Raw genomic sequence first — 115,343 nt, 5'->3', positions numbered from 1 at the left:
ATTTCTCTAAAGCACGAGATTCTTCCTCTGTGCCTGTGGATTACACAGAAATTCGTCAGGTGAAAAAACCAAACGGCGCGAAGCCTGGTTTTGTTATTTATTTCGAGCAAAAAACATTGTATATCGACCCTGATGAAGCGGTGATTTTACAGTTAAAGAAACAATCATAATATGCAGTATAATTTCTTAATTCAATTATTTTCCAAATAAAGATTACCAATATATACTAACATTTCTAAACGATTATTTTCATTAAACTCTCCACAAAAAACTCCTATCACAGGTTTGAACTGTTGATAGGAGTTTCTTATTTATCGATTTGCAACCCATGTTTTGACAAGGTCAGCAGTACCATACACATAATGCTGGTCGCCTACTTCATGGTATGTGGCACTATCATCCATTTCTGTATGCTTGTACGGAATACGCTGACGACTTTTTTCCGATAATGGATCAGGAAGTGGAATCGCTGATAATAAAGATTTTGTATATGGATGTACAGGATGATTGTAAATATCATCTGCCTTACCAATTTCCATAATTTTACCGCGATACATAACAGCAATACGATCACTGATATATTTTACCATGGATAAATCATGAGCAATAAATAGGTATGTTAAGCCACGCTCTTTTTGAAGTTGTTTTAATAAGTTAACAACCTGTGCTTGAATCGATACATCAAGCGCTGAAATCGGCTCATCGGCAATAATAAACTTAGGGTCTAAGCTTAATGCACGAGCAATCCCAATACGTTGACGTTGACCACCTGAGAATTCATGTGCGTAACGATTCGCGTGCTCTTTGTTTAAACCAACAGCCTCTAGTAGCTGATTGATTTTTTCACGGCGTACTTTTTTATCCTTGTGTAAACCATGAATATCAAAGGCTTCACCAATAATTTCACCCGCTGTCATACGAGGATTTAATGACGCATAAGGGTCTTGGAAAATCATTTGCATTTGACGATTGAATTTCTTTAACTCACTTTTTGATTTCTTTCCATGAACATTTTCGCCATCGAAAATAATCTCGCCATCAGTAATGTCATATAGGCGAATAATAGAACGACCCGTTGTTGATTTACCACAGCCTGATTCACCCACAAGACCAAGCGTTTCACCTTCGTAAACATCGAAGCTAATACCATCTACAGCTTTGATAGGATTACTTGGCGAACCAAAATGCTGTTTTAAATTTTTGATTTCAAGAATTTTTTTCGCACGAGGTTTAGTCATTTTCTTGTGCCCCCTTTGCTAAATACCCTTCAATACGTTTAGCAACCGCATCAGGAATAGGAACCTTTGGTGCATCAGGATGCAACAACCAAGTTTTTGCAAAATGTGTTTCACTTACTTGGAACATTGGTGGCTCTTGTTCGTAATCAATCGCCATAGCATACTCGTTACGAGCTGCAAATGCATCACCTTTCGGCGGATTCGTAAGATCTGGTGGTGAGCCTGGAATCGTACGTAATAGCTCGTCCGTATCATTATCTAAATCAGGCATTGAACCAAGCAGACCCCATGTGTAAGGATGCTTTGGATTATAGAAAATATCATTCACAGTACCATATTCTACGATTTGTCCAGCATACATGACTGCTACACGATCAGCAATGTTTGCCACAACCCCTAAATCGTGTGTAATGAAAATAATAGATGTTTTCGAGTTTTTTTGAATTTCTTTCATTAGCTCTAAAATTTGCGCCTGAATTGTTACATCTAAGGCTGTTGTCGGCTCATCGGCAATTAATAGCTTAGGATCAGCAGCAAGAGCGATAGCAATAACAACACGTTGACGCATACCACCTGAAAACTCATGTGGGTATTGGTTATAGCGTTTTTCAGGAAAGGGAATACCTACCTGTGTTAAAAGCTCAATCGCACGATTTTTGGCATCCGCTTTGGAAACTTTTTTGTGCTGCAAGATTACTTCAGTTATTTGACGTCCGACCTTCATCGTTGGATTTAAGCTTGTCATTGGATCTTGGAAAATCATTGCAATTTCATTTCCACGTACCTTCGACATTTCCTTATCTGTTAGGGGCACTAAATCACGGCCATTAAATAAAATTTGTCCTGACGCATAAATACCAGGTGGCTGTGGAATTAGTTTCATTAATGCATTACTCGTAACACTTTTACCAGAGCCTGATTCACCTACTATAGCGAGCGTTTCACCCTCCTTTAAATCAAAGGTAACACCACGGACAGCATGAACAAGCCCTGCATAGGTCTTAAAGTTAATTTTTAAATCTTTTACCTCTAAAATTGTTTTACTCATTACGGCCACCTCCTTATTTACGTAGTTTTGGATCTAGTGCATCACGTAAGCCATCACCGACAGCATTAAATGCAAAGATTGTTAGCGAGATAAATAATGCTGGGAAAATTAAACGCCATGGAGCATTTGTAATCGCTTTATTGCCTTCAGATGCCATTGTTCCCCAAGAAGCTGTTGGAGCAGGAACCCCAAGACCAAGATAACTTAAGAATGATTCAGTGAAAATAGCAGATGGAATTGTTAATGTCATCGTTACTAAAATGGCACCTAAAGCATTCGGAATTAAATGTTTGATAATTAAATGACCTGTGCTAGCCCCTAATGTACGAGCGGCAAGAACGTATTCTTGATTTTTAATGGATAATACTTCACCACGCACAATACGAGCCATATTAATCCAACCAGTAATTGATAGAGCAACAATCATTGGGATTAAACCAGGCTGCATAACAACTAGTAAGACGATTACCACTAATAGGTAAGGTACAGCTGTTAAAACATCGGCAATACGCATCATAATATTATCAACACGACCACCTGCTAAACCTGAAATACTGCCCCAAATAACACCGATAATTAAATCAATAATCGCTGCTGCAATTCCGATAAAGAGGGAAATACGAGCCCCTTCCCAAATACGAACGAAAATATCACGCCCAAGATCATCTGTTCCAAACCAAAATTGTGCAGATGGTGGTGCATTGTAAACACCTAGCTGATCACTTGCTTTGTACTGCGAAAACATTGGTACAAAAGTAGCCATTAAAATAACAATGATTAAAATAATTATCCCTACGATGGCCATTTTATTATGAGAGAAACGGACCCATACTTCTTTCCAAAAGGAGACGGATTTATCAGCTAATTTTTCCGTTGCTTCATGATTACCACCAACAATTTTAAACTTAGCTTTGTCAATTTGTTGCTGTGTCATTATTTTTTCGCTCCTTTCAATTTAATACGCGGATCAATCACACTATATAAAATATCAACGATTAATACCGCAAATAAAAGGATAATGGAATAGAACACAGTCGTACCCATAATCACTGTATAATCACGGTTTGTAATACTTTGCACGAAGTGTTTTCCAAGTCCAGGAATAGCGAAAATTTGTTCAACAATAAAACTACCTGTTACAACAGCTGCTGTTAATGGGCCAAGGTAAGTAACGACTGGCAGCAGAGCATTTCGTAATGTATGACGGAATACGATTGTCCATTTCCCAATCCCTTTGGCACGAGCCATTTTAACATAATCACTATTGTTTTGCTCAAGCATACTTGAACGTGTTAATTTTGCAATAAAGCCCATATGGGTTAAAGCAATTGCAAAGGCTGGTAATATACTATAACCAAAGCCCTTCCATCCACTGATTGGGAACCAACCTAGCTTATAGGCTAAGAAATACTGCATTAAACCTGCTAAAATAAATGAAGGTACTGAAATAAATAGCACCGCAAAGGACGTTGCCAAATAATCCGGGAACTTATTATGATATAGCGCGGAAACTACGCCAATTAAAATACCGAATCCAATTGCCAATAGCATAGCTTCAATCCCTAAAGTTAATGAAACAGGGAAACTTTCAGAAATCATATCATTTGTAGAACGCGCTTTATATTTCATGGATTCACCGAAATTGAAAGTGGCCGTATCGATTAAATAATCTTTATATTGTATATACCAAGGGTTATTTAATCCATACGTTTCGTTTAACTTCTCCTCAATTTGAGGTGGGAAATTACGTTCACTCGCAAATGGACTACCAGGAGCGAGACGCATTAAGAAAAACGTAACCGTTACGATGACGAAAAGCGCGAGAAGTATATACATCAGCCTTTTCAAAATATATTTAATCACATAAAACTCCTCCTTCTATTTGTCAATTGTCAGACAAATATATGCCTTCGTATTTTAAAAAGAGCTGACTCGTGCCGAAGTGGCTACGAGGCAGCTCTTCGCTGTAGAGCTAAAAAACGAAATAAAATAATATGAATAATTATTTTTATTCTACTACAACCTCTTTAAGTGGAATGTTACCAAGAACATCTGCTTGCATGTTTTTCACGTTATCTTGTACTACAGAAAGATTTGTGTAGTAGTAGATAGGTGCAACAGGGAATTCAGACATTATAAGTGCCTCAGCTTGTTTTAGAAGCTCAAGACGTTTAGCTGGATCTGTTTCTAAATTAGATTGATCTAATAATTTTTTGTATTCTGGGTTTTCCCAGCCAGTATCATTATTACCGTTGTCAGCAGTGTCATACATTTCTAAGAATGTATACGCATCATTGTAGTCACCAACCCAACCTAGACGTCCAGCTTGGTAGTCTAATTGGTTAAGCTTCTCTAGGTAAACTTGCCATTCTGAGTTATCAAGACCTACCTTAATACCAAGGTTTTTCGTCCAGCTCTCTTGAATAAATTGAGCGATCGCAGCATGTGCCTCACTTGTATTGAAAGAAATATTAACAGTGATTTCTGATGGATCTTTAATACCAAGTTCTTGCATACCAGCTTCAAGTGCAGCTTTCGCGCCTTCAATATCATGATCCTTGAAGTAACCACGGTCCTCTTCAAAGCCACTAACAGCAATTGGCACCATGCCTAAAGCAGGTTTTTGCTCCCCTTTAGTAATATTGTCAATTAAACCTTGACGATCCATTGCTAATGTTAACGCTTTACGAATGTTAGCGTTTCCAGTGATTTTATCTTTTGTATTTAGTTTATAGACATATACAGAAGCTTGGTCAGCAATATTTAACGAACCATCAGCTTTAAATTCGTCAATTACATCAAGCGCAACACTTTGGTATGGAGCGCCTAGATAGCTGATTTCGCCAGCTTTAAACATTGTAGCAGCAGTTGTTTCAGATTCAACCATACCAATATTAACTGTTTCTAAAGATACTTTATCAGCATCCCAGTATTCTGGGTTTTTCTTTAATACAATTGTATCATTATGTCTCCATTCACCTAGCGTGAATGGTCCGTTTGTTACATAGTCATCACCAGCATCAGTGTACCAGTTTTCATTACCTTCAACTACTTTTTGATTTAACGGTGCATATGTTTTGAATGCTGTTAACTCTAAGAAGTAAGGTGTTGGGTTTTCTAAAGTAACAACTAAAGTTTTGTCATCCTCCGCTTTAATGCCTACCTCATCAGCAGAGCCTGTACCTTCGTTGTAAGCAGCAGCGCCTTTAATCGGGAAAAAGATTGAAGCATACTCAGAAAGATTGTCTGGGTTTAATGCCCATTTCCAAGCATATTCAAAGTCACCAGCAGTTACTGGATCTCCGTTCGACCATTTATTATCACGTAATGTGAATGTGTATGTTTTTTGGTCATCGCTAATCTTCCAGTCAGATGCGGCAGCAGCTACTGGTTTAGCATCTGCATCTAGTGTAGTTAAATTTTCAAATACATTTGTAAGAATAGCACTAGAAGTTGTGTCTGTTGCTAATCCTGGATGCAATGATGGCGGCTCAGAAGCTACTACTAAGTTTAATTCGCCACCTGATGAAGATGTTTCAGTTGAACCAGAATCTTTACTATCGTCTTTTGATTTATCAGACGAATCTCCACCGAAGCCACATGCAGCAAGTACTAGTGAAAATACTGCAAGGACTGTTAATAATAAAAACTTTTTGTTTTTATTCATAGTGAATCCCCCTATACAATTTTTAAGCCTTTTTGAAGCTCCCATTTAATATACCAAAAAATCATTGTGTACAAAATAAAAAAGATTCGAATTTATATAGTATTATCTGACATCTAAGAATATAATAATTTTTTCCGATTTATTATGCTAAAGAGACAAAGTGTTAAAATAATAACAATTTGATAATATTAAGCTAATCACATCAAAAATAGATTAAAAATGAATAAATAATTTACTATATCGAAAATTCCTATTTTTTCGATAATATTATTGCTATAATAAAAAATAAGTCTAAAGTCACAGAGGTATTACCTTAAGAGATTTGTATAGTTTTGTAGAAAATTTATGTAAAACTAAGTGAATTAGTTTCTTTAACAGGAATTTTTTTGTATATTCTTATCGTAAAACATGAATATTCTTATCTATTAATGATATACAAGAAACTTATTTTGTATTTTTCTAAGATTATACTATTCAGAAGAGAAAAAAGAAAAATAAAGCAAATGTATAAAAAATATGCTCAAATTCAGAAAAAATAACTCAAATATATATAAAAAATATACTTACATTCAGTAAAAAATAGCTCAATACAAAAGAGAACGGGCGAAAAAAATAGTTTTCCAAAATAATTTATAGATGAATTGCATATACATGTATCTATGCTAGAGATATGGATTTTATTACTCCATATAATAGTGAATAGAACCCTGGAATTGCTAGCTATCTCATCTATTTAAGTCAAATTGTTTTCTTGAGAATGTCAATTGTCTTTCTTGTAAGGACTAATGATGCAAATAATTACTAAAAATCAGCCAACCCATTAATTGGGAGCGTTTTCATTTTTGAATAGAAAGCATTTTAATGTGATGTAAAGGGAAATTATTGTCGAAATAAATCGAAAACAGCACTTTTTTAAATATCAAAAATAACTTTATTATGAACCTATTTCTAATTGGAATATATTTTTATTCCATACCTTATAAGCGGATACGATAAATTACCATATTTTATTTTTGCTTATAATCGCTAGATATGCTTCTACTTTATAATAAGGAAGATTTTCTGAAGAAGAGGTTTAGGATGGAGAGCTTTCAAGCAAAACAAAATGCCAAAACATTGATTGAACAACGTTTTGGCATTTTTAATTTTGTTAAAAAGAAGCTTCTTACTACTTTATTAGTTATAGCTCGCCTGCTTTTAGCTTACTATGCCAATCTTTTAGGAATGGGATATCTTCTTGTTTAATAGCACCTGACTCATTCGCTGCTTCGATTAAATAATCAAAGTTTGTGAGCGATACATATTGAATACCTGCCTCATCAAAGGCTTGCTCTGCACGTGGTAGATTATATGTGTAGACGCAAACAACGCCAAGCACTTCACACCCTGCTGCACGCAATGCCTCTACAGCCGTAATGGATGAACCACCTGTAGAAACAATATCTTCTACTACTACAACTTTTTGGCCTGGCGCATATTTTCCTTCAATTTGATTACCACGGCCATGCTCTTTTGCTTTAGAGCGTACATAAACCATTGGTAATTCTAAAATATCACTCACCCATGCTGCGTGTGGGATACCTGCTGTCGCTGTTCCTGCAACGATTTCTGTTGCACCAAAGCTCTCCTTAATAACAGATGCTAAGCCATTTGCTAACTGCTTACGAATCACTGGATCAGAGATTGTTAATCGTGTATCGCAGTAAATGGGTGATTTTATGCCAGAAGCCCATGTAAATAGCTCTGTTGGATTTAATTCTACAGCACCTACCTTTAACATAGCATGTGCGATCTCATTTTGTAGTGTCATTCTTTATGCCTCCCATAATTCATTTACAATTTTATATGCTGCTACAGGATCTCGAGCGCCTGTGACAGCACGTCCAACAACAATCAATGAAGAACCATCACGTTTTGCACCATCCGGGGTTGCAATACGCTTTTGGTCATGCACATCACCACCTGCTAGACGAATGCCAGGTGTTACACGTAGAAACTCATCTCCACACACCTCTGCAATCGCCTTAGCCTCATGGACAGAGCAAACCACACCCTGTAAGCCCGCTTGTTTTGTCAGACCTGCATAGTGCAAGACAGACTCTTGCAAAGATAGAGCAATTTTTTGCTCCGCTTGCATTTGTTCCTCTGTTGTTGACGTTAGCTGTGTTACGGCAATTAATGCTGGACATTTTTTGCCAGCAGGTGTTCCCGCTTCAAGCCCCTCTAGTGCTGCCTCCATCATTGGACGCCCGCCCGCAGCATGGACATTGACTAAATCTACGCCTAATTTTGCTAGCCCTTTCATTGCAGAGCCTACTGTATTTGGAATATCATGTAATTTTAAATCAAGAAAAATATCATGACCTAATTCCTTTACTTTTCGAACAATAGTAGGTCCTTCTTGCATATATAATTCCATACCAATTTTTACGAAAAGAGGCTCATTGAACTGTTTAAGAAAATCGAATACTTCTTTTTCTCCGGGAAAGTCTAATGCTAATATTGGTTTAGTATTCATCAACGATGGCTCCTTCCGATAATTTCTGCTATATGCGTTATATCTAGTGCATCAAGCTTTGCTGGTAATTCATCAATAATCGTTGGGCAAATAAAATGGTCAACAAAGTTTGCTGTTCCTACAGCAACAGCTGAAGCACCTGCAGACATAAAGTCAATAACATCCTGCGCTTCTGTTACACCACCCATACCAATGATTGGAATATTAACAGCCTTATACACCTCATAGACCATGCGAATTGCAACAGGCTTAACAGCAGGGCCAGATAAACCACCCGTGCCATTTGCGATTACTGGCTTGCCTGTACGCTCATCTAAGCGCATACCTACTAACGTATTAATCATCGTAATCCCATCTGCACCACCTGCTTCCACAGCTACCGCAATATCTACAATACTTGTCACATTTGGAGACAGCTTGACATAGACTGGTACTGCTGAAACAGCTTTTACAGCCGCCACTAGCTCGCGTGCTGTTGCTGGGTCTGTACCAAATTGAATACCACCACATTTAACATTTGGGCAAGAAATATTCAGCTCCAATGCGTGAACGTTTGGTGCTGTTGAAATACGGCGTGCCACTTCTACATAGTCTGCCGTCTCTGTCCCCGCAACATTGGCGATAATCGGCACATCATAGCCCTCTAAAAATTTTAGTTCCTCGCTCATGACTTTTTCAATGCCAGGATTTTGTAGCCCGATGGCATTTAACATCCCTGCTGCTGTTTCCGCAACACGCGGTGTTGGGTTACCTGCACGTGTTTCAATAGTTGTCGCCTTAATCATGATTGCGCCTAACTTTGATAAATCATAAAGTTGCGCATATTCACGTCCAAAGCCAAAGCAGCCTGAAGCTGGCATTATTGGGTTTTTTAAATCTAAGCCTGGTAGTTGAATTGTTAAACGACTCATAGTGCCACCGTACCTTTCGGGAAAACTGGTCCGTCCGAGCATACCTTGACATAGTCTTTGTCAATTTGATCAGTTGTTTTACATACGCATGCAAAGCAAGCGCCAATGCCACAGCCCATACGCTCTTCAAATGATAGATAGCCCTCTTTTTCAGGATAAAAACCTTCTAAAGCTTTTAACATTGGTAGTGGACCACAGGAATAAAAAACATCAAATTGTGGCGCACGTGATGCTAATACATTGGTAACAAAGCCCTTTGTTCCTTTAGAGCCATCCACTGTAACATAATGTGTTTCGCCAAGTGCATTAAATTCATCCTCATAAAAGCAGACCTCCTCTGTTTGGAAGCCTAACACATGGATTGTTTTTACACCACGTGCGTTTAACTGCTTGGATAGCTCATGCAATGGAGGTACACCAATGCCACCACCTACTAGTAGTGCGGTGCCTCCCTCTTGCACTACATCTACAGGGAAGCCGTTGCCTAATGGTCCAAGTACATTGACCTGCTGCCCCTCACGATTCATGGCTAATACTTTTGTGCCGCGCCCCTCTGCACGATAAATCATTGTAAACTCACTATTGGCCTTATCAATATTTGCAATACTAATCGGTCGTCGTAAAAGCGGCTCCAATGAATCTGACACCTTGACATGGACAAACTGGCCAGGAGTCATCTCCTGAACCAGTTCCCCATGAAGTGTCAGTTCGAAAATGTTTGTCGCAATTTGCTTTTGAGAAACGACCGTCATTTTCTCCTGACGTATCATATTAGTGTACTACCTCCGCTTTTGGCATTTGTTCTGCTGTAAATGTCATCGATTCGATAACACGTACCATTGCTTCTGCTGTATCTAAAGATGTGAGACAAGGTACACCATTTTCTACAGATTCACGGCGGATTCGGAAGCCATCACGAGCTGGTTGCTTGCCTTTTGTTAATGTATTGACAACAAGCTGAGCTTCACCATTTTGGATAAGGTCAATTAATGTTTGCCCTTTCGCACCAATCTTGCCAACCACATCCGTACGTACGCCTGCTGCTTCAAAGCTTTGCGCTGTCCCTTCAGTAGCTACAATGCGATAGCCCACTGTTGAGAAACGTTTTGCTAGTGCAATCGCTTCTTCTTTATCTTTATCGGATACCGTAAACAATACTGTACCTTCTGTACGAATTTCCATACCTGCTGCAACTAAGCCTTTATAAAGAGCTTTTTCTAATGTTGCATCTTTCCCCATTACTTCCCCTGTTGATTTCATTTCAGGGCCTAGTGTAATGTCCACACGACGTAGTTTTGCAAAGGAGAATACTGGTACTTTGACAAAGACACCTTTTTGCTCAGGTGCTAAGCCTGTTGGATAGCCTTGCTCTACAATCGATTTGCCAAGAATTGCTTTTGTTGCAATATTCGCCATTGGAATATTAGTAATTTTACTTAAGAATGGTACTGTACGTGATGAACGTGGGTTCACCTCGATGACAAATACATCCCCTTGTGAAATAACATATTGAATATTCATTAAACCAATAATGCCAAGACCTTTCGCAAGACGAGTTGTATAGTCGACTAATGTATCTTTTTGTGCCTGTGTTAGCTTTTGTGGAGGATAAACAGAGATAGAGTCACCAGAGTGAACCCCTGCTCGCTCGATATGCTCCATAATTCCTGGAATTAATACATGTTCACCATCACAAATTGCGTCTACTTCAATTTCTTGACCTGTTAGGTAGCGGTCTACTAACACTGGATGGTCTGGAGATGCTTCTACTGCATTCTCCATATAATGGTGAAGCTCTTCTTCGTTATAAACAATTTCCATTGCACGTCCACCAAGTACATAGGAAGGACGAACAAGTACTGGGAAACCTAAACGTTCACCAATAGCAAGGGCTTCCTCTGTTGAAACTGCTGTTTCTCCTTTTGGCTGAGGAACATCTAACTCATGTAACGCTTGCTCGAATTTATCGCGGTTTTCTGCACGATCAATATCTTCCAGCGATGTGCCTAAAATTTTCACGCCATTTGCAGCCAATTTATCTGCAAGGTTAATCGCAGTTTGACCACCGAATTGAACAACGACGCCAATTGGTTGCTCTAAGTCAATAATATGCATAACATCCTCGATCGTTAATGGCTCGAAGTATAATTTGTCTGAAATAGAGAAGTCTGTTGATACCGTTTCTGGGTTTGAGTTAATAATAATGGCTTCATAGCCAGCTTCTTGAATCGCCCATACAGAGTGGACAGTTGCATAGTCGAATTCTACCCCTTGCCCGATACGGATTGGGCCTGAGCCAAGTACCACAACAGAAGGTTTGTCTGATTTAATAGATTCGTTTTCTTCCTCATATGTGCCATAGAAATATGGTGTTTCTGATGCAAATTCTGCTGCACATGTATCGACCATTTTATAGACAGGAATAATGCCTTGTTCTTTACGATACGCATAAATTGCTTCTGGTGTTGTATCCCAAAGCTCTGCAATTTTCTTATCAGCAAAGCCTAAACGTTTTGCTGTACGCAATACTTCTTTATCATTTTTATGGTTAGCAAGTGTTTGCTCCATATCTATGATATTTTTAAATTTATTTAAGAAGAATAAGTCAATCTCTGACCATTCATGAATTTGTTCAATTGTGACACCACGACGCAATGCTTCGCCAATAAAGAATAAACGCTCATCTCCAGCTTTGCGGATACGCTTCTCAATCCAAGCGTCTGAATTATCCTCAGCATGTTTTAGCTCTAAGTGTACTTGTCCTGTTTCCAGTGAACGCACTGCTTTTAACATGGCTTCCTCAAAGGTACGACCTAGGGCCATAACCTCACCTGTCGCTTTCATTTGTGTACCAAGATTACGTTTTGCTGATTCAAACTTATCGAACGGCCAGCGTGGGATTTTCGCTACAATATAATCCAACGCAGGCTCGAAGCATGCATATGTTGAGCCTGTTACAGGGTTTTTAATTTCATCTAATGTTAAGCCTACTGCAATTTTCGCGGCTAGCTTAGCAATTGGATAGCCTGTTGCTTTTGACGCTAATGCAGATGAACGAGATACACGTGGGTTTACTTCAATTACATAATAATTAAAGCTATATGGATCAAGTGCTAGCTGCACATTACAGCCACCTTCAATTTTTAGCGCACGAATAATATCTAATGAAATATTACGCAGCATTTGGTTTTCACGGTCTGATAATGTTTGTGTTGGTGCTACTACAATAGAATCACCTGTATGAATACCTACTGGATCGACATTTTCCATATTACATACAACAATGGCATTGTTAGCTGCATCACGCATTACTTCATATTCAATCTCTTTATAGCCAGCGATTGACTTTTCAAGTAAACATTGTGTTACAGGTGAATATTTTAAACCAGATGTCACGATTTCCTCTAAATCTTGGTCGTTATAACAAATACCGCCGCCTGTACCGCCCAGTGTAAAGGCTGGACGAACAATAACAGGGTAACCAATTTTCGCGACAAATTTTTTCGCCTCATCTAAGTTATGAATAATATCAGATTCAGGAACTGGTGCACCTAGCTCATACATTAAATTACGGAATAAATCACGGTCTTCCGCCTTATGAATCGCCTCTAATTTTGTTCCAAGAATTTCAATGCCAAGCTCGTCTAAAATACCTGACTCATCTAATTCAATCGCCATATTTAAGCCTGTTTGCCCACCAAGTGTTGGTAAAATAGCATCTGGACGCTCTTTACGTAAAATACGTGAGACAAAATCAAGTGAAATAGGCTCAATGTATACTTTGTCTGCAATCTCTGTATCCGTCATGATTGTAGCAGGGTTTGAGTTGATTAAAATAACGCGGTAGCCCTCTTCTTTTAATGAAAGACAAGCTTGTGTTCCTGCATAGTCAAATTCTGCTGCTTGTCCGATAACAATTGGGCCTGAGCCGATTACTAAAATAGTTTTAATATCTGTACGTTTAGGCATGTTGTTTCCCCTTCCCTGCTTCTACTTCCATCATTTCGATGAATTCATCAAATAAGTGGTTTGAATCTTCTGGTCCTGGTGATGCTTCTGGATGATATTGCACTGTGAAAATCGGATATTTCTTATGACGTACACCCTCACAGGTACTGTCATTTAATGCGATATGTGTTAATTCTAAATCCGTAGCCTCTAATGAGTCGATATCGATGGCATAGCCGTGATTTTGAGATGTTATATCCGTACGACCTGTGCGTAAATCTTTCACAGGATGGTTGCCTCCACGGTGTCCAAACGGTAATTTAAAGGACTTTGCTCCACAAGCTAATGAAAAGATTTGATGACCTAGGCAAATACCGAACATTGGTACTTTGCCAATCAAATTACGTACTGTTTCAATACCTTCTGGCACATCTTCAGGGTTTCCCGGTCCATTTGATAGCATAATGCCATCTGGATGCCAAGCCAAAATGTCCTCAGCAGGCGTATTGTAAGGAACAACAAGCACATCACAGTCACGTTTGTTTAATTCACGAAGAATACCGTGCTTCATGCCAAAGTCAATTAAAACAACTCGTTTACCACGTCCAGGAGATGGATAAGCCGCTTTTGGTGATACTTCACGTACATGGTGCGTAATGGCTGGTGTTGCTTGTAATTGTGCCACAATGTCATCCACATTTACTTCTTCATCTGCTGCTGTTAAAATCGCTTTAACTGAGCCTTTGCTACGAATAATACGTGTTAATTTTCGTGTATCAATACCTTCAATACCTGGGATATCCTTTGATGTTAAATAATCATCAACCGTTAAATCACAGCGAAAGTTAGAAGGTGTTTTTGCTAATTCACGTACAACAAATCCACGAATAGCTGGTGTAATTGATTCAAAATCATCACGATTAATACCGTAATTCCCAACTAAAGGATATGTGATTGTTACAATTTGCCCGTAAAATGAAGGGTCAGAGATTGATTCCTGATAGCCCGTCATGCCTGTTGTAAATACAACCTCACCCTGTGAAGCGCGATCACTACCAAATGCCGTACCTGTAAACACTGTGCCATCTTCTAATATTAGTAAACGTTTTTTCATTACTCTGCCTCCTGATATACGATATTGCCTTCAAAAATTGTTACGACTGGCCAGCCTTTCGCTACCCAACCATTAAACGGTGTATTGCGTCCCTTTGAAACAAAGCCCTGTGCATCAACTGTTTGCTCTTTCTGAATATCAATTAATACCATATCAGCTGAAGCGCCTACTGCTAATGTGCCATATGGAAGATCAAAAATAGCTGCTGCTTTCACCGTCATCCAATCAATTAATTGCTTTAATGTCCATTTTCCTGTTTCAACAAATTGTGTATAAAGCAGTGGGAAAGCTGTTTCAAAGCCTACAATGCCGAATGGTGCACCCACCATACCACAGCATTTTTCCTCTACTGTATGTGGTGCATGGTCTGTTGCAATACAGTCAATTGTGCCATCAAGTAGTGCTGCAAGGAGAGAATCCTTATCATCTGCTGCACGTAATGGCGGGTTCATTTTCCAGTTAGCATCATCAGATGGAATATCCATTTCCTCTAGTAGTAAATGGTGTGGACAAACCTCTGCTGTAACACGAATCCCTGCTGCCTTTGCATCTCTTACTGCACGTACAGATTCCTTTGTTGATACATGGCAAACATGATAGCGTGCACCTGCTGCCTCAGCTAATAAAACGTCTCGTGCAATTTGTACAGATTCACAGATGGAAGGAATACCTGGAAGACCAAGCTCCTTATTACGCTTTCCTTCATGCATCACACCGTCATAGATTAATGAATTATCTTCACAATGTGCCACAACAACCATATCGTGCTGTGCTGCATCCTTCATTTGCTCATACATTGTAGCCGCAAGCTGAATACCTACACCATCATCTGAAAATGCAACAGCGCCTTGAGCTTTTAATTCTTCGATATTTGTTCGAACCTCGCCTGAAATATCCTTTGTCAGGGAGCCATATGGAAGCACACGAATCACAGCACTTTCTTGAATAAGTCCATTGATAAGCTGCATATTTTCAATGGAGTCTGGTACTGGCTTTGTATTTGGCATCGCACAAATTGTTGTAAAGCCGCCTTTTGCTGCTGAGGCTGAGCCTGTCGCAATTGTTTCCTTATGCTCAAAGCCTGGCTCACGTAGATGTGTATGGACATCAACAAAGCCCGGTGCCACAATCAATCCATTCCCCTCAATTATTTCAGCACCCGCTACATTGACATCCTGTCCAATTGCTGTAATCTTGCCATCTACCATAGCAATGTTTACTGTGTTCAGCTCACCTTGCTCATTTACCATTTGTACATTTTGAAGTACCTTTGTCATCTTATTCTCTCCCCTTTAAAATGGTTTCGATAATTGCCATTCTTGTGTAAACGCCGTTTCGTACCTGCTCGAAGATTCGAGAGCGTTCACACTCTACTAGCTCGGAAGCAATTTCCACATCTCGATTAACAGGTGCTGGATGCATGATAATGGCGGATTCCTTCATTTGTTGCTCTCGTTCGATTGTTAAACCATATTCTTGGTGATAACTTTCTTTTGAAAAGCTTTTATTCACTTTATGACGTTCATGTTGCACACGTAGTAACATAATTACATCGCTTATTTCGATTAAATCATCCCATGAATGATGTGCCTCAAAACTTCCTGCCCATTCTTCTGGACAAAGGAAGTGGATGTTTGCACCTAAGCGCTGGAGTGCCATTGCATTTGATTTTGCCACACGGCTATGAGAGATATCACCAGCAATGGTAATATTCAATCCTTCGAACTTACCAAACTCTTTTTTAATGGTATAAAGATCCAATAATGATTGTGAAGGATGCTGACCTGCACCATCTCCTGCATTAACAACGGCCACATTAATGCCGCTTAGCAGCTCATTGTAATACTCATCCTCCGTTGCACGTATCACAACTGCATCTAAGCCAATCATTTCTAATGTTTTAACCGTATCATACATCGTTTCCCCTTTTGTAACACTTGAAAAACCAGCATCGAAAGGTATAACAGTACAGCCAATTTTACGCTCTGCCATTTCAAAGCTTGTTTTTGTACGAGTGCTTGGTTCAAAAAATAAATTGGCTACATGGTGTGTACGAGCTAACGACGATGCTTCACCATTTTCAAATGCTTGTGCAAGATCAAGGATGTGGTGAATCTCCTCTATTGTTAAATGCTCCATCGATAGTAAGTTTTTCATTATGTGACCTCCATTCAGTTGTGTGTCATAAACGTCTATATATGACGTTCTCTGCATAAAGTAAAAGCCCCATTGATAGCATCAATGAGGCAGAAGGAGGCGTGACAAACTATAGCAGGATAGACTCCCTACTTCAGCTTGTCCACAGCTTCCCTTTTCTTGCCTCTCTGGACAATTCATTAAAAGGTACGACTATGAATTTTTATGTTGATTCTCTTGTACAGGTCTTGCCGCTTCTTCCTTGCCTGGTAAAATAGCATTCAATAACACACCAATAATGGCTGCTAATGCCATTCCTTCGATGCTTAATGATTCTGAAATCACAAATTTTGCACCACCAATACCAATTACTAAAATAACTGAGGCAATGACTAGGTTACGGCTATTGCCAAAATCAATACGATTATCCACTAACATACGTAAGCCACTCGCTGCAATAATACCAAACAGTAAGATAGAAACGCCACCAAGTACTGCGGTTGGAATGGTTGCAATCACTGCCATTGCTTGCCCGAAGAAGGATAAGACAATGGCTACAATGGCTGCTCCTGCAATCACATACACGCTATAAACACGAGTAATCGCAAGGACACCAATATTTTCACCATATGTTGTTTTTGGTGGTCCACCGATCAACGCACTGATAAATGTGCCAAGTCCATCGCCAAGCAATGAGCGATGTAAGCCCGGCTTTTTAATATAATCGCGCTCTACGACTTTCCCTAAAACAAGCTGGTGACCAATATGCTCTGAAATTGTCACAATTACAATGGGAACCATCGCGAGCAGAATTTTTGATGTAATTTCAAATTCATAATGTACACCCGGTATTAAAAAATCAGGTGTTGTAAAAAATTTAGCAGCCGCAATTGGTGTATAATCGACAATACCAATAATCATGGAGTAAATATAGCCTACGATTAATCCCATTAAAATTGGCATGGTGCTTAAAATACCTTTAAAGGCAATCGTGAAAATAATCGCGGTAAAAACTGTTACTAATGCAGCAGAGAAGTGTAAAAAGCTATAGTTGCCATCAACATTCATCGCCATATTAACAGCCGTGCCAGATAACCCAAGACCTATCACCATAATAACAGGTCCCACTACAATCGGTGGTAAAATTTTCATAATCCATTTATAGCCGCTTTTCCAAATGACTAAAGCGACAATTCCATATGTAAGCCCAACAGCCATCGCACCAATCATGGCATGTCCTGGATTTACACTGGTACCATCCTTATTTAAGCCACCTGCCACAAGCAAGATCGGCGCAATAAATGCAAAGGATGAGCCTAAATACGCAGGTACTTGAAATTTCGTAATTAATAGGAAGAACAGCGTAGCAATCCCACTTGTTAATAGCGCAATGGCTGGGCTGAGTCCTACTAGCTGTGGCACTAAAATCGTTGAGCCAAACATGGCAAACATATGCTGGAAGCTTAATGTCACCAGTTGAAGTCCAGTTGGTTTATCCTTAATATCTAACACTGCATTTGACATATTGCTTCCTCACTTTATTGTTCATCTTCTTTATAAATAATCACGCAATCTTCTCCGTCAACTTCTTGTAAATTGACAACAATGCGCTCAGTGCCTGACGTCGGCACATTTTTTCCTACATAGTCTGCTCGGATTGGCAGCTCTCGATGTCCTCGATCAACCAGCACTGCTAGTTGGATTTGTGCAGGTCTACCTAAATCCATCACAGCATCTAATGCCGCACGAACTGTTCGTCCTGTATAAAGTACATCATCCACTAAAATAATCTTTTGATTTTTTACGGTATAGTCAATATCCACTTGTTCTACATGTGCTTGTTCATTTTCATGCTTTGTTGTTAAATCGTCCCGATAAAGCGTAATATCTAGCTCGCCTGTGCGAATCGCTCGCCCTTCGATTTTTTCAATGCGTTGCGCTAAACGCTTGGCTAGAAAAGCACCTCGTGTTTTAATACCAACTAAGATACATTCATCAATACCTTTATTGCGTTCAATAATTTCATGAGCAATACGTGTCAAAGCTCTTGTCATTGACGGACCATCTAATAATTCATTTTGTGCCATAGCCATTTCCCCCTTTCTATTGTCATTTTATTGGTCATATGTCCATAAAAAAACCTCTCAAGGCGAATTGCCTGAGAGGGTTATATACGTGTTGAAAAAGCATGTCGAAAAATTTGCAGCACAAATTTCCACAACACTATTATATGAACCTTCTCAGCCTCTCTGGACTGCCATTAAAGGTGAATACTATTTAGTTATATTATTCTTATTCACTGTCGTTAGTATAGACCTTCTTGACATATACGTCAATGCCTATTTCGTAAATCCTTTAATAATTGCTTATAATCAGCAGGAAGGGGCGCTTCAAACTCCATATATTCCCCTGATATAGGATGATCGAATCCCAAAACGCCCGCATGCAGCACTTGTCCACCAAAATCAAGCGTTTTTTTCGGACCATATTTTGGATCACCCACAAGCGGGAAGCCAATATAATTCATATGCACACGAATTTGGTGTGTACGTCCTGTTTCTAAGCGGCACTCCACAAGCGTATAATCGCCAAAGCGCTCAACAATCTGGAAATGTGTAACAGCATGCTTACCATTATCAACAACTGCCTGTTTTTGGCGATCTTTTTGATCACGTCCAATTGGCGCATCAATTGTGCCCTTATCATGTGCAATATGGCCATGTACAAGCGCTGTATATTTACGTGTGACTGTTTTATTGACTAACTGATTTACCAATGATTCATGGGCTACATCGTTTTTTGCCACCATTAATAAGCCCGATGTATCTTTATCGATACGATGGACAATCCCGGGTCGTAGCACACCATTAATCCCTGATAAATCCTGACAATGAGCCATTAATCCATTTACCAGCGTGCCTGTCAAATGTCCTGGCGCTGGATGTACCACCATACCCTTTGGTTTATTCACAACAAGGACATCTGCATCCTCATAGACAATATCTAAATCTAAGTTTTCTGCAACTACATCCAATTCTTCAACTTCTGGTACATCAATAGCAATGATATCACCAGCTTTTACCTTATATTTTGCCTTCACAGCATCGCCATTTACTTTGATAACTCCCTCACTAATCCAGTTTCCAATTTGCGTGCGTGACCATTCTGATTGTAGGCTTGAAAGTGCCTTATCAATGCGCTCTCCCTGCTGCTGTTCTTCAATGGTATATGTTACTTGCGTCATTGTTTCACCTGTCTCTTTTCTTTTTTATCTTCCACAATTAAGCCGATCATTAAAAGTACAACTGCTATCGTTAACGCTGCATCTGCCACATTAAAAATAGGGAAGTCATAGTTAATAATAGGAATTAAAACATCTGCAAAATCGACTACTTCTCCTCTAAATAAACGGTCAATAAAGTTGCCGAGCGCGCCACCTAACAAGAGCATTAATCCCACTTGAAAAAGTGGCTTACCCTTTGCCTCTTTATGATAAAAATAGATAATCGCACCGATCACAGCAATAGTTACAATACTAAATAGCCATATTTGCCCCTCTAGCATTCCCCATGCTGCGCCTCGATTGCGATGAGATAAAAGTCCAAACCATGGGTCCCACAGCGCAATACGCTCTCCATACTCCATATTTTTGACAATTAGCCATTTTGTCCATTGATCGAGTAAAATGACAAAAGCAGCCAATCCATAATATTTATACACAAACATTCCTCCGATCGCTCAACATCTAACCTATTCTACCATAACAGTCCCATTCACAATAACTAATAGCATGTGAAAATCTAGCAGTAACAACAGAAAAAAGCTATTTCCATCGCTTCTTAAGCAACAGAAATAGCTATGACTTTTGATATTAAACTGTTTCAGATTCTTTTGAGTGTACGCGCTTCATGAAATCATTCACATCCGCAGGTACTTTACGATCGAGCATTGATACAATAATAACCGATAGGAAGCCTACAGGCACTGTCACAATCCCTGGAATTTTAAACTGTAGGAAGCTTGGCAATGTTCCCGGTAAAAAAATCATCCACATGGATACACCAAGCCCGATCAGTAACCCAGCAATTGCTCCCTTCTCTGTCATCCCTCTCCACCAAATACCTAGAATAAATATTGGTGTAAATGTACTCGCTGCAACAGTAAAGGCAAGTGCCACTAAATGACCAATAGATGCATCCTTCACCAGCAGACCCAAAGCCCCATATAAAATCCCTAATAATACAATGGCTACTTTACCCGCAATAACGCGCTGTTTTTGCGTTATATCTTTTTTCATAATAGTAGCGTATAAATCGTGTGCTAGTGCCCCAGAGCTTGTAATAAATAACCCTGAAAGATTGGAGAAAATAGCTGCAAATGCCCCCGCGATTACTAAACCAAGCAGCCATTTCCCGCCTAGTGCAAGCGCTGTAGTAGGAATGACCATATTATTTCCGCCAAGCACTAAATCACGCATAACCTCTTCGCTCGCTGTTCCAGAGATAAAAATAGCACGTCCTACAACCCCTAAATAAACCGCTAATAAGAAGAATGCACTAGCAATTCCGATTGCCATTAACGCTGATTTTCGAGCTGCTTTGGCACTTGGATTTGTATAAAAGCGTAATAATATATGTGGAAGCCCAATTGTTCCGAGTGCTAAACCTATCGTCATACTAATGGTTTGCCAAAATGTTGGGAAATAGAAGCCTGTCCCTGTCCAAGCAGCACCATCAAAATTGATATCTTTACCATCTAACGCATAGGGTGAAGTCCCTGTAATAGGACCAGTGAAGGAATTAATAGCTGCAAGAATTTTATCGTAATGTAAACCGCCATAAATCGCTGCGATGAGCATCACCACAAACGCTCCAAGACGAATCCACAACTCTAAAGCCTGGTTAATCGTTGTTCCTTTCATCCCACCAATACCTACATAAAAAATCATCACAATACATGTGAAGATAATACCAAATTCATAGGAAGTCCCAAAAAACATACTTAAAATTTGGGCAGCACCTAATAATTGAGGAGCGGCATAAAAGCCTGAAATCGCTAAAACGACTACAACAGCTACTAATCGCGCTCGTTTACTATGGAAACGATAGGCTAAAAAATCAGCAACCGTAAATGCGCCAAAACGTCTTAAAGGACCTGCTACAAAAATAGCTAATAAGGTTAAACCAATGGAGAAACAAAAAGCATAATAAGCCCCGTCATATCCTAATTGAAATGTTAAACCCGCAATTCCTAGGAATGTTGCTGCACTTAAATAATCTCCACCAATAGCAGAACCATTTGTAAACCAGCCAAAGCTTCGCCCTCCAACAAAGAAATCTGACGCCGTTGCATTTCGCTTTGTCATATACGTGATGTACACTATTGTCCCCATTAAAGCAATGGTCATTAACATCTTTGGTTCTAGTAAAGCTGCCATCATTCAACATTTCCCCCTTCGTTACAACTACCTATTTGCTATATCGTATTTTTTTAGGCGCTTTTCGTATAAGGCCGTGTGCACATAAGCAATAATAAATGCCATAGCCATCATAATGACTGTTGTCACAAACCATGTTACGGTCATGCCACCCCAAATTTTCTTAAATGCAAATGCTGGCGCAAACCAGTTCATCACAGGAATACTAAAAATTAAAATAAAGTAAAATATCGTTAAGCCAAAACCTGTTGTAAATTCATCTTTCATAATTTTGCTAGTTGCTGCATCTAGTGGTGGAAGATCTTTCACATCCACTGTTCCAGCTTCCACATAGTCATAATCATGACTTCCTACTTCTTCCATACGTCAACTCCCCTTTCTTTATATCAGTAAATAATTATCTGAAATTTCAAATTATTATTCACTACAATTATTCTATTCTATTTCTCAGACAATATAGTTATAAAATATTGCTGTATTAGTACAAAAAAATGCTATTTTAAGGTAAAATACTTTTATCATTCTATTTAAGGGAGTGGATAACATTTTAAAGGTGGCATGGTATATTGAAAGCTCATTTGATAGACAGCAGATGGGCACATGGCTAGAAGAGGCTTTACCAAACGCTTTTGAGAATTGTACAGAGCCACAAGCAGAGGATGAGTGCATTATCATCTACGAAATTAATCGTTTATTCGATTGGGTGAAAATCAATCGTTTAAAAAGAAATTACCCTAACAGCATCATTGTTCCGATTGTTACAGAACACCTCACCTATTCAACTGGTATAGCAATTGAACTGGTTCTACCTACACTTCTGATCAAACCATTACAAAAATCAAAATTTTTACGTATTATAAAAAAGCTCTACACCTCCTATCAGGAAAAAAAAGCGAGTACGCTTACATTGCTTGAACTATCACAGCAAGTACCGCAAAGTCATGCTTCACCCTTTAGGGAAGCATTTCTAAAGCGTCTTATACGAGGAGAAATTAATGATGAGCTAGAAATTATACAATCTGCCTCATTTTTATCAACAAACTGTATACCTAATATTGTGTTTTTAATTCAGGGCTACATTGATGTCAATGATCAGAGGACTATTACTATTCCTCATGATGCAAGTAGCATTATTACCAATGTGTTTCGCCAAAATTTTGCGGGAAAAGCACCCATATCCTTTTTATATTTTGAGCGTTATTTGCTACTTCTTATGCGTATTCCCAGTGAATATAATTCCTTCAAGCATTGGCTGGAAGGTGAGGCATGTTTATTGGAAGTCATTGAGACGCTAAAAAAAGACTATAGCATTCATCTTTTTATGGGGGTTGGTGGTGTATTTCAAGATGCTATGCAGGTGAAAGAATCCTATAGTCAAGCCCGCAAAGCACGGAGAAAGCCGCCTATCCAGAATATTCATATACGCTATTATGAGGATTTAACAAAGCATGAGCAGCTTCAAAAGGCTATTTATTATATTGAAGAGCATTATGACGAGCAAATTACAATTAGTGATGTTGCGAAATTTATTAACTTTAGTCCAACACATTTTAGCAGACTATTTAAAAAAGAAACTGGTCGTAATTTTGTTGATTATGTGGCATTTACTCGTATTATTAAAACATTACCACTTTTACGAAGGTACGATTATACGATAGAAAAAATTTCCTCTATTTGTGGCTTTAACACACCTAATTATTACAGTTTAACATTTAAAAAATACGTGGGTATATCGCCAACAAACTACCGAAATACAAAAGAGATTTTATTTAAATAAAACGCAAATCCCTCAACAAGGAGATTTGCGTAATAATGGGGCTATCAGACACATTCACAACTTCCTGACAGCCCCATTTTCTTTATTCACTAAAAATTTGTTTTTTTAAGCATAATATTTTTCTACAACCGTTGCACAGCGCGCACATACAGTTGGCTGTGCCTGATTAGCACCAACTGTTTCAGAAATGGACCAGCAGCGCTCACATTTCTCGCCTGCTGCTTTTTCTACAACAATAGAGACATGTTCAAGTGCTAGGGCATGAGCAGGCGCTTCTGCTATTGCCGCTACCTCAAATGCAGAAACAATGGAAAGCTGTGCAAAATCAATAGTTGCATCGTTCAATAATGCTACAATATCCTCTTTTGCATAGACAGTCACTTTTGCTTCAAGTGATTTACCAATTATTTTAGCATTACGCGCTTCCTCTAATGCTTTTAAAATATCATCACGCACATCAATGACTTTCTCCCATTTTGCACGAAGGCTATCAAAATTCGCTTGGTCATCTACCTCTGGGAAGTCTGTTAATTGGACAGAAACTTCCTCAACAAGACCTTGTGCATGTAGGTAGGACCACATCTCATCAGTTGTATGTGGAATAATTGGTGTCATTACTTTCACCAATGTCATTAATGTATCGTAAATAACCGTTTGCATTGCACGACGGTCTTTATTGTCATAGCCCTCAATGTAGACAACATCCTTCGCAATATCTAAATAGAAGGAAGATAACTCTACAGCAACAAAGTTATTCACAACATGGTAGACAGCAGCGAAATCATAACGATCATAAGCAGCACGAACTGTTTTTAAGACGTCTTGCAAGCGCATATAGACATATTGATCCATTTCACGAAGCTCTGCATAAGCGACACGATCTTTCTTTGGAGCGAAATCAGCGATATTGCCATGTAAGAAGCGCAATGTATTACGAATTTTACGATATACTTCGGACACTTGCTTCAACATATCCATTGAAATACGTACATCGGCTGTATAGTCAACAGAAGCCACCCATAGACGCAAAATATCTGCACCATATTGATCCATTACTTTTTGTGGCACAATGGTATTTCCTAGCGATTTACTCATTTTACGTCCTTCACCATCAAGCACAAAGCCGTGCGTTAAAAGCCCTTTATAGGGTGCATAGCCATTGATCGCTACCGATGTAATAAGGGATGAGTTAAACCAGCCACGGTGTTGGTCAGAGCCTTCTAAATAAAGATCAGCTGGATACTTCATACCACGCTCTACTAAGACACCTTGGTGTGAAGAACCTGAGTCAAACCATACATCCATAATATCGTTTTCTTTTGTAAATTCACCATTTGGGCTACCTGGATGTGCAAAGCCTTCTGGCAATAATTCCTTCGCCTCTTTTTGGAACCAAATATTTGATCCATGCTCACGGAATAATGCAGCTACATGGGTAATCGTTTCTGGTGTAATAATGGGTTCACCATTTTCAGCGTAGAAAATTGGAATCGGTACTCCCCATGCACGTTGACGTGAAATGACCCAGTCACCACGGTCACGAATCATATTATAAAGACGTGTTTCACCCCAAGCAGGTGTAAAGGTTGTTGCTTTTACTGCCTCTAATAGTTCCCCACGGAATGCTTCAACAGATGCAAACCATTGTGGTGTTGCACGATAAATAACAGGTTTTTTTGTACGCCAATCGTGCGGATATGAGTGTGTAAAGAAGTCAAGCTTTTCTAATGCCCCTACTTCTTTTAGCTTTTCTGTAATTAGTTTATTGGCATCATTATAAAACACACCTTCAAAACCAGGTGCTTCATCTGTATAACAGCCGTTATTATTAACAGGGCTAAGCATACCTAAACCATATTGCTTACCAATATGATAATCGTCTTCCCCGTGCCCAGGTGCTGTATGAACACATCCCGTACCCGCTTCAGCAGTTACGTGTTCACCTACCATAATAAGAGATTCACGATCATAGAATGGATGCTGTGCTACAAGACGGTCAAGCGCTTCACCTTTTACTTCCTGTACAACCTCATAGTCTTCCCAGCCAAGCGTAGTTGCCACTGACTCTAATAATTCTTTGGCGATGATGAATTTTTTATTAGCCACGGCCACTACAACATAGATAAATTCAGGATTTAAAGAAATCCCTAAGTTCGCTGGGAGTGTCCAAGGCGTTGTTGTCCAAATAATAAATTTCGCATCTGCAGGTACAACGCCTTTTGCCTCTTTAATCGCAAAGCTGACATAAATGGATGGTGATTTAATATCTTTATATTCGATCTCAGCTTCTGCAAGAGCCGATTCGGAAGACGGTGACCAATAAACAGGTTTTAATCCTTTATAAATATAACCCTTTTCCGCCATTTTACCAAATACTTCAATTTGGCGTGCTTCAAATTCAGGCTTTAATGTAATATACGGATTTTCCCACTCACCACGGATACCTAGACGTTTAAATTGCTGGCGTTGATTGTCGATTTGCTCATAGGCATACTTTTCACAGAGCTGACGGAATTCCGCTACAGACATTTCCTTACGTTTAACACCTTTGTTTGTCAGTGCTTGCTCAATTGGTAGACCATGTGTGTCCCAGCCTGGCACATAATTCACATGGTAGCCAGACATAGAACGATGACGTGTAATCATATCTTTTAACACTTTATTTAATGCGTGACCAATATGAATATCACCATTTGCATAGGGAGGTCCATCGTGTAAAACAAACTCAGGACGCCCTTTTGTACGTTCCAGCTGTAATTTATTAATATCCATGTCATTCCATTTGTCTTGCATTTTTGGCTCATTTGCCGGTAAATTCCCCCGCATTGGGAAATCTGTTTTGGGCATTAATAAAGTATTTTTGTATTCAACCATTAAAATTCCTCCTTAAATATTACAAATAAAACATCGTATAGACATCTACAACAGTTATCGGCAAACATCCCAATTCTTAATGCTTCTGCTTGCAAATAAAAAAAGCCCTCAATCCCTAAAAGGGACGAGAAGCTTCTACTCGCGGTACCACCCTAGTTGCAGTACAATTCAAATTGTACTACCTCTTTCAAGCACGTTAACGTTGTGCGCTACGAAATAACTTACTTCTTTCAGTTATTTAGCTCAGAAGTGATCTTCATTGTTAGTTGTTTGTTTGGGCTTGCACTATCCCCAAATCGCTTCACTACACCTAACAATTACTGTCTTCGTCTCTGCCTATATGCATATCTGTTCAAATAATTGATAGTATAAAGTATATGAAATTCAAACATTCACGTCAAGTTTCAATTACGATGGGCAAGAGAAAGGTCACATATCTTCTAAATCTTGTGCTTCCTCTACAGACGCTTGAATTTCTGTTAAATCAATATCGTATTGCAGCAAATGATCCCAATCATCTGCATTTAATAGATCAAGCTGTGCCTCCACAAGCATTTTAAAGCGATTTCGGAATACCTTGGATTGTTTCTTCAACTCATCAATTTCAATTGTTACCTTACGTGCCTTGGTTAACGCTTCATTGACAATTCGATCAGCATTTTTCTCAGCTTCTTTCACAATAAGCTTTGCCTCTTTTTGTGAATTTCTACGTACCTCATCTGCTGCCTCTTGTGCCACAACAATGGATTTTTGTAAGGTTTCTTCTAAGGAGTTAAAATGCCTCGCCTGCTCTAAAGCAATTTCTAGCTGTCGATCAACTTCTTTTTTTTCACGCAATAAAATTTCGTAATCTTTAATAATCTGATCTAAAAATTCATTGACCTCGTCCTCAGCGTAACCCCTGAAGGTCTTTGTAAACTCCTTATTATGTATATCAATAGGTGATAATGGCATACAATCCTTCTCTCCTTTACGTGTACATTCGTATTTCCTATTATACAATTGTTGCGACAACTTAGCAGTAAAAATTAATGAAAATTACTTCAATTTCAAGCTTTTTGGGCCAATCGACCGATTTGTAGACGAATTTTATCTTTTTTTGTACGGCCTTCTGTCATAATAATTTTAACACGGCCACTTCCTCGTATCGATAAAATATCCCCCTCTTGTAATTCAAAAGCAACAGTATCTCGCTCTGTCCAATTAACACGTACTTTGTTCCCTGTAATAAGCGCTTGTGCTTTTTGACGTGACACGTTTAAAATAGTCGCAATAATCACATCTAAACGCATTGAAGACACCGTATGAGATTCTTCAAGCCATTCGTCCTCATTGATAAGCAAAGGCTCCATTTCCTTCATCGTCTCTACATGTACCTTCACTTTCCCAATGCCTGTTAAATGTAAACGAACATATTCTGCAACCTCTTGTGCAACAACAAATTGCACTTGATGCTCGTTCACCCGAATATCCCCAAACTTACCACGATTTAAGCCCAGTGATAGCAATGCACCCAGAACATCAGGATGTCGTAGCTGAACAAATTTTACAGGATAGTGTATCGTAAACGCTACAAGCTGAAAATCATCCTCAGTTGGTTCATAGTAGGTAGGAAAAATCAACATACGCTGCCTCTCCGCCTCTTCAAATAACCCTGCACTTGCTATTTTTAACGTATCATCCTGTCCAATAATCGATGTCACAATAAAGCGCTGTCTTGGATCAAGAAAATCTGTGAGCTTTGGTGCATAGCGGTCTTCCACTTCACGCTGCCAATTGATCACTTGTTCAATAAAGGGCTGTTCTTCTTTTCGAAAATGCTGAATTAAATGTTCCATTTTTCTGATCTCCTTTGTTCCCTATTCTTCTCCATTTTATGGGCTAGCTAAACGTTATAATGTGGGCTATGCCATTATTTCAAGCGAACTGTCCTGCATTTGATAAGAGACTATCCGCTTCTTCTAACCATTCTATTACTTTATTTCCTTCTCTTTCGATCATCTATCATGCACATTCAGAGTTCTATCCGCTACATTTCTCATCCTATCCATCACTTTTAGCATTTTATCCTATATAGTTCAACGGGCTTTCTGCCACCCTCAGCCATTGATTCATCGCTTCTCACAGCACTAAAAAAATCCTCACTAAATTGTGAGGATTTTTTTAAAGAAACATAAAGTATATTTTCTGAATGACTATATAAAGCCCTCTTTCTATAAAATTCAGCATAAAGATCGCCACGATTGGTGAAATATCAATCATGCCAATAGGTGGAATAAATCTTCTAAAAATCCCTAAATACGGCTCACATACTTTTGCCAGCATGCGTCCAAATGATGAATTTTGAGCGGCAGGCACCCACGACATTAAGATATATATAATTAGCAAAAATGAATAGATCCTAAATGCTAATGATACATATTTAAGTATAATCAAAAAAGTCATATCAACTACAATCCTCGCTATTAATTATCGTCTAAAATAAAGTTCGTAATTTCCCCGGTTACTTCTACATTATCTGGTGTGCAAAGGAAAATATCTTTACCAATTCGTTGAATATCTCCTCCAAGGGCATATACTGTGCCGCTTAGAAAATCAATAATTCGTTTTCCTTGCTCACGTTCAATACGTTGTAAATTAACAATTGTTGCCCGTTTATTTTTTAAATGCTCTGCGATATCTTGGGCTTCCGCATACACTCTAGGCTCGATTAAAACAACTTTTGCTCCTTTCGAGCTCATTGCTGCCTGTAAGCTGACAATATTGTTAGGTGTTGCTGTGCTTTGTGGCATAATTTCATGAATGGGTGCTTTGCGTTCTTTCATCATTTTTTTAGGCTTTGCTGTATGAATTGGTTGCTGCTGATGTATGGATTGTTGCTGTTGAATAGGAGCTTGCGTGATCTCTTCTTCTAATTCCTCTTCAAGGTAAAAGAAGTTTTTAATTTTATTTTTCATGCTCATCCTGTTCCCCTCTTTCATTTCCAACAAGAGCCGTACCGACTCGAACAAAAGTAGCCCCTTCCTCTACCGCAATTTCAAAGTCATTAGACATACCCATTGATAACTCGGTACAAGGCGCATGTGCGAATCCTTGCTCGGCTATTTGCTGTTGACATTGTTTTAATTGCTTGAAAACAGAGCGAATAAGTGCTTTGTCTTCTGTATTTGGTGCCATTGTCATTAAACCTACAACTTGAATTTTTGTGAAGCTTGTTAATGTTTCTATAAAAGGTAAAACTTCTTCAACGGTTAAGCCATGTTTAGATTCTTCTTCAGAAACATTTACTTGTACAAAGCATTTAACAGGTTTTTCTGCTCGTTTTTCAATTTCTTGTGCCAAACTCAAACGATCTAAGGAATGTAAATAATCAATGTGATGAATGACTTGTTTTACTTTACGTGTTTGTAGTGACCCAATATAATGCCAACGCACATCGGCTTGAATTGCTGCAATTTTATGATTTAAGCCTTCAGGTCTATTTTCTCCTAAATGAATGAGTCCCGCATTAATTGCTTCTTGTGTTCTTTCTACAGAAACCTCTTTTGTTACTGCAATAATTTGAATATTACTAGTATCACGATTGCCTCGTTTTGCTGCTGCTATGAGTAAATCATTTATTTTGCTTAAATTTGTTAAGATTTTTGTCACTGTTTTTCCCAACTTTACAACAATAGTTTCTCTTATTGTAACAAGCAATGATTGATTTATCAATGAATAGCCTGACCTATATCAGCATAAGCTCGCATAAAAAGCGAATCTTTTGTATTAGGAGAGTGCTTTAACTAAAATAACATCCTTACCAACGACAAGCACATCTTTCATATACACTTTTCTTACAGATTCTTCCCCTTTAAAAAAGCCAAGATACTTGCGGGGCTCTGCAATCAAAAATGCCGTAACATAGCCTGTTTCTTTTGATACTTCAGCATCTACAACAAACCCTATAAAACGTCCATTTCCTGCTTCAATTACTTCTTTTTGCTGTAACATCGAGAATCGCACTAACATCCCTCCTCTATATATTACCATTTAATTCCATTCTAAAACGTTGCTATCTCTTTATATTTATGTATCAATTGTTCATTGAATGAAGAGAAAATGCGCACCGAATGATCGGATGCGCATTTTTTTATTTGTAATCTTTTTGCATTGTTTCAATTGCATTTTTTTCGAGGCGTGAAATTTGTGCTTGTGAAATGCCTAATTCCTTGGCAATTTCGGTTTGTGTTTCCCCATAATAAAAACGCTTTGCCACAATCATTTGCTGACGCTCATCTAACTTTTGTAAGCTTTCCTTCACCGAGACATAGGCAACCCATTGGTCCTCTGATACATCATCATCACGTAATTGGTCCATCATATAAACAGCGTCTCCACCATCTGAATAAATAGGCTCCTGTAGGGATACTGGATCTTGAATAGCATCTAAAGCAAATAACACGTCCTCTTTTTTCATATCAATCATATCAGCAATTTCTTCAATCGTAGGTTCTCGCAAATTATCAGTTATCCATTGCTCTTTTGCCTGCATTGCTTTATAGGCTATATCTCTTAAGGAGCGGGAAACTCGCAATGCATGATGATCACGCAGATGGCGACGAATTTCACCAATAATCATTGGGACAGCATATGTCGAAAATCGCACATTATGCTTTAAATCAAAATGATCAATGGCTTTCATAAGGCCAATACAGCCTACCTGAAATAAATCATCTGCCTGTTCACCTCGATAGGCAAATCGACCAACAATACTTAGCACTAACCTTAAATTGCACATCACAAGCTCCTCGCGGATTTCCGTTTCTCCAGCTTGCAAACGGATAAAGAGCTCCTTCATTTCCTCGTGCTTTAAAATTGGCAAAGTCGATGTATCTAAGCCGCAAAGATCTACTTTTGTTCGCATATTCGATTCCTCCGGATGTTATTCTCTGACTAAACCGTGACATCAGTTTGTCCGAGAGCAACAAGAATATGCACAAAAGCTACGACCAATTTTAGGTAGGTTAAATTTCCCTTTCTATGATATCGGTTGATTTAAGTTTTCACGTAAATCTTGAATAATTTTCTTTTCTAAGCGGGAAATATAGGATTGAGATATCCCTAAATGATCGGCAACCTCTTTTTGCGTCATTTCCGCTTTACCATTGAGACCAAAGCGACATTCCATAATATAGCGTTCACGTGCACCAAGTAAATTAATCGCATGGAACATATGCTGCCGTTCAATTTTTCGCTCTACATTATCTAAAATAATATGCTCTTCTGTTCCTAAAATATCTGATAATAATAATTCATTTCCATCTGCGTCGGAGTTGAGTGGTTCATCTAAAGAAACCTCACCCTTCATGCGACTTGTTTTTCGTAAATGCATTAAAATTTCATTTTCAATGCAGCGTGATGCGTATGTTGCAAGTTTAATATTTTTATCTGTATTGAATGTTTCAATCGCCTTGATTAATCCAATAGAGCCAATACTGATTAAATCCTCAATTGGCGTACCTGTATTATCAAAGCGTCTAGCAATATAAACAACAAGACGCAAATTGCGTTCAATTAGTGTATCTCTAGCTCGTAAATCACCGTTCATAAAGGATGCAATCACTGTAACTTCTTCTTCTCGACTTAGTGGCACTGGCAATGAATCATTTCCCCCTATATAGTACGTTTCACGACTTCGAAACTTACTCCATAATTTTTTCAAGCTAGCAAGTAGCCTAAGAAGCAATCGTTCTCCCCCTCTATGAGTTATTTGAAAGCGCTGAAAAATGTAAAATTGCTGCTGTGCTATGCGGAAAATTTTTAGCTTTTTTGGTTAACACGATATATTCATTTGTTTTCACTTGTGAAGACTCTCCCTTAATATGCCATTCATCAAATCGAAAACCAAGTACAACAGTTTGCTGCTGTACAGTATTAACATGAATAAATCGTATATAACGCTGATAATCTTCTGTAAACATGGATACATTGTACGGATCAGTTTCTTGCCACTCCATTAAGGATTTGCGGAAAGCTTCGGGTAAATGTGGTCGCAAAGCTGTATAAGAAACAAAGTGAACAGGTTTTCCTGAAAGGGGCTCAATCGCTTGATTGCCTGTATCGACAAAGGCAGAGAGCGGTATTGTTGCACCAAAAATTCTCAACGTTGTATCAAAGACAAATCGACCACTTAAGCGCTCAAGCTTCACGAAACCCCATTGCTTATAAAATACAATGAGATTTGCTACTGCAAGCAAGAAGCATATACTAATAAAATGAGTGACAGAAAGATTTTTTAAATAAGGTTGTACAGCTGTTAATAGACCGCCAATCACAATGGTTGCTGTTAAAGCAATAGGACCTTGCTTTTGAAAGCTTCGAAGCTTAAAGCGAAAAGCGATCCCAATAAGTAATAAAAAGCTTAACACCGTTGTCCACAGCATTTGACCCCCAATAACAGCTACTAAGCTACTACAAATCGAACTCATTAATAATCTTGAATTTTTCACAAAGACTCCTGTTACTCTTGCCGTAAACTTGAGTATCGCTAGATTAAAAAGCGTATTAATGAGCACCAGCCATTCTCCATACATAACAGCCGCCTCCTACTTACAAAGTTAGCATGTTCCTCCCACAAATATTGTCAAACAATCGCATCATTTTCTGAAAATGTTTTGACAAAAAACATGGTTTCCTTACACGATTGAACATCCTAGCCCCAATAGAAAAAGCTCGTATTCTACATATGTAAAATACGAGCTTTTTAGAAGTTGTCTCTTTCTTTTACCCACGATTTTTACGGTTGCGTAAAAATGCTGGTACTTCAAGCATATCATCTTGTGCATAATTTTGCTGATTTTGACGTGGCTGCTCTTGTTGTATAGGCATTTCTTGTCGTTGTTCACGAATAGGTGCCTGTTGCTGCGGAGCAGATTGTCTATTATTTATATTGAGTGACGGTTTCGGTGTACTGCGTTGTTGCTGTAAAACTTCCTCTGAGAAACCTGTCGCAATAACTGTCACGATGATTTCATCTTTTAGATTTTCATTAATTACTGAACCGAAAATCATATTGACTTCTTCATCGGACGCAGATGCTACGATATCTGCCGCCTCTTGGACTTCAAATAAGCTAAGATTCGAGCCGCCTGTAATGTTCATAAGAACACCTTTAGCTCCATCAATTGACGATTCAAGCAGAGGACTGGAAATCGCTTTCTTTGCTGCTTCAGAAGCTCTGTTTTCGCCTGTAGCAATACCAATACCCATTAATGCAGAACCCTTGTTAGACATAATTGTTTTCACATCAGCAAAGTCTAAGTTAATAAGACCCGGTGTGGCAATTAAATCTGAAATACCTTGTACACCTTGACGTAAAACATTGTCAGCTTCTCTGAAAGCTTCTAACATTGGTGTAGATTTATCGACAATTTGTAGGAGCTTGTCATTTGGAATAACGATTAGTGTATCCACTGATTCTTTCATGCCACCAATCCCACCAATAGCCTGTGTTTGACGTTTACGCCCTTCAAATGTGAATGGGCGTGTCACAACACCTACTGTAAGGGCTCCCAGCTCACGAGCAATTTGTGCAATTACAGGGGCTGCACCAGTGCCTGTTCCGCCTCCCATACCTGCTGTGACGAAGACCATATCCGCACCGCGTAGCACCTCTTCTAGTTGCTCACGACTTTCTTCTGCAGCCTTTTTACCTACTTCAGGGTTTGCTCCTGCACCTAATCCTCGCGTTAGTTTAGCACCAATTTGAAGCCTTACTTCCGCTTTTGATAAATTTAATGCCTGTGCATCTGTGTTCACTGCGATAAAGTCAACACCTTGTACACCATGCTCAATCATGCGATTAACAGCATTGTTACCGCCACCGCCAACGCCTATGACCTTTATTACTGCAAGTTCATCAACACTTGTATCAAATTCTAACATCTCTTTTTCCTCCCACGGTAACTCGACTCTGTATCATTCATTACGCATTCTAGTTAATCAAAAAACTTATCAAATAACTTTTTTGCTTTCCCGATTACGCTTTCTTTTGGTTCTGAAGGTGCAGAATACTCTTGCTTTTTATGTGTAGCTGCTTGAGCTCCTACAACTGCATATTCAACAGGCTGCGTATTCGTACTTTTACCGTAAAAATCATCTTCTAAATGGGCGTAACGAATAAGTCCAACTGCCGTCGCAAATGAAGGCTCTCTGACGCCAATATAATCGGGTGTATAGATTCTTACACGCGTTTGTAGAATTTGACGTGCTAATTGGGCGATACCTTCAAGCTTTGCAACACCACCTGTTAAAACAACGCCACCTGGTAAATCTCGAACACCTAAACGTGCCAATTCGTCAATCACTAACTCCAATAACTCCTCTAAACGAGCACCAATAATTTCTGATATATAACGCTGGCTATACTGGTCAGTAGAATCTGTACCCACAATTGGCACTTCAAAAACTTCATCATCTGATGCATCGTCATAAAAGGCATGTCCAAATTGGTGTTTTATTTGCTCTGCTTGCTCTGTTGGGGTTTTTAAAACGATTGAAATATCTTTCGTTATATGATCACCACCGACTGGTATAACACCTGTATGCGTTAACAATCCCTCTTCAAATACGGCAATTGTTGTAGAGCCACCTCCCAAATCTATAAAGGCAGTCCCTTGGTTCTTTTCGTCTTCTGTTAAAGCGAAGTAGCCTGCTGCTAATGGCTGCAAATATATTTCTCGTATACTTAAACCAGCTCGCTCCACACAGCGAAGAACATTGTGTAAAAGCGTTTTGGATGTTGTTATCATTGTTGCATCCATTTCGAGACGAATGCCAATCATACCACGTGGATCTTTAATTTCATCAAGATTATCCACAATAAACTGTCTCGGAATGATGTTCACTAATTCACGTTCAGGAGGTATCGACATGACTTGTGCAGATTCTACCACTCTGTCTAAATCATCATCTGTAATTTCTCTGTTTTCACTATTTACAGCGACAACGCCTTTAACTAGCTGTAACATCGTCTGGTTAGCAGGAACACCTAAAACGACTTCTTGAATTTGATAGCCTGTCATTCGTTCGGCTTGTTCTACTGCCTTTCGAATAGATTGGACTGTTGCATCAATATCAACAATTGCACCTTTTCGAACGCCATTCGATTTTACATTTCCGACGCCAATTACATGTAATTGTCCGTCACTCATTTCACCGATTAATACCTTGATAGAGGACGACCCTATATCAAGAGAAATGTATAAATCTTGCTGATTCAATTCGCTGCACCTCCTTGGAAAATCCTCTTATTTTCATTCTATTGTAAATTTAGCATAATGTCTAAGCAAATCGGGTATTTTGGTCAATTTTTCTCTTATTCTATAGGAGTTTTCTTATTATTGTGATGTTTCTCATCTATGCGTATTAGTAAAATACGCCTAATTATTGCTATATTTTGGAACAAACGTACACCGAAAGCGAAAATGGCTGCTAAATACAAATCTATCCCTAAATTCACGCCTAAAAAGGCTAGTCCGGCTGCGAGTACAATATTAAAAAAGAATCCTGATAGAAATACTTTGTCATCATATACTTGTTGTAATTGAGCGCGAATACCACCAAATAATGTATCTAAAGCTGCTAACACAGCTATTGACAGATAATTTTCATATATAGAGGGGATTTGTATATTTGTTAATAAGCCAAGTGCAAGTCCAAATATCAAACCTAAAAATGGTAGCCACATATATTAATCTCCTTTTTTTACCTCTGCTAAATAATCATTTGTCAATGGCTGATCAAATGCTGGTATTTGTAAGTGTTCGATGGGCTCCCCAATCCCTAATTTATAATTATCTAAATAAAACGAATCAATAAATGTGGAGGCTTGTAGCGAATTATACATTTTTTGAGCTGCCTTAAAATCGCTTGTCCCAACATAAATTACAAAGGATGACGAAGACAGTGGTAGACTATTCACTGTTGTCCTTCCATTAATATCTCGAATAGCGGTTGTTTGAACAACACGATTTCCATCTATCGAGACACTTGTAGCATCGTTTTTAAAAAGCTCATTTAATAATTGTGTTAATAAATCTGGTGAAATTTCTTTTATTTCATAACCCATGGCTATTAATTCTGCCGCAGGTTCAACCTGAAGTATCACCCCTGGCCCTTTGACTTCTGTGAGGCCTGCCTGGAGCTTTAAACGATTAAAGGTTTCTGTTAAAGCTGCCTGCTGATTCACTTTTTCAGATTGCTCATAGCGACCCACTACTTCCTGCAGTGAGCGAATTTCTGCCAGTAATGTGGAATGTCGTTGTTTTTCTTGTGCCAATTCCTCTCTGATTGCCCAAATATCTCGTGTATCTCGCTCAGCTGGTTTTTGCATGGTATTGTATTGTACCGCTATCATCAAACCGATAATAAATAGCACGATCGTTATTCGGGTATACATATTTCTTTGCAAAATAGCCCCTCCTAGACGTATCGTATGCCTCCTTAGAATACGATCCTCAATTGTAAGCTTCTACAATCAGCCACTTATTTGGAGGCTAACATTGAACATTTAATGTAAAATAGAGCTTGTCCTTAACTTTCTACTTTTGCTTTTGGCATTGTCAGCTTCTGACTTTCTTCTAGTGATACCACGATATTATCGTTTAATAATTGATCGACTACACCACCATTTAAATTTAAAGAAGCCAGTAAAGTTTTGGCATCACCTATCGCTTCAATGACAAATGGAGCAGGATGCTGTGTACCATCAATTGTTATCACTGGACCATTACAGCGAATATAGGAGGTAGCCATTACCCGTTGTCCATTGATGGCAATCGCTTGAGCACCCGAAATTTTAAGCTCATTTAGCAATTTAAAAATATGGCTTTCATGGACAATATACTCGTTAGGATTGAAGGATTTCGGATCATAGTCTCCATCTTGCAATGTGATACGTACGCCCTTTCCTTCACCCTTTAATTCGCCAAGTAATAGCCGTAAATCCTCCGCCTGCTCCACTAGTTTTTGATAGGCTTTTTCATCAGCAACAAATGATTTTTCATATTTCCGAATCTGTTCTTGTAGACTGTTTAATTCCTCTGAAAGTTCCTTGTTGCGTTCCTGCTGTGTAATTAGCTCCTCCCGGTATGACTCTTCTTGCTCAAAAAGCTCGGAATCTATGGTACCTGCTTCACGCTTATCTTGCGCCTGGTTGTATGAATAGCCGATAATAAATCCTGTTGTTATACAAACAATCAATAATTCAAATTGTCTTCTAGTAAAAAAACTTCCCTTGCTATTCTTCTTGTTGTTCATCTTCTGTCACTTCCTGGTTAACCATTTCCCCATCTACACTAGCTTCTATGTCGATGTCTAGCTTATTGTACTCCTCATTAAAAGGACGATAGTAGGAGCCAACTTCTAAATCGATGACACCTTTTTCCAAGTTAGCAATCTGTGCTACAATTGAAGGGTAATAATTTAACTTTTCCGCTAATGTTTGAACAACAGCTCGTACCTCATAGCCATCATTCATATAAAGCTTCACTGCATTTGGATTCGTTTCATTATTATTTGTGTTAACCTGAGAAATTAAAGCTAATACCTCTGGCTTTAACTGCGCTAGTTGCTCAACAAGCCTATGAATCGTTTTTTCACCGGTTATGCCGAGAAAAACAGGTGCATCAATGGGATGATCATTACCTGTTTGCTCGAAACGCTTGCCATTTTCAAGCAGGGGATAATAGGTGCCGTCACCAGCTAAATACGCAACCTTTTTCCATTCTTTAATAGTAATCGTGATGCCTTGCAGCCAATTACGCTTAACATGTGCTTCCTTTACCCATTCATCGTTTAGTAACTGCTTTTCAATATCTTCTACTTTAAAGCCCCACATCGATTTACCTGGTTCAAGCGTACTCACTTCCAAATAATATTGTTTATCTGCAAGCTTAGCACCATTAACAGTTATTTTCTTAATATCGCTGTACGGAGATTGAAAATAAAGGAGTACCGCTAAAACAATAAAGAAAAGTAATATAAGTACGATAAATTTCCGATTTGTACGCTTTTTTCGTCGCTTTTTTAGCGTAGGTATACGATCTTCTATATCAATTACTTTCTCCAAAAAGTACCCCTCCTTTATATTTATTTCGCTAATTGATAAATAATACCTATTATTAACCACATTGTTACTAAAGATGTTCCTCCGTAGCTAATAAAAGGCAATGTTACGCCTGTTACGGGCACTAAACCAATTACTACAGCTATATTAAGAAATGCTTGCACCATCAGCATTGTCACAAGCCCTATAATGGCATAGTAGGATGTTCGCGTTTTAGCCTGTACAGCAAATTTATAGCCTGCATAAATAACTAGTACAAAAAGGGCTAAAATAACGAGACCCCCGATTAATCCAATCTCTTCTAAAATAATGGCATAAATAAAATCATTTTGTGGCTCTGGCAAGTATAAAAACTTTTGGCGACTTTGGCCAAAGCCATGTCCAAAGATACCAGCTGGCCCAATTGCCATGAGTGATTGGACCGCTTGAAATCCACTTACCAAAGGATCAGCCCAAGGATCAAGAAATGCCTCTATTCGCTTGAGTCGGTATGGTGCTGTCACAATCATCCCTACTAATCCCGCAATGCCAGCCAACATAATGATGGCGTATAGCTTTAAGGGATAACCTGCTACAAAAAACAATAAAAACACTGAAACGACTAGAATAAATACAGAGCCAAAATCAGGCTGCAACATAATAAGCACAACAGGTAATAGCAAGATCAAGCCATGACGCCAATTTACAATCGGTGCTCCTGTTTTATGTTGCGCCAATATATGGCTCAAATACACAATGACTGTAATTTTCGCTAGCTCTGCTGGCTGAATTGTTAATGGTCCTACACCAATCCAGCTTTGAGAGCCATTTCGCACAAGTCCAATTCCTGGGATTAACACAAGAACAAGTAAAATAAGCGAAAATATATAAGCCATTTTCCAAAAGGACTGCTCTCTCAAAATATTTAAACGAATTGTGATGAAAAACACGATCATCGCAACCACAAAATAGACACTTTGCTTCATATAAAACGGCATTTTTCCACTATAATGAATGGCACTCCAATAAGTACCTGCAGAATAGACGAAAATAATGCCGATTATTGATAGCATCAAAGTTGTGACGAGCAATAAGTAGCTTTCTTTCCCTCTCAGTAATGCCATCCTTCCAAGTCAAGTATATTCTAAAATAGTTACAGGGCCATTACAGCTTCATTACAGCATCAATAAAAACATCGCCGCGTATTTCAAAGCTGTCATATTGATCCCAACTTGCACATGCTGGCGATAATAAAATCACATCACCCTCTGCTGACATCGGTGCGGCATAATGGACAGCATCTTCTACATTCTGTGCAATAACTGTTTGTGAAACACCACAGGATTTCGCAAACTCTACAAAACGTAAACCTGTTTCACCAAATGCGACAACACCTTTTACATGATGCATGCAAGGGCGTAATTCTTCAAAAGAGTGCCCGCGATCTAAGCCCCCTGCTAGTAAAATAACAGGTGCTTGGAAGGCATCTAATGCACTCTTTGTAGCTAAACAGTTTGTTGCTTTGGAGTCATTGTAAATCTTTCGACCATTCCACTCACGGACAAATTGTGTACGATGTCTTACACCTCCAAATGTCGCTAAAACCTCTTCCATTTTTTCTTTAGCACAGCCCACTAATATACAGGCTGCTACTGCTGCTAAAATATTTTCTAAATTATGCTTACCTGGCAACGCGATATTGGCTCGTTCCATATAAGGCTCGCCTTGCCAGTAAATCGTTGTATCATCGGCACTAATCCCATTTGCTGTACGTTTGGTAACACTAAATGGAATTTTTTGTGCATGTGATCGTGCTGCATAATCCGCAACAATCGGTTGATCCGCATTATAAATAAAATAATCACTACTATCTTGATTCCGAGCCACAGCAAACTTTGCTTGTGCATAATTATCAAATGTCCCATGATAATCGAGATGAGCATCATAAAGATTTGTTAATATGGAAATTTTAGGCTTAAATGTTTGCGTCCCCATTAATTGAAATGAAGACAACTCTGTCACAATCACATTATCCTGCGTTGCTTCTTTCGCAACACCGCAGGCTACTGTGCCAATATTACCAGCAATCAATGGATTTTTATTACCTTTATTAAGCATATCAAAAATTAATGTTGTCGTTGTTGTTTTACCATTTGAGCCTGTGATACCAATAAACGGTGCTTCGCTAATTAAATAAGCAAGCTCAATTTCTGTCCATACAGGAATCTCTCGGCTAATCGCATCAGCCACAATGCGATTACTATAAGGAATCCCTGGATTTTTCACTACTAATTCAAAGCCCTCATCAAGTAAATCCTCAGGATGGCGGCCACAAATTACTGTAATGCCTTTTTGTAATAAACCCTGGGCATCTGGGCTTTCATCAAATGGTTTGGAATCATTAACTGTTACAAAGGCGCCAAGCTCATGTAAAATTTCAGCAGCTGCCACTCCACTTTTAGCTAGACCTAGCACAAGTATCTTTTTATGTTGTAAATCTGTATAGTTTTTCATTAAAACGCCTCCGATAAGACTGCAATCAATGCTACTGCTAAGGCAGTTGACCAAAACACAAGCACTACTTTCCATTCTGACCACCCTGATAATTCAAAATGATGATGGATAGGACTCATTTTAAAAATACGTTTTTTTCGAAGCTTGAAGCTACCTACCTGCAAAATAACAGATAGTGTTTCAATTACAAATACCAAGCCCACCAACAATAGTAAAAACTCTTCTTTTACTAAGACGGATACCATCGCTAATGCGCCACCTAATGCTAATGAACCTGTATCACCCATAAATACCTTTGCTGGATTAGCATTAAACAGTAAAAATCCTAATAAGGCACCTGTTACAGCAAATGCAAATAGAGCGATATCTGCTTGACTTTGGAAGAGTGCAATAACACCAAATGCGGCAAAGGCAATAGACGCTGTTCCTGCTACTAGTCCATCCAAGCCATCCGTTAAATTCACTGCATTTGAGAAGCCTACTAACCAGAAAATTAAAAAGGCTACATAGAAAACTTCAAGATCAATTGTCCACTCTGTAAATGGAACCGCAAGCGTTGTATCAAACGACCCAATATGCAGAAGGAAATAAGCAAGAATGGCAATAATAATTTGACCAATCAGCTTTTGAAGTGAAGTTAATCCTAAATTTCGCTTAAAAACAACCTTTAAGCCATCATCCAATAAACCGATTAATCCAAACCCTGCTAATACTAATAGCAGCACGATGGTTTGGGTTGTTAATAAATCTAAAAAGCTCCCTACACCCACAGTCGTTAGGATAATAGAAATTAAGAAAATAATACCTCCCATTGTCGGTGTACCAGCTTTTTTCATATGGGATTTTGGCCCTTCCTCACGAATACTTTGCCCAAATTTTAGGCGGCGAAGAAGTGGAATACTAATTGGTGCCAGGATAACTGTTACTATAAAAGCAAGAGCTAAAATGGTAAGTGTTGTTGCGAGTTTCATTGAAAAATCTCCTTTAAATCTTGTTTCACTTTCTTCTTTTGGAAAAAAGCATAAACTTTCATTGTATTTATTACTACCCTTCATAATAATAGTGGTTTTTTCCCATTTTTTAAAGGTAAAGTTATATTAGTTCTCCAAATATAAATGAATGGTACCATCTTGTTTGATAACACTATCCACTTCAGGCAATTGATTGCCAATTTTAGTGCCTTCTCCATGCCATTCTATACGGAATGGATAAAATTGCTTAGCAATATCATCTTTTGTTTGACCGATAAAATTCGGTACCTTCACAGTAATTGGATCGCCATAACGATAATCCTTTTCAAGCTGTTCCTTTGATTTTTCAATACCTACAAAAGGTGCAACATCCTCAATCATTTGCCCAACAATAGGTGCTGCTACAACACCACCAAATTGTGTCGTCTTTTTTGGATTGTCAACAGCTACATAGACGACAATTTGGGGATTGTCTGCTGGTGCAAAGCCAATAAAAGATACAATATATTCTCCACTTTTATAACGGCCATTCTCGACCTTTTGTGCTGTTCCTGTTTTACCACCAATCCGTAAGCCATCTCGAAAGGCTTGTCGCCCTGAGCCATTCGCCACTACAGACTCCAATGCACCTCGAACCTTTGCAGAGGTTTCCTCTCGAATCACCTGATTTTTAACAGTTGATTTCGTTTCTTGTATAACCTCTCCTGTTTTTGGATTAAAAACCTTTTTCACAACATACGGCGTATAAAGCTTGCCTCCATTGATGGCAGCAGCAACCGCTTGAACTTGTTGAATTGGCGTTACGGCTACTCCTTGCCCAAATGAAGTAGTGGCCTGCTCAACAGGTCCAAAGGCTTCCTTAGAAAATAAAATCCCAGAGGCTTCGCCAGCAATATTAGAACCTGTCTTTTGACCAAAGCCAAAATCTTTAATATATTGCAGCAGGCGTTCATTGCCTAGTCGCTGTCCTAGTTCGATAAAGCCTGGGTTACAGGAGTTTTCAACTACCTCTAAAAAGGTTTCATGTCCATGTCCCTCACGCTTCCAGCATCGAAGCTTAGCGCCAGCAACCATTGTATACCCTGGATCATGAAATGTGTCATTTTCTAAATCCACTAAATTTTCTTCCAATGCTGCACTAAGGGTAATAATTTTAAAAGTAGAGCCTGGCTCATAGGTCATCCACACTGGTAAATTTCGATTATAGATAGCTGGTTCCACTAATTGATAGTTAGCAGGATGAAAAGTTGGATAGGAGGCTAATGCTAAAATTTCACCATTATTTGGATTCATTGCAATAGCCAATGCTTGATCAGCATCATAGCGCTTCATTGCCTGCGATAATTCACGCTCAATGACCTGCTGGACATCCACATCAATAGTTAGCTCAATCGTTGCTCCATCTTCTCCTGCTTTCCAAGCACTCGCAACATTTGATAAATTATTGCCCTTAGCATCCGTAAAAAGACGAATTGCAGAAGAGTTAGCTGTTAAAAATTTATTATATTCATATTCAATACCAGCCAAGCCCTGGGCATCATAGCCTGTAAAGCCTAAAAATCGAGAAAGCATCGTACCATAAGGATAGTCCCGAGAATAATCAACACCACTATAGAGTCCTTCAATTTGCATCCCTTGTAATTTCACTGCTTTTTCATAGGGGATATTTTTTCCTTCTGGTGCTAGCTTGACTAAGTAATCTTTTTTCATCATCTTCTCGAGAAGCTTCTCTTTATCCACTTCTAAAACTTGTGCAATTTTTTCAGCTGCTCCTTCAATATCCTTACTTTGAGCAGGCATAAAGTATAAAGTAGGTGCTAGCTTATTCGTGACAATACTTTCACCATCACGATCTGTAATATGCCCTCGTTCATTGGCAAATGGAATTTCTCGATCCCAGTTTTCTTCTGCCTTCTTCGTCAGTTCTTTTTGATCCAATACCTGCAAAAAGAACAACCGAATAATAATTGCTGCTACTACACACATAAACAGTACATATAAAATTCGTAAACGTTTTTTAGAATGGATAGAAATCCACTTCATTCGACATCACACCTTGTTTTTTACAACGTATGAAAGAAAGTGGACTTCTATTCAGCGTTATTTTCACCCTCTGTTTGTTCAAGCTCCTCTTCTGAGACTTCTCCCTCAGTGGCAGCTTCCACATCCTGTATAAAACTTTCAGCAGGCGTTTTAAGTTTGACAACAATTGGTGAGCTATCATTAATAACCGTTCCTGCTGATACGCTCTGACTAGCAACAAAGCCCTCACCGAAAATTTCCATCTCTATTCCTGTCATTGCCTTGAAAACAAGTAAATTTCGTAATGACCAATTCGTAAAGTCTGGTAATGTACTATCACCATCTGTTTTTAAAAATACAAAACTACCTTTTACGAGTTTTTGAGCATCTTTTGGATATTGATCAATAATTTGACCGCCACCGCCAACAATTACTGGCTGTAAACCATCATTTGCTAACTCTACTTGAATAGCCTCTGCATTGCGGTCTGTATAATCCTGAATGCTTACCTGCTCCACATGCTGGACATCACCAGGATTAATATTTAGATGCTTTAAGCTATTTAACATAACAGGATTAAATACTTTCGATACAGGCACCGAACCTTGCTCCCCCTGTTTTAATTTTGGCTTTTTCACGGAAACATAGACAATCAACTGTGGATCATCTACAGGAGCCAAGCCTAAAAAAGAATAAAGATATTGGTTTGAAAGATAACCGCCACTTGCTTTTGGAATTTGGGCAGTACCTGTTTTCCCAGCTACCTCGTAATCCTCCAGTATAAAATCCTTTGCTGTACCTTTTTCAGCTGTTAATGTAGACGCAAGAATTTCTCGTACTTGTTTAGCTGTATCTGCTTTAATTGGCTGTCCTTTTTCAACAGGTTTATGGTTTTGAAGAACTTTTCCTGTTGATGGGTCTACAATACGCTCAATAACGTATGGCTGCATCATTTTGCCATCATTTGCGATAGCCGTCATTGCCTGTACTAGCTGAATAGGCGTTACAGTAGAACCTTGACCAAAAGTAGTCGTTACGCGTTCAACTGGATATTTGGATAACAATGTACCTGTTGCTTCATTTGGCAAATCAATGCCTGTTTGCTGCCCAAAACCAAAGCGATCTAAATAATCAAAAAAGACATCTTCACCAATAATTTTTAATAGGTGTGCCATCGCTGTATTGGATGACCGTTGAAATCCTTGTAAGTAGGTAATCGTGCCCCAACCTCTACCATTATTATGGTCTTTAATTACCTGATCAAGCACTTGGTATCTACCTGACGCATAGGTTGCATTTGGTGGCCATGTATTTGTATCAATCGCCGAAGCAAGCGTAAATGTTTTCATGGTTGAGCCAGGTTCAATGGTTTCCTCAATCACTTCATTGAGCCACTTCATATTTTGGCTATCTCGTGTTTCAGGGTTAAATGTAGGACGCTGGGACATCGCTAAAATTTTCCCTGTTTTTGGATCTGCAACAACCGCTGTCATTGCTTCAGGGCTATATTCATTTTCAACCTTTGTCATCGCTTCTTCTAAAAAGCTTTGAATAGTTTTATCAAGTGTTAAATAAATATCATTTCCGTCTTTTGCTGGTGTAACCATTTTCTCACTATTCGGTAGCAAATAACTAAAGGCATCTGTTTCATACTTGACCTTCCCATTTACACCTGTTAGCTCTTTATTATACGTATATTCAAGACCCATTTCGCCTTTTGTGATGGTAGTTCCATCGCCATTATCCTTTTTTAATGCATAGCCTATTAAATGTGAGGCAAATACACCATTAGGATAATAACGCTTTAAGTCATTCACAAATAAAATACCTGGCAATTTTTCCTCCTTGATTTTCGTCATAACCTCATAACTAATGCCTCGACCTGCACTACCAAACTCTACTTGATATAGAGGTTTCCCATCGCTTCGATAACGGTTATTTAACTTTTTAACAATATCCTCTTTCTTCAATTCAGGAATATGCTTAGCTAAAACTTCTGCTGTTTTTTCAGCATCCACAACATGTCGAGGATCTTTTGCATTAGTTGTAGCCGCTTCACTAACAATTGCTACTAATCGATAGCTTAATGTATCCTCTGCTATCACCTGACCATTGCGATCATAAATCTTTCCTCGATTGGCTGTAATTATACTTTCTTTGCCATACTTAGCTGCCGCTTTTGCAGCAAGCTCCTGTCCTTCTATTTGTCCCGTCGCTTGAATGGTTACCATTCTTGTGAATAATAGAAAAAAGAGCCCTCCATAAAAAATTAATAATAGAAAGGCTCCCCATTGGAATCGAAATCTCTTTTTTTTCATTCTCCCGGCACTACCTTTACATTTTTCTCATTTTGAGTTAAACCGAGTTTTTCCGCTTTTTTCCATATATTTTCATATGTAGAAAGTTCACTTACACGAACTGTTAAGTCAACATTCTTTCTTGCCACTTTATCTGCTTCTATTTCAATTTTTTGGATGTCTATGCTTGTTGTTTGAATAGCTGCTTGTTTATTTAGCACAAAGATGCCTAATACAGCGATCATACCAACTAATAAAAGTAGCATTGTTTTTTCAAACTTCTGGTTTGTTTTTTTACGACGTCTGATAGTGGGTTGTGGACTAGGTGGTGTTATTGGTTGTTGCACTTGTTGATGTTGGTGCTGCCTTACACGAACTGCTGCCATTTACTCACGCCCTTTGTCGTTAATTTTCTCTACCACTCTAAGCTTTGCTGAACGTGCACGATTATTAACCGCAAGTTCCTCATCAGAGGGAACAATCGGTTTTCGCGTAATAAGCTTTAAAGTGGGCTTCTTGTCATCAGGAATTACAGGTAAATTTGGTGGTAATTCCGGTAATGATGACGCTTCCTTAAAAATGGTCTTGCATAGGCGGTCTTCCAATGAATGGAATGTAATAACACTGATACGTCCACCTACGTTAATCATCTCAATCGCATCGACTAATGAATCCTCTGCTGCGCCTAGTTCGTCATTGACAGCAATTCGTATTGCCTGGAAAACGCGCTTCGCCGGATGTCCACCCTTTCGGCGTGCCGCTGCTGGAATACCCTCTTTAATTAATTCTACAAGTTGACTAGTCGTTTCAATCGGCGCTACCTTACGCGCTGCTTCAATTTTACGAGCCACTTGCTTTGAAAACTTTTCTTCCCCATAACGGAAAAATATCCGCACAAGGTCCTCATATGCCCACTCGTTGACAACCTCAAATGCTGTGAGTGTTGCTGTTTGATCCATACGCATATCGAGCGGGGCATCATGGTGATAGCTAAAGCCTCGTTCAGGTGTATCTAACTGTGGAGAAGATACGCCTAAATCATATAAAACACCATCAACCTGTTCGATGCCATGAGCTAGTAATTGCTCTTTTAAATAGCGAAAATTCGAATGGATAAATGTTACACGCTCTATAAAGGGCGCTAAGCGAATTTTTGCATTTTCTATAGCCGTTGTATCTTGGTCGAAGCAAATTAAACGACCTTTATCTGATAATTGTTGTACTAAATATTCACTGTGTCCTGCACCACCTAGCGTACAATCCACATAAATACCATCAGGATCGATGTTCAACCCATCAACAGTTTCTTTTAATAACACGGTTGTATGATCGAACATACCACTCGCTCCTCTCAGGCCTTAACCTTATTAGCTGTCGCTAACCTGTCTATCAAAGTTAAAAATCAAAGCCAATCATATTTTCTGCAATTTCATTAAAAGATTGCTCAGACTCACTAAAGTACGCTTCCCAGGCATCTTTAGCCCAAATTTCAATGCGATTGGAAACGCCTAATACTACACATTCCTTCACAAGATGTGCATGTTGGATAAGCGTAGCTGGGATATTGATACGTCCTTGCTTGTCTATTTCTACCTCAGTTGCTCCAGAAAAGAAAAACCTCGCAAATGCTCGTGTATCCTTTTTAGTCATCGGTAAATCTTTTAACTTTTCTTCGAGTTTTCGCCATTCATTCATAGGATAACCGAATAGACAATTATCGAGACCTCTTGTAACCACAAACGTTTCGCCTAAAGCTTCACGAAATTTTGCCGGTACGATTAATCGTCCTTTCGCATCAACGGAGTGTTGATATTCTCCCATGAACATACTACTCACCCCACTTTATTAAATAATGTACCACATCCCCCCACTTTCCTCCACTTTTTTTTAAAAAAACTTGACATTTTTACTCCTAATGTGTAATTAGACTTTTAGGAAATTATTTGACATATGCTAAATGACATAAATAAAGAGCTACCCTTAGTAGGATAGCTCTTGATATACTATTTTTCTCGACATTATTCATCAAATCTACATTGTAGCAAATTATTATTTAGGTACAAAGTATCCAGTATTTGAAATTATAAATAAAGTATATAGTGGTGTTTACCGATGCTATATTGTTGCTTTAGCATTTCTCGCATAAACATAGGTCCAAACTCATTGAAATATTGATATGGATTATAGACTCTCTCTTGAAATCCATCATTTGGATACAGTTCATTTTGCAATGTCGTAAATTTCCGAATTGTGGTTTCATGTTTGTTAAGGACCATTTGTTCAATTTTTTGCTGTAGATAGTCAAATTGCTTGAGATGATGCTCTTGATTTTTTATAAGTATTTTATCTAAATAGAGGTGCTGTTCTTCTAAATAGGATGTAAGCTCCTTATACTTTTCTGTAATCATTTGCTGCATCGCTTGAATTTGACGTTTTGCCTCATAATCCTGCACATCGGCAATAAAGCGCTCCTTCAGCTGTAATGCTTTTCCATCCCATACATCCGCAACCGATAGCTGATATTCATGTAATAATTGCTCAACATGACGAGTTACAATTGTAATTTGCAGACGAGGTGCGAAAATCGGCATTTGTAGATCCAATACGGCAAAGGCATTTTTTAATGTTGCCCAATATGCTAACTCTCCGGGGCCACCAACAAACGCCAGCACAGGTAATGTCATTTCCTGCATTAGTGGACGAGTCACAACATTATTACTTAAACACTCAGGCTGTTTCTCTGCAATCTCTAAAATCTCTTCTTGAGAAAGCTTAATATTTGCTGCTAAATTAACAAAGAGTTTATTTTTTCTTTCTAAAAGATGGCGCTCCCCATCCTTCACGTAGAATAAATTAGCTGCTTCATTGGTCGCTAAAATGGGCTTGCCATAGCCAGCATGTTCAAGCTCCTCTTCCTTTTCGGTTACAACACTCGCAATTTCTTCACTATGCTGAATAATACGTGCAAAGGAATTACTTTCATATTGACGCAATTGCAAATCTGCTGCATCCATTAACAATAAACCTTCATCCTTAAACAATCGATTCATCAGTTGTGCAAAGAAATCTGTAAATGTTTCACTCACATTTAGCGCATCTACTAGTTGTTGCATTAACCCTTCGGTAAACGCTGTTTCTCCATAATCTTTTATAATGCTATTGATTAATTGTGTCATTGCCTCTTTATTCAATGCTGTTGCAGATGCCATTGTTTTGCGTATCGAGCGCTCACTATATGCATGTTTTTTCAGTGCCTCACCACGCACTGTATAGGTATGATTAATTTCATCTAAATCATGATCTTCTCCAGCTATCCAAAAGACAGGAACGATAGGCTGCTGTAGCTTTTCACTTTGTTCTTTTGCTAATGCAATCACCGAAATCGCTTTATGAACTGAGTAAAGAGGACCCGTTAAGATACCTGCTTGCTGTCCACCGACTATTACGAGAGCTCCTTGCTCTAATTGTTTCAAATGTTCATTCGCTTTGTTCGATAAGCCAAGTGGCTCCATAAATTGGCGGATAATTGCTGTTAGTTCTTTTTGATCACGGGCATGCTGTTCTAAATATGCTGCTCTTCTCTCAAAAGCTCGATCATTATAATCATATTCAAAAAACTCATGGATGGCAGTGTTTGGTGACCAATAATCTGCTAGCACATGATTCTTGATCGGTGCTTGGATAGACTCCAGTTTCATTTAACAAAAACTCCTCTACTCGCTAAATCATTTTCTTATTTTAATGAGAATTGCTTCCATACAGGCTATTCATATTGCTGTCACTTCGTTTTCGCACAGAAAACATTTAATGCTGAATCCGCGTGACAAAGGTATATTTTCAACAGCAGAATAGTCTTACTCTATGCTTCTAGCACTAGATTTTAGTCAATATTCCCATTTGTATAGAATATTTTTTATTACTACTCATACATAAGCGAATGTCAAAACAATTGTGTCCATTCTATTAAAATACAAGAGCTTTTCACTTTGGCACTCGCTTTCTACAGGCTTTTTTTGTTATGCTATATGTTCCTGTCGAAAACCTTACACCAGCACTATAAGCTCTTGTTTACCTACTACAGAAATGCAATCATTATATTTGCTTATTTAGAGATACTATTTGAATGCTACTATTTTAACGCTTATAGCGCCAACATCAAAAGAAAATGCTTAAGCCACCTGTAAATATTCTACAATAGATTGAATAACACCTATTATACAAATGACAACATAGGCTGTACTCAGTATTAAAAACAAAAAACGCCATATTTTTTTCAATAATAGCTTTACTTCGAGCTCCTTTTTTGTCCGCCAATCAATATATGTAAAAATCATGGCCATCATTATCGCCAGCATCACTAAAAGTGCTCCTACATTTATATGCCAAAGTACACCAATTGCTAAGGGTACTGAAAAAAATAAGCACAATGTTGTAATATCCGATGCTGCGCCAAATGCATGTGTGCCACGAATTTTAATTTTTCGACCAATCAGATAGACAATGATAAACAGGATAATTGGGCAAAAAATTATGATACTAATGATGATATGTAAGAGGTCTTTCAACTTTGTTCACCGCTCTCCTCTATCGCAAGTACTTGGTGATATAGGGTACGCAAAGTAGGTAAATTATGACCGTTCACCAAAGCTTTGCTAAGAATAACGCCAACAATTGTGTCAATCTCACTTTTTCTACCCTGCATACGATCTGCAAGCATAGATGATGTGTTTTTGGCTGTTTTCCAACATAAGTCTACCACATCGTTAAAGGATATAGTTTGTTCAATATTTGTAAAAGCTTCTGTAAGCTCCTTATAGATAGTTTGCATCAGCAGAAAGGCTTGTTGATTTGTCACTAATTCCCCATTCTTCACTTGTAATACAACCGTTAATGGGTTAATTAAACTATTAAATATTGCTTTTTCAAAGAGCATTTGCTGCGCATCTTCTACAACTTCTATAGGAAACAAGCTATTTTGTAGTTGCAACACCTCTTGAAAGGCATTTTGCTGTCCACGCCCTATTGCAATTTTACACGAGCCAATCCCGTTATGTTGAACTGTAGAATGCCCTAATGCACGCGCACCGAAGGCTACAGAACAAAAAGCGATATTGTTATGTGGTAACTTAAGTGCCTCCTCAAAATGCGCTAAACCATTTTGCATAAATACCAAGGGTGTATCACTTGCTACTGCAATAATTTGTTCGTAGAGCTTCTGTAAATGACCATATTTAACAGCAAGTACGACTAAATCTTGTGGTGGTAAAGTAGCTAAATTTGTAGTAGCCATAACCGCATGTATGGTTGTTGTTCCGTCCACATTCACACGTGTTAACTGATGTGTATTCAGTTCATCTACCTGTTCCTGTCTTCTTGCCACAAATGTGACTGACATACCAGCTTCAGCGAAAAAGCTTGCGATTAACCGCCCAACCGCTCCAGCCCCAATAATCGCTACCTTCATCATCCTTCTCTCCTTTCCTCCCTATAAGAACAAGGTGCCTCAGAATTTTCTAAGGCACCCCTACATATATTCTTCTATTATACAGGATGGATGAATTGTTGACGATATACAGATAGAAAAACCAATACACTTCCTTTTCGTTGCTCTATTGATGTTAATCTTTCATTAATGAATATCCTTGCTGTAGCCATTTCACTAGCTTCTCATGTTCACTTTGTAATTCACGATGCTTCATTTCAAGATTTTGATAAGCCTCTGTCAATTCGTCAAAACTTGTCAACGCTAATTTCAAGTGACTTCGCATAGATTGTTGCGGCTGATTACGTACAGCTAATAGTGACTGACTATATTGACCCCGTAATGTTTTATTCCATCGAAAACCACATGCCTGTTTTGTACGACCTAATTCTGCAGCGGCTAATTCAAAGGCCTCTAGCTGTGTTTTGCCATTTTGCACATTATGCAACACAATTTCTGCAAGTCTTTCATCGTCTTCCTTTGTCCATTGATCTTTTCTTTTTTTCAATTCCATAATCTATCACCCTCGCATTTTTTACTACTATATGCAAAAGCAAGCAAAATAGAATCATTGCATGAAAAAAGACAATGATGATGTTTTCCTCTCACCATTGTCTCTATCCCTTACTGATTGCTCTTCTTCGTTAAGAAATTATTAACAGCCTCGTGATGTGCTTCACTTTCCCATAATTTTGCACAGGTGCGGACTTCCTCCATCACACGCTTATACATATTGCGCTCGCGCCACTTACGAAGCTCAATTTCTTTATAGGCTTTATGAACAGATGGATGAATCTTTCGCATATGTTCAATAAAATCATTTAACGCCTCTTCTTTTGAGCCTTCAAAAACACGCATTGCCCATCCTATGTCATATAGTAGCTGTGCTGGATAAGGCTTGGCATCCACTAGCATCTTCATTGCACGATCATGGCGCAAGCCTCGCTCAAATAGATATGTACCTCCGCCCCAGCCACTTGTAATAGCTAAGGTTCCTTGAATAAAACCACATTTCGCATGACTAGCTAGTAGACGAAAATCACAGGCTGTAGCAATTTCACAGCCTCCACCAACAGCCGTACCATTTATTAGTGCGATAGTTGGTACAGGAAGTGTGGCAAGATCATATAAGATGTTCCCCATCTTGCTTAACATACCAAATGCCTCATCCTCTGTCTCCAACGAATGAAACTCTGATAAATCCCCTCCTGAGCAAAATGATTTATCTCCTGCACCTGTTACTACTAAAAAGCGTACATCCTCATGCTCACGAATATATGTAATGACCTCTTGCAGTCCATTCATTACCTCATCATTCACAGCATTACGCTTTTCTTCACGATTGATGGTAAACGTCATAATGCCATCATCATTATCAATCTTATAAGACATATTATTACCCCCTTTGTTTCAATGCATAAATTGTATCATACAATTATTTTACTATTGTAAAGAACTTCATAATCAACGAAATATTCCGTCTTTTCAAGCTGACAAAAAGGCTAGTACAGAGCCATGGTCTCTCTACTAGCCTTTTAAGTGAGCAAACACTGTATTATTTGCTAACTACTTCTTTACCTTTGTATTGTCCGCAAGCTTTGCAAACACGGTGTGATAATTTAGCCTCGCCACAGTTAGGGCAAGTTACCATACCAGGTACAGATAATTTGAAATGCGTACGACGCTTTCTTTTTGCAGTTTTAGAAGTTCTTCTAAATGGTACAGCCATTGATGGCACCTCCTTACAGATCGTCTATTCGTCTGTTTGATCAAAATACTTAGCTAAAGCAGCTAGTCTTGGATCCACTTTTTGTTTGTCAGCTTTTTTGTGTAGCTCTACGTCTTCATCTGTTGCATAAGACCAGTTTTTACCACCGTGCACTTGTCCTTCAGAATCTTCCTTGAACACTTGCATTGGTACCTCAAGCAAAACTAATTCCTCAAGAACTGGTTTCATGTCGATGACTTCACCATCTATATAGTGAATGTCTCCGTCATCGTCTCCTCGTTTATCTTCGTCAATCCAGCTAAAAATTTCAACTGTATCCACGTGGATAGGAAACTCAACATCCTCCCATGTACGAGCACACGGGAGTGTTAACGTAGCTGTCACAGTTAACTGACATGTCATTTGCGATGCACCAAAAGTACATAGCCCTTTTACATGAACGGGCGAAATTGCTCGAATATCCTGGTTTCGCTCCATCACTTCGTCCAGTTGGACAAAGGCATCAATTGGCATCCCGTTTTGACGGTATTTCGATAATTGATGAATTGACCATTTCATTCGTTAATCACCTCGAGACAACACTGTTGATTATATAATGTGTAAAAATAGATGTCAAGATAATTTCTTGTCACCACTAAAAAACCCACCTATAATTGTATACGTTTAAACGTATAATTGCGTCTAATAAGTTTACAACAAAGACATAATTGAATAAAGGAGGGATGGCATGCAAGCAGTTGGAATTGTTGTTGAATATAATCCATTTCACAATGGACATGCCTATCATTTAAAGCAGGCTAAAAAGGCTGCACAGGCGGACCTTGTGATTGCTGTTATGAGTGGAACATTTTTACAGCGTGGAGAGCCCGCTATGGTGGATAAATGGACACGTACTCAAATGGCTCTAGCTGGTGGTGTAGATATTGTAATTGAGCTACCTTATGTCTATAGTACAGCCCCTGCCACAGATTTTGCTAAAGGCGCTATTTCATTATTAAACGCTGTCGGCTGTGAGGCTTTTGCATTTGGCAGTGAAGATGGTTCGATCCAGCCGTTTTTAAATACATTTGAGCTAATTAACAATCACCGTACTGAATATAACGCACTCATTAAAGACAGTCTCAAAACAGGTGCAAGCTATCCGAAAAGCTTATACTATGCCTATGAACAGCTTTCTCAGAAGTTCCCTGCTTCATACATTGATCTTGCACAGCCCAACAACATACTTGGCTTTCATTATTTAGAGGCAGCGAAGGCTCTTAATCTTCCTATACAGCCATTGACGATTCCACGTATTGCAGCGGGCTATCACGATGCGCTACAGGAAGACGCCTCCATCGCCAGTGCCACAGGGATACGAAAGGCACTTGCTACTAGCCAATCCTTACAAAGTGTGCAGCAAGTTGTTCCTGAGACATCTTTTCATTATTTAACAAATTGGCAAAAAAAATATTGTACATTTGCCAGTTGGGAGGCCTTTTGGCCGTTGTTGCGTTTTACAATTATGCGTCATACGCCTGCTGAGCTAACTCGTTATGCAGAAGTAACAGAAGGCATTGAAAACGCCATCCTAAAGGCAGCCAAAACAAGCCAATCGTTTAGTAGCTTTATGGAAAAAGTAAAATCTAAACGTTACACATGGACACGCCTACAACGCATGCTGACACATATCTACACAGGCTTTACTAAAGAGCAGCTCCAAAGCTTTCAAGCTCCTTCTTTTATTCGTTTACTTGGCATGAGTGCAGTAGGACAGGCTTATTTAGGGCAGCGGAAAAAGCATATCGAACTACCGTTAATAAGTAGAGTTGCAGCTACTAAGGATGCCATGCTCACTATTGATATCCATGTGGCAGAGCTCTACAATTTAAGTGTAGAGCAAGGAACGACAGACTTTCTTCTTCCGAAGGACTACCAAACACCCCCAATTCGTTTTTAAACAGTGGAAAAGAGATGCTAGTGTGCTTCTAGCATCTCTTTATTTTGGCTGTAGCTGTCTTAAATAATCGATCGCATCATCCACTGTTTTCACAGGAACGATTTTCATTTTTGTGTCGATTTCTTTTGCGGTCTTTACTGCTGTTGCATAATTCGATTCTAGCTCCGGATGCTTTGCCTTAATTTCTTCAGAAATTTCATCGTCCGGCGCAAAGAAAATTTCCATACCATCGCGATCGGCGGCTATTACCTTATAATCAATCCCACCAATTCTTCCCACAGAACCATCTACAAGCATTTCACCCGTACCTGCAATAGCATAGCCTCTCGTTAAATCCTCATCAAGCAGTTGGTCTAAAATTTCAAGCGTAAACATTAAGCCAGCGGAAGGCCCACCAATATCCTCTGTTTTCATTGTGACCTTTGGAGTTGTCTCAATTGCTTTGCTTTCTGTATAGGAAATACCTAAACCTGCGCGATGCTCCTTTGTATTAGGAATTTCCTTTAGGGTAATAGTGACTTGCTGTTGCTCCTCATTACGTATAAACTGGATGGATACTTGATCGCCAAGCTGCTTAGGCGTTAAAAGATCTACAAGCATTTGCTGACTTGTTATTTCTTGACCATCCACCTCAATGATTTCATCTCCAGCTTTTAAGATTCCATCAGATGCTCCACCATCTAAGACATTTAATATAAAAACACCATTAAATTGAATTCTTGTCTCTAGCCCTGCTCTTTGAAAAGCTACATACTTTGCATTGAATTGGGAATCAGACATTAATTTTAACTGACGAATATTATATTCTTCATCATCTTCTAAAGGATTACGCACCTGCTCGATATCCATAAGCTTTTGATACTTTTGCAATTTCGCCCATGCATAAGTAAATGGTGTCGCTTGCTGCATCGCGACCGTCATTAAGCTTAAAGACCCCACACTATCTGCCTCTTTACTATCAACAGTCACAAACTTACTGACATCATACGCACTACCAGGCTTCATAATATACGCGTCTAGTCGGTATAACATCGAAAAACAAATGACGACTAATAACACCACATAAATACTAATTTTTTTCTTCAATTCAACACACCTCCTAGGACGCCTACAAAACCATATGTTCATGTTTTTGTCTTTCACACATATATTGATTTTAGCATTTGCCTATGTGAATGACAAAAAGTTGAAACGAGATGATAACATGTTTGCTACAATTCAAATAGTGCTCTGCTTAATTCTTATTCTCTTACTCTTGTTATTCCCACAAACTGCTCATAGTGGCACTGATTTAGGTCTCAATCTTTTCATGGAAGCTCTATTTCCATATTTATTGCCTTATCTGGTATTAACACAATGGCTGCTACGTTTAACAGGCCCTATGCGTACAAAAACAAAACGAGCTTCTTTATACGTACAAGCATACATCATTAGTGCACTTGGTGGTTATCCAACTGGCGCAACAACTATTGTTTACTTAAAAAATAGCGGTCAGTTACACTTGAAGGAAGCAAATTTTTTACTCGCTGTTTGTCATGCACCAAGTCCACTATTTGTACTTGGTTTTGTAAGCCTAGACTTACTACACAGTCATACGTTTGGATGGTTGTTTTTATGTTTACTACATACTTTTAATATTTGTTGTTTAATAACAGGTTACTTTTTATTTCGCAAAACTGATCCACCTAGTATCTCCGAACACAATACTCCATTATATACTGCGCCTTTCTCAGAAAGTATTAGGGAAACAGCTCCAACCATCCTTTTAGTTGGTACAACCATTATCTTTTTTACAACGATTCAGACCATTGTGCAAGAGGGCTTAGATCAAATGCTCCCTGCACTTCCCTATGCAATTGAGCTTTCCATTGCAGCTATCTTAGAGGTTACAAATGGGCTTCAAATGACTGTCACTGCTTTTCCAGACCTTCCCTATATCTCTTTATTAGTTGTTATTTTATTAACTATGCAAAGTATTAGTATTCATTTACAAATTTTTGTTATTGCCAAATCTGCCAAGCTCGCTGTGCGTCCCTATATAAAGCTTCGCCTTCTTAGCATAATCATTGTGCCAACTATTTATGCTCTATTTTTTCTGAAATAGCACTGATATGCTTAAGCAATCAAACATAATGCTCTCGTTCTACATGCTAACCATCTATTTCGAGTATCTATTCTTGTCAAAAGTCTATCCGTCATTTTGCAAGCTCTATCCACAAACTTAACGCTGGTATATCTTTCTACACGACCCAAGTAAGATTTTTTACTTGGGTCAATTTACGCGACGAGACGTTATCCACAAACACAAATATTAAACGATGAAAAAACAATAAATTTATTTATAGGGTTATGGATATACTGGGTAATATACATCAAACCGTAAGTCGAAAAAGTGTATACCCTAGTGATAGAAACAGCGAAAATATTTGCATAAAATAAAGGTGCAATGATAGTGGAAAATCAATATAACATAATTAAAAACAGAGCCTCTACGGGTTGATGAAAAATATCTTCAAGAGTATATGAAAATCTAAAGAAGAGGTATTTTGTTATTAATTTAGTAGGTACTAGTTTATTTATTGCTGGAATCTTAGCTGTTGGCTTCCATAATGTTATACATACTATACTCCTACTAAAAGCATATAAATTATTAGCAAAAAAACGAACTATATACTACTAGATTTAGCTTTAAATTCTAAAAAAAGATTGATTGATGTTTGTGACACGACTTGTTGAACTAATATAGTTAGGCATACAAAAAAGAGGATGCCCACTACTATGACATCCTCTTAAATACTTATTTTGTAAAGCCATATTTTTCTTTTAAAGCCTGTGCCACATAAGCAGGTACAAGCTCGTCCACATTCCCACCATATTTTGCCACTTCTTTAACAATGCTGGAGCTTAGGAATGAGTATTGATTTTTTGTCATAATAAAAAATGTCTCAATGGTTTCATCTAAAAAACGGTTCATGGAAGTAATTTGCATTTCATACTCAAAATCTGAAACCGCTCGCAAGCCACGAACAATGGCCTTTGCGTTTTTTTCCTTTGCATAGTCTATTAAAAGACCTGAGGAGCTTTCTATCCGGACATTCGGCAATGCTTTTGTTACTTCAGCCATTAACGCCATACGTTCCTCTACCGAAAACAATGGCTGTTTTGCGGAATTATTTAAAACCGCTACATATACGACATCAAATACATCTGCCGCACGGTTAATAATATCTAAGTGACCCAATGTGACCGGATCAAAACTTCCAGGAACTACAGCAATTTTCTCTGACAACTTATTCTCCCTCTTCCTCTGCATAGCGATAAACTGATATTACTGTTCCGCCATAGGTTTCTTGTCTGTTTAAGCTAAATTCTCCAAAGCTTTGAGGCAACTGTACCTCTTTTGCGTGTTCACATAAAATAATACCATCCCGTTGAATTTTACGATGATCAACAAGTATTTGCACTAAATCATAATACTCTTTTTGATGATATGGTGGATCTAAAAAAACAAGCTTAAATGTCAGATCACGTTTTAAGAGTGCCTTCACAGCACGCTTCGCATCAATACGAAATAGCTCTGTATACTCCTCATAGCGGCATTTTTTTATATTTTCTTGCAGCACCTGGAATGCCTTGACATCTTTTTCAATAAAGATTGCACGTTCTGCACCACGACTAAGTGATTCAATACCTAAGCCACCGCTTCCAGCAAACAAATCAAGTGCGATGCCTCCATCGAAAAACGGACCAATCATATTAAAAATAGATTCCTTTACTTTATCAGTTGTAGGTCTTGTTGTATTGCCAGCTATTGCTTTTAGCGGCATTCCTTTGCGCTCTCCTGCTACAACCCTCATATCAGCCTATCACCATACTTTCATCCATATAAATAATTTTTGCAGCGGAAGACCATATCTCCCGCTGCAAAAATTATTGTTGCTCTTGCATGGATACTTGAATTTGTTTATCTTCCTTTCGTAATTCAACTAGGAATAAACGTTGTAACCATGCTTCTTCCACATAATAACGATCAGCAATTTTAATAATGGGTTCAGAAATTGTAGAATACCTGCGCTGATTAAATACATAAAAACCGTGCTCTTGTGGGAATCGGAATGTACGATTGTCACTATTTACATAATAGCCGTGTTCCCCTTCTCCAACTGAATAACCTAGATAAGGCAATAATGTATCGGCAGTGTACAATGTTTGACCCTCATATAAAATAACATGAACATCTTCTCTTTGTGTCCCATCTACATAGACACTACGTGCATCCTCAAATAATAACGGATATGTGCCCTGTTCTTGAGCTGCATTTAATGTAAAATAAGATGTTTTAACATCAGTACCTAACACTTGTGATAAATGCTGATCCATTGTAGCTAGTGTGATTGGTTCATCACCCATATTTTTTAAGGCGTCTTGCCAAGCTTGCTGCTGACTAGCTGTCATATAGTCATTTAATGTCTGAACAATTTTCTTTGCTTTATCTGTGCCAATCACATCATTCACTAGATAGGATGCCATCACTTCAAGTAACCATTCTGGCACATCTTCAAATGTAAACTGTGATTTTATTTGTGACAAAATCACTTCCTGTTCCACAGCTTCCACCGTCAATGTCGGTAAGAACAATAACCGATCATCATGGGACTTTACGGGGCTTTTTTCTTGGATAATTGCGATATGTTCATCATTTAAAAACTGTATATTTTCTAGCGCTTTAAGAAAATCCTGTGAAACCGCTTGCTGTGCATAAATCGATATGACAGGTGTTTTTTCTTGAGGTGTTAGCCCACCAGCTTGCCAATAAACATCATGAACAGTACCATATCCGCTAAACATTACATAATTAACAAGTGCTAGTTTTTGCTGGCCAACTAGAGGTAGACCTGTCACCCATTGTCCCTCAACCTTACTGTCCGTTGAAATATGGACAATAGAGTAGGAGGCTTCCCCATTTATTAAGGTGGCAAAGATATTTTGAAGAAGCATCTTATTTTTTAAGCCACCTTCGATTGGAATTATGTATGAGACAGATTGTGATTTAATTTCTCCTTTTGCAAAATAAGAAACTTCCTCTGATAAACGATCACAGCTTTTTTCATTTTCGATAAAGCAACTAGGGTTTACCGCTTTCTCTGGCCATTTAATTTTTACCTTTTGATTCGGTAAATTTTTAAAATGCTGTCGAATATCTAAACTATTTTCACGATAGACAATTTCAATTTCCTGAGAGTAATGGAAACTTCCACCACCTGCTTCTAAATCAGATGAATAGGCATGGTATTGGAAAAATAACGTCCCTGCAATAATAAGTACTAAAATGGAAAAAAAGCTTAATGCAAATTTCATGTGCTTGACCTCCCGCAGCATGATACTATAAGTATTGGAAAGGATGTGCAATTATTATGCCACAACAATTTATAGAATTAGGAGAAGGCTATGGTGATGTTTACGAGCTACTCGAAATTATTAAAACGAATCAGGAACGCTTTCATCAAGCCTTTATACTAACCTCTACTACTAGGGAAGGGAAAAAGGTCCTCTCATTAGCAGCTGCACTCAAACCAGTTGGCGAAAGTAAATTTATGCCGATTTATATTTGCCGCGAAGGCATTCCATTTAATGAAGAGCAACCAACAAAGCGCCAAAGCATGTTTGAGGCACAAATAGAACAACTCAATCGCAAAGTAGTTGTTGTAGAAATAAAGCACTCATCTATATTTTCGGAACCAAAACTATTTTATCAATACTTAGTCGGTATATTAAGGTTAAATAACTATATACCTGCATTAACTTAATGCTATAGACCTATTTTGTAGTCATATTCCTTAGCTTTATCTGGTTTTGCATTTTCATACTCTGTTTTAACAAATGGACGATAAGACGCCACAACGTCTTTCACAAATGGAAGGCGTTGTAGTTTTGTTGTCATCATATCAATATCCTCACGATTGCAGTAAAGCACCACATATTTTTGCCTTCTCGAAATATAAAGAACATGGCCATATTTCCGAAGAGATTTGGCATGTTTTAATTGATGGACATAAACGATTAGTCCTTGTCGTTCGTTCATCTGTGTTCGGCGCGGAGGCCCCTTCCTTCTAAGCTAAGCAGGGGAGAGGGGAGGAATCGCCTTCTCTCCTTCCAATTTTAAAATTTATGTTGTTTTGAACAATTGAAGCGTAGTGTGCGGGAAATGTCCCTTAGCCAATGCTGGAAAGGCTTTTTCTGCGTACAGCATCATCCCTATCCATCAGAGCTTTTAACTATATACGACAAAGCTTAGAGCTAGGGAAGCATGCCAAGTTGTTATGACCAACCCAACATCGTACATGAATACTTAGTCTAGTCAATCAGGGCTGTTTTTACAAGTCCCCCTTAAGCGTTCACTAAGTGATGGGTTATTGACAGTAGAGTCCCTCATTTCTTACCTAAAAGAATACCATAGACCAGAAAATGATAGCAACAGAGTTTAGCTGACAGAATGCTCAATTTTCCGTTATAATGAAAAAACATAGTCGTAGCAATTCGAATTCTCATAAGTTAAACTATATTTGAACCACTGTTGAAGTGGGAAACAAATCGACATAAAAACATCATCTTGCACTTATACTAATTATTAGTTTTATAAAGCCCCTCAACTACAGGGGTTTATAAATACTTTTTGATAGAAAGTTAATTATTAAGGAGGACAAATATGGGTAAGAAAACAAAAATTGCGCTTGCAATCGCAGCAGCAAGTGCAGCAGCTTGGGCAGGTAGTAAGGCTATTTCGAAGCCACAGCAACGTGAAGATAAGCAAGCATTACAATTTGATCGCCCTATTATTCTTGCACATCGTGGCGGAGCTCAATTAGCCCCTGAGCATACAATGGTTGCATTTGAAAAAGCTGCACAGTTAGGTGTTGATGGCTTTGAAATAGATATACGTTTAACGAAGGATGAGGAAATTATTGTTTTCCATGACGACACTGTTGAGCGTACCACTGATGGCTACGGACTTGTAGCTGATATGACATTAACAGAAATTAATGCCTTCAATCATGGCTATCACTTTAAAGATTTAGATGGGACTTTCCCATACCGGGAAGATTCACTAAATGTTGTTACATTGCGTGAGCTGCTTGAGGCCTACCCAAATATGCTTGTCAATATTGATATAAAAGATGCTCCAGATACATACGAAGGAAGTTTAATGCCTTCTAAGCTGTGGCGTTTAATTGAGGAATTAGGAGCAGAAAATCGAGTTGTTGTGACAAGCTTTTATGGTGAGCAAATTGATCGTTTTAATTTATATGCACAAAATCAAGTAGCACTTGGCGCAGGTGAATCAGATGTACGCAAGGCATTTGCCTCTTTCTCAAGTCAATTTGGACATTTATATCATCCGAAAGTAGATGTCTTTCAAATTCCAACGAAATCAGGGGTTATCGCCTTAGACTCTCCAAAGTTTATTCAGTTTTTAAATAACTTAAATATTCCTGTTCATTATTGGACAATCAATGATATTGATATAATGAAAAAATTAATCAATAATGGCGCTAAGGGCATTATTACAGATCGTCCTGATATTGCGATAGAGCTATTCCAAGCTGAAGCAGCCGTTGAACAATAAGAGAAAAAACAAAAATCCACGGATAGACTCGTGGATTTTTTCCTTTTTATGTTAAATCATGCAATACTGCATCTGTGACCTCTCGTAATGTTGCTGTTCCACCTAAATCAGGCGTTTTTATGCCTTGTACAAATGCTGTTTCAATCGCATTTAATATTTTGGTCCCCACTTCGGGATAACCAAGGAAATCGATCATCATTTTCCCAGTCCATATTTGTCCAATTGGATTAGCAATTCCTTGCCCTGCAATATCTGGTGCAGAGCCATGGACAGGCTCAAACATAGAGGGATACTGCCGCTCTATATTTAAGTTTGCGGCTGGTGCAATACCGATACTACCCATAATTGCCCCACCTAAATCTGTTAAAATATCTCCAAACAAATTGGATGCTACAATCACATCAAAGCTTTCTGGCTTCATCACTAAAAATGCAGCCAATGCATCAATATGATTGGATACTTGGGCTATTGCTGGATATTCTTTGCCTACTTGTGCAAACACCTCGTCCCAAAATGGCATACTATGTGTAATGCCATTGGATTTTGTCGCACTTGTTACATGCTGACGACGACTTTGTGCAAGCTCAAAAGCATAGCGTATTGCACGTTCTGTCCCCTTTCTTGTAAAAACAGCATTTTGGATGGCTACTTCCTCCTGCCCACTATGTAATCTCCCACCAATATCTGCATACTCTCCTTCCGAATTTTCTCTAACAACAATAAAATCAAAATGATTTGGCTGTCGTAAAGGCGAAGGTAGCCCTTGCAGTAGCTTTGCAGGTCGTACATTAATGGATTGCTGCATTTCACGACGAATTTTAATCAGCAACCCCCATAAGGAAATGTGATCTGGTACTAATTCAGGCATTCCTACCGCACCTAAAAAAATTTGGTCATACTGTTTTAATAGTTCAATCCCATTATCAGGCATCATTTTGCCTGTTTCTATATAATAATCGCAACCCCATGGAAAGGTTGTCCATTCAAATTGGAAGCGCCCATCCAATGCAGCGGCTTTATTCAAAATCTCTATAGCAGCAGGCACAACCTCTTTTCCTATACCATCTCCTGGTATTACAGCAATTCGATATATTTCCATTATTTTTCCTCCTCCAAAAAATGATAAAAAAACTGTAAACGACTCTTCCTATCATCGAGTTGTCTACAGTCTAGTTGTAATGTGGGTTATCCACACCTTATGTTAAGCTGAGCAAGAGCAGGAACCGCCCGAGCCACATCCGCCTCCGCAAGATGAACCAGTTGCAAAAAATGGATTACTAACAGGCACCTTCACCGCTTCAGAGACTGTTTTGCCAATTAGTAAACTAATCTCATCCAGTAAATCCTGAAAATCATTTTCAGCAATCTTTAAGGCTGAAATCTTGTCGTTTAAGTCGAGTGCTCGCTTCTGTTGGCGAATCGACTTCATAATTGTATGGTAGTCCGGATGATATTTCCCGAAACGTTGTACATCTTCGTACTGTTCCTTTATACGATTAAATGCATAAATAGCCTCAACAAGCTGTGCATCACAATAAACCGCATCATAGGCTTGCTGTAGTGCCCTTGCAGGTTCTGAGGAAAGAATCATTTCACAAAGCGCTTCGGCCTCATCCAAAATGATTACCCAGTCAGAGGTCATCATCATTTTTAATTCCCCCAATCTCTTACCCATCATAACAGATTTTATGGTAATTTTACATTATTGATAATTTTAATGAAAGAGGTTTTCCAATTGATGACAACAGCTAAAGAACAAATAGAACAATTACTAGCAACGATTTTACAGGAAAGCTCTAAGGAAGATGAAGAGGTTTTATTACACCTTTTACACGGGCTTCGTGACAAGCAGCAAGGCATTCACCGTCGTTATATTAATGCGGCTCTTCACATGGTAGGTAAGTTTGAACCTGATATAAGCGAGGTGCGTATACCCATTACACCCGTTATTCATAATACCATTAAAGTGCCACATGGAGGAATTATTGCCACAATTGCTGATGCGGCTATGGGAGGACTTGCTTCACGTGCTGTACCAGAGGGCTATAATGTCGTAACAACAAATATGAATATCACCTATATTGCTACAACAAAAAATAAAGAGCTTATTGCGCGTGGTCGCTTTGTTCATAAAGGGCGACAAACACTTGTGATGACATGTGATATTGAAGACGAAACAGGACGCCAGTTAGCCATTGCTACAGGCTCATTCTTTGTTATTCAGCGTCGTCTATAATAAGGCTAGCAAAATAATCTTTTATACATTGTTGATCGGAAAAAGGGAGCTTTTGATTTTTAATTTGCTGTGTTTGTTCATGCCCTTTTCCGGCAACAAGGACAATATCGCCCTTTTCTGCCTTAGCTAATGCCTGATGAATCGCTTGCTTGCGATCTAAATAAATTTCATAATATTGCTGCTCTGTAAAGCCAGCAATAATACTTTCATTAATAACAATCGGATCTTCATCACGTGGGTTATCCGTTGTTAAATAAATAATGTCTGCATATTTACTTGCCACTGCCCCCATCGCAAAGCGCTTTGCTTTATCACGATTGCCACCACAGCTAAACACAAGATAGATTGTCTTTGAGCGATCAAAAGTTTGTAATACCGCTTGTAAGGCTTCTGCTGTATGGGCATAATCTACATAAACATCAATACCTAATGGATTATCAATCTTTTCAAGCCTTCCCTCTGGTAGCCTCAATGACCACATATGCTCCACGATATCTTCCATAGGTATGCCTAAACGCCATAAAGCCATTAACGCGGCTACTGCATTTTGTACATGATATTTCCCGACAAAAGGAATTTCAACAATATGCTCACTCACGCTTGTTTGCAAACAAAGTACAGTTTTTCCAACAGTTTCACTAATAATTTGGATATGTAAATCATTGTGATGATCAAAGCCAAATGAACAAGATTTTTTCTTATCGTAGATACCTACCGAACGACAAAAATTATCGTCTCCATTGATGACTAGCTTTTTGGATAGATCGGCTAATCTTTTCTTTGCACGCTTATAGGCATCCAATCCACCATGATCGTCTAAATGGTCCTCAGATAAATTTAAAAATACGCCACAATCAATATCACAATGATCAAGCCTATGCTGCTGTAACCCCATTGAAGAGGCTTCTAACACAACATGCGTCACACCATTGCGTGCGCATTGCTTTAATATTGGATGTAGCTCTTTCGCCTGCAATGTCGTTAATTGCTCGTAAGCATTCTGTTGCTTCTCTCCATTGATAAAAAAGCCTACAGTGCCAATAACAGCGACTTTTTTTTGTAAAGCACTAAGAAGCTGACTGATAAAATGACTTACGGTTGTTTTCCCATTTGTTCCTGTAATAGCTATAACCGTTAAAGCTTCTGCAGGAAAAGCAGCAAGTTTCGCACTTACATATGATAAAAATAAGGCTGTATTTGGAACCCATACAAAAGGAATGTCCTTATCAATAATAGGCAAAGAAATACTTTCCTCCGCAACGATCGCCACTGCTCCTCGGGCTAGTGCTTCTTTAATAAAGCGGCTGCCAGATGTTTTTTTACCTTTTCGCACAATAAAAATATCACCTGGCTGTACGGCTTGTGCATAGTCCTCTACGCCTGTAATTGTTGTTCGAATGGATCCTCCCGTCACACTGCATGGCCAGTCTTTCAATAGCTCTGCTAATTGCAAGCCTCATTCCCCCCTTCAGTTCTCTATCATATGACGGCCTTTGTAACGGTGTGACGAAAAATGCCGAAGCCTAGTAAGGAAAAAATAAAGACAAGCTTCATTGTCGAAAGCTTGTCTTCATTCTTATTTTATAATGTTATGGTAAGGGTGGATCGTTTTTTTCTAATTCTTCAGTATCCTGTTTGTCACTATCTAACTTTTGTGAAGAAGGCTCTAAATAAATTTGTGTATAATAATTGACAAAAACACCAGAACCAACGCTGGTATATTGATCATTTAATAGAACTTTCCTATGTTCAGGCGAATTTGTCCAGCCATGCATCGCTTCAATCGCATCAAAATAAGCTGTGGCAAGATTTTCATTCGCTTCACTATAGTCAATATTTTGTGCTTGTAATCTCCTTTTTAAGTCTCCATAGGTAGGAGAGTCATGACCTAAAAAATTCTGTACCTTCATATCCTCACTATGCATCTTTGCCACTTCTTCCAATGATTCATCACTCTCTAATGGTGGTAACGCATGCTGTGTTCTTGTCACATTTAGTAGATCATCAAGCTGCTTGCCACTAGCCCCATCAATTTCTTGCTGTAAAAATGAAGAAGGTGGTGTACGTCTCACAAGCTCCCCCTGATAACTCATCTCGTAGGGCTGATGAAGCACAAGCGTTTCACTATTTGTATAGCGAATTCCCTGTAGTTCACTGGTTTCTCGATCTATATAAAGCTGCGCATAAAGCCCATCGAATTTAACGAGTAATCTTGTTTGCATATCTTCTTCACTCATTGAGAATATAAAAATACTGTCATCTATAGTAACAGTTACCTCATAGTCAATAATTGTCATGCGATAGATTTCGTCTCGTTTTTGCCCCACTTTAAAAGGGGATGCATCTATATTTGGTCCTGCTATGTAGACTTGTGTCACAACATTATTTTCAATGCCAACCATAAAAAAGCTAGCAACATCTTTATTATAGACCCACCATTGGTAGCCGAATGAGGATGGCTCTTTTCTAGCTGGCTCTCCATACTGCTCTAAAACAGTCTGTGCACCTTTTCCAACCAATGTGGATATACCTGTTTGTGGACGTGTTATCGCGTCTACCACAGGCTCCTGTTTTAGCTGTGTTTGAGGAATAATATTAGAGTTGGCATTTGGTCCTTCTAATGGCTCGTTTTCCTTTGGGGTATTAAAAAACATAAAGCCGATTAAGGAAATTGCAGCACAAATCATTAAAATGCGGAATAAAGCTTTCATACAGGGCTCCTTTTCATCACCATTATTATCGTTATTATATCAATTAGAATTAGCTTGACACAATGTTGTCATTGCAACAATGTCGAATATGCTCTATTATAAAAATGAGCGTATACTTTGTACGAGAACCTAAAGGAGGACTATACATGTATTTTGAAAATACTAACCTTGAAAATTTAACAGCTGATCAAGAACTAATTGTCAGCATTATGAAAAAGCATGGTTTAGAATGTGATGGTGGCTGGGATTACGAGCGTATGACATTTGATAAACGCTTTGATACTCGTGAAGGCCGTTATTATCTACGTGTATTTGCTTACGCTATTTCTGGGGATGTAGGTGCACACGATGCAATCCTTACATTAATGAAACCAGCTCTTGGTAAATACTACTATCCACATGGTGTTGAATATGGTGATGACGAAGTTTATCCAGCACATCTTGTAAAAAAATGTGAAGAAATTTTAAAAAAGGTTAAATTAGAATTAGATCAATTCGCAATCGAGCCTATTAATAAAAATAATTTTGAACCTGTTGACGTACACTAATCTTTAAACCATTAAAGTGATAGCAAGTCTAACGTAAATAGCTTCATTCGTTCGAAAAAGACTGGGCAACCAGTCTTTTTTATTTTGATTCAGTGGAAGTTCCACCATTCACTGAATCAAAATAAAAGCTTTCGGATTTTAAGGAGAATTTCTCTTGTGAGCCGGAAAAAATCTGGCCGTAAGTGATATGGAGTAAAAATAGAATTTCTTCTCATACTACCTATATCTATTACAAGATGTAGGTGAAAATATTGGTATCGTTTTTAAATCATCCTTTCTTTCGTCATCCCATCATCGTTATTGCTATTAGTATTCTTATTCTTTGGCTCATTTCATTATCACTACCCATTTTGCTTGCCTACTTCACAGCACTGCTTTTAGAGCCCATTATTGTTCGAATGTGCAAGCGTTTCCGGAAAAAACGCAAAATGGTCGTTTCCATCTTTTTTTTATGTTTTCTTAGTATATCGGTACTAGTATGTGCGCTCATTCTCTTTATAAGCTGGAAACAATTTTCTTCCTTTATGATTCATATCCCTGACTATCTTAATCAACTATCTGCCCTATGGATTCAACTACAATCCAAGCTTAGCAACTATACCTATCACTTACCTGTAGAGCTTGTTTCGCAAATTCAATTTATGATTGCCAAAGCCCTAGCCTCTATCGAAAAATTTGCACTATCCTTAACAAATATCAATGTCTGGGCAGCGTTATTCACATATATTCCTTCACGTTTATTTGATATTTTTGTGTATTGGATTGTTTTATATATGCTGTTGCTGGAATTACCCGCCATCAATCGAAAATTATTCTTATCCGTCCCGTTTCATTATCAGCAAAAAATTATTTTTATTGGGCAGCGCGTGAAACTGGCGTTATTTGGCTTTTTAAAAGCACAAATTTTTGTAGGTGTAGGTATTTTTGCTTTATCTGCAGCAACCTTTTATCTCTTAAAAACACCCTTTCCCATACTTTTATCATTACTGCTGGTTATTTTAGACATTATCCCTTTTCTCGATTCGTTTATTATATTGATTCCCTGGGCTATTTATCAAGCAGTTACAGGTGAATATCTCTTCGCTATTGCCTTACTCCTACTAACAATAGGCTTATTTTTAGTGCGCCGAATGATTGAACCAAAAATTATTGGCGATAAAATTGGACTCTCCTCTCTGACAACCTTTATTGCAATGTTTGTTGGTTTTAAAGTATTTGGCTTTCTGGGTATTTTAATCGGACCATTACTAGTTGTTGTTGGACTTTCGATCTTTCAACCAACTACAAAAAATCTCCCACCCTTACAAAAATAAATAAGGAGGGAGATTTTTTTAAAACCCTAATATCGCTTTAATAACAGATGTTGTTTCACCTGGTTCAAAGAGGACATATAATAATACATACACTAATACACCTGTGATCGCCACAAAGAACCAAATAATACTTGTAATCGGTCCTATGCGTTTGTGTAATTTAATATTTGTTTTAAGTCCTGAGATAATACTAACAATTCCAAACACTGCTCCAACTGTCGCTAAAATAATATGGAAAATCAAGAAGAACGTATAATATGGCTTTAAATGCTCTCCACCGCCAAAAGCAGTATTTCCAACAAAGATTGTACGTGAAGCATAAATAATAAAGAAGATTAACGCAGCCGCCCCCGCAGCCAACATCACTTTTTTATGTGCCTCTACCTTTCTTTTTAAAATTAAGCCCCAACCTATTGCTACTAGTACAGCACTAATAACAATAAAAGTTGTACTAATAGTAGGCAAAATTTGCAAATCCATTCTCAAAACCCCTTATACAAAGTAAATTTCTATTTTACAATCCATGTTGCTGTTGACTTTCCCATTTCTTTTGATGTGCAGCTAACGCATCAGCAGTAATTTTATCTGGATCTTTTTGTTCGGCGCGATACCATCTTGTAAAGATGACAGCAATTAATACACCAAAAATAAGCTCCTGTAAGATTTTCATAAGAACGCCACCTAGCTGCTGGTCAGCAACGGGTTTCATATCTGTAAATAGCTCAGGCCCTGATAATGCTAAACCTGATAGTGTAGAAGCTGGTACACAAAGCTCCATTGCCTTTAACCAAGCATCACCGTTTGTATAGGTTTCATATAATGCATTTGGTGCAAAAATAATTAATCCACATGCAGGTGTAATTAAAACCGCATTAGCAATAATATAGGCTAACTTGTGTAGAGGCTTCATATGGTCACGATCCGGCATATTTTGAATTAAAGGCCAGTACATAAACACGGCAGACAAAAATAACACAAATGTATAAATACCATGCAATGTTTCGCTTAGCTTAATATAATCTAGCACGGAAGGCAAATGATAGAAAGAAAATAGACCAATAAACACAAAAACTGCAACAACTGGCAATGTTAATACTTTAAATATTGTTCGAACAACAGGAGCCTCTATCGCAACCTTCCAAAGCCACCAAGGAATCCCTTTGATTAAGAAAATCGGTACAAGCAATAACAATACAGCCATTTGCACCATATGCATTGTAAACATAATATGAGCCATTAAATCAACTGGTGATCCTTTAACAACATAAATTATTACCATTGCTACTATAAAATAAATAGCTTCGCTCTTTTTTAAAGGTTCACTTACTTTAAAATCCTTACGCCACTTTGTTGTGACTAAAAAATAGATAATGGTTATAAAAATAAGAACCCCCATTAAATATGGGCTCCATAATGCTTGAAAACCAAAAATACTAAGTGGCATATAAACGCACTCCTTTAAACTTCAGTACTCCTATTATAGAACGCTTACAGCTATACTGCAATGAACGAAAGGTGAACAAATAATAGCTTCCTGCTTTTTGCTCTCTATCTTAACGGATAATAAAAGCACGTTCGTTTAAAGTTAACGAACGTGCTCTTTTTGGTGATTACCACCAAATAACTGTTAAGAATGCTAAGAAGAATGTAAAGGCAATGACGATACCCATCCACATAAAGAAGCCAATTACACCACCGAAGTGTGTTTTTTTATCCTCTAAGTGCATGAATGCATACAGCTGTAATACAACTTGAACGCCCGCAAGTAATAAAATAAACGGGAAGATTAAGTATTTAGAGAAACCAGCCGCAGCCATGCCGAATGCGATAAATGTCAGGAAAATCATAATCGCAAAGTTAATTACTTGTTTACGCATATGAACGGCATTATGATGACGATCATACTCGTATTGTGCCTGTGATTTAGCAACTATAGGTGTATCGTGTGAAGACATTATCCGATCACTCCCATCAAGTATACTACTGTAAAGATAAATACCCAAACTACGTCGATAAAGTGCCAATATAAAGCAGCCACGAAGAATTTAGGTGCATTATATAAGTTTAGACCACGCTTCGCATTACGAATCATTAACGTTGAAATCCAAACAAGACCTAATGATACGTGGAAACCGTGCGTACCTACCAATGAGTAGAAGGCAGTGGCAAATGCAGATTGTGTAAATGTAAAGCCAAGATGTGTATAATGATAAAATTCATAAACTTCTAAAGCTAAGAAACCTGCACCTAGCAATAGTGTAATACCAAACCATGTTTGCATACCTTTAAAGTTAAAGTTACGCATATGGTGAATCGCATAAACAGATGTTAGTGAAGATGTTAATAATAACATTGTCATTGCAAATGCTAATGGTAATTCATATAAACCTTGCGTTGTGAACTCCATGCCCGCTGGCCCTTTGTTCTTAAGTGCTAAGTAAGTAGCAAATAAACTTGCGAAGAGGACAACTTCACAGGCAAGGAAAATCCAGAAACCAACGACTTTATTTTTCCCCTCCATTGTAGCTTGCTCAGGGTGATCTGGCCAAGTATGAGGAGTAAATTTAGTATTGAAATCCATTATTTATTGCCTCCTTTGCCGTAAAGATGTTCTTCTATTTCAAGAATGTCTTCTTTGTGTAAATGGAAGCCATGATCGTCTTTAACAGAACGAGTAATCATCGCACCAAATGTGATTGCTAAACCAATGATTAATACATAGATAGACCATGGTTTATCTGCATCTGGATTGTAAAGTGCACCGAATGCTGCAATAAACATACCTAATGAAATAACAAATGGAATCGCTGAGTTATTTGGCATATGAATATCACCGATTGGTTCAGCAAATGTCACTTCTTTATTACCTTCTTGCTTTTCAATCCACCATGGGTCTAAACCACGCACAAGTGGCGTTTGGCGGAAGTTATAGAATGGAATTGGCTGTGGAATTGACCATTCTAAAGTACGTCCATCGCCCCATGGGTCGCGTCCTGCTGGCTTACCTTTGATAGACATTAAGCAGTTGATTACCATCATGATAACCCCAACACCCATCATGGCTGCTCCGACTGTAGAAATATAGTTGAACTGATCCCAACCTTGACCATCCATGTAAGTGAATACACGACGTGGCATACCCATTAAACCTAAGAAGTGCTGTAGGAAGAATGTTAAATGGAATCCAATAAAGAATACCCAGAAAGTCCATTTTCCTAATGTTTCGTTTAACATACGGTTGAAGAAAATTGGCCAGTAGAAGTGCGCTGAACCAAATAATGCTGTAACGATACCACCAACGATTACATAGTGGAAATGCGCTACGATAAAGTAAGAATCGTGTAATTGATAGTCAAGAGGTGCAGATGCTTGCATAACCCCTGTAACACCACCCGCAACGAATGACGGGATGAAGCCAAGTGCATAAAGCATTGGTGTTGTAACTTTAATCGATCCGCCCCAAATCGTTAAGATCCAGTTGAAGACCTTCATACCCGTTGGAACGGCAATTGCCATTGTTGCAACAGCAAAGATTGCGTTTGCTGTTGGACCCATACCTACAGTAAACATATGGTGGGCCCAAACCATGAACCCTAAGAAACCGATTAAAATTGTTGCGAATACCATTGAAGAGTATCCAAATAAACGCTTACGAGAGAACGCTGGAATAATCTCAGAGAATAAACCAAATGCTGGTAATACCAAGATGTAAACCTCTGGATGTCCAAAGATCCAGAATAAGTGTTCCCAAATAATTGTGTTACCACCCATCATATGGTCAAAGAAGTTACCCCCAAACATACGGTCAAATAACATCATTAATAAACCGATTGTTAATGGAGGGAATGCGAATAAAATTAACGAACTTGATACAAGCGATGTCCAAGTGAATAATGGCATACGCATAAATGTCATACCTGGAGCACGCATTGTAATGATCGTAACAATAAAGTTAAGACCCGAAATTAACGTACCTGCCCCTGAAATTTGTAAACCAAGTACATAGAAGTCAATACCATGTCCTGGAGAATATAAAGATAATGATGCATAAGAAGTCCAGCCCGCATCAGGAGCGCCACCCATAAAGAATGACAGGTGAAGGAATACTGCACCTAGGAAGAATAACCAGAACCCTAAAGAGTTAAGGAACGGGAATGCAACGTCACGCGCACCAATTTGTAATGGTACAAGCATGTTCATAAATGCGAATAATAATGGAGTCGCAGCTAAGAATAACATTGTTGTGCCGTGCATTGTTAATAGTTCATTGAAGAAACCAGCTGATATGAAATCATTATTTGGCTTCATTAACTGAATACGCATTAATAACGCTTCAAAACCAGCGATAGCAAAGAACAATGTACCAGCTAATAAATACATCACTGCTAACTTTTTATGGTCAACAGTTGTAATGTAATCCCAGACAGTTGCTCCAAAGCCCTTTTTCTGTGTGTATGAGCTCACAACTTTTACCTCCCTCAAAATTTGTTACGTATAAACAAAAAATTATTTTTCAACTGATAAGCCCATGATATAAGTTGCAAGAGCTTTTATTTCTTCATCGGATAAATCACCGTAAATAGGTGCAGTGCCTTCAGCGTTCATCATTAAGTTACCTGGTTTGAATTCCCCAGGATTTTTAATCCAAGCTTCTAAGCTTTCTTCGTTGTGCTCTAAGAAACCAGCAACACGGTTACGATCACCGAATGTTGTTAAGTTTGGACCTGGTGCACCACCTGCTCCTGAACCTGAAATAGCATGACAGCCTAAGCAGCTATTAGCAAAAGTTGCTTCGCCAAGGTCTGATGATTCTCTGTCAGCTGTTTGCCCTTCTGTTGCTTTCATGGCATCTACCCATGCATCAAATGCATCTGGGCTTAATGTTTTTACTTTAAAGTCCATTAATGCATGTGAAGGTCCACATAATTCAGCACATTTTCCATAAAATACGCCATCTTTTAAATCTTGAGATTCTTTATCAAATACTAGGTAGAATTTGTTTACGTTTTCTACGTTTGTATCCATTTTACCGCCCACAGCAGGAATCCAGAATGAGTGCTTAACATCAGCAGCGATTAAGTTAAAGTAAACTTTTTCACCTGTTGGGACTACTAACTCTTGAGCAGTTATAATACCTTGGTTAGGGTATTCAAATTCCCACCAATATAACTTTGCTGTTACATTGACTGTTAGGGCTGTTTTATTCCCTTCCTCGTCTACTTCATCCATTGCAGCAACATCTGCAAATTTATAAGTAGTTGTAACAACTGGTACAGCGATAATTAATAATAAAATAATTGGAATAACTGTCCAAATCACTTCTAGTGTATGGCTACCCTCTACTTGCTTAGGAATAACATTCTCACCAACACGTGCACGACGGTATTTTACGAATGCAAGTAAATAGATCACAGATACTACTACTACTACTAGTGTCATAATGACAGTAGTTAACAGTAATAGATTTAATTGCTGTTGACCTACTTCTCCACTTGGCTTCAGTGTAGATAGATAATCTTCACCACATCCTGAAAGGAAAACCATCATCACTGCTAGAAGTGAAAAAAGACGCCATTTTTTAAGCCCTTTCATCATAGCTTAATTAAACCCCTCTTTCTTTGTTGTATTTTCATGTGTACCTAGGACATCAGTTCTGTCTATATGAATTCTTTAGGAAAAGAAAGAATTCCTAAATTTAGCTAAACACCGCAAATATGATGATAGACACAAATAGGATCGTCATATGATTCAACGAATAAATAAACATTTTATTTGCCCATTTCATATCATCTTTTGTGGTAAAGCCTTTCAGAGCTAGTATTAACCAGCCCAAGTTCAATGCAGTAGCAAGAGTTAAAAAGCCAGTTCCAAGCTCTGGTAATAGGAACGGTAAAGGGAATAATAAAAGAATCCAAAACAGCATTGAATACTTTGTACGCTTAAATCCTTTTACAACAGGTAACATTGGTATTTTAGCTGCCCGATATTCCTCCGTGCGTTTCATAGCAAGTGCATAGAAATGCGGTGGCTGCCATGCAAACATAATAAGAAATAAAGCAAGTGCCCCCAGACCTAAAGTAGGCTCCACTGCTGCAAATCCAATAATTGGAGGAATAGCCCCAGAAATACTTCCTACAACCGTGTTACTAACATGCTTTCTCTTTGACCACATTGAATACAGAACGACATAAGCAAATATTCCTAGTAGTCCCCACATGCCGGCCGCAAACGATGCCGCAAATAACAAAATTTCACCTACAATTAAAAATGAGAGGGCAATGGTCAATACCAAATTGGGCTTAAATCTGCCAGTTACTGTCGGTCTTGCCTTCGTTCTTTTCATAATCGGATCGATATCCTGATCAATAAAGTTATTCATTGCGCCTGAGCCACCAATAATTAACGCTGCACCTAGCATGGTGTAGAATATGACATCAAGCTCTTGCAAGAAATGTCTACTAGTCAGTTGAAATGCCAGCCACATTCCTGTAAATGTTGTGACAAGATTCGAGTTAACGATGCCAATTTTTATTAGTGCTAAAAAATCTTTTACAACGGATGTTGTTTCTGGCTCCGTATTTCTAGTAGCCGTCAGTGTACGACCGTTTGACATATTACCCCTCCTTTCATTTTTGTAAGCATATTCCGCTATCATAACTATAGCGAAATTTGCGATTGATTTCTAGACATTAAGTGAAATTTAGATGAAGTTGTAAAAATTAGTTTTGCCTAGAAATATAAATAAAAACAACATATCTATAGTAAAACATTTTCTAAAATGAATTGTGAAGGTTAAAGCACGAAATTATGAACAATTTGTGAAATGGAATCGACATCTAATCGTCCATTCTCTTTACAAGTTGTTTTTTAAACGTATTTTCGATATTATCTAGTAGCAGAAACATTACGCTCTTGTAATGTTGATAGATAAAGTAGGTGACTCATTTTATGCAACACAACAGGTTTTTGAAGTGGTTTGCTGTTGCCGCTACAGTTGGGATGCTCCTAATCTTGCTTGGTGGAGCTCTCGTTACGAAAACAGATAGTGGCTTAGGCTGTGGTCGAAATTGGCCTGATTGTAATGGATCTCTTATTCCAAAGGAGATTACACCAGAAGTTCTAATTGAATTTTCACATCGTCTTGTAACTGGAGTCGTATCTATTTCAATTCTTGTATTAACCGTTTGGACATGGCGTAAACTCGGACATATTCGTGAAGTAAAGCTATTAGGTTTCTTAGCAATGTTTTTCTTAATTGCACAGGCGCTAATCGGAGCAGCTCAAGTATTATGGGGACAAGGTGATTTTATCCTAGCACTCCACTTTGGCATTTCGCTTATTTCCTTTGCTGCTGTTCTTCTGCTTTCTATGATTGTATTTGAAGTGGATCGGAAATTTGATGCTGATAACGTATTTATGGGGAAAAAATTACGTTGGCACACGATTGCTGTCACAATTTATTCTTATTTAGTGGTTTATACAGGGGCGCTTGTAAGACACACAGATTCTAGCTTAATTTGCCCAGATTGGCCATTTTGCTATAATGAATCGCCTTTAGCACTGCCAAATAATATGTATGAATGGGTGCAAATGGGGCATCGTCTAGCTGTTCTTATTATTTTCATTTGGATTGCATACATAACTTGGCATGCTGTGAAAGAATATAAAAACCAACGTGTAATTTACTATGGTTGGATTATTGCCTTTACGATCGTTGTTTTACAAGTGATTGCTGGTATGTTAGTAGTCCTGACTAGATTGAATTTAACAGTTGCTCTACTACACTCATTATTTATTTCTCTGTTATTTGGTTTACTATGTTATATGATTATGTTAGTGGCCCGTAGTAACTATAATGAAAAGAAGAAATAGCACATGAAAAAGATTCGACACACTCTCTCGTGCCGAATCTTTTATCTTTTTTCCTGCTTTTTCATTGCCTCTGTCCCTATAATTCCAACAATTAAAATAATCACGGATACTAGAGCATAGTCTTTAAAAAATGTTGTAAATGGAAGATCAAAATAGAAACAAATTGCTGTTACAATGCGACCTCCTAATAAAATTAAGCCAATGATAAGCATCCAATTAAATAGTCTTTTAAGCATTTTCTAGTCCCTCTACTTTTATTACTCTCCATCTCATCTAGCTTAGCATATATTCACAAATAGCTCCTTGCATGATCTTTTATCCACACGTTGAAAGTGCTATCCATCATCTTATCCTCAACTTTTCCATACCTAATTTGAACTACCACTAGGCTAAAGCCATAGTGGATTCCTAAGTACAGAGTTCTATCGAACTCTAATTGATTAGGCTATCCCCGTCATTCCAACGGTTAGGAGTCTTATGGCTTCATTTTTTAGATTTTGTCCTGCGTTAATATCTCGGTCATGATGGGTATGACATTCTGGGCAATCCCATTCACGTAAGCCAAGATTTTTAACGTCTTTGTTTTGATAGCCACAGCAGGAACAAAGCTGACTGGAAGGGAAGTTTTTCGCAACCGTTACGACTTGCTTTCCGTACCATTTTGCTTTGTATTCAATCATGGTTTTAAATTGTGACCATGAGACTTCACTAATGGCTTTTGCAAGATTATGATTTTTCAACATATTAGATACTGACAAATCTTCCATACCAATAATGTCGTGGTTTTTAACAATCTCGGTTGAAATTTTGTCTAAGTAATCTTTACGTGTATTTGCTATCTTTTCATGGATACGAGCCACTTTGATTTTAGCTTTATACCAGTTCGCACCGCCAATCGTTCGTCTGCTTAGGATACGTTGTGCCTTTGCTAATTTTTCTTCTAATGTGCGAAAAAATTTAGGATTAGTATAAGTCGTTCCATCTGAAAGAATAGCAAAATCTTTTAATCCGACATCAATCCCGATTGCCGAATTGGTTTTCGGATGTTCTGCAACTTCAACTTCTGTTCCGATGGAAACAAAGTATTTTCCTGACGGATTTCGTCTAATGGTTGCATTTAGGATTTTCCCTGTAACTTCACGACTTTTAGCAAAGCGAACAAGACCAAGTTTAGGTAGCTTAATATAGTTACCATCAATAGCGATATTTCCATTTGTATGCTTTGTTGTATAAGATTGAACAGGATTCTTTTTAGATTTAAAGCGTGGATATTTATTCTGTTTTTTGTAGTAACGATCATAGGAATCTGCTAAATTTTCAACGGATTTTTGCAGGGCAATGCTGTCTACCTCTTTTAAGAAGGAATACTGTTTTTTTAATTCCTTAACTGCTTTAACGGTTTCGTATTTGTTCAAACACTTGCCTTTCCAATTGTTAGATGAAAGTTGACCGTTTTGAACCATTTCATTAACGATGTACCAGTAAGCATCTTTGTCCTTTTGTTTGCCTAAAAAGAAGTTGAATACGAACCTTGCAGAACCAATAGTCTTATTGATTAGTTCAGTCTGTTTTTTGTTTGGATAGATTCTGAATTTATATGCTTTATTTACCAACATTGTATTTCACCTCCTTCGGGTATATACTAATAGTATATACTGAATGTTAGTATATGTCAAAAGTATATACTTAAAAAGGAGTGAAACTAATGGAGCGTATACCAAAGTTGATTAAATTCCCTGTCGATTTAGTAATTCGGATCGAAGAATACAAGGAGAAACACAATATCCCAAACTTCGCAAGTGCGGTTTACGAACTAATTCGCAAAGGGTTAGAGAAGTAATGAAATACATTTCTGAAAATCACAGTAAACATTTACTTATGTGCCACTTGATATTTGTTTGTAAGTATCGGAAAAAGTTATTGTTAAAAGTAGGTCATGATATTAAGACTGAAATCGAATATATTGCTAATCATTACGGTTGGCAAATTATTGAGCAAGAGATAGACCAAGACCATATCCATGTATTAATTCGTTATTCTCCAAAATGGAGTATTCTTGAAATTGTTAGGTTGTTGAAGCAGCTCACGACTTATCGGATATGGCAAAAGCATAACGAATATCTTTCTCGACATTTTTGGAAAGAACGCACCTTTTGGAGTGACGGATACTTTTCTTGTAGCATTGGAAATGTTAGCAAAGAGATTATTCAAAAATACATTCAAACACAAGGTAGTTAGGGCTTACATCCCCTAGCCTAAAGGCGTAGGGGTTTTACGCCCATCCTATAAAAGGCTATTAGATGCTAGAGTGCATCTAATAGCCTTTTAATCATTTATTATTCCATTTCAATCAACAGATCACCTGTAGAAATTGCATCGCCTGCAACAACATAAACCTCTTTTACGATGCCATCCTTTGGTGCTTGGACTGTTGTTTCCATTTTCATCGCCTCTGTAATTAAAAGGTGATCGCCACGTTTAACAGGGCTACCTTTCGATACTACAACTTTAAGCACTGTTCCAGGCATTGTGGCCCCAATTTGATTTGGATTGCTTGGGTCTGCTTTTAGGGCGATACTGCCATCTACTTCTACTGTCATATCCTGAATAATTAGCTCACGTGATTGTCCGTTGAGCTCAAAGTATAGGACACGTGTACCATCGTGCTGTGGTTCACCGATAGATACTAATTTAATAATTAACGTTTTCCCTTTTTCGATTTCGACTTCAATAATTTCTCCTAGCTTTAAGCCGTATAGGAAAGTTGGTGTGTCTAAAACAGAAATATTGCCAAAGGATTCTGCCGTTTTGGCATACTCCTCAAAGACTTTTGGATAAAGAGCATAGGCTAAGACATCTTTCTTTGTAACAGGGCGATTTAATTTATCCTCCAGGGCTGTTTTCAATTGTTCAAACTGTATTGATTCTAATAGCTCACCAGGACGTACTGCAATCGCTTCACGGTCTTTTAGTACCACCTTTTGTAACGCCTCTGGGAAGCCACCGTGTGGTTGTCCAAGATAGCCTTGGAAGAATTCAATGACCGAGTCTGGGAAATCAATTGTTTGTCCTCTTGTTAATACTGTGTGCTCATCTAAATCATTTTGTACCATAAAGAGCGCCATGTCGCCTACGACCTTGGAGGATGGCGTTACTTTCACAATATCACCAAATAGCAGGTTTACACGAGAATACATATGCTTTACTTCTTCCCAACGATCGCCAAGCCCTACTGCTTTTGCTTGTTGCTGTAAGTTACTATACTGGCCACCAGGCATCTCATGGACATAGATTTCAGAATGTGGGCTCATCATACCACTTTCAAAATCTTTGTAATATTTACGCACATCTTCCCAGTAGTAGGATAATTTTTCTAGTGCATCAATATCCGCGCGTACTTCACGCTGACTGCCTTTCATGGCATAGTATAAGGAATTTGCACTTGGTTGTGATGTAAGACCAGCCATTGCACCTAATGCTGTATCCACAATATCTACGCCAGCCTCAATCGCTTTTGCATATAAGTAAATACCATTGCCGCTTGTATCATGTGTATGCAGATGGATTGGTAAATTTGTTGTATCTTTTAACTCAGAAATTAAACGGTACGCTGCTTCTGGCTTTAGTAAACCAGCCATATCTTTAATCGCTAAAATATGTGCCCCTGTTGCTTCCAATTCCTTTGCCATATCCTTGTAGTATTGTACTGAATATTTCGCACGTGAATCATCTAAAATATCGCCTGTGTAGCAAATAGCTGCCTCAGCAATTTTGCCTGATTGACGTGCCGCATCAATGGCTACTTCCATACCTTTAATCCAGTTTAAGCTATCGAAAATACGGAATACATCAATACCTGATGAAGCCGATTCCGCAATAAATTCACGGATAAGATTATCAGGATAGTTGGTATAACCGACTGCATTCGCCCCACGTAGCAGCATTTGGAACAACACATTCGGGATTTGCTCACGCAATTTTGCTAGTCGCTCCCATGGATCTTCTTTTAAGAAACGGTATGCGACATCAAAGGTTGCACCGCCCCACATTTCCAGAGAGAATAGCTGGTGCATCATATGTGCTGTCGCATCAGCAACTTGGAACATATCCTGTGAACGCACACGTGTCGCCAGCAGTGATTGATGGGCATCACGGAATGTTGTATCCGTTAATAGCACATCCTCCTGTGCTAAAATCCATTTCACTAAGCCCTCAGGTCCTTGTGCATTTAGAATTTGCTTTGTACCTGCTGGTGGCACAATCAATGTGTCTACCTGTGGTACGCTTGGCTGAACAAAAATAGGCTTGGACTTCTTCTCCACACCTGGGAAGCCGTTTAAGGTAACATTACCGATATAACTTAATAGCTTTGTACCACGGTCTTTTCTGACTGGGAACTCAAATAGCTCTGGTGTCGTATCAATAAAGCTTGTATCAAAGGCTCCTGATAAAAATTGCTCATGTGTTACTACATTATTTAAAAACGGAATATTTGTTTTCACACCACGAATACGGAACTCCTTTAAATTACGGTCCATTTTCGCAGCTGCTTCTTTAAATGTCATACCTGATGTAGAAATTTTCACTAATAGGGAATCATAATAGGGTGTAACTACAGCACCTTGGAAACCATTTCCCGCATCTAAGCGTACACCAAAACCACCGCTTGAACGATATACCATTAGCTTTCCTGTATCTGGCATAAAGTCATTAGCAGGGTCCTCTGTTGTGACGCGGGCCTGAATCGCATAACCAATCAACGGTATATCTTCCTGCTGTGGCATATGAATTTCTTCACCATGAAGCGCATAACCCGCTGCTACCTTAATTTGGGTATGAACAATATCGACGCCTGTAATCATTTCTGTAATCGTATGTTCTACTTGAATACGCGGATTGACCTCGATGAAATAAAATTCATCGCCTGCGACTAAAAATTCCACTGTCCCTGCATTTATGTACGAGACATTCTTCATTAATTGCACGGCTGCTCCACAAATACGCTGTCTTAATTCCTCAGAAATAGAGTTCGATGGCGCAATTTCTACTACTTTTTGATGACGACGCTGGATTGAGCAATCACGCTCATATAAATGCACAAGATTCCCCTGTTGGTCACCAATAATTTGCACCTCAATATGCTTTGGCTTGATAATGGCCTTTTCTACATAGACCTCATCCGAGCCAAATGCAGCCTTTGCCTCTGATTTTGCACGTTCATAGGCAGATGCAAGTTCCTCTTGTGTATGCACAAGACGCATCCCACGACCACCGCCGCCTAGCGCTGCCTTAATCATAACTGGGTAGCCATGTGTGCTGGCAAAATCCTCTACCTCTGCCAAGTTGGCAACTGGGCCATCTGTTCCAGGAATAACTGGAATACTTGCAGCAATAGCTTGTTCACGTGCCTTGACTTTATCGCCAAACATATCTAAATGTTGGGAAGTTGGACCAATAAAGATAATGCCCTCTTCCTCACAGCGACGCGCGAATTCTACATTTTCTGATAAAAAACCATACCCTGGATGAATCGCATCAACACCTGCATCCTTGGCAATGGCAATAATGCCCTCAATATCTAAATAAGCATCGATTGGCTTCTTACCTGCTCCTACTAAATAGGCTTCATCCGCTTTAAAGCGATGAAAAGCCCCGCTGTCTTCCCTTGAATAGATCGCAACCGTTCGAATATTTAGCTCCGTACAGGCACGGAAAATGCGAATTGCAATTTCGCCTCGATTGGCTACAAGAATTTTGTTGATTGATTCCATAGGTATCCTCCTTTATGATTGTGCTTTTTTCCTTTCTACCTTTTCAAACATAGAAACATTGATTAATATGCCCATTGCTAAAGATAGAATAATTATAGATGTACCGCCATAGCTAATAAAAGGTAACGTTACACCGGTTAACGGGATTAACCCAGTTACACCCCCAAGATTAATAAACGTTTGCCAGCCAATCCAGCTCGCAATACCAGCCGCAATCATGCGTGCCAATGGATCTTTCGTTCGCAATGCAATCGAAAATCCTTTATACACAATAAAACCTAAACCAAGTATGACAATCAATACACCCCATATGCCCAGTTCTTCCATAATAATGGCCATAATAAAATCCGTCTGAGGTTCAGGTAAATATCCTAACTTTTGAATGGATTGGCCAAGACCTCTGCCTTCTAAGCCGCCTCCACCAATCGCGTAATAACTATTAACAACTTGGTGACCACTAGTATCCTCATACTCAAAAGGATTCAAATAGGACAAAATCCGTCCTTTTCGATTTCCTGTCAGCAATTCTCCCTTAAATAACCATAGTATACCAAGAATTGCTGTGCCAAATGCACCTAATACACCGAAAAATTTCCAAAATGTTTTAAAAGGAATACCACTTGAAGCTACGACTGATACGGCAATTCCACATAAAATAATCATCGCCCCTACGTCGGTTTCAAAAGCTACACCAGCAACCACTAAAATCCAGAGGAAAATAGGATAAAAAATCTCTCTTGGCTGTAGCTTTTCAAAGGTATATTTTTGTGCTTTCCGATAAAAAGCAGCGGCAAAATATAAAATAATAAATAGTTTTGCATATTCAGAGGGCTGAAAATTCCCAAAACCTGGAACGGTGATCCAACTTTGAGACCCTACTTGATCCGCACCATTTCCTGCTACCTTTACCCATGTAAATAATATAGCTACAACAATAGTTAGCAGCAACATCACAGTTTTATTAGCATAATGCTTATAAGGGAAAAAGGCGGTTACTAAAAATCCCAAAAATGCCACTGTTAAATTTGTGACTTGCTTTCGATAAAAGTAATCTGGCGCTTGTTCTTCACGCACAATAGCTATCATCATACTTGAGCTATAAATCATAATTAAACCAAATAAACTTAACAATAGGAACGTAAAAAATAAGGGATAATCAAAATTTTGTGCATAACGTTTTAAATATTGTCTCATTCGAAAACCTCGTTCTAGTAAAAAAACTCAAAGCGCAAAAAAGCGTTTGAGTTTTTCATTTTATTTGTCTGTATACGCATCGTGTAGTACAGAAAGCTCCTTCTCGAGTGAATCGAGAATTTCTTTGCCTTTTTCGCGTTCAATTAAGCCAAGCTTTACAGCAAAGTCAATTTCACGTGACAGACCAAACATTTGTGTATCTAATACTTCCTCATATAGAGGGCATTGTGGCATCGTTAAATGATCCATTTGTACTCGAATAAGGCGAGCGATTTTATCTGCATCAGCAACTAAAAGCTCCAAAGCCTTCTCTTGAAAAGAAGTTTGTGATTTCGTATCCATGAGGACGCCCCCATTATCTGATATTTCTTCGATTCTATCTTAATAAAGTTTATCTTTTAGTCGTTAAAAATGCAAGTGTCTTCATTGGAAAATAGAGAATTCGAATTATATTTCTTTATTATCTCTAGGTATTAGCGTTATACTAAGTCTTGGATATACAAGATTTGAGGAGGATTTCTATTATGGAAACAATAATTCCTATTACAGGTGCAGTCACATATCAACTAACATTAGATCCTACTGTGTGGATTTTCGATGATCGTAAATTAGATTTAAACACTTACTTCACTAATCAAGATGTTGAGGAAGATGCTGACATCAAATATATGCGTGAGGTAGGTGCTCACTGGTCACGTGAAATTATGGAAGGGGCAACTTTCCCACCTACTTTAAAATCAGAGCGTAAATTTGATCGTAAAGGCATGGAAACAGGGACATTCGGAATCGAGTTAAGCCATTTCTTAAATAACGCAGAGCTTACACCTGAAGCAACAAAAGTTGTCGTTGAATGTGGAGATGGTCAGGAATATCCATTTACGATTGAAGAGGGTTATACGCTCATTTTAAAATATAGCCAAGATGGTAAGCCCTTGTTAGAAGATGGCCCCGTTCATGTATTATTTAAAGACGGCTCCAACCTTGATAATCCTATTAAAAAGGTAGCAGCCATTCGTGCTGAATAGGAGGGAATGCCATGCGCGTAAAGTGCGTTATTTGCGATGCCATTCATCATTTAGATGATAATTTACCTTTAGCCAAAAAATTACGCAATCGTCCTATTCATACTTATATGTGTAATACCTGTCATGATCGCATTAAAGATAATACAATAGCACGAATCGAAACAGGCAATTTTCGTTTTTACCGTACATCTCCACAAATGGACAAAGAATTTTAAGAAACAAAAAGAGGTGCTTTATGTTAAGTCACCTCTTTTCCCATATTAGCCGCTATTTTTAATAATAGTCCGTTCAATTAATTCCACAATCTGATACATAATTGTTGCGAAAAATGCAATGATTAGTAAGGACATTAGCACAAGGTTAAAATTAAACACCTGGAAGCCGTAAATAATTAAATAACCAAGCCCTTTGGAGGCGACTAAAAATTCCCCTACAATAACACCTACCCACGATAAACCAACATTGACTTTTAAGGTTGAAATAATCGTAGGAAATGATGCTGGCAAAATAACCTCTCTAAAGATTTGCCAGCGTGTTGCACCAAAGGTTTGCAGTACCTTACTATAATTAGGATCGACCCCTTTAAACGCTGTATAAACCACTATCGTTGTAATAATAATAGAAATCAACGCACCCATGGCAATAATCGAAAAATACCCTGGACCCAGTGCAACAATTAAAATAGGTCCAAGCGCCACTTTTGGCATTGCATTTAAAATGACTAAATAAGGGTCAAGCACCTTTGATAGCAACGGAGACCACCATAACACAATGGCGATGAATGTCCCTAATAAAGTACCAGCAATAAAGCCAATAACCGTCTCCATAAGTGTCACACCAACATGCAAGGTTAACGTACCATCACTGACCTTTTCAATAAAGGTCTGCCACACATGCGTTGGTGAGCTAAAAATTAAGCGATCAATCCACTCAAACCTTGAAAGAAGCTCCCATCCTCCAAAGAAAATCAATAAAATAATAAGCTGATATAGCCGTACAAAGCGCTTTTCTTTTTTGAGCATTTGCTGATATTGTTTAAATAATGTATTATCCAAGGCTCTCCAGCTCCTTCCAAATTGTTTGGAATACTTCTGCATAGGTAGGATGCTGTCTAACCTCAAAGGGTGAGAGCTCTTGCAGGGCTTGCGGAATTTCAAATACTTTATGCAATGTACCAGGGTTTGCTGAAAAAAGAAATACACGCTCACTCATCGCAATAGCTTCTCCAATATCATGGGTAACAAGGACCGCTGTCTTTTTATAGGCTTTTAATGTTTCCACAACCAAATCCTCAAGCTTTAATTTTGATTGATAATCCAGTGCCGAAAATGGTTCATCTAATAATAAAATTTTAGGATTCACGGCTAATGTCCGAGCAAGTGCTACTCGTTGCCTCATGCCACCTGATAACTCGCGTGGATAATTATTTCCTACATTCGGTAGCCCTATTTCCTGTAGAAGTGCATTGGCTGTGACTTTATGGGTTTTCGTATTGCGTTCCATCATTTTTAAGCCAATTGTGACGTTTTCTTCAATGGTCTTCCAAGGAAATAAATAGTCTTGCTGTAGCATATAGCCAATGCTAGGCTGATGAAGGGTTGCAAGATCCTCTCCATCTATATAAACCTTCCCCTCTGTCGCTGGGAATAATCCTGCAATAATCGATAATAATGTGGTTTTACCGCAGCCACTCGGCCCAATAAATGAGACAAATTCACCCTCCCGAATAGCTAAACTAATATCACGTAATACTTCCTTTGCCTGTGTGTTTGAAAAGTAACTATGGTGAATGTTTTCCAACTGCAAAAATGTCATATTACTCAACAGCCTTTTTCGCAAAGGATGTATTGACAAGTTGTTCATACTCCACCCGTTGAGGAAGTTCACCTGCTTCCTCCATAATTGTTTGCAAGTGATCCCACTCTCCTTTGTCAAGGATAGGGTCTGTCGCATACGAGCCCTGTGCTTTATAACGCTCTACAACTGTTTTAATAACCGCTATATCCACATTTTCAAAATACGGCTGGATAACTTTTGCCACCTCTGCAGCACTTTCATTTTGCACAAAATCTTGTGCACGTTTTAAGGCATTGGTAAAAGCCTGCACAGTTTCAGCCTCATCCTTTAAATAACTACTTTTTGCCATAAAGGATGTGTAAGGTAATGTGCCAGATTCTGTACCAAATGAGGCAACAATATAGCCCTTCCCTTCTTTCTCAAAGACACTGGCAGTCGGCTCAAATAATTGAACATAGTCGCCCGTACCGGATGCAAAAGCTGTAGCAATATTGGCAAAATCAATATTTTGAATAAGTGTTAGATCATTAACAGGATCAATACCATGTTTTTTTAACACAAACTCTCCAGCCATTTGTGGCATTCCGCCTTTACGTTGCCCTAAAAATGTAGAGCCTTTCACCTGCTCCCATGTAAAACTATCCGTCTTCTCTCTTGCCACTAAAAATGTACCATCTGTTTGTGTTAATTGTGCAAAATTTTGAATCGGATCATTGGCCCCTTGCAATGTAACATAAATGGATGTTTCTGATCCAACTAAAGCAATATCAATACCATCTGACAGTAAAGCCGTCATTGTTTTATCGCCACCTGCAATGGTTTGCAGCTCAACCGCAAGCCCCTCCTCCTCAAAGAATCCTTTCTCAAGTGCTACATATTGCGGTGCATAGAAAATCGAACGAGTTACTTCCCCTACTTTGACTTTTTCAAGCTCTGCTTTATTACACGCTGTCAAAGAAAGGAGTAACAAAGCAATGACACTGAACCATAAACCTTTTGTAAGCCAACGCATTCCCTTTCCTCCTTGATGTGATCAAAATTAGCCTATCAGCATTAATCTATTCACATTAGAAGATTTCGGTTCCTATCGACTTCTACAACAAAAAAGCAGCCTTAGCATGATAACGCTAAGACTGCTTGTAAAAACCTATTGATTCGTAGCTTGTTGCTCTTCTCTTTTTTCACGCCATAATCGTGTTTTATAGATAATTAAAATTAAGGCTGCTACAATAAGTCCTTCCACCATTGGAAGATATAAAGCAAAGAATGTTAACATAATACAACCTACAAATAGGAAAATATAAATAATCATATTTTGTGATCGTTTTAGTTTCTTTGCAAAGCCTAGTTTATAGACAATTGCCGACAGGATAAACACAAGGAAAAATAAAACATAGCCAGCGATTTCATAGCTAGGCATATTTTGATATAAAAAGCGTGTAACTCCAGCCATTTTTTTATAAGCTTCTTCTGTTTCTGTTGTATTTATCTGTGTAGCAACTTGAATAACATTTAGTTCACCCAGTAAAGCGGACTTTAGACTCAAGATTCCTCTTCCTTTCATGGAAGCAAAAGATTATTGTTCAGCGTTTTTTAATTTTTTCGCTATTCTTTCACGTTCATTTTTATCGAGAATTTGCTTGCGCAGACGAATCGTTTCTGGTGTGATTTCTAAATACTCATCATCATTTAAAAATTCTAGCGCTTCCTCTAATGTTAATAGACGTGGTTTTTTAATAACGTTTGTTGCATCTTTTGTCGCAGAACGAACATTCGTTTTTTGCTTCATTTTTGTTATGTTTACAGTGATATCGTTCTCACGTGTATTTTCACCAACGATCATACCTTCATAAATTTCGGTACCCGGCTCTACAAACAGTGTACCACGGTCCTCCACTTGCATCATACCATAAGTTGTCGATTTACCAGTTTCCATTGATACAAGAACACCCTGATGACGTCCACCAATACGCCCTGAAATATATGGTTGGTAGCAATCAAATGTATGGTTAATGATACCAAACCCTTTTGTCATAGACATAAACTCAGTTGTATAACCAATTAAACCACGGGCAGGAACAAGGAATGTTAAACGAACTTGGCCATTGCCGTTGTTCACCATATCTAACATTTCACCCTTACGCGTACCAATCGATTCAATAACAGAACCTACATTTTCTTCCGGAACATCAATTTGTACACGTTCAAATGGTTCACATTTTACACCATCAATCTCACGAATGATAACTTGAGGTTTTGATACTTGTAGCTCAAAGCCTTCACGACGCATATTTTCGATAAGAATTGATAAATGTAGCTCACCACGACCAGAAACCGTCCATGCATCTGGTGAATCTGTATCTTCTACACGTAGAGATACGTCCGTTTGAAGTTGTGAACGTAAACGCTCTTCTACTTTACGAGCAGTTACCCATTTCCCTTCACGACCTGCAAACGGTGAATTATTCACTAAGAAAGTCATTTGTAATGTTGGCTCGTCTATACGTAATGGTGTTAAAGCTTCTTGATGCTCAACAGGACATACTGTTTCACCAACGTTGATGTCTTCCATACCTGAAACAGCAATTAAGTCACCAGCTTTTGCTGATTGAATCTCTTCACGCTTCAAGCCGAAGAAGCCAAATAATTTTGTCACACGGAATTGCTTCACTGTGCCATCTAGTTTCATTAAAGCTACTTGTTGTCCTACTTCAATTGTCCCACGGAATACGCGTCCAATTCCAATACGACCAACATAATCATTATAGTCAAGTAATGCTACTTGGAATTGTAATGGATCTGCTGAATTATCTACTGGTGCAGGGATTGCTTCAATTACTTTTTCAAATAGACATTGCATATTTTCTTCTTGTTTTGCTGGATCAGCATCAAGAGAAGCAGTACCGTTTACACCTGATGCATAGACAACAGGGAAATCTAATTGATCATCATCAGCACCTAGCTCGATGAATAATTCTAATACTTCATCAACTACTTCTAATGGACGAGCTGAGTCTTTATCAACTTTGTTTACTACTACAATCGGTGTTAACTTTTGTTCCAACGCTTTTTTTAGTACGAAGCGTGTTTGCGGCATACAACCCTCATACGCATCGACAACTAGTAAAACGCCATCTACCATTTTTAAAATACGTTCTACCTCACCACCAAAATCGGCGTGTCCAGGCGTATCAAGGATGTTAATACGAGTTCCGTTATAGTTTACTGCAGTATTTTTTGCTAAAATTGTAATACCACGTTCGCGTTCAATATCATTAGAGTCCATTGCACGTTCTTCAACATGTTCGTTTGAACGGAATGTACCTGATTGTTTTAATAGTTGGTCGACTAAAGTAGTTTTACCATGGTCAACGTGGGCGATAATTGCGATATTGCGAAGATCTTGACGTAAGTTTGTCATTATTCCACTCCATATTCTTTTTTCGAATGTTTAACTGTGATATTATAGCACAAGAAGGATAGAAATGTCCTTATTAGAATTTCCATCATTCTAAAAAATATATTTGATCGACAAATTTTTTATATAGGAGGCTCGACTATGAATCGTGCAAAAATCGTAATGGCTATTTATGCATTGGCGGCTATTTTAGCCATGTGCGCTATTGGATATTCAATCGCAGCTAGCAGTGTCCTTGGTATCATCGCAGGTATTGTCGCTACATGTGTCATTTTTATGACAGCCTTTAAAATGAAACGCAAGCTACGTGCCCAAGGATTGCTGTAAATAAAAAAAGATAACAATCATCAAAAAACCCGAACGTTCGTGCGAAACTTTTTTAAAGTATTCGTCATCGTTCGGGTTTTCTATTAATATTGATTTGGCTGTAACAATGGAGAATGATGGTTTGTACTACCTTATGCTAATCATAGGGTACAATGTATTTTTCTAATAACTCTTGATGAATGGCAGGATTGGCTATAATAAATGTATCCTGATGTAGGAAATCAAAGCCTCCTCCATGTAAGTTTGTGGCAATGGCGCCAACTTCCTGAGCAATGATTATCCCTCCAGCAATATCCCACGGTGCTAGTCGCATGGAAACATAGGCATCCAATTTGCCACTAACAACAAAGGCGATTTCCATTGCAGCTGAACCGTAAGAACGTGTACCACGAACTTTGCGAATCATGTCAATCACTTTCTCATGGTGAATATGTCGATTAGGTGCTACCCAATGTGAATTAATGCCAATAACAGCTTCCTCCATTGTAATAGCTTGTAATCTACGTAATGGCGAATCATTATACCATGCCCCTTGGCCTGCAATAGCATAAAATAAATCCTCACGCATAACATCAAATATGTAACCAAGCTTGCCTACACCATCCACAAAAATGCCAATAGATATCATAAAATGACGGTGCTGCTTGACAAAATTCATCGTGCCATCAATGGGGTCAATAATCCACACGACACCATCCAATGTTTCGACCTTTTCACCCATTCCTTCTTCCCCTAAAATTTTATGCGTTGGATCAAAGGCTTTAATTTGTTCAATAAAAAATAACTCAGTTTCTCGATCAATATTTGTCACCAGATCATTTGCACCTGATTTTGTTTCAATCACGAGATTATACGAAAAGGCCTTTCGAATACGGCTTCCTGCTTCAAAAATAATCTTTTTCGCAAATTCATCTACTTGTTGCAAATCCATTAAAAACCCACCCTTCGAATATAAGAAAAGGCCCTTTACTATCGTTATTCATACCTTTCCTCATTACTTAACAGCTAAATTCTTGATGACATATACATACTTCATTATGTTGTAATACCTATTTTACTCCTTGTCACACTAAAAATCACCTGCTGTCGGAATATTCAGCAAGTGATTTTTAAATTGGTATGAGATTGTAATTACGCATAGGCGTGAAAACTTTCCAGTTCCATCTGAATTTCAGCCAGACGTTTTTTACTTTTTTCAATTTCAATTTCGTTGTTATCATTCATCGCTGCGAAGAGGGAGGCTAATTCGTAGTCTAACTCTAATTGTAAAATGTGTTCATATTGCTTTTCAATGTCAACTTTACGTATAATTTTCACGACTGGTTTCATTAAAACCACTTCCTTTTTTTAATTTTTGTACAAAAACTTTTTACATTCGATAAAGTTCTTGTTATAAGATTTTTTCCCAAATTTATCGTAAAATAAACATGATAAAACGAAAGGAGCAAATAAAATTGTCAAAAATAAAATGGACCACTAAAGACTTTCATGTTTTTACAATAAATGGGTTAGAACAAAGAATGGATGCTTTAAATACCAATGTACGTCCAAAATTTCATCAGCTTGGTGAAAATTTTTCTGCTTATTTCTCTAGTCAGCTAGGTGAAGAATTTTTCCCTCATGTTGCCAAACATGCTCGTAGAACTGTTAATCCTCCAAAAGATAGCTGGGTTGCCTTTGCTCCCTATAAACGAGGTTATAAATCATTGCCTCACTTTCAGATTGGTCTATGGCACACACATTTATTCATCGTCTTAGCTATTATTTATGAGGCACCGCAAAAAAATATAATGGCTGAACGTCTCCTTGCTCATAAAACATTGCTGGAACAGCTTCCTGATGATTTTATTGTTTCAGGGGATCATATGTCTCCAGAAGCCATGTCTCTCCAAGAAGCCAAAGAGGACAAGCTTGATGCACTGCTAGTACGCCTGCGTGATGTTAAAAAAGGCGAATTTTTAGTAGGACGACATATACCAAAGGATAAAGCCATTAAGCTGTCTGCAAACGAACTTGCTCAAGTCATTGAAGAAACCTTTAAGCACCTACTGCCTGTTTATAATGTCATTGTAGGAAAATAACAGTGGCTTTTATACATGTAGTGTAGACAATATATTGTTTTTTACACACAAAAATGGATGCGAGAAAATTCTCACATCCATTTTTTATCGACCATATTTAGGAGCAGCTTTGATCAATGTCCCATCCTCAGCCTCTTTTGTTTGCTTAATAACGGGATAGCTAGTATAACCACTCGCCTCTTCAAATTCCCGAAATATTGATTTTTCCTCAGATTGTGAAGGCACAATTTCTTTAAAGCGACGATATTTAGCAAGCATTACCTCACGCTTAATGCCCTTTTCATAGGCTTGCTCAATTCCCTCAAAAAATTGCACAACGTCTACAATCTCCGTTGTAGACCAATCAGTTGAAAATGGGTAGGAATATTCCATTTGACAAAACCACCTTTACGTTATTGCCCCCATTTTACTCGGATACCTTCAGCTTCTGCAACCATTCGATTGATTAGCTCCTCCACAGTGGGAATATCATGAATCATTCCCGTCACTTGACCAGCCCAGCCAAAGCCTTGTTTGGTATCACCATCATAAATAAAACGTTTATTGGCTGAACCACTGATATAATCTTTTAAAGCCTCATATGATGGCGTTTTTTGCTCAATGTCTAAAATCCTTGCTGTAAAATCATTGCGTAAGGCTCGTGCTGGTGCACCAATCGAACGTTTAATAATGGTGGTATCAGCCTCTGTACTGGCAAGCAGCGCCTCCTTATAAGCCTCTGATGCATCCACACACTCCTTTGTTGCAATAAAGCGTGTGCCCATTTCAATGCCTTCAGCGCCCAATGCAAGTGCAGCCATCCAACCACGACCATCGCCAATACCACCAGAGGCAATGACTGGAATTTTCACACTATCTACAACTTGCGGCACAAGCACCATTGTTCCAACATCATCACGTCCAAGATGACCGCCACCCTCTTGACCAACGACCATCACAGCATCCGCTCCAAGCTGCTCCGCTTTTTGTGCCTGTCTCCGCGCAGCAACAAGAACTAGTTTTTTAATATTCGTTCCTGCTAGTAATTCAAAAATAGGTGCTGGATTGCCACCAGTCATTGTTACCACAGGTACTTTCTCCTCGACCGCAACACGCACCATCTCCTCATAGCCTTGACCATGCATACCAATTGCAAAATTTACACCAAATGGTTTATCCGTTAATGTACGTACTCTATGAATCTCTGCTCGTAATAAATCAGGATCGCGTAAGCTCATAGCAGTTATTTGTCCAAGACCGCCAGCATTCGACACAGCGGCTGCTAAATCAGCATAGGCTAAATAGGCTAGTCCTCCTTGAATAATTGGATATTTGACCTGCAAAAGCTCTGTTATACGTGTATGCCAATTCATAAAACCACCCCTTTCATACGCTACTAACTTCTCGATATCCTGAAAAAATCCTTTTATTTTTTGTGAAAAGTCTATTTTTTCATGTCGTTAGGTGCTATAATTCATTTGTTTTCCTAGATATTATAAAGTGAGGTGGTACCTGCGTTGTCACAATTAGAGACTCCATTGTTCGACGTATTACTTAAACATCGGAACAGACATCCTATTCAATTTCATATTCCAGGTCATAAAAAAGGACAGGGGATGGACCCTGCTTTCCGAGAATTCGTCGGCGACAACGTTTTATCTATTGATTTAATTAATATTGCTCCACTAGACGATTTACATTCACCAAAGGGTGCTATTAAAGAAGCACAGACCCTTGCAGCAGAAGCCTTTGGTGCTGATCATACATTCTTTTCCGTTCAAGGTACTAGTGGTGCCATTATGACGATGATTCTGACCGTTGTCGGTCCAGGTGATAAAATTCTAGTACCACGGAATGTTCATAAATCTATTATGTCAGCTATTGTATTTGCAGGTGCAATCCCGATTTTTATTCATCCTGAAGTTGATAGTGAATATGGGATTTCTCATGGCATATCTCCTGAAGCAGTCGAAAAAGCTTTAGCTGCTTATCCAGATACAAAAGCAGTACTTGTCATTAATCCAACTTATTATGGCTTTACAGCTGATTTAAAACGCATTGTTGAAATCGCTCACAGCCACAATATTCCAGTAGTAGTAGATGAAGCACATGGCGTCCATATTAAATTCCATGATGATTTACCATATTCAGCCATGGAAGCTGGCGCTGATATGGCAGCTACAAGTGTACATAAGCTTGGCGGTTCTATGACGCAAACATCCATTTTGAATGTGCGTGAAGGACTCGTTTCAGCAAAACGTGCACAAGCGGTTTTTTCCATGCTAATGACTACATCGACATCCTACCCATTGCTTGCTTCACTCGACACAGCTCGACGTCAGCTAGCGATTCATGGCTATGATTTAATTGATGATGCGTTGCGCTTAGCAAGGGATGCACGTAAACGTATTAATCAAATTCCACATTTAAAATGTGCAGGCAAAGAAAAACTACACTCCTCTGCAACTTATGATATGGACCCGTTAAAGCTTCTTATCAGTGTGAAGGATTTAGGTATCTCAGGGCATCAAGCTGAGGAATGGCTACGTCATAATGCCAATATTGAAGTAGAACTGTCCGATCTATACAATATTTTATGCTTAGTCACATTAGGTGATACAAAAAAGGAAATTAATCTTCTGGTAAATGCGTTGAGTCGTATGTCAAAAACATTTGATTCTGAAGCAGCTATTACTGAGGCAGTTGTGAATGTTCCAGAAATTCCAGCCCTTGCTATGTCACCACGTGATGCCTTTTATGCAGATACAGAAGTCATTCCTCTTGCTGAGGCAGACAACTGTATCTGTGCAGAATTTATTATGGTCTATCCTCCTGGTATTCCAATTTTTATTCCCGGGGAAATAATTACACAAGAAAATATTCATTATATTCAGATGAATATCGAAGCTGGCTTACCAGTGCAAGGACCAGAGGATACATCCTTAAAGACAATTCGCGTTATAAAAGAACGCAAACCAATTATTTAAAAATAACAATTATATAATGATGTTTAAAATGCTAAAGAGCTATATACAGACTCGCTGTATATAGCTCTTTACATAAATAAATAAACAAATAACGGACAGAAGAATGCCCCAATTACAGCCGTTAAGCCCATAGATAATGAGCCAACTGATAGCTCCTGCTCCCCATATTCTCTTAATTTTACAAGCCCCACACCATGTGAGGCACTACCTACTGCTACACCTCTACTAACAGCAGTATCCAGCTTGCCATATTTAATAACTAATGGACCAATGATCGCTCCGACAAACCCTGCAATCATCACAAAAACCGCTGTTAAAGGGGGAATACCTCCAATCATTTCACTTACCTGCATACCTACAGGTGTTGTTAATGATTTAGGTAATGCTGTTAGCATCCAGCTTTCCTTTACCCCAATCCATCTCAACAACCCAAAAATGGTCAGCAAGCCCGTAATCATCCCAATAAATAGCCCTGATAAAATGGAATATTTATATTTCATAATAATCGCTCGTTGATTATAAAGAGGGTAGGCAAGGGCAACGACAGCTGGACCTAGCATTTTTTGTAGCCACTCTCCACCCTGCATATAAGTAGCATAAGGAATATCAAATACAAGCAAAATTACGACACTTACAATCGTTGTTGTCACTAAAGGAATCATAATGGGATGGGGATAGCGTTGATAAAGCTTTGTAAATAAAATAAACATCACAATGGTACTTAACACAACCATTACCTCAATCAACTGTTAATTCCCCCTTCTCTTCTTTTATCGCCATTTCTTTTTTTGCCAATTCTTTTTTCTCAATAATTTGTGTGAGCAGCCCTGTTACATAAATAGAGATTAATGTACTGGCAATAACAGCTAAAATAATAAGTAAACCTGTACCTGACATAAGCTCTGGATAATCAATAACCCCCACTGTTGCTGGAATAAAGAATAATGTTAACACACCAATTAAAAAGCCTGCACCATCTTGAATATATTCAACCTTAATTAGTTTAAAAATGAGTGAAAGCACTAATAAAAGTAAGCCCACAATACTGCCTGGAAGCGGAATATGTAAATAAGAGACGATACCTACTCCCAAGTAATAATAAATATTCAGTATGCCAATTTGAACAATGATACGCACAACTCGTAAGAATATCGCAACAAAATTTTCGTTCAGCATTTTGCCACTGTTCACCTCCCATGACATCCATTCTACATCTGTAGGAATTTTCTGTCTATTATAATTTCAGAAAACTAATAGATAAAAGACTAGAGGCTTTTATTTCTGATAAAACATACCTTCTCATAGCTGTATAATACAAAAAAACAAGACTGCACTCTATTTCCTAGAATAGCAATCTTGTTTGCTTAATTTCTAAAATCTATAGTCCAAACAAATCTGTAATAGCTGCATCATCCATAACGCGGTGGGTTTTTCTTCCTACGTTTTTCAGCATATTTTCCATCTTTTCTTCCACAGACTTCTTAATAAGTGCCTCTATTTCAATATTTCGCAGTTTAAAGAACAGGGTCGGATCTTCATCAAATCGTGCACCAATACCATACAACACAGCAGCAACATGTTTACACATATTCGCCCAATCTGGACAACTACAAGAAAATTGAATTTCATCTGGTGTCGGAAATAAGCCTTGTCCTTGTTGAATAAACAAGGTTTCTAATTCTTTAGGAAATTTTCCTTGTGCCAGTTGCTCAATTCCTGCAATGCTTCGACCACAGATTTCTGTAATTGCTTTCCAACGATCTTCAGCAAGTGCAGTAATGGAAATCTGCACTTCGTAGGGTGTTCGTCTGCTTCCTGCGACAATCGCATTTACATGCCCTGTATCAATCTGTAAATCCAAAACAAAACCATTGCGCACATAACTACGTCCGCGCGTGATACGGTTAGAGAAATCCGCATATGCCTCTAGGTTTTTATTCCAAGCATTGCCCCACCATGTTTTGGCAATTTTATTGCCAGTAATCACAATTGGCCTAACATCTGGCTGCTTCTTTTGTAATTTTTCCAATGCCTTTTGCGCAGCTTGTTGTTTCTTTGCAACAGGTGTATATTCATAAAATTCATGCATAACTTACACCTCCAATGTAAACAGTTGCATGAGTTCATCATTGCTCATTTCAGTAATCCATTGTTCACCAGTAGCCGCAATAATATCACCCGAAAGTTGTTGTTTTTCTGCAATCATTGCATCAATTTTTTCTTCAATTGTGCCAGCAGTAATAAATTTGTGTACCATGACATTTTTTGTTTGACCAATACGAAACGCCCGATCCGTCGCTTGATTTTCCACGGCGGGATTCCACCAACGATCGAAATGAATCACATGGTTTGCTGCTGTTAAATTCAATCCAACACCGCCTGCTTTTAAAGACAACACCATAAATGGTACATAGTCTACCCCATTGAATTGCTCTACCATTTCTGTGCGTTTTTTTGCAGTTGTACCACCATGTAACACAAGTCCTTTGCGCTCAAAAATCAGGCTCAGGAAATCAGCAAGCGGTTCAGTCATCTCCTTGAATTGTGTAAATACTAACACACGCTCTCGCTTTTCATAAATAGTTTCACAAATTTCTTGCAATTTTTCAAATTTTCCACTAGCTGTATTTTTATAAGTGGATTGCCCCAAATACTGGTCAGGATGATTACAAATTTGCTTAAATTTTGTAATAGCCGCTAGCACCATGCCCTTACGCTGAATACCTTCAGTAGTTTCAAGCTGATGCTCCAAATCTTGCACTAAGCCCCGATACAATATAGCCTGTTTACTAGTTAATGTTGTATATGCCTTGATTTCCACCTTATCAGGCAAGTCATTGATAATCGATTTATCAGTTTTCAATCGGCGTAAAATAAAGGGATTAACCACATTTCTTAATTTAGCATATGAACCATTTTCCTTAATGTTTTTAGCATAAGTAGAAAACTCCTTGGCTGTACCAAGCAATCCTGCATTCAGGAAATCAAATAATGACCATAAATCTGCCAGCTTATTCTCAATCGGTGTACCCGTCATGGCAATTTTAAAGGAAGCATCCAATTGCTTGATAGCCTTTGTTTGTGCAGTTCCAGGATTTTTTATCGCCTGCGCCTCATCTAAAATAAGTAAATCCCATCTCTGATTATTCAAATGTTCTAAACGCCGTGCCATACCATAAGTAGTAATAAATAAATCAACCTCATCGTTTATTTCCGTATTTTTAGCATGCAATACCGCATAATGAATATTTGGTGCAAAACGGTCAAGTTCTTTTTGCCAGTTGCCAATTAAGGATGCTGGAATAATTAACAGCGCTTTATATCTGCCTTGCTGTCGGAAATACTCCAAAAGCGCAATAATCTGCACCGTTTTCCCCAAGCCCATATCATCCGCCAACAGTGCACCAAATCCAATACTTTTCATAAGTGCTAACCAATGGAAGCCATCTTGTTGATAATGTCGAAGTGTTGCATGGAAATCTGCACCTAGCTTTAACTTGCCCAATTGTGTGGGATTGGTAAGTTGATAACGTAATGTCTGTAACCACTCACCATTCGTGATTTCTACTGTATCACCAATTTCAGGTAACCCATTTTGGGCAATTCCTAGTTCCATTCGCATGGCTTCTGCCAACGTCATATCACCCATGTTTTCGACTTTTTCAAAGGCCTCAAGTGCAGCATTGAGTTTGTGATGATCAACTTCAATCCATTTCCCCTTTAAGAAAGACAATCCTGCTGCCTGTGACAAAAGCACTTCTAACTCTTCTTTAGAGAGTTCTTGACCATCCAAAATCAGGCTAGGCTTACAACTAACTAAAGCTTCCATTCCCACTACTGCAGGCTCTTTTCCACCAATAGAAATAGAGAGTCTCAAACCCCCACTTTTCTTTTTCCACCAATCTGGCATACGACAAATTATTCCGCATTCCTCATAAAGAGGAATCTCTTTCAAGAACGTATAGGCTTCATCTATATCAAATTGCAGAGGAGAAAACAGTTCCCCACTTTCAACAAGCTCAGAAATAAAATTACTACGATCAGCAGCACGGCTTACAGTTGCAAGCAATTTTAACAGTAAATCCTGACTATCTTTATATTCCACTAACGCGTTTTTCAACGGCATATCCACAGCCTTATTAGCTGTTTCAGTAGAATATGTTGCCAAAAAAGCAAATGGATATTCTTCTGATTTATTTTCTACAAGATGAAAAAACACTCGACCTGCTATATTCAACTTAGCATTGTATGTCGTTAAAAAGGATCCCACCGTACCATTCCAAGCAGCAATTTCTTGTTCAAAGACATTTGTAAGTTCAGTCCAAAAATCAGTTAGCCATTCAATGCTAATATACTCCTCCCCCACCACATACGGCACTGCATAAAGCATTTCTGACAACATAGCCTTATCTAGGATTTTGACGGTTTTTGTGATTTCAACATCTGGATCATTTGAAATCACGCCTATGAATTTCTGGCAGATACTATGCAGGAAGGACAATGAAACTGACATGTCTGAATGCTCATCTGCAAAGCCGAAATAAAATAGGGTTTTGTAGGGTGCTTTTGCAAAATCGGTCAGTAGCTCGATATGATCGTATCCCTTTCCCCTTATCTCTTGCGTATCAAGTATCAATCCTTTTTCTTGGAATATAACGATAATATCTTTAGCTTTCACAGAACCCTCACCCACTTATTTATTTTGCCTTCATTGTATATGATGAGATATTGCATTGCAAACGAGCCATAGAAATAGCGCCGATGAAGAAATTCACAAAGAGGTATTCGAACATATTCAAAAAAGACATCATAAATAGCATCATGAAAAAGCACTATACCCATTTTATGAATAAGGTGCTTTTACTTGACTTTAATAGAATAATGATCGAAGCATTGATTTTACACTAGCAAATTTCGATGTAATGGCTAGGTCCAATCACTTCATCTTAACGTACAAAGGCTGAATACAGCGTTCCCTTTTAATAAGCTATTTTTTCTAACCAGCGAAGCAACACTAAAATTCTTATCTACAAACATATTACTATAATGCATGTCCCGAGCCACCATCAATATTAATGGCTGTACCTGTTACATAACTAGCTGCATCTGATACTAAAAATGTAATTACATTTGCAGCTTCCTGTGTGTCCCCTACACGGCCAAGTGGAATCGCTTGACCAATGTTGCGCGAATATTCTTCCCAAGATAAATTCGGTTCTTCCCGCTTCCATTTCTTTTCAATTTGATCACTACGAATAAGTCCGATGCTTACAGAATTTACACGAATATTATCTTTTCCTAAATCCTTGCTCATTGCCTTTGTTAACGCAAGTCCTGCAGCACGGCTTACCGTTGTTGGAAGCGAGCTGGCAGGTGGTGTTTTCGCCATCACTGCTGTCACATTAACAATTGCACCACCACCAACCTTGCGCATATAAGGCACAGCGTATTTTGAGCAGTGAATAGCGCCAAATACTTTTAAATCCAAGTCGGATTGCCATAGCTCACTGCTAACAGCTTCAAAAGGATTCGCTGAAGCTGTCCCTGCATTATTAATAAGAATATCAATTTGTCCATAGTGTGCAATTGTACGCTCAATTAGCTCTTTACAATCTTTTTCCTTTGTTATATCTGTTGGCACAATTAAAACCTCTTCACCTGTTTCATTTTTTATACAGCCTGCTGCTACCTGAAGCTGTTTTTCGCCACGCGCACATAGCACCACTTTCGCGCCCTCTTTGACAAGCTGCATTGCGGTATAATAGCCAATTCCTTTACTCGACCCTGTTATAATAGCTACTTTCCCTGTTAAATTAAGCTCCATGATTAAATCCTCCCTTACTTTCTACAATGCTACTATTATAGCATTTATCGATTATTCTGAATAATCAAAGAGGCCTGTAAATACTATTTTAAGGCACTATCGAATGGTATAGCCCTATGCTGTAACTTAAACAAATAGTAAAAGAGCTGTGTAAAAAATCTTTTTGCACAGCTCTAACAATTAATCCTATTTTTCTGCACCTAATGCACGTGGTACCATCGTTTCTACTATATAATTCTCTTCTTCATACAATATTTTCTTAAGCTCGATTCCAAAAAACGACTGCATCCTTTCCTCTGTCATAGTTTCACGTACAGTGCCATAAACAACTCCCTTATCCTTTGCGGTCATCAGGACCCGGTCAGCTAAATAAAAGGCATGGTTAGGATAATGCGTATTAATAATACAAGAAATGCCACGCTCTCTTGCTAATTGCTTGATGGTTTGTAAAATAATAATTTGTTTTTGAATATCCAAATGCGACTCTGGCTCATCTAAAATAAGTATTTCTGGATTGGCAACCAGTGTACGGGCAATTAGTGCTAATTGTAGCTCACCACCGCTTACCTCATTACATGATTTTTTGGCTAAATGGACGATACCAATTGTAGCTAATGCTAAATGTGCCGCTTCTAAATCTTTTTTTGATGGCTGTGCTAATGTACTAATAAAAGGGGCCCGTCCCATTACCACAAGCTCTTCTACAGTAAAACCAAATACCATTTTATGTGCTTGTGGCACATAGCCAATACGTTGCCATAGCTCCTTACGCTTGACAGTAGACAATGGTTTGCCATCTATATAGGTTTCTCCCTGCTTCCACTCCAGTAGCCCTGTAATACATTTGAGCATCGTCGTCTTACCAGCACCATTAGGACCAAGTATAGCCATGATCTGCCCCGGTTCGAGCGTAAAATTAATATCGTCCACATAAAGATTTTGAGATTTCTTACGACGCTTGTCATAATAAAAATTGCCACTTTTCACTTCAATGATCATGCCCATCCACCTCCTGACCTACGCAGTAAATAAGCAAAGAATGGTGCACCAATAATCGCTGTTAAAATCGATAAAGGAATTTCTGTTGCTGTTATAGAACGTGCTAAATTATCAATTACTAACAAATACATACTTCCTATAGCAATCGACATCGGTAGCACATGCTGATTATTATTCCCCACAAGCATACGAGCAACATGTGGAATAATTAAACCAACCCAGCCAACAATTCCTGCAACCGCAACAGATACGGCAGTAATTAATGTAGCACCGAAAATAATCATCCACTTTAAAGGCACTACGGAAATTCCCATTGATTTTGCCTCATCCTCTGGAAGCGTTAAAATGTTTAAACGCCATCTTAGGAAATAAAGTATCAACATACCGATGATAATCAATGGTCCACCAATATATAAATCTTTATAAGTAACAGTTCCTAAACTGCCCATCAGCCAATAGGTAATGGCAGGCAGCTTTTCTTCAGGATCAGCTACGAATTTAGTTAACGAAATAAGCGCATTAAACAGTGCCGATGTAATAATACCCGCTAAGACAAACATAAATATCGGGGCATTTTTGCGCGCGCCAGCAATTAAAAATGTAAAGCCAATGGCACCTAATCCAAAAAGCAATGCCATGATCTGTGTAGCAAAATTTTGCCCAAACAATAAAATCCCTAGAGAAGCACCAAAGCCTGCTCCTGCCGAAACACCTAAAATATCTGGTGATACTAGCGGATTACCAAACATCCCTTGAAAGCTAGCCCCTGCAATAGCTAAACCTCCGCCAATTAACAATGCGAGCAGAATACGTGGCAGCCGAATATTGATAACAACAGTCTCCTCCATCTCTGTCCATGTTGGCTCAATCGGGATAATCTGTGAGGCAAGAATTTTTAATAGCTGCTCTAGTCCAACCTCAAAGCGCCCTACACCAAGTGAAATGATGGCGATCCCCAAAGGTAGAATCCATAAAATAATCTTTTTCCAATTTTGCATTTACCAATCATTCCTTAATATTTAGCTGCCTCTGATGAAGGGTTTAAAATAGCTTGAATATCTTCATCTGTCACATCAAATTCATAGAAATCTTTGTAATACGCCCTTATCTCATCCTCGATTTTATAATCAAATAATGCAGGATGATTTTTTTGTGCTAGCCATTTTAACATTAATGGCGCATCACCACTTGGTGGGAACCAGCGATAAATCCCTAATGGAATTTTATACACCTTGCCCTCCTGCACAGCCTTTATCTGACTCCAATCCTGCCCATCTACCTTGTTTTCAAGTAAATCAGCTGGCTGTGTTTCCGTAAAATTAGTAATAAAGATAATATCTGGGTTCCAAGCATAAATTTGTTCCATATTCACTTCTTTTTGCCCTTGTATATCATCTTCAGCAACATCAATTGCACCTGTAGCGTTGAGCCATTGGTTACCAAAGAAATTTTTTCCGCCAATTGTAATTGACTTTTCATTATGTCTAAACAGCATCATGGCACGCGGCTTATCCTGTTCTTCGATAGCTTTTAATTTTTCATCTAATTGAGCTTGTACTTTTTTGCCCTCATCTAGGAAGCGATTGGCACGTTCTGTTATCCCTGTTAGTTCGCTTGTTATTTCTAACCAACTATTAAATGTAGCTAATGGCTCTGCTGCTGCCGCATCGATTGCCTTTAATGCTACAACTGGAATACCAGCCTCTGTTACTTTATTAATTGATTTTTCATCTGTTGCTAGCTCTATATATAATTGTGGATTAGCTTTCATTAATTCTTCTACATTGACCTCACCATTTTGGATAAACGATGTATCTGCCTTTAAGACATCTGGAGACATTTTAGCTAGCATCGAATGCTTTGCGGCATTATACGAATTTGGATGCATACCGACAATTTCCTTTGTCGAGTTTGTTGCGACATACCATGTTGAGAAATAGGGTAAAATGCCGCCCATCACAACACGATCAATTGAATTTGGTACGGTTACCTCACGCCCTAATTGGTCAACAACAAGCTTTTCTTCCGTTGTCGTTTGTACCTCTGTTGACGGCTCCTTTTCTAGTGGTTCAATATTGCTTTCTGTCTTTTCATTATCATTATTACAAGCTGCCAGCATCATTGTTAGTGCTACCGTAGCGAAAAGTCCATATTTCTTCAATGTTTTTCTTCCTCCCTTAGCCATTTTGCGATACCGTGTAAAAACGGTTTTGATTGGTCAATAAAGCCCAGTCCAATATGAAACATTGGATCTAATGTTGTGACAACTAACTCGCCATTAAAGCTTACATTATCTACATAAAATAACGATCGTCCATTTGGTATATCCAATAATGATTGCGCTCCTTGTGGTGGTAAAAAAGAGCCGTGATAATGCCACTTCATATCGCGCAATGTAACATAGTTGAACAATGGATGCACTTTATTTTGCATCTCCATTGGTAGATCACCACCATCTCGCACCCACCAGCTAAAATTGACCTCGGAATCTTCCCAATCAATTGTTGGAAACCAGCAATCGACTATTTCTCCAAAAATAATTAGTCTTTTACCCGCATTAATAAATTTTAGCAATTGTGACTGATACCTCTTTAAAGAACGAATATCTAAACGACATGATAAAATCAATGTGTCGTATTTTGTTAAATCATATTGATGAAAGTTACGGATATGTAGCACTTCATCGTATAAATAACGAAATTCTTGTTCCGCAAAAAAGCGATTTTGAAATGGTAAGCCATTCGTTACAATGCCAATCATTTGCTGATACCTCCACTTGCATAATTGCGGTTAGCTTCCTCACGAATACAATCTAGCATTTGTCTACTAAGTTTTTTTGACGTATTTTCCTCATGAATAAATACCTTATAAATATCGGTACCTGCCCCTGCAAAAATTGTGCCATTTGTTGAATGTCGATCAACATAAAGTATCGGTACACCACTTTGATCGGTAATTAATACTTCTGCATGTGCTGGAACTTGCTCGAAATAGCCACGAGAAAAAAAGCCTCGTACACCTTTTCGATAATTAATATCATAGGGCTCTATCCCTTTGAACAAAGAACATTCCGATGGTTCAATAATGATTTCACGATCTTTCAATGGAATCGGGGAACGCTGCCAATTCGCTACATTTGCCAACCACGGCAATGCTATTTCTGTCAGTGAAAAGATAACACCACCCTGTCGCAAATATGCATCTAAAATTGCTTTATGCTCCAGTAAAAATTGCTCTTCTACATGATTTGTGATAATTAATCCTGCATAGGCAGTTAAATCAGCATAGGGTAAATCATATAAATATAAAAATACTAAGCCACGTTCACGATCCTCAGCCGTTAATCTAGTAAAATGAATATCAACGCCAACATAAGCAATAGGTTCCATCATATCCCCTACTTTCTTTTATCAAAAAATTTCTTTAGAGCTGCCCATTCTTTAACCAAGGTAAAAAGCCTCGTAAAAAACGCTCTGTTGCTGGCATAAAATGGGAACCAAAATGAAAATCCGGATCCAAGGTTGTATTCACCCATACACCATTTGTATTTACACGATCAATATATAAAACAGCACCGCCATCATCTGTCGCTACTAATACCTCGCAGCCCTCATTTGGCCAATACACACCATGCTGATGCCATGTTGCATCCTCCAATGTAATATAATTTGTAAATAAATCATGTGCTGTTCCTAATAAACGTAAGCCACTATTCGCATTCGGTTCAAGCCACCACCAAAAATTAGTCGGTCTGAATTCCCAATTATGCATCGGCAACCAATCTCGATGCTGTGGACCAAATGTAACCACTACCTTCCCTAAGTTAGCGAAATCATGGATTTTTTGAATATTGCGATCTAATAGCCCTATATGTGTTTGGGAGGGAATGATTAATACATCAAAAGCCTCTAAATTTTCCTCCTCTAATTGACGTGCTGGAATCAGTTGGTCGATATACTGAGCAAATTCAGATGTCTTATATGTACGCCAATGCTGTGAGCTACCGCTATACATAACAGCTATTTTACGCATCACTTGCCCCTCCCTCCGTTAAATGTCTATATTCCTCCTGTACCCACTGCATTAGCTGTGTAGGAATACGACTTGTCGTTTTTGTTGTTGACGGTACCATGCCACCAATATGAAAAAGATTATTGCCTGCGTGCATAAAAATCGTACCGTTTGTTGAGCTTCGGTCAATAAATGTCACAGGCTCACCGTCTGGCAGGGTTAATAAGATTTCTGCATTTGCTGGGGCTGGATGATGTCCACGAGCAAAAAATCCTTTGACACCTTTATTGATCGTCATATCCTCTTCCGTTACACCTTCAAAAATTACATGCTGTTTTGCAATCGAGATATCATAATCCCAATGATTGTGAATTTCTTTTGCAATAAATGTCTGCTGCCCTGGCAACCAATCTGTTACTAAGTTACCAAAAAAGCATACAATCTTTTTATTTGCCAAAAAATCAGCAATTATTTGCCTCTCTTCCTGCAAAAATTCTTGATCCACAAATCCTAAAATGACCATACATTTATAGGAGGATAGCTCAATACTTGGTAAATCATACATATCTACAATATCAAAGCGTTCATCTGCCTTGCCTTGAGAAAAAATATTACATGGATGAACAACAATATAATCCTTTGTCACCTTTATACCTCCTTACATTGCCTTGCATTTCGAACTATACCATCATTGATAACGATTATCAATATCATGTAGAGTGTAGTATTTTAATTTTCATTGACTACTTATACGTTTTTCTCATATTATAAAAATCTTTAATTGTACTATTATTTTTTCTTATAGAAAGCTATAAATCCGCTCATTAAATGATAATTTTCTACAAAAAGTTACTTAAAAACCTTGAAATAAAGCCAAATAATAAAGTTATGTTGTCATAGAGGCTGAATTAAAAAAACCGAACAATTACGAAACATGCATACTTCGTAATATTGTTCGGTTTTGTCTTTACGTGATATTTTTTATAAATACACTGGAACTAGAAAAAGCGCTACAAAGAATTTCTATTCCTTTTATAAGCTCAGCTTACCTAACTGACACCATCTTTAGATTTTTCTTGATACGTTCGCAAAATGCTTGTTCTTGCTCATTTAAAATTTGATTTCGATTAAATACAATACCATTCTTTCGTTTAATAGATAGACCTTTTACATATTTAAACGTTAATTTATCTAAGCTATCCTCGATTGATTTATACGGTAAAAAGGATACGCCCATCCCCTGCTGGACAGCTTTTTTGATAATCTCAAAATTTGTCATTTGTATATAATAAACAGGTACAGCTTTCTTATGTAAAGCTTGTTTAATATGTTGACTCAAATAAGGGCTTTGGGGCAATAGCATTGATAAGTTTTTCAAATCTCTTGCATAGATGATTTTGCGGCTTGCTAAAGGGTGATCGGCTGCCATCACTAACACAAACTCTTCCTCAAATAAAATATCAATATCAAATGACTGGTGAACAATCGTATCAGCATTATAAATCGGCATTACCGCAAACTTGGCATGGTTCTCCACTAAACTACTTTTTAAATCCTCATAGCAAAAGCTATTAATTTCATAGGGATATTGCTGATAGGTTGTATTATTTTTATCGAACAGCTCATTAAAAAAGCTATCTGCTATATAGTGACTTATATAAAGTTTGATATGTTCCTGCTGTGGCTGCTTTACTGCTAGGCGCAATTGCTGTTCCATTTCCTGCATTTTCTGTGCATAAGCCAAGACAATTTGACCCTGTGTAGTTAACTTGATTTGCCGTTTTTTTCGTGAGATCAACTGACAGCCCAATTCTTTTTCTAATTGCTGAATATGCTGCGAAACGGTTGGTTGAGAACAAAACATATGCTTTGCTGTTTCGGTAAATGATTGATATTGTGCTAATAAAATAAATGTTCGATAGCGCTCGTTCATCTTAACCCATTCCTTCATCCTTAATTGATAATAATTATCAATTATAATACTACCTTTTATGTATAAAGTAAAATTTTATAGTTGCTATATACAAAAGGAGTGTAGATAAGCGAATAAACATCCGCTTTTCTACACTCCTTTATTTATATTAGCGTTTTGCTACAATATGAATTGGATTGCCAAGTAATACTTCAGCAGCTTCCATTGTAATTTCCCCTAATGTTGGGTGAGCATGGATTGTTAGTGCAATATCTTCAGCCGTCATACCAGCTTCAATTGCTAAGCCCATTTCGGCGATCATATCAGATGCACCCGCACCAATGATTTGAGCACCAATTAATAAGCCATCTTCTTTACGAGCCACTAACTTCACGAAACCTTCTGTTTGGTTTAATGCAAGAGCGCGACCATTTGCTGCGAATGGGAACTTCGCTGCAGTATATTCGATGCCTTCTGCTTTTGCTTGTTCTTCGTTGTAACCAACTGTTGCCATTTCTGGATCTGTAAAGCATACAGCAGGTACAGCAAGATAATCAACAACTGATTTTTCACCAGCAATCGCTTCAGCAGCAACCTTACCTTCGTAAGATGCTTTATGTGCAAGCTGAGGACCTGCAACAATATCACCAATTGCATAGATGTTTGGAATATTTGTACGACATTGTTTGTCAACATTAATTAGACCACGTTCACCAAATTCAACACCGATTTCAGCAAGGCCCATTTCATCTGTATTTGGACGACGACCTACAGTAACTAATACATAATCAGCTTCAACTTTTTTCTCTTCTCCGCCAACCTCATAAGTTACTACTACGCCGTTTTCAGTTTCTTCAACGCCTTTTGCAGATGCGTTAACTTCAATTTCAACGCCTTTCTTTTTAAGGCCTTTTTTCACGATTTGCGTCATTTGTTTTTCGAAGCCAGCTAAAATATCTTTGCCACCTTCGATAATTGTTACTTGTGAGCCAAGATTTGCATATGCTGAACCCAGCTCTGTCCCAATATAGCCGCCACCGATCACAACTAATTTACCAGGTACTTCTTGTAAAGAAAGAGCACCTGTAGAATTGATAACACGCTCAGAGAATTTAAATGTTGGGATTTCCACTGGACGAGAACCCGTTGCGATAATAACATTGTTAAATGTGTAAGTTTGAGCAGATTCACCATTGATGATACGCACTGAATGAGCATCAACGAAATACGCTTCCCCTTGTACAATTTCAACTTTATTACCTTTAAGTAAGCCTTCAACACCGCCAGTTAATTTTTTAACAACGCTGTCTTTAAATGCTTGTGCTTTTGAAAAGTCTAATTTCACATCAGAAGCGATGATTCCCATGTCGTCTGAATGTTTAGCTTGCTCAAAACGATGACCTACTGAAATTAATGCCTTTGATGGAATACAGCCTACGTTTAAGCACACACCACCAAGTACATTTTTTTCAACGATTGTTACTTTTTGGCCAGTTTGAGCTGCACGAATTGCTGCTACATATCCTCCAGGACCTGAACCAATGACAAGAGTATCTGTTTCGATTGGGAAATCTCCTACTACCATTTTTGTTACGCCTCCATTAATAATAATTCTGGCTCACTTAACAAACGCTTTAAGTGATTTAAAGCATTTTGTGCAGTGGCTCCATCGATCATACGATGGTCAAAGCTCAATGATAATGCTAACACAGGTGCGGCTACAATTTCACCATTTTTTATTACAGGTTTTTCTGAAATTCGACCAATCCCTAGAATAGCTACTTCAGGATGATTAATAACTGGCGTAAACCATTGTCCTCCCGCAGAGCCGATATTTGTAATCGACATAGAGGCACCCTTCATTTCATGCGGTGCAAGCTTGCCTTCACGAGCTTTCGTTGCTAGTTCATTAATTTCATTTGATACTGCAAAAACAGATTTACGATCTGCATGCTTAATCACTGGAACGAGTAAGCCTTTTTCTGTATCCGCTGCAATACCGATATTATAGTAATGCTTTTGAATAATTTCTTGTGTTGCATCATCTAATGAGCGGTTAAATTCTGGGAACTCGCGTAAAGTTGAAATAAGTGCTTTCACTACATATGGTAAGTATGTTAATTTAACACCTTTTTCGGCAGCGATATCTTTGAATTTTTTACGATGTGCTACAAGAGCTGTTACATCGACTTCATCCATTAGTGTAACATGTGGAGCCGTTTGTTTCGAGTGTACCATTGCTTTAGCAATCGCTCTGCGAATACCTGACATTTTTTCACGAGTCTCTGGGAAATCCCCTTCAAGAACTACTGGTGCTGCTGGTGTAGACGTTTCTTGTTGAACTGTTTCTTCTGATGTTTCATTATTTGCAGTTTCAGCCTCTACAGTGCCGCCACCTTTTAAGAAGCTTTCAATATCTTCTTTTAGGATTCGACCGTTTTTGCCTGTACCCTTCACTTCACGAATATTTACATCGTTATCACGTGCAAATTTACGTACAGAAGGCATCGCAATCACGCGTTTTGTTTCATCGACTACTGTCTCCACTTTTTCTGGAGCTTTTTCAGGGGCTTTTTCTGGTGCCTTTTCCTCTTTAGCAGGAGCTTTTTCTACGTTCTGACCAGATTCAGCAGTTGCTTGAACTTGTGCCTCTGTTTTTGCTTCGGCATGATCGTCACCTTTTAGCTTTAAATCTTCATAGCCAGGTGCGTCTAATCGGATTAAAACATCGCCAACTACGGCAACTGTTCCTTCTCCTACTAAAACTTCCTCTACTGTTCCTTCAACTGGTGAAGGGATTTCTACTACTGCTTTATCATTTTGTACTTCACAAAGAATATCGTCTTCTTTTACTGTATCTCCAGCTTTAACGAACCATTTCACAATCTCGCCTTCGTGAATACCCTCGCCAATATCCGGTAATCTGAATTCAAATGCCATGTGTACCCATCCTTTCTATTTACTGTTGTTCAAGTTTAGAAGCTTTATTAGAATGTTAAAACTTTTTTCGCTGTTTCCATTACATCTTTGTAGTTTGGTAACCAAACACCTTCAGCTTGTGGGAATGGGTACACAGTATCTGGTGCAGCCACACGAAGAACAGGAGCCTCTAAGCTTAAAATTGCGCGCTCTGTAATTTCTGCTACTACATTTGCAGCGATACCTGCTTGTTTTTGCGCTTCTTGGACAACGATTGCACGACCTGTTTTTTCAACTGATGCGATAATTGTTTCCACATCAATTGGTTGAATTGTACGCAAGTCAATAACCTCTACAGAATGTCCTTCTTTTTCTAGTTCTTCTGCAGCCTTTAAGCTTTCATGAACCATTAAACCGTAAGCAACAATTGTTAAATCAGTACCTTCACGTTTTACATCCGCTTTTCCTAGCGGAATTTCGTATGCTTCCTCAGGCACTTCTTCACGGAATGAACGGTATAGTTTTAAATGCTCTAAGAAAATAACTGGGTTGTCATTACGAATAGAAGAAATAAGTAAACCTTTTGCATCATATGGTGTTGATGGAACAACAACTGTCAATCCTGGTTGTGCTGTCATTAAGCTTTCTAAGCTATCTGAGTGCATTTCAGGTGTATGCACACCACCACCAAATGGTGAACGGATTGTTACTGGAGCATTGTATACACCACCACTACGGTAGCTCATACGTGCTAGCTGGCCACTGATTGAATCCATTACTTCATAAACGAAACCGAAGAATTGAATTTCAGGAACTGGACGGAATCCTTGAAGAGAAAGGCCAACTGCTAAGCCACCAATACCTGATTCTGCTAATGGTGTATCAAATACGCGGTCAACCCCAAATTCTTTTTGTAGGCCTTCTGTCGCGCGGAATACCCCACCGTTGACACCTACATCTTCCCCGAATACAAGAACGTTTTCATCATTCTTTAATTCTGTGCGAAGTGCATCTGTAATTGCTTGAATCATCGTCATTTGTGCCATAGGTTATTTCGACTCCTTCTCTTTATAGATTTCATACTGTTCTTTTAGATTTGATGGCATTTCGCCTTTATACATGTTTTCCATTAACTCTGTTACTTTTTGTTTGGGAGCAGCATCTGCTTTTTTGATTGCTTCTTTAATTTCTTCTTTTGCTCGCTCAATTACCGTCTCTTCTTTCTTCTCATCCCATAAACCTTTTGCTTCTAGGTATTTACGGAAGCGAACTAGAGGATCTTTTTGAGCCCATTCATTATCTGTATCAGAAGTACGGTAACGAGTTGGGTCATCCCCAGCCATTGTATGAGGACCATAACGGTAACACATTGTTTCAATTAATGTTGGACCTTCACCATTCACCGCGCGCTCACGAGCATCGCGAGTTGCCACATAAACTGCAAGCGCATCCATTCCATCTACTAAAATACTTGGTAAGCCTGCTGCTACACCTTTTTGTGCAATCGTTTTCGCAGCTGTTTGTAATTCACGAGGTGTTGAAATTGCATACTGGTTATTTTGTACGATGAAAATCGCTGGAGATTTAAATGCACCTGCAAAGTTAATGCCTTCATAAAAGTCTCCCTGAGAAGAACCACCGTCACCTGTATAAGTTACTGCAACAGCTTTTTTCCCACGTTTTTTAATACCAAGTGCTACCCCAGCAGCTTGAATATATTGTGCACCGATAATAATTTGTGGAGCTAAAACGTTTACACCTTCAGGAACCTGATTCCCCATGAAGTGACCACGTGAGAATAAAAATGCTTTTTCAAGAGGTAAGCCATGCCATACGATTTGCGGTACATCACGGTAACCTGGTAAAATCCAATCTTCTTGCTCTAATGCAAAGTGTGAGGCAAGCTGAGATGCTTCCTGACCTGCTGTAGGGGCATAGAAGCCTAAACGACCTTGACGGTTTAGTGAGATTGAGCGTTGATCTAAAATACGTGTATAAACCATACGCGTCATTAACTCAACAAGTTCCTCATCTGATAATTTCGGATCTGCCTCTTTATTTATAATTTCGCCTTCTTCATTCAAAATTTGAAACATTTCAAACTTATCTTCGATTTCAGTTAGCGTTTGTTTAGCATCAAAAATATTATTGTTTTTCTTGCTCATTTGTCACATCTCCCTTTCAGCTGTATTAAAATAAATCACCTTTTTAACTAGTACAACTTATTCTTGACACCCAGTATACTGAATAAAATACTGTCGGTCAATCATATATTATGGCTATAAACAAAGATTTTCTCTAAAATAGCACTTCAACTCCACTGTCCTATACTGTACTAATAATATCTTAAATCTGTATTATAACAACTTATTTAAACCTTATAATTCTTACGTTTACCTATGGCTATTCCACTAGTAGAATACCCTATTCTTGAAAATCTAATAGCATTAGAAAAACATTTTGAGTATATTCAAATAAGTTCTTTTTTCATGTGATTGTTTTCAGACGTGATGTATACTTATATGTAAGGCACTACAAAGTTGAAAGGAAGATTATTATGATTTTAATGGATGATATTGTCCGCGAAGGTCATCCGACTTTACGCATCAAAACGGAAGAGGTTAAATTCCCTCTGACAGATGAAACAAGACAGCTTGCAGAAGATATGCTTCAATATTTAATCAACAGCCAAGATCCTGAAATAGCGGAGGAATATAATCTGCGTAGTGGCATTGGCTTAGCGGCTAATCAGGTCAATAGCTTACAACGTATGTTTGCTCTGCATTTACCAGATGAAAACGGTGAACAATTAAGCTTTGTCGCTATCAACCCCAAAATTGTAAGCCACTCCGTTGAAAGTACATATTTGTCAGCAGGAGAAGGCTGCCTTTCTGTTGATCGTAATGTTCCTGGATATGTACCACGTTATGCTCGCATTACAGTAAAATTTAAAACAATTGATGGTGAAGAGAAAAAAATGCGCCTGAAAGGATTACCTGCCATCGCCTTTCAACATGAGTTAGATCATTTGAACGGTATTATGTTTTACGACCGTATCAATGAAAAAAACCCATTTGCAGAAATT

115 protein-coding genes and 1 other annotated feature (2 of these 116 running past the window's edge) are annotated in these 115,343 nt (G+C 38.4%); of the genes, 18 read left to right on the top strand and 97 right to left on the bottom strand.

The genetic code is table 11. The features are described from left to right. Positions 1-170: the final stretch of an NFACT RNA binding domain-containing protein gene (locus tag MHB44_RS05405; protein ID WP_341301882.1), read on the top strand. Its footprint begins 1,525 nt before the window's first position; the window shows 170 of its 1,695 coding nt (coding positions 1,526-1,695); its start codon lies beyond the left edge, outside the window; its stop codon occupies positions 168-170. Positions 171-311: 141 nt separating this feature from the next. Here MHB44_RS05405 and MHB44_RS05400 read toward each other — a convergent pair whose 3' ends face one another. The 19 genes from MHB44_RS05400 to MHB44_RS05310 all read right to left on the bottom strand — a co-directional run bounded on the left by MHB44_RS05400 (position 312) and on the right by MHB44_RS05310 (position 22,380). Continuing rightward, entirely contained in the window at positions 312-1,238 is a 927-nt protein-coding gene (locus tag MHB44_RS05400) for an ATP-binding cassette domain-containing protein (protein ID WP_341301881.1), read from the bottom strand. After that, positions 1,231-2,286 carry an ABC transporter ATP-binding protein gene (locus tag MHB44_RS05395; protein WP_341301880.1) on the bottom strand — a complete coding sequence of 352 codons (1,056 nt, stop codon included), beginning with the start codon at positions 2,284-2,286 and terminating at the stop codon, positions 1,231-1,233. Before MHB44_RS05395 ends, MHB44_RS05400 begins: the two co-directional genes overlap by 8 nt. Before the next feature lie 13 nt (positions 2,287-2,299). Beyond that, positions 2,300-3,220, bottom strand: a complete 921-nt coding sequence (locus MHB44_RS05390; protein WP_341301879.1) for an ABC transporter permease — start codon at positions 3,218-3,220, stop codon at positions 2,300-2,302. Further along, positions 3,220-4,149, bottom strand: coding sequence for an ABC transporter permease (locus MHB44_RS05385; protein WP_341301878.1), 930 nt, complete (start codon positions 4,147-4,149; stop codon positions 3,220-3,222). The genes MHB44_RS05390 and MHB44_RS05385 overlap by 1 nt, the downstream gene beginning before the upstream one ends. Positions 4,150-4,294: 145 nt before the next feature. Next, entirely contained in the window at positions 4,295-5,953 is a 1,659-nt protein-coding gene (locus tag MHB44_RS05380) for a peptide ABC transporter substrate-binding protein (protein ID WP_341301877.1), read from the bottom strand. A gap of 1,180 nt (positions 5,954-7,133) precedes the next feature. Next, positions 7,134-7,763, bottom strand: coding sequence for an orotate phosphoribosyltransferase (gene pyrE, locus MHB44_RS05375; protein WP_341301876.1), 630 nt, complete (start codon positions 7,761-7,763; stop codon positions 7,134-7,136). Between the two features lie 3 nt (positions 7,764-7,766). Then, positions 7,767-8,471 carry an orotidine-5'-phosphate decarboxylase gene (pyrF, locus tag MHB44_RS05370; protein WP_341301875.1) on the bottom strand — a complete coding sequence of 235 codons (705 nt, stop codon included), beginning with the start codon at positions 8,469-8,471 and terminating at the stop codon, positions 7,767-7,769. Next, positions 8,471-9,382 carry a dihydroorotate dehydrogenase gene (locus tag MHB44_RS05365; protein WP_341301874.1) on the bottom strand — a complete coding sequence of 304 codons (912 nt, stop codon included), beginning with the start codon at positions 9,380-9,382 and terminating at the stop codon, positions 8,471-8,473. The genes pyrF and MHB44_RS05365 overlap by 1 nt, the downstream gene beginning before the upstream one ends. After that, positions 9,379-10,152, bottom strand: a complete 774-nt coding sequence (locus tag MHB44_RS05360; protein WP_341301873.1) for a dihydroorotate dehydrogenase electron transfer subunit — start codon at positions 10,150-10,152, stop codon at positions 9,379-9,381. Before MHB44_RS05360 ends, MHB44_RS05365 begins: the two co-directional genes overlap by 4 nt. Position 10,153: 1 nt before the next feature. Then, the gene (gene carB / locus MHB44_RS05355; RefSeq protein WP_341301872.1) at positions 10,154-13,351 is read right to left on the bottom strand and encodes a carbamoyl-phosphate synthase large subunit; all 3,198 of its coding nucleotides are present in this window, start codon (positions 13,349-13,351) and stop codon (positions 10,154-10,156) included. After that, positions 13,344-14,444: a glutamine-hydrolyzing carbamoyl-phosphate synthase small subunit gene (gene carA, locus MHB44_RS05350; protein ID WP_341301871.1), complete on the bottom strand. Its 1,101-nt coding sequence runs from the start codon at positions 14,442-14,444 to the stop codon at positions 13,344-13,346. The genes carB and carA overlap by 8 nt, the downstream gene beginning before the upstream one ends. Beyond that, positions 14,444-15,721 carry a dihydroorotase gene (locus tag MHB44_RS05345; RefSeq protein WP_341301870.1) on the bottom strand — a complete coding sequence of 426 codons (1,278 nt, stop codon included), beginning with the start codon at positions 15,719-15,721 and terminating at the stop codon, positions 14,444-14,446. Before MHB44_RS05345 ends, carA begins: the two co-directional genes overlap by 1 nt. Position 15,722: 1 nt before the next feature. Continuing rightward, positions 15,723-16,601, bottom strand: a complete 879-nt coding sequence (locus MHB44_RS05340; RefSeq protein ID WP_341301869.1) for an aspartate carbamoyltransferase catalytic subunit — start codon at positions 16,599-16,601, stop codon at positions 15,723-15,725. Positions 16,602-16,793: 192 nt separating this feature from the next. After that, entirely contained in the window at positions 16,794-18,104 is a 1,311-nt protein-coding gene (locus MHB44_RS05335; protein ID WP_341301868.1) for a solute carrier family 23 protein, read from the bottom strand. Positions 18,105-18,118: 14 nt separating this feature from the next. Then, positions 18,119-18,667: a bifunctional pyr operon transcriptional regulator/uracil phosphoribosyltransferase PyrR gene (gene pyrR / locus MHB44_RS05330; protein ID WP_341301867.1), complete on the bottom strand. Its 549-nt coding sequence runs from the start codon at positions 18,665-18,667 to the stop codon at positions 18,119-18,121. A gap of 245 nt (positions 18,668-18,912) precedes the next feature. Next, complete coding sequence (locus MHB44_RS05325) at positions 18,913-19,824, bottom strand: RluA family pseudouridine synthase (protein WP_341301866.1); 912 nt, start codon at positions 19,822-19,824, stop codon at positions 18,913-18,915. Continuing rightward, on the bottom strand, positions 19,821-20,300 hold the full coding sequence (gene lspA / locus MHB44_RS05320) for a signal peptidase II (RefSeq protein ID WP_341301865.1): 480 nt from the start codon (positions 20,298-20,300) through the stop codon (positions 19,821-19,823). The genes MHB44_RS05325 and lspA overlap by 4 nt, the downstream gene beginning before the upstream one ends. A gap of 151 nt (positions 20,301-20,451) precedes the next feature. Beyond that, on the bottom strand, positions 20,452-22,020 hold the full coding sequence (locus tag MHB44_RS05315; protein ID WP_341301864.1) for a cation acetate symporter: 1,569 nt from the start codon (positions 22,018-22,020) through the stop codon (positions 20,452-20,454). Between the two features lie 24 nt (positions 22,021-22,044). Further along, complete coding sequence (locus tag MHB44_RS05310) at positions 22,045-22,380, bottom strand: hypothetical protein (RefSeq protein ID WP_341301863.1); 336 nt, start codon at positions 22,378-22,380, stop codon at positions 22,045-22,047. A gap of 172 nt (positions 22,381-22,552) precedes the next feature. On the opposite strand from MHB44_RS05310, the gene MHB44_RS05305 reads away from it, so the two are divergent. Next, positions 22,553-23,794 carry an AraC family transcriptional regulator gene (locus MHB44_RS05305; protein WP_341301862.1) on the top strand — a complete coding sequence of 414 codons (1,242 nt, stop codon included), beginning with the start codon at positions 22,553-22,555 and terminating at the stop codon, positions 23,792-23,794. Positions 23,795-23,899: 105 nt separating this feature from the next. Here MHB44_RS05305 and ileS read toward each other — a convergent pair whose 3' ends face one another. From ileS to MHB44_RS05150, 31 genes are all read right to left on the bottom strand, one after another. Beyond that, on the bottom strand, positions 23,900-26,668 hold the full coding sequence (gene ileS / locus MHB44_RS05300; RefSeq protein ID WP_341301861.1) for an isoleucine--tRNA ligase: 2,769 nt from the start codon (positions 26,666-26,668) through the stop codon (positions 23,900-23,902). Between the two features lie 117 nt (positions 26,669-26,785). Next, positions 26,786-27,010, bottom strand: a binding site (T-box leader). An 87-nt stretch (positions 27,011-27,097) separates the two neighbouring features. Then, complete coding sequence (locus tag MHB44_RS05295; protein ID WP_341301860.1) at positions 27,098-27,622, bottom strand: DivIVA domain-containing protein; 525 nt, start codon at positions 27,620-27,622, stop codon at positions 27,098-27,100. 95 nt (positions 27,623-27,717) lie between these two features. Then, entirely contained in the window at positions 27,718-28,506 is a 789-nt protein-coding gene (locus MHB44_RS05290; RefSeq protein ID WP_341301859.1) for an RNA-binding protein, read from the bottom strand. A 325-nt stretch (positions 28,507-28,831) separates the two neighbouring features. Further along, a complete protein-coding gene (locus MHB44_RS05285) occupies positions 28,832-29,113 on the bottom strand; it encodes a YggT family protein (protein WP_053993845.1) in 282 nt (93 codons plus the stop codon). Positions 29,114-29,133: 20 nt separating this feature from the next. Next, positions 29,134-29,631 (bottom strand): cell division protein SepF, encoded by a 498-nt coding sequence (locus tag MHB44_RS05280; RefSeq protein ID WP_341301858.1) that lies wholly within the window; start codon positions 29,629-29,631, stop codon positions 29,134-29,136. Then, positions 29,615-30,319 carry a YggS family pyridoxal phosphate-dependent enzyme gene (locus tag MHB44_RS05275; RefSeq protein ID WP_341301857.1) on the bottom strand — a complete coding sequence of 235 codons (705 nt, stop codon included), beginning with the start codon at positions 30,317-30,319 and terminating at the stop codon, positions 29,615-29,617. The genes MHB44_RS05280 and MHB44_RS05275 overlap by 17 nt, the downstream gene beginning before the upstream one ends. A 117-nt stretch (positions 30,320-30,436) precedes the next feature. Further along, positions 30,437-30,679, bottom strand: a complete 243-nt coding sequence (locus tag MHB44_RS05270) for a YlmC/YmxH family sporulation protein (RefSeq protein ID WP_340804647.1) — start codon at positions 30,677-30,679, stop codon at positions 30,437-30,439. A gap of 121 nt (positions 30,680-30,800) precedes the next feature. Further along, complete coding sequence (gene sigG, locus MHB44_RS05265; RefSeq protein ID WP_053993843.1) at positions 30,801-31,574, bottom strand: RNA polymerase sporulation sigma factor SigG; 774 nt, start codon at positions 31,572-31,574, stop codon at positions 30,801-30,803. A gap of 114 nt (positions 31,575-31,688) precedes the next feature. Then, positions 31,689-32,396, bottom strand: coding sequence for an RNA polymerase sporulation sigma factor SigE (gene sigE, locus MHB44_RS05260; RefSeq protein WP_083448453.1), 708 nt, complete (start codon positions 32,394-32,396; stop codon positions 31,689-31,691). A 13-nt stretch (positions 32,397-32,409) separates the two neighbouring features. After that, positions 32,410-33,243, bottom strand: coding sequence for a sigma-E processing peptidase SpoIIGA (locus tag MHB44_RS05255; RefSeq protein WP_341301856.1), 834 nt, complete (start codon positions 33,241-33,243; stop codon positions 32,410-32,412). Between the two features lie 190 nt (positions 33,244-33,433). Next, a complete protein-coding gene (ftsZ, locus tag MHB44_RS05250) occupies positions 33,434-34,594 on the bottom strand; it encodes a cell division protein FtsZ (RefSeq protein WP_341301855.1) in 1,161 nt (386 codons plus the stop codon). A gap of 53 nt (positions 34,595-34,647) precedes the next feature. Further along, positions 34,648-35,931, bottom strand: coding sequence for a cell division protein FtsA (ftsA, locus tag MHB44_RS05245; RefSeq protein ID WP_341301854.1), 1,284 nt, complete (start codon positions 35,929-35,931; stop codon positions 34,648-34,650). A gap of 95 nt (positions 35,932-36,026) precedes the next feature. Continuing rightward, positions 36,027-36,398 (bottom strand): small basic family protein, encoded by a 372-nt coding sequence (locus MHB44_RS05240; RefSeq protein WP_341301853.1) that lies wholly within the window; start codon positions 36,396-36,398, stop codon positions 36,027-36,029. A gap of 3 nt (positions 36,399-36,401) precedes the next feature. Further along, positions 36,402-37,121 carry a DUF881 domain-containing protein gene (locus tag MHB44_RS05235; protein ID WP_341301852.1) on the bottom strand — a complete coding sequence of 240 codons (720 nt, stop codon included), beginning with the start codon at positions 37,119-37,121 and terminating at the stop codon, positions 36,402-36,404. Positions 37,122-37,243: 122 nt separating this feature from the next. Further along, on the bottom strand, positions 37,244-37,969 hold the full coding sequence (locus tag MHB44_RS05230; protein WP_341301851.1) for a DUF881 domain-containing protein: 726 nt from the start codon (positions 37,967-37,969) through the stop codon (positions 37,244-37,246). Next, positions 37,950-38,780: an FtsQ-type POTRA domain-containing protein gene (locus tag MHB44_RS05225; RefSeq protein ID WP_341301850.1), complete on the bottom strand. Its 831-nt coding sequence runs from the start codon at positions 38,778-38,780 to the stop codon at positions 37,950-37,952. The genes MHB44_RS05230 and MHB44_RS05225 overlap by 20 nt, the downstream gene beginning before the upstream one ends. A 20-nt stretch (positions 38,781-38,800) precedes the next feature. Next, positions 38,801-39,880, bottom strand: a complete 1,080-nt coding sequence (gene ftsW / locus MHB44_RS05220; RefSeq protein ID WP_341301849.1) for a putative lipid II flippase FtsW — start codon at positions 39,878-39,880, stop codon at positions 38,801-38,803. Between the two features lie 40 nt (positions 39,881-39,920). After that, complete coding sequence (gene murD / locus MHB44_RS05215) at positions 39,921-41,270, bottom strand: UDP-N-acetylmuramoyl-L-alanine--D-glutamate ligase (RefSeq protein ID WP_341301848.1); 1,350 nt, start codon at positions 41,268-41,270, stop codon at positions 39,921-39,923. Then, a complete protein-coding gene (mraY, locus tag MHB44_RS05210) occupies positions 41,270-42,241 on the bottom strand; it encodes a phospho-N-acetylmuramoyl-pentapeptide-transferase (RefSeq protein WP_341301847.1) in 972 nt (323 codons plus the stop codon). The genes murD and mraY overlap by 1 nt, the downstream gene beginning before the upstream one ends. Before the next feature lie 126 nt (positions 42,242-42,367). Further along, positions 42,368-44,284, bottom strand: coding sequence for a stage V sporulation protein D (locus MHB44_RS05205; protein ID WP_341301846.1), 1,917 nt, complete (start codon positions 44,282-44,284; stop codon positions 42,368-42,370). A 47-nt stretch (positions 44,285-44,331) separates the two neighbouring features. Beyond that, positions 44,332-46,581, bottom strand: a complete 2,250-nt coding sequence (locus MHB44_RS05200; RefSeq protein ID WP_341301845.1) for a penicillin-binding protein — start codon at positions 46,579-46,581, stop codon at positions 44,332-44,334. Beyond that, positions 46,578-46,946, bottom strand: a complete 369-nt coding sequence (locus MHB44_RS05195) for a cell division protein FtsL (RefSeq protein ID WP_341301844.1) — start codon at positions 46,944-46,946, stop codon at positions 46,578-46,580. The genes MHB44_RS05200 and MHB44_RS05195 overlap by 4 nt, the downstream gene beginning before the upstream one ends. Further along, the gene (gene rsmH / locus MHB44_RS05190; RefSeq protein ID WP_341301843.1) at positions 46,947-47,897 is read right to left on the bottom strand and encodes a 16S rRNA (cytosine(1402)-N(4))-methyltransferase RsmH; all 951 of its coding nucleotides are present in this window, start codon (positions 47,895-47,897) and stop codon (positions 46,947-46,949) included. Positions 47,898-47,955: 58 nt separating this feature from the next. Beyond that, positions 47,956-48,387, bottom strand: coding sequence for a division/cell wall cluster transcriptional repressor MraZ (gene mraZ, locus MHB44_RS05185; protein ID WP_341301842.1), 432 nt, complete (start codon positions 48,385-48,387; stop codon positions 47,956-47,958). 254 nt (positions 48,388-48,641) lie between these two features. Further along, a complete protein-coding gene (gene bshC, locus MHB44_RS05180; RefSeq protein WP_341301841.1) occupies positions 48,642-50,258 on the bottom strand; it encodes a bacillithiol biosynthesis cysteine-adding enzyme BshC in 1,617 nt (538 codons plus the stop codon). Positions 50,259-50,729: 471 nt separating this feature from the next. Further along, positions 50,730-51,125: a DUF3397 domain-containing protein gene (locus tag MHB44_RS05175; protein ID WP_053993825.1), complete on the bottom strand. Its 396-nt coding sequence runs from the start codon at positions 51,123-51,125 to the stop codon at positions 50,730-50,732. Continuing rightward, a complete protein-coding gene (locus MHB44_RS05170) occupies positions 51,122-52,027 on the bottom strand; it encodes a 2-dehydropantoate 2-reductase (protein WP_341301840.1) in 906 nt (301 codons plus the stop codon). Before MHB44_RS05170 ends, MHB44_RS05175 begins: the two co-directional genes overlap by 4 nt. Before the next feature lie 151 nt (positions 52,028-52,178). After that, positions 52,179-52,556, bottom strand: coding sequence for a transcriptional regulator (locus MHB44_RS05165; protein ID WP_341301839.1), 378 nt, complete (start codon positions 52,554-52,556; stop codon positions 52,179-52,181). A gap of 110 nt (positions 52,557-52,666) precedes the next feature. Beyond that, on the bottom strand, positions 52,667-53,434 hold the full coding sequence (locus MHB44_RS05160; RefSeq protein ID WP_341301838.1) for an enoyl-CoA hydratase/isomerase family protein: 768 nt from the start codon (positions 53,432-53,434) through the stop codon (positions 52,667-52,669). A gap of 163 nt (positions 53,435-53,597) precedes the next feature. After that, positions 53,598-53,771 (bottom strand): 50S ribosomal protein L32, encoded by a 174-nt coding sequence (gene rpmF / locus MHB44_RS05155; RefSeq protein ID WP_004224819.1) that lies wholly within the window; start codon positions 53,769-53,771, stop codon positions 53,598-53,600. A gap of 24 nt (positions 53,772-53,795) precedes the next feature. Beyond that, the gene (locus MHB44_RS05150) at positions 53,796-54,329 is read right to left on the bottom strand and encodes a YceD family protein (RefSeq protein WP_341301837.1); all 534 of its coding nucleotides are present in this window, start codon (positions 54,327-54,329) and stop codon (positions 53,796-53,798) included. 169 nt (positions 54,330-54,498) lie between these two features. Here MHB44_RS05150 and MHB44_RS05145 point away from each other — a divergent pair, with 169 nt between their 5' ends. After that, entirely contained in the window at positions 54,499-55,710 is a 1,212-nt protein-coding gene (locus MHB44_RS05145; RefSeq protein WP_341301836.1) for a nucleotidyltransferase, read from the top strand. 39 nt (positions 55,711-55,749) lie between these two features. Here MHB44_RS05145 and MHB44_RS05140 read toward each other — a convergent pair whose 3' ends face one another. Further along, complete coding sequence (locus MHB44_RS05140) at positions 55,750-56,796, bottom strand: SepM family pheromone-processing serine protease (protein WP_341301835.1); 1,047 nt, start codon at positions 56,794-56,796, stop codon at positions 55,750-55,752. A 118-nt stretch (positions 56,797-56,914) separates the two neighbouring features. Between MHB44_RS05140 and MHB44_RS05135 the strand changes: the two genes are divergently transcribed. Continuing rightward, positions 56,915-57,814 (top strand): hypothetical protein, encoded by a 900-nt coding sequence (locus MHB44_RS05135; protein WP_341301834.1) that lies wholly within the window; start codon positions 56,915-56,917, stop codon positions 57,812-57,814. A gap of 693 nt (positions 57,815-58,507) precedes the next feature. Here the strand turns inward: MHB44_RS05135 and coaD are convergent. The 3 genes from coaD to MHB44_RS05120 all read right to left on the bottom strand — a co-directional run bounded on the left by coaD (position 58,508) and on the right by MHB44_RS05120 (position 61,068). Next, entirely contained in the window at positions 58,508-58,999 is a 492-nt protein-coding gene (gene coaD / locus MHB44_RS05130) for a pantetheine-phosphate adenylyltransferase (RefSeq protein WP_341301833.1), read from the bottom strand. A gap of 1 nt (position 59,000) precedes the next feature. Next, the gene (gene rsmD / locus MHB44_RS05125) at positions 59,001-59,567 is read right to left on the bottom strand and encodes a 16S rRNA (guanine(966)-N(2))-methyltransferase RsmD (protein ID WP_341301832.1); all 567 of its coding nucleotides are present in this window, start codon (positions 59,565-59,567) and stop codon (positions 59,001-59,003) included. Positions 59,568-59,640: 73 nt separating this feature from the next. After that, complete coding sequence (locus tag MHB44_RS05120) at positions 59,641-61,068, bottom strand: RNA polymerase II (protein ID WP_341301831.1); 1,428 nt, start codon at positions 61,066-61,068, stop codon at positions 59,641-59,643. Between the two features lie 56 nt (positions 61,069-61,124). Here MHB44_RS05120 and MHB44_RS05115 point away from each other — a divergent pair, with 56 nt between their 5' ends. Beyond that, positions 61,125-61,517 carry a methylthioribose kinase gene (locus MHB44_RS05115; protein WP_341301830.1) on the top strand — a complete coding sequence of 131 codons (393 nt, stop codon included), beginning with the start codon at positions 61,125-61,127 and terminating at the stop codon, positions 61,515-61,517. 2 nt (positions 61,518-61,519) lie between these two features. On the opposite strand, the gene MHB44_RS05110 is transcribed toward MHB44_RS05115, so the two are convergent. Then, on the bottom strand, positions 61,520-61,792 hold the full coding sequence (locus MHB44_RS05110; RefSeq protein WP_341301829.1) for a YlbG family protein: 273 nt from the start codon (positions 61,790-61,792) through the stop codon (positions 61,520-61,522). Between the two features lie 624 nt (positions 61,793-62,416). Here MHB44_RS05110 and MHB44_RS05105 point away from each other — a divergent pair. Beyond that, entirely contained in the window at positions 62,417-63,334 is a 918-nt protein-coding gene (locus MHB44_RS05105; protein ID WP_341301828.1) for a glycerophosphodiester phosphodiesterase, read from the top strand. A gap of 46 nt (positions 63,335-63,380) precedes the next feature. Here the strand turns inward: MHB44_RS05105 and MHB44_RS05100 are convergent, their stop codons facing one another. Then, positions 63,381-64,433 (bottom strand): tartrate dehydrogenase, encoded by a 1,053-nt coding sequence (locus MHB44_RS05100; RefSeq protein WP_341301827.1) that lies wholly within the window; start codon positions 64,431-64,433, stop codon positions 63,381-63,383. 102 nt (positions 64,434-64,535) lie between these two features. Further along, positions 64,536-64,982 carry a YlbF family regulator gene (locus tag MHB44_RS05095; protein WP_341301826.1) on the bottom strand — a complete coding sequence of 149 codons (447 nt, stop codon included), beginning with the start codon at positions 64,980-64,982 and terminating at the stop codon, positions 64,536-64,538. Positions 64,983-65,072: 90 nt separating this feature from the next. Here MHB44_RS05095 and MHB44_RS05090 point away from each other — a divergent pair, with 90 nt between their 5' ends. Next, positions 65,073-65,570 carry a PaaI family thioesterase gene (locus MHB44_RS05090; RefSeq protein WP_341301825.1) on the top strand — a complete coding sequence of 166 codons (498 nt, stop codon included), beginning with the start codon at positions 65,073-65,075 and terminating at the stop codon, positions 65,568-65,570. On the opposite strand, the gene MHB44_RS05085 is transcribed toward MHB44_RS05090, so the two are convergent. Continuing rightward, positions 65,551-67,023, bottom strand: coding sequence for a UDP-N-acetylmuramoyl-L-alanyl-D-glutamate--2,6-diaminopimelate ligase (locus tag MHB44_RS05085; RefSeq protein ID WP_341301824.1), 1,473 nt, complete (start codon positions 67,021-67,023; stop codon positions 65,551-65,553). The genes MHB44_RS05090 and MHB44_RS05085 overlap by 20 nt on opposite strands. Positions 67,024-67,159: 136 nt before the next feature. After that, positions 67,160-68,281, bottom strand: coding sequence for a CAP domain-containing protein (locus tag MHB44_RS05080; protein WP_341301823.1), 1,122 nt, complete (start codon positions 68,279-68,281; stop codon positions 67,160-67,162). Between the two features lie 146 nt (positions 68,282-68,427). Between MHB44_RS05080 and MHB44_RS05075 the strand changes: the two genes are divergently transcribed. After that, a complete protein-coding gene (locus MHB44_RS05075) occupies positions 68,428-68,829 on the top strand; it encodes a YugN family protein (protein WP_341301822.1) in 402 nt (133 codons plus the stop codon). A 251-nt stretch (positions 68,830-69,080) separates the two neighbouring features. Next, on the top strand, positions 69,081-70,142 hold the full coding sequence (gene ytvI, locus MHB44_RS05070; protein WP_341301821.1) for a sporulation integral membrane protein YtvI: 1,062 nt from the start codon (positions 69,081-69,083) through the stop codon (positions 70,140-70,142). Between the two features lie 18 nt (positions 70,143-70,160). Here the strand turns inward: ytvI and MHB44_RS05065 are convergent, their stop codons facing one another. The 7 genes from MHB44_RS05065 to cyoE all read right to left on the bottom strand — a co-directional run bounded on the left by MHB44_RS05065 (position 70,161) and on the right by cyoE (position 76,755). Continuing rightward, the gene (locus tag MHB44_RS05065) at positions 70,161-70,622 is read right to left on the bottom strand and encodes a DUF420 domain-containing protein (protein WP_341301820.1); all 462 of its coding nucleotides are present in this window, start codon (positions 70,620-70,622) and stop codon (positions 70,161-70,163) included. Positions 70,623-70,656: 34 nt separating this feature from the next. Beyond that, a complete protein-coding gene (gene ctaG / locus MHB44_RS05060; protein WP_341301819.1) occupies positions 70,657-71,586 on the bottom strand; it encodes a cytochrome c oxidase assembly factor CtaG in 930 nt (309 codons plus the stop codon). 166 nt (positions 71,587-71,752) lie between these two features. Continuing rightward, positions 71,753-72,097, bottom strand: a complete 345-nt coding sequence (locus MHB44_RS05055) for a cytochrome C oxidase subunit IV family protein (RefSeq protein WP_341301818.1) — start codon at positions 72,095-72,097, stop codon at positions 71,753-71,755. Beyond that, positions 72,097-72,723 (bottom strand): cytochrome c oxidase subunit 3, encoded by a 627-nt coding sequence (locus MHB44_RS05050; RefSeq protein ID WP_053993802.1) that lies wholly within the window; start codon positions 72,721-72,723, stop codon positions 72,097-72,099. The genes MHB44_RS05055 and MHB44_RS05050 overlap by 1 nt, the downstream gene beginning before the upstream one ends. Continuing rightward, positions 72,723-74,606, bottom strand: a complete 1,884-nt coding sequence (gene ctaD, locus MHB44_RS05045) for a cytochrome c oxidase subunit I (RefSeq protein ID WP_341301817.1) — start codon at positions 74,604-74,606, stop codon at positions 72,723-72,725. The genes MHB44_RS05050 and ctaD overlap by 1 nt, the downstream gene beginning before the upstream one ends. A gap of 42 nt (positions 74,607-74,648) precedes the next feature. Continuing rightward, complete coding sequence (gene coxB / locus MHB44_RS05040; protein WP_341301816.1) at positions 74,649-75,737, bottom strand: cytochrome c oxidase subunit II; 1,089 nt, start codon at positions 75,735-75,737, stop codon at positions 74,649-74,651. Between the two features lie 100 nt (positions 75,738-75,837). Continuing rightward, a complete protein-coding gene (cyoE, locus tag MHB44_RS05035) occupies positions 75,838-76,755 on the bottom strand; it encodes a heme o synthase (RefSeq protein WP_053993799.1) in 918 nt (305 codons plus the stop codon). A gap of 335 nt (positions 76,756-77,090) precedes the next feature. Between cyoE and MHB44_RS05030 the strand changes: the two genes are divergently transcribed. After that, positions 77,091-78,014 carry a heme A synthase gene (locus MHB44_RS05030; protein WP_341301815.1) on the top strand — a complete coding sequence of 308 codons (924 nt, stop codon included), beginning with the start codon at positions 77,091-77,093 and terminating at the stop codon, positions 78,012-78,014. A 41-nt stretch (positions 78,015-78,055) separates the two neighbouring features. Here the strand turns inward: MHB44_RS05030 and MHB44_RS05025 are convergent, their stop codons facing one another. After that, positions 78,056-78,250, bottom strand: a complete 195-nt coding sequence (locus MHB44_RS05025; RefSeq protein WP_341301814.1) for a hypothetical protein — start codon at positions 78,248-78,250, stop codon at positions 78,056-78,058. Positions 78,251-78,454: 204 nt separating this feature from the next. Next, complete coding sequence (gene tnpB / locus MHB44_RS05020; RefSeq protein WP_341301813.1) at positions 78,455-79,630, bottom strand: IS200/IS605 family element RNA-guided endonuclease TnpB; 1,176 nt, start codon at positions 79,628-79,630, stop codon at positions 78,455-78,457. An 89-nt stretch (positions 79,631-79,719) separates the two neighbouring features. On the opposite strand from tnpB, the gene MHB44_RS05015 reads away from it, so the two are divergent. After that, a complete protein-coding gene (locus tag MHB44_RS05015) occupies positions 79,720-79,854 on the top strand; it encodes a hypothetical protein (RefSeq protein WP_341301812.1) in 135 nt (44 codons plus the stop codon). Beyond that, positions 79,854-80,252: an IS200/IS605 family transposase gene (gene tnpA, locus MHB44_RS05010; RefSeq protein WP_341301811.1), complete on the top strand. Its 399-nt coding sequence runs from the start codon at positions 79,854-79,856 to the stop codon at positions 80,250-80,252. The genes MHB44_RS05015 and tnpA overlap by 1 nt, the downstream gene beginning before the upstream one ends. A gap of 98 nt (positions 80,253-80,350) precedes the next feature. Here the strand turns inward: tnpA and pyc are convergent, their stop codons facing one another. Genes pyc through MHB44_RS04995 form a run of 3 tightly spaced genes read right to left on the bottom strand, consistent with a single transcriptional unit; the run spans position 80,351 to position 85,321 of the window. Beyond that, positions 80,351-83,785, bottom strand: coding sequence for a pyruvate carboxylase (gene pyc, locus MHB44_RS05005; protein ID WP_341301810.1), 3,435 nt, complete (start codon positions 83,783-83,785; stop codon positions 80,351-80,353). A 12-nt stretch (positions 83,786-83,797) separates the two neighbouring features. Beyond that, a complete protein-coding gene (locus MHB44_RS05000) occupies positions 83,798-84,979 on the bottom strand; it encodes an FtsW/RodA/SpoVE family cell cycle protein (protein WP_341301809.1) in 1,182 nt (393 codons plus the stop codon). A 60-nt stretch (positions 84,980-85,039) separates the two neighbouring features. Continuing rightward, positions 85,040-85,321, bottom strand: coding sequence for a YlaN family protein (locus MHB44_RS04995; protein ID WP_004224778.1), 282 nt, complete (start codon positions 85,319-85,321; stop codon positions 85,040-85,042). Positions 85,322-85,503: 182 nt separating this feature from the next. Here MHB44_RS04995 and MHB44_RS04990 point away from each other — a divergent pair, with 182 nt between their 5' ends. Both MHB44_RS04990 and MHB44_RS04985 read left to right on the top strand, forming a co-directional pair. Next, positions 85,504-86,004: a peptidyl-prolyl cis-trans isomerase gene (locus MHB44_RS04990; RefSeq protein ID WP_341301808.1), complete on the top strand. Its 501-nt coding sequence runs from the start codon at positions 85,504-85,506 to the stop codon at positions 86,002-86,004. A gap of 11 nt (positions 86,005-86,015) precedes the next feature. Continuing rightward, positions 86,016-86,219: a YlaI family protein gene (locus MHB44_RS04985; RefSeq protein ID WP_341301807.1), complete on the top strand. Its 204-nt coding sequence runs from the start codon at positions 86,016-86,018 to the stop codon at positions 86,217-86,219. A gap of 45 nt (positions 86,220-86,264) precedes the next feature. Here MHB44_RS04985 and MHB44_RS04980 read toward each other — a convergent pair whose 3' ends face one another. From MHB44_RS04980 to typA, 5 genes are all read right to left on the bottom strand, one after another. After that, positions 86,265-87,059, bottom strand: a complete 795-nt coding sequence (locus MHB44_RS04980; protein WP_341301806.1) for an ABC transporter permease — start codon at positions 87,057-87,059, stop codon at positions 86,265-86,267. Beyond that, entirely contained in the window at positions 87,052-87,819 is a 768-nt protein-coding gene (locus MHB44_RS04975; RefSeq protein ID WP_341301805.1) for an ABC transporter ATP-binding protein, read from the bottom strand. The genes MHB44_RS04980 and MHB44_RS04975 overlap by 8 nt, the downstream gene beginning before the upstream one ends. 1 nt (position 87,820) lies before the next feature. Continuing rightward, the gene (locus MHB44_RS04970; RefSeq protein ID WP_341301804.1) at positions 87,821-88,813 is read right to left on the bottom strand and encodes an ABC transporter substrate-binding protein; all 993 of its coding nucleotides are present in this window, start codon (positions 88,811-88,813) and stop codon (positions 87,821-87,823) included. A gap of 135 nt (positions 88,814-88,948) precedes the next feature. After that, on the bottom strand, positions 88,949-89,347 hold the full coding sequence (locus tag MHB44_RS04965) for a YlaH-like family protein (protein ID WP_083448449.1): 399 nt from the start codon (positions 89,345-89,347) through the stop codon (positions 88,949-88,951). A 30-nt stretch (positions 89,348-89,377) separates the two neighbouring features. Continuing rightward, a complete protein-coding gene (gene typA, locus MHB44_RS04960; RefSeq protein WP_341301803.1) occupies positions 89,378-91,222 on the bottom strand; it encodes a translational GTPase TypA in 1,845 nt (614 codons plus the stop codon). Between the two features lie 138 nt (positions 91,223-91,360). Between typA and MHB44_RS04955 the strand changes: the two genes are divergently transcribed. Then, positions 91,361-91,546: a DUF5325 family protein gene (locus MHB44_RS04955; protein ID WP_341301802.1), complete on the top strand. Its 186-nt coding sequence runs from the start codon at positions 91,361-91,363 to the stop codon at positions 91,544-91,546. A gap of 136 nt (positions 91,547-91,682) precedes the next feature. Here the strand turns inward: MHB44_RS04955 and MHB44_RS04950 are convergent, their stop codons facing one another. Beyond that, on the bottom strand, positions 91,683-92,477 hold the full coding sequence (locus MHB44_RS04950; protein ID WP_341301801.1) for an inositol monophosphatase family protein: 795 nt from the start codon (positions 92,475-92,477) through the stop codon (positions 91,683-91,685). A 200-nt stretch (positions 92,478-92,677) separates the two neighbouring features. Beyond that, positions 92,678-92,875 carry a hypothetical protein gene (locus tag MHB44_RS04945; RefSeq protein ID WP_341301800.1) on the bottom strand — a complete coding sequence of 66 codons (198 nt, stop codon included), beginning with the start codon at positions 92,873-92,875 and terminating at the stop codon, positions 92,678-92,680. Between the two features lie 125 nt (positions 92,876-93,000). Here MHB44_RS04945 and MHB44_RS04940 point away from each other — a divergent pair, with 125 nt between their 5' ends. Continuing rightward, entirely contained in the window at positions 93,001-93,627 is a 627-nt protein-coding gene (locus tag MHB44_RS04940) for a DUF1054 domain-containing protein (protein WP_341301799.1), read from the top strand. An 84-nt stretch (positions 93,628-93,711) separates the two neighbouring features. On the opposite strand, the gene MHB44_RS04935 is transcribed toward MHB44_RS04940, so the two are convergent. Next, positions 93,712-93,999 carry a UPF0223 family protein gene (locus tag MHB44_RS04935; protein WP_341301798.1) on the bottom strand — a complete coding sequence of 96 codons (288 nt, stop codon included), beginning with the start codon at positions 93,997-93,999 and terminating at the stop codon, positions 93,712-93,714. Between the two features lie 20 nt (positions 94,000-94,019). Next, a complete protein-coding gene (locus tag MHB44_RS04930) occupies positions 94,020-94,979 on the bottom strand; it encodes a nitronate monooxygenase family protein (RefSeq protein ID WP_341301797.1) in 960 nt (319 codons plus the stop codon). 144 nt (positions 94,980-95,123) lie between these two features. Between MHB44_RS04930 and MHB44_RS04925 the strand changes: the two genes are divergently transcribed. Beyond that, positions 95,124-96,593 carry an aminotransferase class I/II-fold pyridoxal phosphate-dependent enzyme gene (locus MHB44_RS04925; protein ID WP_341301796.1) on the top strand — a complete coding sequence of 490 codons (1,470 nt, stop codon included), beginning with the start codon at positions 95,124-95,126 and terminating at the stop codon, positions 96,591-96,593. Between the two features lie 68 nt (positions 96,594-96,661). Here MHB44_RS04925 and MHB44_RS04920 read toward each other — a convergent pair whose 3' ends face one another. The 17 genes from MHB44_RS04920 to pdhA form a co-directional block, all read right to left on the bottom strand. Beyond that, positions 96,662-97,339: an LrgB family protein gene (locus tag MHB44_RS04920; protein WP_341301795.1), complete on the bottom strand. Its 678-nt coding sequence runs from the start codon at positions 97,337-97,339 to the stop codon at positions 96,662-96,664. Further along, entirely contained in the window at positions 97,332-97,769 is a 438-nt protein-coding gene (locus MHB44_RS04915; RefSeq protein WP_053994882.1) for a CidA/LrgA family protein, read from the bottom strand. Before MHB44_RS04915 ends, MHB44_RS04920 begins: the two co-directional genes overlap by 8 nt. Positions 97,770-97,971: 202 nt before the next feature. Further along, positions 97,972-98,682 (bottom strand): SWIM zinc finger family protein, encoded by a 711-nt coding sequence (locus MHB44_RS04910; protein WP_341301794.1) that lies wholly within the window; start codon positions 98,680-98,682, stop codon positions 97,972-97,974. Positions 98,683-98,685: 3 nt separating this feature from the next. Continuing rightward, positions 98,686-101,271, bottom strand: coding sequence for a DEAD/DEAH box helicase (locus MHB44_RS04905; protein WP_341301793.1), 2,586 nt, complete (start codon positions 101,269-101,271; stop codon positions 98,686-98,688). A 363-nt stretch (positions 101,272-101,634) separates the two neighbouring features. Beyond that, a complete protein-coding gene (locus tag MHB44_RS04900; RefSeq protein WP_341301792.1) occupies positions 101,635-102,417 on the bottom strand; it encodes an SDR family oxidoreductase in 783 nt (260 codons plus the stop codon). Positions 102,418-102,603: 186 nt separating this feature from the next. Beyond that, positions 102,604-103,416: an ABC transporter ATP-binding protein gene (locus tag MHB44_RS04895; protein ID WP_341301791.1), complete on the bottom strand. Its 813-nt coding sequence runs from the start codon at positions 103,414-103,416 to the stop codon at positions 102,604-102,606. Then, positions 103,413-104,414, bottom strand: a complete 1,002-nt coding sequence (locus tag MHB44_RS04890) for an iron ABC transporter permease (RefSeq protein ID WP_341301790.1) — start codon at positions 104,412-104,414, stop codon at positions 103,413-103,415. The genes MHB44_RS04895 and MHB44_RS04890 overlap by 4 nt, the downstream gene beginning before the upstream one ends. A 14-nt stretch (positions 104,415-104,428) precedes the next feature. Beyond that, complete coding sequence (locus MHB44_RS04885; RefSeq protein WP_341301789.1) at positions 104,429-105,577, bottom strand: ABC transporter substrate-binding protein; 1,149 nt, start codon at positions 105,575-105,577, stop codon at positions 104,429-104,431. Continuing rightward, positions 105,574-106,176 carry a hypothetical protein gene (locus MHB44_RS04880; RefSeq protein WP_341301788.1) on the bottom strand — a complete coding sequence of 201 codons (603 nt, stop codon included), beginning with the start codon at positions 106,174-106,176 and terminating at the stop codon, positions 105,574-105,576. The genes MHB44_RS04885 and MHB44_RS04880 overlap by 4 nt, the downstream gene beginning before the upstream one ends. Continuing rightward, the gene (locus MHB44_RS04875) at positions 106,173-106,808 is read right to left on the bottom strand and encodes a hypothetical protein (RefSeq protein ID WP_341301787.1); all 636 of its coding nucleotides are present in this window, start codon (positions 106,806-106,808) and stop codon (positions 106,173-106,175) included. The genes MHB44_RS04880 and MHB44_RS04875 overlap by 4 nt, the downstream gene beginning before the upstream one ends. 31 nt (positions 106,809-106,839) lie before the next feature. Beyond that, positions 106,840-107,448 (bottom strand): hypothetical protein, encoded by a 609-nt coding sequence (locus MHB44_RS04870; RefSeq protein WP_341301786.1) that lies wholly within the window; start codon positions 107,446-107,448, stop codon positions 106,840-106,842. Then, positions 107,441-108,073: a phosphate starvation-inducible protein PhoH gene (locus tag MHB44_RS04865; protein WP_341301785.1), complete on the bottom strand. Its 633-nt coding sequence runs from the start codon at positions 108,071-108,073 to the stop codon at positions 107,441-107,443. The genes MHB44_RS04870 and MHB44_RS04865 overlap by 8 nt, the downstream gene beginning before the upstream one ends. A 399-nt stretch (positions 108,074-108,472) precedes the next feature. Continuing rightward, positions 108,473-109,360, bottom strand: coding sequence for a LysR family transcriptional regulator (locus MHB44_RS04860; RefSeq protein WP_341301784.1), 888 nt, complete (start codon positions 109,358-109,360; stop codon positions 108,473-108,475). Positions 109,361-109,508: 148 nt separating this feature from the next. Further along, positions 109,509-110,924, bottom strand: coding sequence for a dihydrolipoyl dehydrogenase (gene lpdA, locus MHB44_RS04855; RefSeq protein ID WP_053993768.1), 1,416 nt, complete (start codon positions 110,922-110,924; stop codon positions 109,509-109,511). Positions 110,925-110,929: 5 nt separating this feature from the next. Continuing rightward, the gene (locus MHB44_RS04850; protein ID WP_341301783.1) at positions 110,930-112,279 is read right to left on the bottom strand and encodes a dihydrolipoamide acetyltransferase family protein; all 1,350 of its coding nucleotides are present in this window, start codon (positions 112,277-112,279) and stop codon (positions 110,930-110,932) included. Between the two features lie 47 nt (positions 112,280-112,326). Continuing rightward, complete coding sequence (locus MHB44_RS04845) at positions 112,327-113,304, bottom strand: alpha-ketoacid dehydrogenase subunit beta (RefSeq protein WP_004224734.1); 978 nt, start codon at positions 113,302-113,304, stop codon at positions 112,327-112,329. 3 nt (positions 113,305-113,307) lie between these two features. Beyond that, positions 113,308-114,423 (bottom strand): pyruvate dehydrogenase (acetyl-transferring) E1 component subunit alpha, encoded by a 1,116-nt coding sequence (gene pdhA / locus MHB44_RS04840; RefSeq protein WP_341301782.1) that lies wholly within the window; start codon positions 114,421-114,423, stop codon positions 113,308-113,310. Positions 114,424-114,815: 392 nt separating this feature from the next. Between pdhA and def the strand changes: the two genes are divergently transcribed. Next, positions 114,816-115,343, top strand: the 5' portion of a protein-coding gene (gene def / locus MHB44_RS04835; protein ID WP_341301781.1) for a peptide deformylase. The gene runs 30 nt beyond the window's last position; 528 of the gene's 558 nt are visible here — the first part of the coding sequence; the start codon lies at positions 114,816-114,818; its stop codon lies off the right edge, out of view.

The organism is Lysinibacillus sp. FSL H8-0500 (genome assembly GCF_038051955.1).
Classification (GTDB): domain Bacteria; phylum Bacillota; class Bacilli; order Bacillales_A; family Planococcaceae; genus Lysinibacillus; species Lysinibacillus macroides.
Note: the sequence above shows the minus strand (reverse complement) of the source record. Positions and strands in the feature narration are given on the sequence as shown.

Bases quoted from the DNA above. Each gene is read 5' to 3' on its own strand.
- MHB44_RS05025 (WP_341301814.1), bottom strand. From the start codon at position 78,250: ATGCTTAAAAGACTATTTAATTGGATGCTTATCATTGGCTTAATTTTA.
- MHB44_RS04850 (WP_341301783.1), bottom strand. From the start codon at position 112,279: ATGGCATTTGAATTCAGATTACCGGATATTGGCGAGGGTATTCACGAA.
- MHB44_RS05255 (WP_341301856.1), bottom strand. From the start codon at position 33,243: ATGTATGGAGAATGGCTGGTGCTCATTAATACGCTTTTTAATCTAGCG.
- MHB44_RS05270 (WP_340804647.1), bottom strand. From the start codon at position 30,679: ATGTTAGTGCGATTCTCGATGTTACAGCAAAAAGAAGTAATTGAAGCA.
- bshC (WP_341301841.1), bottom strand. From the start codon at position 50,258: ATGAAACTGGAGTCTATCCAAGCACCGATCAAGAATCATGTGCTAGCA.
- carB (WP_341301872.1), bottom strand. From the start codon at position 13,351: ATGCCTAAACGTACAGATATTAAAACTATTTTAGTAATCGGCTCAGGC.
- MHB44_RS05195 (WP_341301844.1), bottom strand. From the start codon at position 46,946: ATGGCAGCAGTTCGTGTAAGGCAGCACCAACATCAACAAGTGCAACAA.
- pyrR (WP_341301867.1), bottom strand. From the start codon at position 18,667: ATGGCACAAAATGAATTATTAGATGGTCCGTCAATGACAAGAGCTTTG.
- MHB44_RS05360 (WP_341301873.1), bottom strand. From the start codon at position 10,152: ATGATACGTCAGGAGAAAATGACGGTCGTTTCTCAAAAGCAAATTGCG.
- carA (WP_341301871.1), bottom strand. From the start codon at position 14,444: ATGAAAAAACGTTTACTAATATTAGAAGATGGCACAGTGTTTACAGGT.
- coxB (WP_341301816.1), bottom strand. From the start codon at position 75,737: ATGATGAAAGGGCTTAAAAAATGGCGTCTTTTTTCACTTCTAGCAGTG.
- ileS (WP_341301861.1), bottom strand. From the start codon at position 26,668: ATGGTTGAATACAAAAATACTTTATTAATGCCCAAAACAGATTTCCCA.
- sigG (WP_053993843.1), bottom strand. From the start codon at position 31,574: ATGCGAACAAAAGTAGATCTTTGCGGCTTAGATACATCGACTTTGCCA.
- cyoE (WP_053993799.1), bottom strand. From the start codon at position 76,755: ATGTCAAACGGTCGTACACTGACGGCTACTAGAAATACGGAGCCAGAA.
- MHB44_RS05310 (WP_341301863.1), bottom strand. From the start codon at position 22,380: ATGGAAGAAGTAGGAAGTCATGATTATGACTATGTGGAAGCTGGAACA.
- MHB44_RS05200 (WP_341301845.1), bottom strand. From the start codon at position 46,581: ATGAAAAAAAAGAGATTTCGATTCCAATGGGGAGCCTTTCTATTATTA.
- MHB44_RS04890 (WP_341301790.1), bottom strand. From the start codon at position 104,414: ATGCAAAATTGGAAAAAGATTATTTTATGGATTCTACCTTTGGGGATC.
- MHB44_RS05030 (WP_341301815.1), top strand. From the start codon at position 77,091: ATGCAACACAACAGGTTTTTGAAGTGGTTTGCTGTTGCCGCTACAGTT.
- pyc (WP_341301810.1), bottom strand. From the start codon at position 83,785: ATGGAATCAATCAACAAAATTCTTGTAGCCAATCGAGGCGAAATTGCA.
- MHB44_RS05345 (WP_341301870.1), bottom strand. From the start codon at position 15,721: ATGACAAAGGTACTTCAAAATGTACAAATGGTAAATGAGCAAGGTGAG.
- MHB44_RS05170 (WP_341301840.1), bottom strand. From the start codon at position 52,027: ATGATGAAGGTAGCGATTATTGGGGCTGGAGCGGTTGGGCGGTTAATC.
- MHB44_RS05150 (WP_341301837.1), bottom strand. From the start codon at position 54,329: ATGAAATGGTCAATTCATCAATTATCGAAATACCGTCAAAACGGGATG.
- MHB44_RS04945 (WP_341301800.1), bottom strand. From the start codon at position 92,875: ATGAAACCAGTCGTGAAAATTATACGTAAAGTTGACATTGAAAAGCAA.
- MHB44_RS05335 (WP_341301868.1), bottom strand. From the start codon at position 18,104: ATGTCAAATGCAGTGTTAGATATTAAGGATAAACCAACTGGACTTCAA.
- MHB44_RS04990 (WP_341301808.1), top strand. From the start codon at position 85,504: ATGGAAACAATAATTCCTATTACAGGTGCAGTCACATATCAACTAACA.
- mraZ (WP_341301842.1), bottom strand. From the start codon at position 48,387: ATGTTCATGGGAGAATATCAACACTCCGTTGATGCGAAAGGACGATTA.
- MHB44_RS04860 (WP_341301784.1), bottom strand. From the start codon at position 109,360: ATGAACGAGCGCTATCGAACATTTATTTTATTAGCACAATATCAATCA.
- rsmH (WP_341301843.1), bottom strand. From the start codon at position 47,897: ATGTTCGATCATACAACCGTGTTATTAAAAGAAACTGTTGATGGGTTG.
- MHB44_RS05290 (WP_341301859.1), bottom strand. From the start codon at position 28,506: ATGGAACATTTAATTCAGCATTTTCGAAAAGAAGAACAGCCCTTTATT.
- MHB44_RS04955 (WP_341301802.1), top strand. From the start codon at position 91,361: ATGAATCGTGCAAAAATCGTAATGGCTATTTATGCATTGGCGGCTATT.
- MHB44_RS04875 (WP_341301787.1), bottom strand. From the start codon at position 106,808: ATGATGGAACCTATTGCTTATGTTGGCGTTGATATTCATTTTACTAGA.
- MHB44_RS04930 (WP_341301797.1), bottom strand. From the start codon at position 94,979: ATGAATTGGCATACACGTATAACAGAGCTTTTGCAGGTCAAATATCCA.
- rpmF (WP_004224819.1), bottom strand. From the start codon at position 53,771: ATGGCTGTACCATTTAGAAGAACTTCTAAAACTGCAAAAAGAAAGCGT.
- tnpA (WP_341301811.1), top strand. From the start codon at position 79,854: ATGAAATACATTTCTGAAAATCACAGTAAACATTTACTTATGTGCCAC.
- MHB44_RS04910 (WP_341301794.1), bottom strand. From the start codon at position 98,682: ATGCATGAATTTTATGAATATACACCTGTTGCAAAGAAACAACAAGCT.
- lpdA (WP_053993768.1), bottom strand. From the start codon at position 110,924: ATGGTAGTAGGAGATTTCCCAATCGAAACAGATACTCTTGTCATTGGT.
- ftsW (WP_341301849.1), bottom strand. From the start codon at position 39,880: ATGGCATTACTGAGAGGGAAAGAAAGCTACTTATTGCTCGTCACAACT.
- MHB44_RS05325 (WP_341301866.1), bottom strand. From the start codon at position 19,824: ATGACGCAAGTAACATATACCATTGAAGAACAGCAGCAGGGAGAGCGC.
- MHB44_RS05120 (WP_341301831.1), bottom strand. From the start codon at position 61,068: ATGAAATTTGCATTAAGCTTTTTTTCCATTTTAGTACTTATTATTGCA.
- MHB44_RS04985 (WP_341301807.1), top strand. From the start codon at position 86,016: ATGCGCGTAAAGTGCGTTATTTGCGATGCCATTCATCATTTAGATGAT.
- MHB44_RS04950 (WP_341301801.1), bottom strand. From the start codon at position 92,477: ATGGATTTGCAACAAGTAGATGAATTTGCGAAAAAGATTATTTTTGAA.
- MHB44_RS05050 (WP_053993802.1), bottom strand. From the start codon at position 72,723: ATGGATTTCAATACTAAATTTACTCCTCATACTTGGCCAGATCACCCT.
- MHB44_RS05380 (WP_341301877.1), bottom strand. From the start codon at position 5,953: ATGAATAAAAACAAAAAGTTTTTATTATTAACAGTCCTTGCAGTATTT.
- MHB44_RS04845 (WP_004224734.1), bottom strand. From the start codon at position 113,304: ATGGCACAAATGACGATGATTCAAGCAATTACAGATGCACTTCGCACA.
- rsmD (WP_341301832.1), bottom strand. From the start codon at position 59,567: ATGAGGGTTGTAGCAGGAGAGCGCAAAGGAATGCCGCTAAAAGCAATA.
- MHB44_RS05105 (WP_341301828.1), top strand. From the start codon at position 62,417: ATGGGTAAGAAAACAAAAATTGCGCTTGCAATCGCAGCAGCAAGTGCA.
- MHB44_RS05205 (WP_341301846.1), bottom strand. From the start codon at position 44,284: ATGAAGTGGATTTCTATCCATTCTAAAAAACGTTTACGAATTTTATAT.
- MHB44_RS05400 (WP_341301881.1), bottom strand. From the start codon at position 1,238: ATGACTAAACCTCGTGCGAAAAAAATTCTTGAAATCAAAAATTTAAAA.
- MHB44_RS05240 (WP_341301853.1), bottom strand. From the start codon at position 36,398: ATGTGGCTACCATTTTTAGGTTTGATATTTGGACTTGCACTTGGCTTA.
- MHB44_RS04915 (WP_053994882.1), bottom strand. From the start codon at position 97,769: ATGCTGAACGAAAATTTTGTTGCGATATTCTTACGAGTTGTGCGTATC.
- MHB44_RS05315 (WP_341301864.1), bottom strand. From the start codon at position 22,020: ATGATGGCAGCTTTACTAGAACCAAAGATGTTAATGACCATTGCTTTA.
- MHB44_RS05055 (WP_341301818.1), bottom strand. From the start codon at position 72,097: ATGTCTTCACACGATACACCTATAGTTGCTAAATCACAGGCACAATAC.
- MHB44_RS05295 (WP_341301860.1), bottom strand. From the start codon at position 27,622: ATGCCATTATCACCTATTGATATACATAATAAGGAGTTTACAAAGACC.
- MHB44_RS04935 (WP_341301798.1), bottom strand. From the start codon at position 93,999: ATGGAATATTCCTACCCATTTTCAACTGATTGGTCTACAACGGAGATT.
- MHB44_RS05075 (WP_341301822.1), top strand. From the start codon at position 68,428: ATGTATTTTGAAAATACTAACCTTGAAAATTTAACAGCTGATCAAGAA.
- typA (WP_341301803.1), bottom strand. From the start codon at position 91,222: ATGACAAACTTACGTCAAGATCTTCGCAATATCGCAATTATCGCCCAC.
- MHB44_RS05015 (WP_341301812.1), top strand. From the start codon at position 79,720: ATGGAGCGTATACCAAAGTTGATTAAATTCCCTGTCGATTTAGTAATT.
- MHB44_RS05365 (WP_341301874.1), bottom strand. From the start codon at position 9,382: ATGAGTCGTTTAACAATTCAACTACCAGGCTTAGATTTAAAAAACCCA.
- pyrF (WP_341301875.1), bottom strand. From the start codon at position 8,471: ATGAATACTAAACCAATATTAGCATTAGACTTTCCCGGAGAAAAAGAA.
- MHB44_RS05090 (WP_341301825.1), top strand. From the start codon at position 65,073: ATGACAACAGCTAAAGAACAAATAGAACAATTACTAGCAACGATTTTA.
- MHB44_RS05080 (WP_341301823.1), bottom strand. From the start codon at position 68,281: ATGAAAGCTTTATTCCGCATTTTAATGATTTGTGCTGCAATTTCCTTA.
- MHB44_RS05000 (WP_341301809.1), bottom strand. From the start codon at position 84,979: ATGAGACAATATTTAAAACGTTATGCACAAAATTTTGATTATCCCTTA.
- MHB44_RS05165 (WP_341301839.1), bottom strand. From the start codon at position 52,556: ATGGAATTGAAAAAAAGAAAAGATCAATGGACAAAGGAAGACGATGAA.
- MHB44_RS04970 (WP_341301804.1), bottom strand. From the start codon at position 88,813: ATGCGTTGGCTTACAAAAGGTTTATGGTTCAGTGTCATTGCTTTGTTA.
- MHB44_RS05065 (WP_341301820.1), bottom strand. From the start codon at position 70,622: ATGGATTTGCAAATTTTGCCTACTATTAGTACAACTTTTATTGTTATT.
- MHB44_RS04895 (WP_341301791.1), bottom strand. From the start codon at position 103,416: ATGATCATTGAAGTGAAAAGTGGCAATTTTTATTATGACAAGCGTCGT.
- MHB44_RS05160 (WP_341301838.1), bottom strand. From the start codon at position 53,434: ATGTCTTATAAGATTGATAATGATGATGGCATTATGACGTTTACCATC.
- pyrE (WP_341301876.1), bottom strand. From the start codon at position 7,763: ATGACACTACAAAATGAGATCGCACATGCTATGTTAAAGGTAGGTGCT.
- tnpB (WP_341301813.1), bottom strand. From the start codon at position 79,630: ATGTTGGTAAATAAAGCATATAAATTCAGAATCTATCCAAACAAAAAA.
- pdhA (WP_341301782.1), bottom strand. From the start codon at position 114,423: ATGAGCAAGAAAAACAATAATATTTTTGATGCTAAACAAACGCTAACT.
- MHB44_RS05100 (WP_341301827.1), bottom strand. From the start codon at position 64,433: ATGGAAATATATCGAATTGCTGTAATACCAGGAGATGGTATAGGAAAA.
- MHB44_RS04900 (WP_341301792.1), bottom strand. From the start codon at position 102,417: ATGGAGCTTAATTTAACAGGGAAAGTAGCTATTATAACAGGGTCGAGT.
- MHB44_RS05145 (WP_341301836.1), top strand. From the start codon at position 54,499: ATGCAAGCAGTTGGAATTGTTGTTGAATATAATCCATTTCACAATGGA.
- murD (WP_341301848.1), bottom strand. From the start codon at position 41,270: ATGAAAAACTATACAGATTTACAACATAAAAAGATACTTGTGCTAGGT.
- MHB44_RS05340 (WP_341301869.1), bottom strand. From the start codon at position 16,601: ATGAAAAACTTACTATCGATGGAGCATTTAACAATAGAGGAGATTCAC.
- MHB44_RS04975 (WP_341301805.1), bottom strand. From the start codon at position 87,819: ATGACATTTTTGCAGTTGGAAAACATTCACCATAGTTACTTTTCAAAC.
- MHB44_RS05135 (WP_341301834.1), top strand. From the start codon at position 56,915: ATGTTTGCTACAATTCAAATAGTGCTCTGCTTAATTCTTATTCTCTTA.
- MHB44_RS05095 (WP_341301826.1), bottom strand. From the start codon at position 64,982: ATGATGATGACCTCTGACTGGGTAATCATTTTGGATGAGGCCGAAGCG.
- mraY (WP_341301847.1), bottom strand. From the start codon at position 42,241: ATGAAACTCGCAACAACACTTACCATTTTAGCTCTTGCTTTTATAGTA.
- MHB44_RS04870 (WP_341301786.1), bottom strand. From the start codon at position 107,448: ATGCGTAAAATAGCTGTTATGTATAGCGGTAGCTCACAGCATTGGCGT.
- MHB44_RS04880 (WP_341301788.1), bottom strand. From the start codon at position 106,176: ATGATTGGCATTGTAACGAATGGCTTACCATTTCAAAATCGCTTTTTT.
- MHB44_RS05285 (WP_053993845.1), bottom strand. From the start codon at position 29,113: ATGACTTTTTTGATTATACTTAAATATGTATCATTAGCATTTAGGATC.
- MHB44_RS05390 (WP_341301879.1), bottom strand. From the start codon at position 3,220: ATGACACAGCAACAAATTGACAAAGCTAAGTTTAAAATTGTTGGTGGT.
- ctaG (WP_341301819.1), bottom strand. From the start codon at position 71,586: ATGCCACTTAGTATTTTTGGTTTTCAAGCATTATGGAGCCCATATTTA.
- MHB44_RS05110 (WP_341301829.1), bottom strand. From the start codon at position 61,792: ATGAACGAACGACAAGGACTAATCGTTTATGTCCATCAATTAAAACAT.
- MHB44_RS04995 (WP_004224778.1), bottom strand. From the start codon at position 85,321: ATGGATACGAAATCACAAACTTCTTTTCAAGAGAAGGCTTTGGAGCTT.
- MHB44_RS05230 (WP_341301851.1), bottom strand. From the start codon at position 37,969: ATGAACAACAAGAAGAATAGCAAGGGAAGTTTTTTTACTAGAAGACAA.
- ftsZ (WP_341301855.1), bottom strand. From the start codon at position 34,594: ATGTTAGAATTTGATACAAGTGTTGATGAACTTGCAGTAATAAAGGTC.
- MHB44_RS05395 (WP_341301880.1), bottom strand. From the start codon at position 2,286: ATGAGTAAAACAATTTTAGAGGTAAAAGATTTAAAAATTAACTTTAAG.
- MHB44_RS05115 (WP_341301830.1), top strand. From the start codon at position 61,125: ATGCCACAACAATTTATAGAATTAGGAGAAGGCTATGGTGATGTTTAC.
- MHB44_RS05280 (WP_341301858.1), bottom strand. From the start codon at position 29,631: ATGAGCATGAAAAATAAAATTAAAAACTTCTTTTACCTTGAAGAGGAA.